Source organism: Pseudanabaena sp. BC1403 (assembly GCF_002914585.1).
GTDB lineage: Bacteria > Cyanobacteriota > Cyanobacteriia > Pseudanabaenales > Pseudanabaenaceae > Pseudanabaena.
Genome location: NZ_PDDM01000026.1, coordinates 1 through 81,471, shown reverse-complemented (window position 1 = coordinate 81,471; position 81,471 = coordinate 1). Strand labels below are relative to the sequence as shown.

Below are 81,471 nucleotides of genomic sequence, written 5' to 3'. Positions count from 1 at the left end.
TGGACAGTTAAGCTATACTCTAGGATTTCTAGCTTCAGTGGTTATGTACGGACTGGTTACCGTGATTCACACTGAACGAATCGCACTCGTTGATGAGTTCCGAGAAGTTATTGGCGATCGCTTTTAGGATACGTCTCGACGAGAAGACAAATAGTTATTAACTGATATTACGCAGAACACAGAGAATCTCTTGCTGCTAGCCAAGCAGGTCAACCACGGGGGGATTCATATTCTGTAGGGGGCTGCGCCCCCGTGCCAGCCCCAAATCTTGGCTATCGCAGGAATTCTATCCGCGTAAGGTGAGTTGTTAATCGATCAGTGCAGCGATCGCAGTTTAGTAAGAAATTACTTACAGCTAGAAATAGTTGCACATCGCGGTATATTAAGCTAAATACACGTTAGTCCTATGCTAGAACCTTCGCATTATTGGATTGTTAATGTTCGGATTCCGAATTGTTTTATCGATAGTGAAATTATTGGGCAAAATCTAGAAGCTCATCTCACGACGACATTACAGCGCGATCGCCTATTTCCTTGCCATCTCGAAATCCGTAATGGTCAAATAAGTGAAATTTTGCCTAGTTCTCGGATTGCAGAAATTCCTACAGAAAGTTTACCAATCATCGATGGCAAACAGGGGATCATGATTCCTTGCTTTGCTGACTTACATACTCATCTTGACAAAGGTCATATTTGGGAACGTAATCCGAATTTAGATGGCACATTTCAAGGTGCACTCACAGGCATTTATCGCGATTGCACAGAGCAAGGCAATTGGAACTATGACGACCTCTATCGCCGCATGGAATTTGGATTGAAATGCAGCTATGCCCACGGCACAAAAGCAATAAGGACTCATTTAGATTGCCCACCGCATCAAGTGGAGACTACATTTAAAGTATTTAAAGAACTGCGGGAAAAATGGAAGGAAAAAATCACCCTTCAAGCTGTGTCACTAGTGCAGCTACCTTATTTCTCAACTCACGAAGGAGAACTATTTGCTGATGCGATCGCTGATTTAGGTGGCATTATTGGCGGCATTGCTCATATGGTCACAGGACTAGATCAATACTTAGATCGGATTTTTATCTTAGCTGCCGAACGCAATCTCAGTGCTGATTTCCATGCAGATGAGAATAATGATCCGCAATCGCGCACATTGCATTATATTGCCGAAGCTAGTTTACGAAATAATTTTAGTTCGCAAGTAGTCTGCGGTCATTGCTGTAGTTTGGCAGTACAAGATGAAGATATCGCCAATACGACGATTGACCTTGTTAAAGAAGCAAATATTGGGATCGTGAGTTTACCCATGTGCAATCTGTATTTACAAGATCGGGTTGCGGAGCGAACTCCTCGCTGGCGTGGGGTTACCTTAGTTCAGGAATTCGATGCGGCGGGTGTGAGCGTGGCGCTATCCAGCGATAATTGCCGTGATCCTTTCTATGGGTTTGGCGATCATGATTTATTAGAAGTCTTCAGCATGGGGACAAAGATTTCGCATTTAGATACTCCCTATGACAACTGGATCGAGGCAGTAACCTCGCGCCCTGCGAAACTGATGGGCTTACCTGATGTTGGTAAAATTGAGATTGGACAGGCTGCCGACTTAGTTCTATTTAAGGCGCGTAGCTATAATGAGTTGTTATCAAGACCTCAAAGCGATCGCACTGTGTTTAGAAATGGTATGGCGATCGATACGACTTTGCCCGATTATGCAGAGCTTGATGATTTGATATAGTCGGTGCTTCGCGCCGACTATGCTAACGATAAATTAAAAAACATGAAAGATCTCACTAGTAGCCAATTTAACTACCGTCTATCGATCCCAGAGCCAGAAAATCATCTGTTAGAGGTCGAACTAGCGATCGCTAATTGGCAAGATGAATTTATCGATCTGAAGATGCCAGTCTGGACACCTGGTTCCTATTTGGTGCGTGAATATGCCAAACATCTGCAAGACTTTGAGGCAGCAAATGAAACGGGGCAACCTCTGTCATGGCAAAAAATCAGTAAAAATCATTGGCAGATAAAATGTGGAAATGATAATTCGATTATTAAAATTCGTTATAGGATTTTCTGTAATGAACTGACCGTGCGTACCAATCATATCGATCGCACCCACGCCTTTTTGACGGGTGCAGCAGTATTTATGTATGTCCCTGAATATCAGCAGCAGCCTTATACTGTCGAGATTGGCGAAATCAAAGAGAATTGGCAAATTGCAACGCCTTTGCCCAAAGTTGCGAATACAGAAGATAATCTTTTCTATGCCAAGGACTTTGACACTTTAGTTGATAGTCCCTTCGAGATTGGAATTCATAATCGCTATGAATTTACCGTTCAGGACAAACCCCATAGCTTTGTGGTGTGGGGCGAGCATAATGCAGATATGCAGCGCATTGTCAAAGATACGGCGGAGATCGTTGCCGTGGAAGCGGAAATGTTTGGCGGGTTGCCTTACGATCACTATGACTTTATCCTCCATGCTAGCAACGGATTTGGAGGATTAGAGCATAAAAACAGCACAGTTCTTCTTTACAACCGATTAGGATTTCGCAAAGAAGAGAGCTATCTCCAATTTATGAATCTGGTTGCCCATGAGTTTTTCCATACTTGGAATGTAAAACGGATTCGCCCCAAAGCGCTAGAAAAATTTGATTATGATCAAGAAAATTACACTAGTTCTCTTTGGTTTAGTGAAGGAACCACTAGTTACTATGACCAGATCTTTCCACTGCGGGCAGGACTCTATGATGCAACGCATTATCTCAAACTAGTAAGTAAGGCGATCACCCGTCTGCAAACGACCTTTGGGCGTAATGTCCAATCTCTCTATGAGTCTAGTTTTGATACATGGATTAAGCTCTATCGCCCCGATCCAAATACCCATAACAACCAGATTTCCTACTATCTCAAAGGGGAAATGGTATCAATGCTGCTGGATTTACTAATTCGTGTTAAAACTAATAACCTGCGATCGCTTGATCGAGTCATGCAGATTATGTGGGAACGTTTTGGTAAAGATGAGATTGGCTTTAGTGAAGCTGATCTGCATGAAGTAATCGAGACTGTGGCAGGTTTTGACCTGTCAACATTCTGGAATGATTATCTCTATGGCAATAAAGAACTAGACTATAATTACTATCTGGAACCCTTTGGAATCGAATTACGGACTTCAAGGCAAGATATCCCATTTATCGGGATGACGCTCAAATCTAAAAATGGAATTCCTGAAGTTGAGAAAGTCGAGTTTGGCTCACCTGCTCAAAAAGCTGGCATCAGTACAGGTGACATGGTAATTGCGATCGCAGGAATTCGCGTCACCGCCGAAAACTTTAATGAACGCCTACGAGATTTTGCGGCTGGCGATGCGATCGTGGTGACCATCTTCCAGCAAGATTTATTACGCACGGTGGAAGTGACTTTACAAGAACCAATCTGTAACCAATTTGAACTAGTCCAAATTGCTAAGACTTCACCCAACCAAGAGCTAAACCTAAGATTATGGCTCAGCATCTAGCTGCGAGCCCAATAAGTGGCGGCGCTTTGCGCCACCACTTATATAAAAGCACAAAATGGCTACGCCATTTTGTGCTTTTAAAACCCTTGCAGGGTTTGGTTTTCAATTCATAGAAGTGTGACAACACTTCTATGAATTGGTATTATTGAGCTGGCTCAATTCTATTGGGTCTAGTTATTCCTTGCGACCTTAATAAAGTCTCGATTTCATCGGCGGGTAAGGCTTTATAGAAAAAATAACCTTGGATCTGATCGCAGCCGAGCGATCGCAATACATCAACTTGCTCTTGGGTTTCGACACCTTCAGCGATTACATTCAGGTCTAGGCTATGGGACAAACTAATAATCGAAGCCACAATCGCGCGATCATGGGCATTGTGAGCAATATATTCAATAAAAATACGGTCTATCTTCAGCGTATCAATTGGCAAGTTTTTCAGATAGCTTAGAGCTGAGTAACCAGTGCCAAAATCATCAATTGACAACTGAATTCCCATCTGACGGAATTCATTTAACAAGACAATCTTCTCCTCAACATTGTCCATCATAATTCCTTCAGTAATTTCTAACTCTAGGAAATGAGGATCAAGATTTGTTTCTTCGAGAATTTGTTGTAAACAAGATAGAAAATCCTTTTGTTGAAGTTGTTTGATCGATAAATTCACGCCAATCTGAATCGGTGGTAATCCCATCTTTAACCATGCGATCGCTTGTAAACAGGTTTGCCTTAACACCCAAGTCCCAATCGCCGTAATTAGTCCTGTTTCTTCAGCTAGGGGAATAAATTTGCTCGGTGGAATTGAACCTAAAGAAACATGTTTCCAGCGTAGTAAAACTTCTAAGCCAACAATTTTACCCGTGATTAAATCGATTTGAGGTTGATAGTATGTCAGCAGCTCGTTGTTCTCTAACGCTCTTCGCAAATTGTTTTCCATGGATAATCGCTGAAAACTCTGCTCCTGCATATTCGGGACATAAAACTGAAAGCTATTTTGACCTTCTGCTTTAGCCCGATACATTGCCATATCTGCATTCCGAATTAGTCCCTCGACTTCAGTATTATGATCTGGATAAATACTTGCACCAATACAGGTCGTAATATGTAGTTCATGCCCACCACAATTAAAAGGAAAAGTCAAAGCTTGAATCATGGATTCAGCAATTTGGACAACGTCATCATTAGAATTGATGTCCCTAGCTACGATCGCAAACTCATCTGCACCCCAACGCACCATTAAATCATCCTTTTTAAGCAACTTCTTTAAGCGATCGCTTACAGCTTTCAGCAATAGATCTCCAATGCTATGCCCTAAAGAATCATTAATTAACTTAAATCGATCAATATCCAGAAATAGAACTGCAAATAATTGTTGCTTATCTTCTAGTTTTTCGATTACCTCAACTAAATGTTCATGTAAATATTTTCGGTTTGGCAGCCCTGTCAGCGCATCGTGATGAATTTGATAGGAAATTATCGCTTCTGCTTGCTTTTGATTTGTAATATCAGCTATATGGATCCGAATTACTTCGCTCCAAGGCATAAAATGAATGATTTCTTCAAATAACTTTTCATTGATCGATACTTCTCTCACAAAAATTTTGCGTTCAGGATTAACCAATGGCAGCAATTGAGCCAAAAGATCTTTAAGTATAGGATGATTGATTCTCGTCTCTTCAAGATTAGGGAATTGAGATAACGCCGCAGGATTAAGATATAAGATTTTGCCGACGAGATTTAGCTCTATAATTGGTTGTGGATTTAGCTCTGGTGATGAAATGAATTGGTTAATAGTTTTATGAATATGCGTAGATAAATCTTGTTCCAGAATGACCTGTAAAGGAGAAATGCGAAAAGGCTTAGTATCATCAAATGACCGATGATTGAACTTAGGATGACTACTTTCAGAAGTCTGGTTTTGGGAACTATTAATTTTGGGAATATTGGTAATCGCAGTGATTACCTGATATACAGCCTTGGTATCCTTACTAAAAAGAATTTCATCACCATGTGACAATATATGCGAAAATCTCTTTTTGCCGTTAATTAAAATTCCATTGGTACTGCGCTTCCCTTCTATGCTGCCGTCAATTATTCGGAAGAAGCATGACGATTTCTTAGAAGCTACTGCCAACAAAGTTGCATGTTGCCTAGATACGAGATTAGAACGCAGAATTATTGAATTCTCCAAGCTACGCCCTAGAGAATAAGTCATATTATTCAAGAGAAAATTACGAAACCCTTGTGGATCCTCAACCGTAAGTACGTGATGAAGCATCTCTTTGATCTTAAGAGTGGATGACTCTTCTGGTCTCACCTGAATAATGTCCCTTTAAAACGAGCTTTAGAAAGATTCTACGATTATATAAACTATTAGATCATTGTTAAAAGTAGCACTAAGCGATAGCTTTAACAAAAATTTGTGCTTCGTTTGATCAAAAACCGATGTAAGCACCTGATTTCTAGTCTAAGGATTTCTTTTGCTTTGGGAAATTACTAGCTTTAACTATATTGCAATCCTAAATTGTTTATGAAAGTATGCATCCTTAAGGGGCAGACTTTCATAAACAATTTAATCTAACAAATGAATTAGAATTGCGATAACTTGGATCAATTATATAAATTTATTGGGGAAAATCAGTCATCTAACTTACGGTTATACAAATATATATAGCTTTGGCTAAATAAATACTTGTAAATCAATAGCTTTTCTAGTGATTGTTTTGAGATTTTAGATAAATCCTTGTATTTTCGTTAAAAGCCTTATCAAATAAGCCTTTTAACAAAAAACTAATTTTCTTGATTTTACAAGCTGTTGTCAATCCCAGCTAAAAAAGAGAGTTTGAATTGCAACTCTTTTTTTGCTTTTATGCCTTCACTAAAGTGATGATCGCAGCAGTTCTCATTATAAAATTGGTTATTTGAAAGCCCGCCGTTGGCGGGCTTTCAAATAACCAATTTTGGTGTTTCCAGCGCCGAAGGCGCTGGAAACACCAAAATTGGTTTCATAATGAGAATTGCTGTGATGATCGGTACACTTCATCGCAAAGTCCTACAAATGTCTAAAATAAGTAGCTAGGTATAATTAATTACACATCCAAACCCGTAAAGTTGCGCCCCGCAGGGGCGCAACTTTACGGGTTTGAGTAATTTATTTTGCCCAAGTGCTTATTTGAATTAATGAGTCATGCATACAACAAATGTCAGAAGCATTTAGAGAATGGACGGTAGTTCAGCAAACATTTCAGAAAATTTGGGGATATGCGGATCTGCGTCCGTCTCAGCGAGAGGTAGTTACGAGCTTGCTGCGCGGGCAAGATAGCTTAGCGATTATGGCTACAGGTGGTGGTAAGTCTATTTGCTTTCAGTTACCAGCAATCCTTAATGAAGGCTTGACATTGGTAGTTTCTCCTTTACTTGCCCTGATGGAAGATCAAGTCCGAGATTGTAAATCTCGGAATCTCCCCGCAGCTTGTTTGCATAGTAATTTATCGCAAATAGAACGCCGCGAAGTCTTACGGAATTTACCAAACACTCGATTGCTTTACGTCTCTCCAGAAACCCTCTTGAGTCAACCTGTCTGGGAAAAGCTCAGCGATCGCAACTTAAAAATCACAGGTTTAATGCTTGATGAAGCCCATTGTCTAGTGCAATGGGGTGACTCATTCCGTCCCAGTTACCGCCGATTAGGAGCAGTGAGATCAGCATTGATGGCACAAAAGCCTGATCATCATCCACGCATTGCGATCGCCGCATTTACAGCCACTGCCGATCACGATACAACTGCTGAATTGCAAGCTTGTTTACAGCTAGAAAATCCTCATGTTGTGCGTACTAGTCCCTATCGCCCACATCTGAGTCTCAAAGTGGCAATCGCATGGACACCCGCAGGACGTAAATCGCGCACCCTCAAATTTATTCGCGATCACAAGGGACAATCGGGCTTAATCTATGTCCGCAGCCGTAATGATGCTGAGATGCTTGTTAGTTGGTTACAAGAAAATTCTTTTAAAACAGCCGCTTACCATGCAGGCTTGCCACCTCAAGAGCGTCGCCATATCGAACAACAATGGCTAACTAATCAATATCCTTTTGTGATCTGCACTTCAGCTTTTGGTCTCGGCATTAATAAACCTGACACCCGTTGGGTATTGCATTTTCATCCGCCTTTGACGCTTTCGGAATATATCCAAGAAATTGGTCGAGCAGGACGTGATGACAAACCTGCGGAGGCTTTGATGTTAGTCAGCGAACCGACTGGGCTACTTGATGATAGCGATCGCCAAAGAGTAGATTTTTTCTTGCAGCAACAACAAAAACTTCAACAACAAGCGCTAGCCATTTTGCCAAAACTACCACGACAAGGAAATTTTGCTGAAGTAGCCAAGTTGCATCCCGATGCTGCGATCGCTTTGGGGTTATTGCATCGTTCTGGCAATCTCACATGGCATACGCCATTTACTTATGAGATTCATCGCTTGCCTAACCAACAGCAACTAAAACAACAATCTGGGGATCAGCGTGCGATCGCTCAAATGCAAGCTTTCATTAATACGAGAGGCGATCGCTGGAAATTTTTACTCAATACCTTTGATTTTGAAGAATAAGCTAAGTCCCTGCTAAGATTTAAGTATTAACTTAATTTTTCTTAACAACAGGGAAATAATACGTGTCGTCTACGACTATTCATCGGATCAATCTCGACAACCCACTTACCGATACATCTTCAACATCTCAAACCGAGCTTCCGTTTACTTTTCAAGATGTAAAAGCTGCTATTCCTACCGAATGTTTTGCTCCTAACGTATGGCGATCCCTCGCCTATTTTTTTGCCGATACGGCGATTATTGTGGGATTGTACGCCACTGCCGCTTACCTTGATGCTTGGTGGTTTTATCCAATTTTTTGGTTTGCAACGGGAACCATGTTTTGGGCTTTCTTTGTAGTTGGTCATGACTGTGGACATGGGTCTTTTTCACGGATTAAATGGCTCAATAACTTAGTCGGACATCTCACCCATATCCCCATTCTGGTTCCATATCACGGCTGGCGCATCAGTCACCGCACCCATCACCAAAACACAGGTAATATTGACACCGATGAAAGTTGGTATCCTGTCACCGAAAGCCAATACAAGGACATGGACTGGCTTGGGAAATTTATCCGCTTTGATGCCCTGTTGTTTGCTTATCCTTTGTACTTATTTAAGCGATCGCCTGCGCGTCCTACCGCTTCCCATTTCGTTCCCAACAACGATCTATTTCGTGAATCGGAAACTACTGATATTCTCACCAGCAGCAGCCTATTTGCAGTGATGGTTGGCTTTTTAGGATGGTTGGGTTTTACCTATGGTTTCCTATTTCTATTTAAGTTTTATATCGTTCCTTACCTGATCTTTGTAGTATGGCTTGATCTCGTCACCTATCTACATCATACCGAAGCTGATATTCCTTGGTATCGTGGGAAAGATTGGTATTTTCTAAAGGGAGCGCTCTCCACAATTGATCGTGATTATGGAATCTTCAACGATATCCATCACAATATTGGTACTCACGTTGCGCACCATATCTTTATTGGTATTCCTCACTATCATCTCAAGACTGCCACGGAAGCAATCAAGCCAGTTTTAGGCTCATATTACCGAGTATCCAAAGTTCCGATCTGGAAATCTTTCTTCGCTTCTCAAAAAGCCTGTCAATTTGTTCCTGACACAGGCAGTGAAGTTTATTATCGCGATTAGTAAACTGTTTAAAAATGATTAAAGAGAGGGACGCAATGCGCCCCTCTCTTTTTTATGTAAAAGTAGCAATTCTCATTTTAAAAATCGATTTTGATGAAAGGCAACCTTTGGCTGACTTTCATCAAAACCGATTTTAGATTTGCCAGCGCCTACGGCGCTGGCAAATCTAAAATCGGTTTTGATGAAAGAATTACTGGTGCAAAAGCTACCCACTTCACATTTTTTGGGTTCATACTTATAATGTAAGTGAGCCTTAAGTATTATTACTGTCTTATCTATAACGCAGATCTGTAAGCACTTTAATTCTACTTAATGCAACTCATACCGCCATTATCAAACACCATAAATTTTTTCTCTAAATTTTCCCTTATTGCAAATCCTTATTGGAGGAAACCTAAATATATGTCTACCGAAACTATTAAACGTCCAGAAACCATACGCAAAATCGCACCAAGATATCGAGTTTTATTACATAACGACGATTACAACTCAATGGAGTATGTCGTTGAAACCTTAATGCAAGTCGTAAATGGTCTTACGCAGCCGCAAGCTGTGGATATCATGATGGCAGCTCATGCTAGTGGCTGTGCTTTAGTAATTACCTGCGTACAAGAACATGCTGAGTTTTATTGTGAAGGTCTCCAAAGTAAGGGTTTAACCAGCACGATGGAGCCAGAGTCATAAGTCAAATGCGATCGCAAAAGGCTCTCATTAGACGATCGCATCATCAAGCACTTGCAATAGAGAACAGGTAGGATTGTTATTAACAAAATCCTACCTGTTTTCTATTGTGAATCTCGATCGCTTAAATTCTTATCCAGCACCAATACGCATCATTCTTTTTTTAATAACTCTATTGGTGCTATGGCTACCGATCGCAGCACCAATGTATCTAATTTGGGGTGAGGCGGTTGGTGTTGGTCTAACCATTTTGTTGTATTGCGGATTTTTGGGATTGATTTGGTTCTGGGGGCGCAAAATTGCTAAATATTCACATCCCTATCGCTATTACGGATTGTTATTTACCCGCAAAAATGGACGCGATTTTTTATTAGGTTTAGCGCTTGGCTGTGTAACCCTACTCATCTTTTTTAGCTCACAGGTGAGCCTTGGTTGGCTAGCGGTGCAAACTGTCACTTGGCAGCAGCCTTTACCAGATAATCTACTACCAGCGATCGGTGTATATTTTGTCGATTGGCAAGGCGCAATATTCCCAGGACTATTGACTTCCGTTGGCGTAGGGTTTGCGGAGGAATTGCTGTTTCGCGGTTGGATACTCTCAGAGCTAGAGCGCGATTATTCCAAAACTACAGCTTTACTCGGTTGCAGCTTAGTATTTGCAATTTTGCATTTCATCAAGCCCTTAAACGTCATTCTGGCTACATGGAGCCAATTTCTCGGTTTGGTGATGCTCAGTGTTGCGCTAATACTGGCAAGACGCAGATGTGATGGCAGATTGGGCATATCGATTGGCTTACATGGTGGTTTGGTTTGGTGCTATTACATCGTAAATACAACTCATTGGCTCAAACCAACAGGGGCTGTACCTGAATGGGTGACAGGTATTAATGGAAATCCGATCGCAGGTGTGATGGGAATTATTTTTTTAAGTGCGATCTCGATCGGATTTCGTAATTTCAAAAAAATCAAAGGTGCTTAGCACCTTTGATTTTTTTGAAATTACCTATTGCCAGTGGCGCAATAAGTGTATATGATTAGATTCGCTTGGAAAACAACCAAGCAAAGGGTCGATGCCCGAGTGGTTAATGGGGGCGGACTGTAAATCCGCTGCGTAAGCTACGTTGGTTCAAATCCATCTCGGCCCATCTCAAAAAAAGAGAGTGAACTAAGTTCACTCTCTTTTTTTGTTAAGCAAAGATTTGCGCTAGAGCTGAATCAATATCTGGATATTGGAACGTAAATTTATTAATCTCGGCTTTGTGTGGCACAACGCGCTGACCATCTAGCAATACCGTTGCACCTTCACCAAATACCAAAATCAACGCCGCCGCAGGAACAGGTAAAAAGGCAGGACGTTTAATTGCTTTAGCAAAGGCAACGGTGAAATCTGAGTTAGTAACTGCTTTAGGAGCAGTAGCATTAAGCGCACCAGTGACCTGATCATTTTTCAATGCATAGATAATTAGCTCCACCAAATCATCGCGATGAATCCATGAAAACCATTGCTTGCCAGTACCAATTTTGCCACCGCCACCAACTTGAAAAATTGGTAACATTTTCGCGATCGCACCACCCATACCCAAGACAATTCCTGTTCTTAGCTTGACTAGACGCAAACCTAAGCTCGTAACCGCCTCAGCAGCAGCTTCCCAGTCTTTGCAAACATTAGCCAAAAAGTCATCACCCGCATTACTATATTCATCAAAAGATTTATCAAGACTCGTGCCGTAATAACCGATTGCGGAGCCACTAATTAAGATTTGTGGTTTCACATCAGCCTTAGCAATCGCTTCAACCAGCACTTTTGTCGTTAAAATACGACTATCGCGGATCTCTTGCTTACGTTTTTCAGTCCAGCGCACACCAGCGAGGGGTTCACCAGCCAGATTAATTACTGCATCACTACCAGATATAGCCTTAGCCCAATCGCCCAATTCAAAAGGCGTATAGCCAATTACTTCAACATTGGGAAAAGTATCTTGGGGAAATTGACGGGTTGCTTTTTGAGAATTACGCGCCAAGACGACAATGCGATCGCCTAAAGCATGTAATCGCTCAACTAATTTCTCACCAACAAACCCAGTAGCACCCGTCACTACAATTTTCATAATATTTTTTTGCTTAAATTATCTAGAGATACCAGCACAAGACTAAGGGGCTTGTAATCTAATAATGTACCAAATATAAAACCAGAATTAGTTGGGCGGCAAAGCCCCCCAACTAATTCTGTAAAACCTGAAATGGCACTTTATTTATTCGCTTGTCCCTAATCGCCTACTTTATGTGAAAACACCTTTGTAACTACATCTATGAATAGCTCATCAGAAAATAAACTCAAAAGCAACCACAAAAGCAAATTATTGATCGTTGATGATGAAGAAGACAACTTAGATCTACTTCAGCGTATTTTCTATCGAAGTCATCTCATCCTGCGAGCTAAAAATGGATTTGAGGCGTTGGCGATTTTAGCTAAGGAGCCAGATGTTGCGGTGATTGTCTCTGATCAGCGAATGCCCATGATGTCTGGGACGGAGTTTTTGAGCCAAGTAGCTGAAAGTTATCCTGACACTTTGCGGATTATTTTGACTGCCCATACCGATGTCCGCGATTTAGTAGAAGCGATTAATCAATCACAAGTTTTTAAATACATTACGAAGCCCTACAAGGCGGACAGCCTAGTTCAAATCGTGCAACAGGCGACTGAAATCCATAAACTCTTAAAATTAAGAACTTCCAAACTCCGCAACGATCTCGAAAATGCTGAGGCTAAATATAAAGATATTTTCGAGAATGCGATCGAGGGAATCTTTCAAACAACAATTGATGGACGCTATCTAATCGCCAATTCGATGCTAGCACAGATTTATGGTTATCCTTCTGCCGAATCTCTAATGAGTAATGTCACCAATATTGCCAATCAGATTTATGTCAATCCATTACGTCGCCAAGAATTTATTAATGTTTTACGGACACATGACACCGTTTCTAATTTTGAGTCTCAGGTCTATCGTCGCGATGGCACGAAAATCTGGATTTCGGAAAATGTGCGCGCAGTACGTGAACCTGATGGAACTCTAATTGGTTTTGAAGGTACTGTGCAGGATATTTCCCAGCGCAAAAGAGCTGAGGCAGAATCACAATTATTGCAATGTTTAACCTTAGAAATTAGTGCAGTCAATGATTTTCAAACAGCTTTAGAAATAGCTCTCTCCAAGATTTGTCAATTTACAGGATGGGACTATGGCGAAGCATGGATACCATCGGGGGACGGACAGACTTTGATATGTAGCCCTGCATGGTACAGCAGCATAGAGGGATTAGAAGAGTTTCGTCAATGTAGCGAGAGAATCTCTTTCCCCGCAGGAATTGGTTTTCCAGGAAGAGTTTGGGGAAATCAACGACCAGAATGGATTTGGGATATTTCTCTCGAAGCAGAATCACATTTCTTGCGCAAATATCCTGCTTTAGAATGTGGTTTGCAATCGGGGTTGGCGATTCCTGTCAGTGCCGATACCAATGTTGTCGCGATCATGGCGTTCTTCACCAGATCTCCCAACGATCGCGATCAGCAATTGGTGGGCTTAATCAGCGCGATCGCCATGCAGCTAGGTATATTGATGCGCCGTAAACGGGATGAAGAAACTCTCCGCTTGATGAATGAAGAACTAGCCCTAGCACGCGATCGCGCCTTAGAAGCAAATCATACTAAAAGCACCTTTGTTGCGAATATGAGTCATGAGTTGCGAACACCACTTAATGCGATTATCGGCTATAGCGAGATGTTGCAAGAAGATGCAGCTTTGCTGGGATTAGATGATTTTGAAGATGATCTCCAAAAAATTTATCGCTCTGGCAAGCATCTGCTGGATTTGATCAATGACATTTTAGATATGACCAAAATTGAAGCAGGCAAATTAGAAATTTATTACGATAATTTTGATGTGCCAATGCTGGTATGGGATGCAAGTCAAACAATTCAACCATTGTTACTCAAAAACAATAATCGTCTGGAGATAGAATGCGATCGGCAACTTGGGGAAATTCGGGCAGATATGACGCGCGTAAGACAAGTTCTCTTAAATGTTTTAAGTAATGCCTGTAAATTCACGAAATCAGGTGTAATTAAAATCCAAGTAACCCGCCAAAATTCGGTTCTAGGAGAAATTTTTTGCTTCAAGATTAGCGATACGGGAATAGGGATCAGTCCAGAAAATCTGCAAAAACTGTTTCAGCCATTTAACCAAGCTGATAGTTCCACGACGAGACAATATGGTGGAACAGGTTTAGGTCTTGCCATTAGTCATCGTCTTTGCCAAATGATGAGTGGTGATATTACTATTATCAGCGAATTGGGAATAGGCTCAACTTTTACAATTTGTTTACCAGTTGACTGCGAAAGCGCCTCTAAAAAACCGCCAAAACAAGTACAAAATCCTTCATCTAATTTATCAACATCGCCAAAATATCCACCACTGAAAACAGAGAAACCAGACAATTCGCATCAAAAGCATCCTTCCGTCTTAGTGATTGCTGGCGATTCGATACTACGTCAGTCTACTCATTCCTATCTCCAACATCTTGGAGTTTTCCTCTACTCATCTTCAAATGGGAAAGAGGGAATGCAATTAGTCTATCAAATTTTACCCGATGCCATTATCTTAGATATGCAAACACCCTCAATGAATGGGGTGGAAGTACTTAAGGAATTAAAGTCGCAACCTTTAACTTCTGGAATTCCAATTATTTTGCTGACCATTAATGATGAAAAACCTGAAAGCTTTGGGATTGGGGCAAATGAATTTTTGTTTAAGCCGATTGATCGCGATCGCCTAATTACGATCATTGGAAAATATCGGTCTGAGCAACAGTCAGCGCTTTCAGTGTTAGTGATCGAAGACGATCCTAATACTAGAGCAATGTTGAAGCGGATGCTGGAAAAAGAGCATTGTATTGTATCCGAAGCTCAGGATGGACATGATGCTTTAGAGGTAATGGCGCAGAACATTCCGCAATTAATTTTGCTCGATTTGATGATGCCCAATGTCGATGGTTTTGAATTTATGCATTTACTGAGGCTGCGACAAGACACTCCATCAATTCCGATAATCATCATTACCGCAAAGGATTTGACGAATGAAGACAGCAACCGTCTCAGTGGCTCGGTACAAAAAATCCTACAAAAACCTGATTATAGTTACCCTCAGCTACTGGAAGAAATTGTGCGCCGACTCTATAAATTAGGAGTCTTGGCAACCAATTAGAGTCACCGTGACTTGATATAGGGATTTGCAGCGCATAGCGAGGTAAATCCTTGATATTGGTCTTGTCTAATCTCTGGATTTTTTAGTTTTTAAATGAGCAAATGCTCATTTAAAAACTAAAAAATCCAACCCAGTAAAGTTTTCAAGTTTTCAGCTTGCCTACGGCAAGCTGAAAACTTGAAAACTTTACTGATGATTGCGATAAACTATTGGTTGTTTTCTAGCGCCCAAAGACTGTAGACCGCCATTTCTATGCCTAATACCAATATCACGATTCATCCCCGCGCCATCGTCCATCCCAATGCCAAGATTGGCGAAGGCACATCCATTGGAGCCGATGCCATTGTTGACGAATTTGTGAAGATCGGCGATCGCTGTGAGATTCGCGCTAGGGCAATCATCACTGGGCATACCAAGATTGGCAATGATAACCAAATAGGCTACGGGGCAATCGTTGGCTCTGAACCTCAGGACACTTCCTACAAAGGTGCAATTAGTTTTGTGGAAATCGGCGATCGCAATGTGTTGCGAGAGTACGTGACGGTCAATCGAGGTACGAAGGAAGGCTCAGCAACTAAAATCGGTAATGACAATTTATTTTTTACTGGTGCGCATATAGCCCATAACTGCTCGATCGGCGATCGCGTAATTTTAGTAAATAATGTGTTGTTGGCGGGTCATGTAGAAGTGCATGACTATGCCTTTATGGGTGGTGACTCAGTCGTGCATCAATTCACGCGCATCGGTTCCTATGCGATGATTCGCGGACAAACTCGCCTTGGGATGGATGTGCCGCCCTATTGCATGGCTGTTGACACAAATATGGTGTGTGGGCTAAATCGTCTTGGTCTACGTCGCAATGGTTTTGGACATGATCGCCGACGGACAATTCTCTCGGCATATGAAGTGATCTATAATTCCGCTCGCAATCGTACTCAAGCGATCGAATTTCTAGAGTCAGATCCCGAATTTGCTAACAATCCTGATATTCAATTATTCTGTAATTTTATTAAGAACAGCCGTCGCGGTATTTGTAAACTCTATGAGAAAGGCGCAAGCCGAGTCGAAGAAGATCGAGATTAGATGCACAATCATCTTAAAACAACGGTTCTAAGAATTGTCGTAGATACTTGCGATCGCATTCTCTATCCACAAATTAAGATTGCGATCGCACAGCATTGTTTTTTGTCCGATAGTCTGGTTCATTCGATTACCTCCAATAATCGCTATTCGGCATTTGTTGGATTGCCTCTAAAATTTGAGTTTTAATCATCGTTTTTTGAATAAGTTAGAGTAAAAAATCGCTTCTTCTAACCACAAATTAATCCAAACATCATGGATTTTCTATGACCTTTTCCAGTTTTGGCAAAATCGGCGGTAAATTCCTATGAATTGTTTGCCAAACGATAGACAGGTTTACTTGAAAATACTCATGTGCCATTATGTTTCGCATATCACTCATTTTGCGCCAAGGGATTGTTGGATGAAGTAATTGAATTTCTTCGGGTATGTTAGCGGATGCTTCACCGATAATCACGAAGTTATACAGCACGGATTGGACAACCATCTTGTTTTTGCTAAATTCTTCAAAAGTCATCCCTTGCGTAAATTGCTCGATATCTTGAACGGCTTGCAAAATATCTGTGATTCTTAGCTGCCAATCTCTAGAGGGCATAGATCACATCCTTGAGTACTGGTTCTCTTAAATGCTCTTTCAATGATTCTTCCATTCCTAAGTCGATTTTACAATGGAATAGATCTTCAAGAAAATATTGCACTTCAAACAGTTCAAAGAATGAAGGTTCGTTAACAAATTCAACTAAAAAGTCAATATCACTATCGGGTCTTGCTTCATCTCTTGCTACAGAACCAAATAGTCGTAAAGATTTTACGCCTAATCTGTTTAGTTCATGGCGATGCATGGAGAGCGTTTGCATAACGTCTGAACGAGCGAGTGATTTTATTTTTTGTTCAATAGGTTGAGGCATAGGTTTAGAGGAGCGCTATTCGGCATTTGTTTGATTGCTTCTAAAATTTGAGTTTTAATCATAGTTTTTTTTAATAAGCTAGAGTAGGGAGATCGCCTCTTCTAACCACAAATTAAACACAAAGCCTCTAATAGTTTATATTTATTTTGGAACTGTAGTAATGAAGAAACTTAGAAAGAGTCAAGAAAATTTTCCCAGTTCTCATTTGCAATCGATTGATCGTAGTCGTCATAATGCATGGTATTAGTGTCAGGAAATATATGCTCCATATCATTAGAATCTAGAGAATTTATATACTCAAACTCAGTTTTTGATTTTTCTAATTCTTCTTTTATTCTTTCATACGCTTTCTTACTTCCGTCACCTAACAAACGTCTTAAGCGTTGATCGTTAGAATCTCCCAATATCTGCGCTTCCAATATTCCAGAGCTAATATAACTAGAGGTAGAAGGATCTCGCGCTATAAATTCAATTACTGACCTGCCCCAAAAGCTTTCTACTAAAGGATCTAGTAATTCTAGTGAATAATTTAGAGTTAATTTATCTAGATTTTCAGCATTTGGCATTGAAAAGTGTACAATTTGGTTTCTTAGCTTACCAAATTCAATGTACTGAGCAGTCTGACTAATTTTAATTCCAGCAGTTTCCAATAATTTATTGGGTAAGTCTTTATATGACCAAGTATACCCACTCTCTATCAAATCAGTCAGTGTAAGAGGTTCTGTGCTGGCATCTGATTTGGGTAATCTAGAAAAAATTAGGAGAAGATCTTCTTGAGCTATTCTGGCTTTTAGTAAAATTTCTGCTGCATGGGCTGCATGAACTACACACATTGGAGTGTGTCCTTGTAAAGCTTCAATAAATGCACTTCGGAACAAAAGCATCCCGATTCGGCGCATATTTTTTGGGACATCTTTTATATCCATCTAAATTTTTTCCCAGAAGTCAACATTGAGTATATCGTCAATATCTCGGCTAAACTGCCATATTTTAGGGAAATTTACAGATTTATAATCTGGATGAGCCTTCACAACCTTTAGCACATCGTCAAAAGCCTTTTGGAATAACTCAGGACTATTGATATAGCTTTTTAAACTTGGAGACTGTTCGAGAAATATCTTGGATATCGTTGCGAGTCATCACAATTGTGACAACCCACCCCGCATAGTCATACTCACTCTTAACATAGCAACGCTTGAGAATATGCTCAATGAGTGTAGTCAATCTTCGCTTGAGTTCGCATCACGCCTATCTCTACCCGCCAAACCTTCTAACTCCTCAATTAAGTTTTCTACATCTAGATTTTGAAAATCACCAGCTATTAATTTTGCGATCGCCTTTTCTAACCACAAATTCAGATCGCGATCACACAGCGTAGTTTTTTGTTCGATAGTCTGGAGCATAGGTTTAGGCGATGCGATACAGCATTTATCAAGTATATCCCAAAGAACAAGGGGCTTAAGCCCCTTGCCTGACTTTAATTACTCGATACCATCAAGAGGTGCAAAGCCTTGACGCTGAGTGTTTTCGGTGATAGACCTTGGCTCTAAGAACTGCAATAGATAATCGCGTCCGCCAGCCTTGGAACCGATACCGCTTAACTTGAAACCACCGAAGGGATGGCGATCTACCAATGCGCCTGTGATGCCGCGATTGATGTAGAGATTGCCAACTTCAAACTCGCGATAGGCACGTTCGATATGGGAAGGAGTGCGCGAATATAAGCCACCAGTGAGCGCGAAGTTTGTACCATTCGCGATCGCTAAAGCCTCATCAAAACTCTGTGCTTTGATTACCGCCAGTACGGGACCAAAGATTTCCTCTTGGGCGATCGCACTATCAGGATCGACATCGCCAAAAATCGTTGGTGGTACATAGAATCCATGATTGGGAACTTCACCTTCAAAGGCGAGTGTCGCGGTTTCTTTACCTTTGGCGATGTAGTTGAGAATGTTCTGCTGGGCGGCTTCATCGATAACGGCGCTGAATTTGGTATCAGGGAGATGGGCTTCACCAACTTTTAGCGATCGCGTTGCTTCCACCAGACGCTCCATGAAGTTATCGTATACAGGCGCGAGGACGATCGCTCTGGAACAAGCGGAACATTTCTGACCAGCGAAACCAAAGGCGGAATTCATTACACCCACTACGGCTTGATCGAGGTCGGCGCTCTCATCGATGATGATGCCATTTTTGCCGCCCATTTCGGCGATGACACGCTTCATGTGTTTCTGTTTAGGACGCAAAATGGAAGCTTCGGTGACGATTTGACAGCCAACTTGTTGCGAACCTGTGAAGGCGATCAGATGCACATCGGGATGTTTGACTAAGTGCGCACCAACGGTGGAACCGATCGCAGGCAAGAAGTTAAATACACCTGTGGGCAAGCCTGCGGCTTGGAGAACTTCCGCAATTTTTGCGCCAATTACGGAGGACTGTTCGGCGGGCTTGAGAATGACGGTATTACCTGCGGCGATCGCGGCTACACTCATGCCTAATGCGATCGCAAAGGGAAAGTTCCAAGGCGAAATTACTACCACCACGCCACGAGGTTGATAGATGTAAGTATTATCTTCCCCAGGAATATTGCGCTGTACACCCGATTCGAGGCGTTCCATTTCTTTAGCATAGTAGCGACAGAAATCGATCGCTTCAGAAACTTCGCCATCACCTTCGCGGATCGGTTTGGCAACTTCCCAACAAATCCATGCAATCAATTCTTCGCGCTTCTCTTCCATGATGTCCGCAGCTTTACGGAGAATATCACCTCGTTCTTTAGCGCTTAGTTTCTTCCATGACGCAAAGGCGGATTTTGCTGACTTCACGGCGGCTTCGGCTTGGTCGATGCTGGCTAGCCCGATTTTGCCGACTACTTGCGAAGAGTTAGCGGGATTAACGGATTCGATATAGGTTTCCGTTTCTATAACTTGACCATTGATGATCGGCAAATAGGTTTTACCAAGTTGGCGGCGAACCTGTTGTAAAGCAGTTTGGGCAGCTTCTCGCTCTTCATTAATCGCATAGTCGCGATCGCTAGAATTCACGAAATTGTCAAACACATTTTGAACAGGTGCGCCGTTGTAATTCAAATCGCGATCGGTCTTGACGGGAGCCGCAATCAATTTATTAATATCGCTACTTTCACCACTAATTCTCAAAAAGGAACTATTAGCAGTGTTTTCCAACAAACGGCGAATCAAATAAGACATCCCTGGGATGAGATCACCAAAGGGGCAGTACACGCGCACACGATAACCCATATCCGCGATCGCCTTGGCAAATTTGTCACCCATGCCATAGAGACATTGAGCTTCAAAGGCGCGACTGGGGATATTTAGGGTTTGGACGATCGCGATCGCCTTAGCGAGAGAACGTGCGTTATGGCTGCCAATCGCCGCATAGAGATATTGATGATTTTCCAGTAAAATCTGAATCAAGCGCTCATAGTTGGCATCAGTGGAAACCTTGTCAGAGAATACTGGCAAAGCCCAACCCTGTTGATAGGAACGAATGGTTTCACGATCCCAATATGCGCCTTTAACTAGACGAACAGTGACAGGCTTACCGCGTTGTTTTGCCCATTCGACTAGTTCTAATAAATCCTGTTCGCTATCGCGGAGATAGCCTTGGATGGTGATACCAACATCGGTGCGATCGCGAAATTCTGGTTCCGTTAGAACTTGTTTGAGAATTTGCAATGTCAGTGATTTGAACTCATACTGCTCCATGTCAAAATGGATGCCACAGCCTAAAGCTTGCGCCTTACGCAATAGGACTCTAGCGGGTTCACTGACTTTCTCCGTAGTTTTAATGGGATCAAGTGGATCAAACTGCGAATAGAAAGCACTAAGCTTTACAGAAACCTGAACGCGCTTCAGTTCTTCACTATCGGCTCTATCAATCTGATCGATCAAACCCCAATTCTTCGCCTTGTTAGACAAATCTTCCATCATGCCGATGTAGCGATTTAGATATTCACCCGCCTCTACTTCGCTAATGACTGCCTCACCAAGCAAGTCCATCGTAAAGCCAAAGCGATCGCGTCTTAGTTTCTCAATCGATTTGGTTGCTTCGCCCAAATTTTCACCGCAAATATAGCGCTTAGCGAGAGTTCCCACGGCAGTCGAGAGGGTTGTTGCCGCCGCCGTAGCCGTAATCGAGTTGCGATTGTCGGTACTGAAATTTAACAAGGCTCGTAAAGCGGGAACTTCGACAGCATCGCTGGTGAGATATTCTTGCATATGCCTTGCAATCTCAGCTTTGCTCTGTAATGCTGGCAAGCAATCGATCAATCTAAATAATTGCACCCGCAAGCCTTCATTTTCCATCGTCCAAGCCATCAGCTTGTCATCAAGGCGCAAATCATCTTTAAGTTGCGATAGTTTTGCCCAAATTGAACTTTTTTCAGTTCCACTTAAAATCTTCTTAGCTATCTCCTGCGTTTTCGCTTCATACCTAGAGATATCTAGAGAACTTTCAAACTTGCTATTTGCTTGCTGCGTTTGGCTAACCACGACTTTAACTCATAATCCTTTTAATCATTTAGTATAGCTAGTAACCATCCTCTACTTATTTGCCGCTTTGGTAGTTTGGGTTGCAAATCTAGGGGCGGTGATTGTTGCTATTTATAGGTTGTCAGCGATCGCTATAGGCTAAAATTTCATGTCAATTGTAGACAAGTCATGACAAAACTATTTATGCAATAGCGCCAGCAGATTTGCTGCTAGAAATTATATAGACCTGTAATTTATTTATTCTGCACAGGTATTTAATCAAAAAATTAATCAAAAAAAATTGATGATAATTGTTTGAGTCAGATATTTTGAGTCATGTGTAGAAATTATAACGAAATCAGCTTTCCATAGTTATTGCTTCTATAATTCATATATCGATGTATATCAATATAAATCGACTGTCGGCAAGATCTTTGAAACCCGACTGACCATGTAATTAGGAGTAAATCATGGATACGGTCAAAATTGAAATTTTGGGCACAGGCTGTAAAAAATGCCAACAGCTAGAGGCAAATGCGAAACAAGCTATGGCAAATCTCAATCTCACTGCTGAAGTTTCTCATATTACCGATCCTGTGGAAATTGCCATGCGTGGCGTGATGTCTACCCCAGCAATGGCGATTAATGGCAAGGTTGTCAGCAAAGGTCAAGTAATCAGTACAGACCAAATTCAACCGTTATTACAACGCTAAAGGGATAACGTCATGTTCGATCCCTTTTATCCCTTTGACTGGTTAGCAAATCAGATTGTCACAAAACTTTTTGGACTAGAAATCGCCTCTCATTTAGGATCGAGCTTACATTTCTTCCTTTACGATGTGCCGAAAGTTTTAACATTGCTAATTGTGATTAGCTTTATTGTTGGCACATTTCAGAGTTTTTTAGAACCAGAACGAGTTCGTTCTTTGTTAGAAGGCAAACGTACTTTCGCAGGAAATGTCTTGGCTGCAATGGTAGGAATCATCACGCCATTCTGTTCTTGCTCGGCAGTTCCTTTGTTTATTGGATTCTTAGAAGCAGGTGTTCCGTTAGGCGTGACTTTCTCCTATCTGATGGCAGCACCAATGGTCAATGAAGTCGCTGTAATCTTGCTATGGGGACTATTTGGGCTTAAAGTGACGCTGATTTATATTAGCTTTGGTGTGGGCTTAGCGATCGCATCAGGATATATCATTGGACTTCTCAAATTAGAAAAATGGGTAGAACCATTTGTATGGGAACTGCAAAGATCCCGTCAAGGGAGTAGTCCCGATGATGAAGACAACATCGAAACTGTCCTGACTTGGAAGCAAAGATTTGCGCAAGGCAGATATCAATCCAGCGAAATTGTGCGAACAGTTTGGCTTTATGTTGTGCTTGGAATTGCGATCGGGGCAGGGATTCATGGTTATGTACCGACCGATTTTATTGTCAAATATGCAGGTGTGCATAATCCTCTAGCTGTCCCACTTGCAGTAGTTTTAGGCGTACCACTCTATGCAAATATTGCGGGTGTGATGCCAATTACTGAAGCTTTAGTTAATAAAGGAATGCCAATGGGTACAGTATTAGCTTTCACAATGGCTGTTACCGCGCTTTCTCTTCCTGAAATAGTAATTCTCAAAAAAGTTTTAAGACCTCAGCTCTTAGCTGTATTTATTGGGCTAATGACGGTTGGCATTATCAGCATCGGTTACATCTTCAACGCTCTGTTACTGTAAAAACATCCCTTGATGCCTAACGCCTTCTGAATTTCCAATTATTAGATTTTTCAGCACCTACGGTGCTGAAAAATCTAATAATTGGTTTCATAACCCAGAACCATCTAGCTGATTTTGGCTAGCTGTGGTAGCATCTGATATAAGTTCGCTGGACAGTAATGGCAAAAGTCCTTGTACTAAACGCATCCTATGAACCGCTGAACATCACAAATTGGCAGCGAGCTATTGTGTTGGTCATAAAAGGTAAAGCAGAACAAGTGGAACATAATGGCAGGATGATTTACCCTGGAATGCCACTGCCCACAGTGATCCGAATGTTGCAATATATCAGCATTCCCTATAAAGAAATCCCCCTCACTCGTCGTAATATTCTCCATCGCGACTCCCATTCCTGTCAGTACTGTGGACATACGGGCGATGACCTGACACTGGATCACGTCATGCCGCGATCGCGTGGTGGCGGTGACAGCTGGGACAATATTATTACCGCCTGTGTACGCTGCAACGTCAAAAAAGGCAACCGTACACCCAAAGAAGCTTCTATGCCATTAAAGAAGCAACCACGCCGCCCCCACAGTGGCTTGCATTTCGAGGTAACAAAATACTTGAGATCAGGAAATCATGACGAATGGCAGAAATATATTATTAATTAGTCTTATAGCTATTACAGCACTTTGCGCTCAAACCAAAAAGATAGTTGCGGTGCTTCGCGCCGCAACTATCTTTTTGGTTTAAATAGCTATAAAAGCTTGATTTGTATACCTTTGGGACTAGTTTTTTGCTTTTGTTTGCAGACCAAAGCGCTGTAAACTTTAGAAAATATAAAGTTACTTAAATAACATTTTATAAATAATGACCAAAAATGTATGGATATTTCCTGGGCAAGGCTCTCAGGCAGTGGGTATGGGTTTAGACCTTGCGGAAATAGGCAAGGATAAATTTGACAAGGCGGAGAAAATTTTAGGTTGGTCGATTTTAGATAAATCACAGACTGATGCCACAGAACTAGCTAAAACCGAATTTACCCAGCCTTGCCTGTATGTGATTTCAGCCATTCTTTCTGATGTACTAAAGGCTAAAGGTGCAAAACCTGATGCGGTGACAGGGCATAGCTTGGGCGAATATAGTGCGCTTTATTGTGCAGGTGTTGTGGATTTTGCGACAGGTTTAGAACTAGTAAAACAGCGATCGCTCTTGATGTCTGAAGCAAGTGGTGGCGCGATGACTGCTTTACTTGGATTTGATCGCCATCAATTAGAAGCTGCGATCGCTCAAACCGCAGATGTCATTTTGGCTAATGATAATAGTAATGATCAAGTGGTAATTTCAGGCACGGAAGCCGCAATCAAGTCGATCTGCGAACAGGTCAAGTCTAGGAGGGCAATCCCTTTGAAAGTGAGTGGAGCTTTCCATTCACCACTTATGGCAGAAGCTGCTACGCAATTTGCAGTCACTCTGGAAAAGACAATCTTTAATGATGCGGAGATGCCTGTTATTTCTAATGTAGCGCCAGACGACGCTACAACATCAGGACAAGTTATCCGCGAGCATCTTGCTCAACAAATGACTTCCCCAGTACGTTGGCGCGAGATCTGTTTATATCTGGCTGCTCAAGGTTATGAGACAGCGATCGAAGTTGGTTCAGGCAAAGTTTTAACTGGGCTAGTTAGGAAATCAGCCCCAAGCCTTGCGCTCGTGAATGTTAGTACATTGGAACAAGCGATCGCTTTTTAGATAATTAAAGCAATTTAGAACAAATCAAAATCCAAGAATTGATTGGCGGCGCTCCACGCCGCCAATCAGCCCCAATATAGAAGGGGCGCTTTGCGCCCCTTCTATATTGGGGCTGCCAGTAATGTCGCGATCGCCTCAGCTTCTAGAGGCTTAAACAGATAATATCCTTGCCCTGCCTGACAATTATAATTTTTTAGCCGCTCTAACTGCTCAGCAGTTTCCACACCTTCTGCAACTACATTTAAGCCCAAATTTATTCCCAAAACAATAATCGCTTTCACGATTTCACCATCTTCTAGATTATGGTCGAGTCGGTTGATAAATGATTGATCGATCTTGAGGGTATGAATTGGAAATCGATGCAAATAGCTTAACGAAGAATATCCTGTACCAAAATCATCAATGCAAGTTTGAATATTACGTTCACTTAATTCGCCTAAAATTTGCGCTGCTAAAGAAGTCTTTTCGATTAATATACTTTCAGTAATCTCTATCTTCAAATTATGATTATTGAGATTCGCTTGTTTAAGAATATTCTCAATTTCGCTAGTCAAGTTAGGCTTAGTAAATTGTTTCGCAGATAAATTAACATTCATAGTTAGATTCATCGCGATCGGGAACTGCTCTTGCCATGCGCGTAGACGAGTGCAAGCCTCCTGCAATACCCAAAAATCAATTGCCACAATTAGGCCAGCATCTTCCGCTATGGCAATAAAGTCTTTAGGATATAGCAAGCCTTGTTCAGGATGTTGCCAACGAACAAGAGCTTCAAATCCCAATATTTGTCGTGATTGCAAGCAGACAATTGGCTGGTAATGTACTCGCAATTCGTAGCGTTCAATGGCTCGACGCAACTCATTTTCTATCCGTAGTTTTTTCAGCGCCTCGGTATGCATCACAGGATTAAATATTTCATAGCGATCGCGTCCCTGTTCCTTAGCTCGATACATGGCAGTATCAGCATCCCGTAGCAACTGGTCTGGTTGAGTATAATCAGCAGAATTTAGAGCAATTCCAATACTTGTACTAATAAATATTTCATTGCCATCAAGCATGACTGGCACTTGCAATGACTCCTTAATCCTGTGCACGACCTCAATTACATCATTAAGATGTTCGATTTCTTCAAGGAGCATCACAAATTCATCTCCACCTAGTCTTGCAACTGTATCGCCCCCACGTAGACAGCCAACCAGACGTTTTGCCACAATTTTTAATAACTGATCGCCTGCTAAATGTCCGAGACTATCGTTGATGATCTTAAATCGATCTAAATCAAAAAAGAGAACCGCAAACAGCTCGGGGAGATCGGCCGAATTTAGGTATAAGCGCCGATTAGATAGCTGTAAAGCATGGTTAAGGCGATCTAGAAATAAAGCACGGTTTGGTAAGCCTGTCAAAGAATCATGCAAAGCATCATGACGCAGTTGCGCTTCCATCTTTTTACGCTCTAATAGCTCTGATTGGGCATTTTGATAGAGATCAGATTGATGGATCGCGATCGCACATTGATCGGAGATCGCCTTAACTAGCGATAGTTCGTTTTCAGACCAAATACGATCGCGATCGCACTGATATAGGCTAATCCCACCTAAATAAGTTTGTTGATAAACAAGAGAGGTCATCAAAAGAGAATGGATACTATATTGTTCTGCTAACTCTCTTAGTTCTTCTGGCAAATCTTTGCTAACTTGATAGACTGAGATTTGCGTTCCTTGAACCAAATCATCATGATAATGCTCATAAAAACCACAGGATAGCCCAATCACTGATTCTCTAATCTCAAAGTTGTTTTTACTGGTATAACAAACTCGCATTCTCTTCAAAGTATCTGGCTGAAAGATCAGACAATGAGTCACTTGTAAGGCTTCATGTAATAAATCTGCCGTTGTTTGTAGAACATCTTCTAAAACTAGAGTTTCTCTCATTGCTTGGACAATGCGATTAATAATTGTCTCTCGCCATGCTTGCTGCTCAATTTGCGCGATCGCATTTTTCTGTTGTTGGCGCAATGAGAACTCTTGCAGAGCACGTTGTAAAACACTAGGCAACCGAAATAATCGATCTTTCAGTACATAATCAGTCATCCCTGATTTGATACATTCAACGGCAGCTTCCTCGCCTAAACTACCCGTAATTAAAATAAATGGAATATCCTGACCTGATTGTTTTAGAAAGTTAAAAGCTTGCAACCCATTAAAACTTGGCAGACGATAGTCAGACAAAACTACATCGTAAATATCATCTTGTAAGTATTTTTGGCATCCGATCGCTGTAGCAGTAATGTCATAGGTAAAATCTAAGCCTGCTGATTCCAGAGCTAATATTGTCAGCTCTACATCGGCATCAACATCTTCAATAATCAAAATATGCAGCGATCGCTGCTTTTCTGGCTTTTCAGATTCTCTCAGCTCTGACATCAATTTTCCCATGGTTTACAGATGCAAAGATATAGGTTTTGAGTTTTTGCATATAATCATTCCCATCTGCCTGAAATTAATCACTTGGGGAGTCAATGCACTGTATTTACTAAAGTATATCTGAAAAAAATACATAAACTATAGCTATTGCCACTTTATACTGAGTCTCAAAATGTCGTTGTCATTTTGAGACTCCAAAAACCTAATACCAATTCATAGAAGCAGCAATTCTCATTATGAAACCAATTTTTATGTTTCCAGCGCCTTCGGCGCTGGAAACATAAAAATTGGTTGTTTGAAAGCCCGCCGTTGGCAGGCGTTCAAACAACCAATTTTTATAATGAGAACTGCTGTCATAGAAGTGTAACTAATACCAAATCCGATTTATATAGTTTAGAGTGGCGGCGCTTTGCGCCGCCACTCTAAACTATATTTTTTACAATTTATCTACATATAAAGAATACTTCAAAGCAAATCTATGCAATGAATTTAAGCTTTAACCTTGCAATTTATTGCATATCTAACTAATCAATTGGCGGTAACTGATTTAGCATCATCCAGTAAAAGCCTACCTGTTGTGATATCTCTACAAACTGCTGAAAGTCTAAAGGCTTAACAATATAACTATTGACACCTAAGTCATAACAAGCTTTTAAGTCTCGGTTTTCAGCCGAGGAAGTCATGACGACAACAACAAGATTGCGCGTGCGAGGCGAACTGCGAATCATCTCTAATACTTGAATTCCATCTATTTTTGGTAGTTTTAAGTCTAAAAGTATTAGGCGTGGGAGTGGGTGAATCGGTAGTTCACCATCACGCCCAAATAGATAATGAATTGCCTGTTCTCCGTCTGACACTACGTCTATTTTATTGACAAAGTTGTGACTATCCAAGGCAATCTGGATTAACTCAACATCATTAGGATCATCCTCAACAAGCAGGATTTGGGTGGGTTCCATTTATTTAGACCATAATAATTCATAGAACTGCGTAGCACTTTACGCTACACAGTTCTATAGTTTTATAAAGAAAGTTGCGCCTTGATCGGGATATCCTTCTGCCCAAATCGAGCCTCCATGACGTTGGACAATCCGTTGAACGATCGCTAAGCCAATACCAGTACCTTCAAACTCCTTGTCATTATGCAATCTTTGAAAAGCACCAAAGAGTTTGTCTGCATATTCCATTTGAAAGCCCACGCCATTATCTCTAATTCTAATGGTCTGATCTGGCAAACTATCAATTTTTATGTAGGGTTGGGGCTGGTTACGACTAAATTTAACAGCATTTCCAAGCAGATTACGAAAAACTTGTTGTAAAAGAGTGCGATCGCCAACTGTAATTGGTAGGTCGCCGATCTCAAATTCAACTAACGGATTATGGCTTGGGTCAGTACGAATGACCTCGATCGCTTCATCGACCAAATCTCGAATTGATATCTGTCTAGACTCTAATGGTCTTCGTCCGTAACGAGAGAGCATAAGCAGCCCATCGATTAGATGCCCCATCTTTTGGCTACTCTTCTCAATCACCTGCAAATAGTGATTAACTTTCGGATCATTCAAAGCTTCGTGGGCTTTCAGTCGTTGTTGTAAAGCATTAACAAAGCCATTCATATGACGCAATGGTGCACGCAAATCATGGGAGACAGAATAACTAAAGGATTCCAATTCGCGGTTGATATTGGCTAACTGATTTGCCGTACGCAAAATCTTGGCTTCAGCGAGCTTGCGATCGCTAATATCCATCGCCGTACCAATAATGTGCGTTAACTGCCCTGATATGTCATAGATCATTTCACCGCGAGCCATCACATAGATCAATGTGCCATCTGGTTGTAACAAGCGATGTTCAAGATCGTAGGATTGAGCTGAGCTAATTGCATTTTGTACGGTTTGGTTAACAAGCTCCCAATCTTCTGGATGGATATATGGTTTCAATTCGTCATAGCTTGGCGGCTCTGGTCTAGGCTCAAGCCCATAAATATGAAAAATTTCATCTGACCATGTGAGTTTGCCAGTATTTATTTCAAATTCCCAACTACCGACCTTACCAATACGCTGTGCGACTTTGAGATGAGTATCACTTTTTATAAGCAGCTCTTCAGCTTGTTTGCGATCGGTAATATCAAAATTAATACCGATCATCCTCTTTGGTTCATTCTCACCGTTTCGCTGCACTAGACCATAGGCTTTAAGATAGCGAATGCTTCCATCAGATAGCAAGATCCTATATTCTGGTTCATAGTCTTTTTTCCCATTTAAAGCTAGATGCACTTCGTTCTTAGTAAATTCAAGATCGCTAGGATGTATACAACTTTCCCAAGCTAAATAAATATCGGTACATTGATCAGGGTTAACACCATAAAGTTCATAAATGCGATCATCCCAATAAAAGCGATTTTGAGCAATATCCCATTCCCAAATACCGATTGCGGCTGATTTTATGGCTAGAGTTAGGCGATCGGTGAGATTTTGGAGTTGCTGCTCAGCTTGCTTGCGATCGGTAATATCACGAACAATCACTAATAGCGTATCTTTTCCGTAGGGTGAAATCCTTACCTCTTCGTATACAGTTTTACCAAACTTAGTTAGTTGATGCTCGTAGATCTCCACCTCTCCTGTAGCGATCACCTTCTTATACAGTTGCAATTGTATAGCCAGATCTTCTGGCGGTAAAACTTCAGAAACATGCTGTTGGATGGGGATGTATTTTGACTTGTCATGAGTTGAAGGAATAATACACTGGACACAAGTACCATCAGGCTTTAAGAGAAGTAGCAGATCTGGGAGAGCCTTGATAATATTCAGGTTGCGGGCTTCACTTTGGTGTAAGTCAGCAGTTCTTTGCTCAATTCTTATTTCCAGCTCGTCATTGAGTTTCTGGAGAGCAGTTTCAGCATTTTTTAGCGCAGTGACATCTCTTCCAGCCGACTGGATTTCAATTAGTTGTCCTCGATCATCAAAAATCCCCTGATTAATCCACTGTGTAAACACGATCTGTCCATCCGCCCATTGGTTATGATTTTCACCAAAAAATTTAGGGTTGACTAAGCTTAGTTTCGATATTTTTTGTAATGTATTTTGCAGCTCATCGGGAGAAGAGAGGTCGATCCATTTTAGACCGATGACCTGATCGAGCGTCATTCCCAAGGCACGACAGAAGGACTCATTGGCAAAGATAATAGTTGTGTCAGGTTGCGATCGCAGCACAAAATCTAATTGAGTTTGTACAACTTGACGATAGCGATTTTCACTTTCGCCCAAAGCTTGTTCAATCTGCTTTTGTTTTGCTTCAGCACACTTGCGATCGCTAATATCTTGTACAGTTGCGATAAAAAAATCAATTGTGCGATCTTCTTTGCGTAAACATTTGACATCAATGGAAGCATAAATGACGCTGCCATCTTTACGAATAAATCGCTTATCCATGACATAGCCTTCAGTCTCTGCCCGCATTACCCTTTCAAATTCGGCAATATCTTGATCGAGATCGTCAGGATGAGTTATTTCTGTCCAAGTGATTTGAGGTAATTCTTCTCGCGAATAGCCTAAAATTTCGCACAGGCGATCGTTAAACTTTAGCCAACGCTTAGTTTCTGGCGAAATAAGTGCCATGCCAATAAAGGGCAAATCGTAGAACAATCTCAGAATTGCTTCGTTGAGTTTGGTTTCATCGAGATTATCCATGTTTAGACCATGCAAACTGGCTGAGTCATATATGTAGCATAGCTAAAAAAAAAGATGCGGCGTAAAACGCCACATCTTTTTTTAGCTCTTGACAAATTGTTTCTCAATTAATCTTGTCAAACTATTAGTCCAATGTTGAGCCAAATCAAGGGTTTCCGCTTCTACCATTACCCGCATCAACGGCTCAGTGCCCGAAGCACGCACCAAAATCCGACCCCGATCGCCTAAATCTTGTTCGGCTAGGGTGATCGCCTGTACTAGAGCATCACAGGTCTGCCAATTGCGGCGCAGTTCACGATCTTCTACACGCACATTTTTAAGCAACTGTGGATAAGGATGAAAGCTTTGATCCATTAATTCAGACAAAGGAGCTTTTTGTTTGGCAAGAGCAGCAAGATGCAGCGCCGCCAATAGACCATCACCACTAACCGCATAGTGACGACAGAGAACATGCCCTGACTGCTCACCGCCGAGCATTGCACCTGAGCGCACCATTTCCGCATGAACATATTGATCGCCCACATCGGTGCGTACCAAATTGCCACCAAGCTTTTGCCATGCGCGTTCAAAGCCAAGATTTGCCATTACAGTTGTGACGATCGCACTGTTGGGCAGTTGATTATTTTCCATTAGCTCCTGTCCCCATAGGTACAGGATATAGTCACCATCAACCACACGCCCATTACTATCGACCGCCAACACACGATCGGCATCACCATCAAAGGCAAAGCCGATATCGGCATGATGTTCTTTCACTGCTGATCGTAATGGTTCGAGGTGAGTAGAGCCACAATTAACATTAATGCGATCGCCATCAGCCTCTTGGTGCAAGCAAATTACTTCTGCGCCCAAGTTGCGAAATACTTCTAGCGATACACGGGTAGCAGAACCCCATGCGAGATCCAAAACTACTTTTAAACCACTTAAATCTGTAGCGATCGAGGATTGCAAAGACTCTTGATAATCAGCTATTAAATGCGATTTTTCGTGATATTTACCCCAATCTGTCGAGGAGTTAGCTAGATCAGCATGGAGGCGCGATTCTAAAAGTTTCTCGATCGACTGCTGAGTTTCACCACTGAGTTTGGCTCCATTGGTCCCAAAAAATTTAATTCCGTTATCTTCAGGCGGATTATGGCTAGCGGAAATCATCACACCACCAAAGATTTCAGGGGAATTCGCAGTCAGGTAAGCGATCGCAGGTGTAGGACATAACCCAATATGCCAAACATCCCAACCTGCCGCAGTCAAACCAGCGGAAATAGCTGACGAGAGCATATCGCCCGATGTCCGAGAATCTTGCCCGATCGCAATTACATTGGCTCTATTAGCTCGCTCAAGCGCAACCTGCTCTTTTAAAATTTTTCCTGCGCTAATCCCAACTTCTAATGCCAATGGAGCTGTCAAAAAACTTCCAACATGGCCACGAATACCATCTGTCCCAAACAATTTCATAAATTAAACTCCACACACCAGAAAGTATTAAATACCAAAACACAAAATGGCTACACCATTTTGTGTTTTTAAAACCCTTATAGGGTTTGTTTTTTTAATCCACAGAAGTGTCGTCACTCTTTTGTAAATTGGTATAAAAAATAAGATGGCTCACTATAGTGAGCCATCTTATTAGAAAAATTACGCTGCGACTGCAAATTTTGGGCGTTGGGCTACAACTTCATCGATTAACCCATAATTTTTAGCTTCATCAGGAGCCATGAAGAAATCGCGATCGGTATCTTCAGCAATGCGCTCAATTGGCTGTCCTGTATGAAAAGCCATCAGCTCATTAAGTCGATTTTTATGATACAGAATCTCCTTTGCTTGGATTTCGATATCTGTCGCTTGACCTTGTGCGCCACCAAGAGGTTGGTGAATCATGATGCGGGTATGGGGCAAAGAAAGCCTCTTACCCTTTGCCCCACCTGTGAGCAAAAAAGCCCCCATACTTGCCGCTAAGCCAACGCAGATTGTGGAAACATCAGGGCGAATGTGCTGCATCGTATCGTAAATTGCCATGCCTGCGGTTACAGAACCACCAGGGGAATTGATATACAAGAAAATATCTTTTTCGGGATCATCGGCTTCGAGAAAAAGCAACTGAGCAACGATGATATTAGAAATACTGTCGTCAACTTGTTGCCCTAAAAATACGATCCGCTCCCGCAGTAGACGAGAAAAAATGTCAAAGGCTCTTTCGCCACGACCAGACTGTTCGATTACGGTGGGGATCATAGTTTATCTTTACGGTTTACTCTCATCATATTGTACTGATATGTCATAAAAGCTAACCGTTGTCTCTATTCGGATTTCACCCCGAGACCATCATGCTTTGTAACCAATCAAATCAATAAAGTATTTGTAAGCGTTGCTTTGCAACGCTTACAAATACTTTATTGGTTCTTATTACAGCGCAAAGCGCTGTAATTTAGTCATGGCGATCGCGATAGATTGCTCTAGAAGTACGATTTTGAGCATTGGTCAAACGCACTGCTTCTTTACGGCTTAAATCACCATCACTAAGATAGGCACGCCGTTGGGCGGCAATCTTCGCCTCTCTTGTTTCCAATTTTTTATATTCTTGCTGGCTGATTGTGCCTTGCTGCACACCTTTATAGATCCGCTCTTGTTGATTGACTTGGCGATCGTGGATTTCTCCTGCTGAAGCTGAGCTTGGATTGAGAAGTGCGATCGTGCCGACTAGAGAGGTAGCTGCAAGAATGGGCAAAATTAAGCTTTTCATGATGTCACCTTTAAGTTTTTGGGTTGAATTAATGGTTTAACGATTTACGCTGGTTTAGACATTTACATCTAGTCAAAAGGTTCAAACCAAAAGATAAAACCCAGAAGCTAGAGGCGGCGCTTCGCGCCGCCTCTAGCTTCTGGGTTTTATCGGCTCATAGAGCCTTGCAGATTGATCTAATTCACTCTCAGAAACCATTTAAGAATTACTTCTTGCGTTCAAAAGTCCTAAGAGATCCCCCTCAATCCCCCTTAAAAAGGGGGAAGAATTAAATTCTCCCCCCTTTTTTAAGGGGGGCTGGGGGGGATCTAGACAATTCTTAAATGGTTTCTCAGTCATTAGTTAGTATTGCTTTTGGTTTAATTGCTTCTGAGAACGTGATTATAGTTGTTTCCACAGTATTCAAATGCTAAAGCGATCGCCCTAAAATATCCCCACAGATCCTTTAAACTGGAATAACTCTAAGATTTTCTGTACATTTTCAAAGCTAATGCCAAGTCCGACCCATTTACCCGAAGCTATCGATCGCATTGTCCAGCGATTTCAAAGGCTCACCGATCCCAAACAACGTTACGAACAATTGATTTTGTACGGGAAGAAGCTAGCAGAGTTTCCTGAAGCGCTCAAAACACCTGAAAACAAAGTGATGGGATGTGTCTCACAGGTGTTTGTCGTAGCAGAGTTAGATGAGAATGAGCATGTTGTGTTTGCTGGTGACTCTGACGCTTTGATTAGCAAGGGTTTTGTCGGTTTATTATCAATCTGTATGGGTGGTTTGACTCAAAAAGAGATTGAGTTGCTCACGCCTGATTTTATTAAAGACACTGGTTTAGTTGCCAGCCTTACCCCTTCAAGGGCAAATGGGTTTTATAACGTATTCAAAAAAATGCAACAGCAAGCGATGGAAATTGAATTGCCCAGCGTTCGTTAATGTTTTCGGTAGGGGCAGTTCATGAACTGCCCTTAGCAAAATATAAAAAAGCCTCGCAATGCGAGGCTTTTTTGCTTAGACTGTGGCGAGAATTGGGCTAGTTGTAGAAACCATCGCCGCGAGAACTTGACTCGGTGAAACAATAAAGGGTAACCGATGGATATCAGAATTGGGCTGACAGGATATTTCCGCAAGCTGCTCTAATTCGGCGAGAGTAACTTGACTTAAACCTAGATCCGCAAGGGAGGTTGGCAATCCAATCTCTTGATAAAACTTGAGTAATTGATGGCGTGATGAGGCAGCTAGCTGATTGCCTTGAAATTCCTCTAAACGCAGTTGTACTAGAATTCCATAAGCAACTTTCTCACCGTGAAGCTTACCATGAGTGTGATGAGAATGCGTTAGGGCATTGTGGATAGCATGAGCGGCTACGGTGCGACAACTTGCGCCACCAATACCACCGATCGCACCTGCTAAACATACTGTGGCATCTACAACTTCACGCCATACGGGGCTATTAGGATTTGCGATCGCCTCAGCCGATTTTTGGAACAAAATATCGCGCAGGATTCTGGCTTCTTGAACGGCGGCAATCACCATCGTTTTGTCGCTACTGCCGCTGCTAACAGAGGATTCGTACCACTTAGCGATCGCATCACCAATTCCCGAAACGAGTGTATGTTTAGGAGCGCTGGCGATTACGTCATAATCGACGAACATCATCTCTGGACAGCGATCAAGGGTCACGTCATAGCTAAATGCGCCATCAGCATCATATACATTGCTTAGAGCCGTCCATGCGGCACAAGTTGCGCCTGTCGTAGGAACGGTGACAATTGGTAGCTTGCTCTGATAAGCGATCAGTTTGGCAGTATCTAAAACCTTGCCACCGCCAATGCCAACAATTACGTTAGGATTTTCTTGTTGAACAATTTGGCGCAACATCGTCAGATTTTCATCGCTGCAATCTGCGATCGCAGGCGTGTTAATAATTTCTAGGTCAGAATTGCACAAATAACTTGCGGTGACTTGGTTTGCGGTCTTCCCAGCAATTACGAGAGCTTTATTCCCATAGCGCAATAAATATTGTGGGAGTTGCGATAAAATCCCGTTTCCCCGTAAGAGTTGTGCTGGTGCGATCGCTAAGATCGGCAATGCTTCCACTGTGAGTGTGTCTGACATTTAGGTTAAGACATGGTAAACATAAACTCTATTCTATCTCTATTACTTCTAGATCTGCTAATTTTGGCTCGCAAATCGCGCTATTCCCCTGAGATTTCCATGCGATCGCCTTATACCAAAATACAAAGTGGTGTAGCCATTTTGTGTTTTTAAAACCCTTACGGTTTTTTGTTTTTAATTCACAGAAGTGTTGTCACACTTTTGTGAATTGGTATTACTTGTATAGCAATGTGAGAGATAGATAGGGCAAATAAAAACCCAAAACAATAAAGGCGGAGCTTCGCTCCGCCTTTATTGTTTTGGGTTTTATGTCCTAAGCAAAGCTTACATTGCTATATCAGGATCAGGTAATTTGCGCGTAATCACAGCAGCCGCTAAAACCATTATTGCTGACACCCATAAACAGCCAACCAAACCATAAAACTCGTAGACTAATCCAGAGAGCAATGTTCCTGCTAAGCGTCCCCCAGAATTTGCCATGTAATAGAATCCTACATTTAGAGCCACTTTATCGTCATCGGTAAATGCGAGAACTAGATAAGAATGTACAGATGAGTTAAAGGCAAAGACTATACCAAAAATGAATAATCCGCTAATGATTACTATGTTTGCGGGGAGATTTAATTGTAAGGCGATCGCAATGAGCGCAGGAACAGATATTAGAGAAGTTGTCCAAAATCGCACGGTTTGCGATCGCGGCGGCTGACCAGAACCAAAGCGCTTAATTAATGTCGGTGCGAGGGATTGAATGATGCCGTAACCGATCACCCAACAGGCAAGAAATCCACCAACTTGATAAAATGACCAACCTAAAATACTCCGTAAAAATACGGGTAATCCCACCACAAACCAAACATCTCTAGAGCCAAATAAAAAGAATCTTGCTGCTGATAGAAGATTGATCTCAGGGCTTTTAGAAAAGAGTTGCTTGAACTTAACTTTTGCTTTGATTTTGCCCATGCCCTTTGGTAAAAACAAGCCTGTGAACAAGAGCAGAAATAGACCGCCCGCCATAATCCACAGGGAATTCACAAATCCAAATAGTCCTAACAAAGCACTACCGATAAAAAAGCCCACCCCTTTGAGGGCGTTCTTAGAACCAGTCAGAATTGCTACCCATTTAAATAGTGCTGATTGAGCATCTTGCGGTACGACTAACCGAATTGCGCTCTTGGTACTCATTTTGGTTAAGTCTTTCGCAATACCCGAAAATGCCTGAGCGATCATCACATAGAGAACTGCTAACCACTGTGCCCATTCAGGATTGAGAAACGATAACAATACTAAGGAGAAAATCTGTAAGCCTATCCCTGCATAAAGCGTAACTTTTAGTCCTAATTGCGAACCAATCCATCCGCCTAAAAAGTTGGTAACAACTCCAAATACTTCGTAGAACAAAAATAGAGAAGCGATTTGAATAGGTGTATAGCCAATGTTATTGAAATACAGCAATACCAATAGCCGCAGAGCACCATCGGTAATCGTGAATCCCCAATAGGTGAGGGTAACAAGCACATAGTTCTTGAAGTTTACTTGAGATGCAGTGGAGGAGGTCATAGGTTTTCTTAAAGAATATTTGCCGCAAAATTGAGCGTGCTTCGCACGCTCAATTTTGCTTTTAGAGAGCGATCGCTACTTTTCTCGCCAATTCCGCCATGCGACAGGAATACCCCCATTCGTTGTCATACCAAGCCAATATCTTGACCTGAGTTCCATCCACAACCATTGTTGAAAGGGCATCAATGATTGCCGATCGCGGATCATCTTTGTAATCAATGGAAACTAAGGGACGTTCTTCATAGCCTAAAATCCCCTTCAGTTCACCTTCGGCGGCTGTTTTTAATAATTGATTTACTTCCTCAATCGTGGTCGGTCGCGCTACTTCAAATACACAATCTGCAAGAGAAGCGTTAAGCAAAGGTACGCGCACTGCTAATCCATTTAACTTGCCATTGAGTTCGGGATAGATCATCGCGATCGCAGTTGCCGATCCCGTTGTTGTCGGAATTAGCGATAAAGCTGACGCTCTAGCACGGCGGAGATCTTTATGGGGTGCATCAACGAGGGTTTGGGTATTCGTATTGTCATGAATGGTGGTAATCACACCATGCTTAATGCCTAAACCTTCATGGATAACTTTCACTACAGGCGCGAGGCAATTGGTAGTACAAGAAGCAGCAGTGAGAAGATGATGCTGTGCGGGATCGTAGAGATAATCGTTAATTCCCATGACGATATTTAGCGCTTCTTCTTTGACAGGAGCTGCGACGATTACTTTCTTTACGCCTTTGGTGAAATAGGGATTTAGGGTTTCTGGCGTGCGGAATTTGCCAGAACATTCCAGAACTATATCAACGCCTAAGTTTTGCCAGTCTACTAATTCGGGTTTGGCATATTCGCTAAAGCTAAGCTTTTGACTTGATTTTTGGTCGTCAATGGCAATGCGATCGCCTATAACTTGCACATCAGGCAACCAACGTCCATGTACTGAGTCAAATGTGAGTAAATGCGCTGCCGCTTCTAGCCCGCCATTGATTTCGTTAATATGCACAAACTCTAATTCGGGAAAGCTCCAAGCAGCACGGAGAGTCAATCTACCAATTCTGCCGAAACCATTAATGCCAACGCGCACAGCCATAGAGCAAACTCAAATATAGGTTTACATCAATATTGATAATTATCGATATTTTGACGGCTTTCAGGTCGATATGTCAAGATATATTTTATGAAAACTGCTCAAAAAACCTTTGCGATCGCTGATACAACTAAGCCTGAAGTTAAGGCGATCACCCGTTGTTGTCCTCCATTGCTCAAAGGTCGCATCACTGCCGAAGATACTAGCTATCTTGCGGCGATTTTTCGCGTGTTGGGAGAGCCAGCAAGATTACAAATTTTAAGCTTGATCTCAGCTCAACCAAGCCAAGAAGTATGCGCCTGTGAATTGGTGGAGACTTTAGGATTAGCACAGCCAACGGTCAGCCATCATCTCAAAGTCTTATTTGAGGCAGGATTACTCACCAAAGAGCGGCGAGGGACTTGGATTTACTATCGCATTTTGCCTGAAAAGTTAGCGATGTTAAGAGATGCTCTTTCGTAAACAGAGGGGACGCTAATCGTCCCCTTTATTTTTTTATAAGCCTAACGTAATTCCTCTTGCCATCATGGAAGCAAGGAGAGGAATGAGACTAAATCCAACAAGCTCAATGTGAATGATTGTTCTTAAGGTTTTGACTTTCTCTGGGCTTACCTCTGGTGGCTTTTCAGCGCGAAGGTTTTTAATCCACATCAAGAATGAGACTGTGGGATATAGCGACAATAAGCCAACCACAATAAATACAGATATTTTCATCCAGAAAACTGGTTGATGGGAATAGTAATCTGCGCCTTTTTCAAAATATAAATATCTTAAAATCCCCGTTACTAAGACTGTAATTCCTGCAATTCCATAGATAGTATCAGCAATCAGAATTCGCCATCCATCGCGATTGGTTAGGTCTTGCTTTAGGGTAAATAGTTCTGTAGATAAAGATGCAAAAATAAGTCCTAAGCTTAAATAATGTAAATAAGCTGCGATCGCATTAGCCCACATAAAATCCTCCTAAATTAATAATTTCTAATGTAAAGCGCTCTAATCTCTCTTGAGGTTCTTAGGGTTGCGCGTTCTCAAGGTTATCATCAAAGGTCAATGCCACGATTTCATTAGAGGCGATCGCAAAATGACCACATCAATGACTAACATTCTCGATATTGTGCAAGCTGATTACGCAAAATTTCCTGAAGCACAAACCTATAGCATTTATAGCGAAGATGTCTATTTTAAAGATCCTGTCTATAACTTTCGTGGCATCAAGCAATATCAAAAGATGATCGGATTTATTACCTTTTGGTTTAAAAATCTCAAGCTTGATCTCCATGCAATTAATCGTACTGATAGTTTGATCAAAACACGCTGGACAATGAGTTGGGATGCGCCCTTACCTTGGAAGCCAAGAATTGCAGTTACAGGCTGGAGTGATCTCACTCTAGATATCGCAGGTGAATTAATTATTTCCCATGTTGACTATTGGGAATGCACCAAATTTGATGTCATTAAGCAGCATTTTATCTTCACCAAATAGAGATCTCTCATCAGGTTTTCCGCATGTACTTTTATCCCTATCACAAACCCAAAATATGAGAGGCGGCGCTACGCGCCGCCTCTCATATTTTGGGTTTGTGGATATATTTCGCATAAATTTTGTACACTGAAACTAGTGATCAGCAATCAAGAGCTAAAATAGCGAGAACATCAATGTTTGCAGAAACGAGAGAATTTTCGGCTACGCAGTTTGTCAAAACCAGATGTACAACTGATGGCACACCGTCATTTCTGACTTGGAGTGGGTATCTATATTCGTTTATGCCCAATGAGCCAAAGCGCAAACTGTTTCAAATTGTCGGTATGAGTGTGGGGCGATGTATCGACAAAGGTGATGGGGCTTGGGACTTTGCCTCGCGCGAAGTGTTGCTATATCTCGATCCTGAAACTGGCGAAATGATCCGTCACTGGCAAAATCCTTGGACTGGCGAGATGTTACCTGTAGTCCATGTGGCGAATAGCCCTATTCAAGGTACATTTCGCCGCAATATTCCCGCCGAGGTGGAAGGCGATACGGCAACATTTATTTTCGATTTATTTGGTCACTATCCTAATCCTCTGGCTGATGATCCTAAGTTTGCGGAATATTGCGATCGCCCAATGTACAACTCCGTAGAATTATTTAAACTCGCAGTTCCCATTGCCGATCTTGAAGACCCTAAAGCGACAACTGTCTCGAAATTAGTTCTCTCTTGGAATCGCGTGGGGCCATGGCTGCCTTGGATGAAAATGGGACAGAGAGAAGGCAATCTGATTTACAGTGCTTCTGGTAAAAAAGTCAAAGATTTTAATGAGCTACCAGCGATTCTCAAAAAAGAAATCGAAACTCGTGTGCCTATGTTTAAAGATGCACCATCTGAAAAGATTGAAGGTGAAGAAATGACTTCGTGGCAATATTTCAAGCTACATTTTGATGCTTATCTGCAAGGTGCTACTTTCCCGATTCCCACATTAATTAAATAGCGTCTTCCCAAAGTTGTGCTACAGGAAATGTTTTTCCTGCTTCTGCAAGCCTTACAGATTCTTGTAAGTCGGCTAATATTTGGTCTTTGGGTTCTTGTTCGTCAATTTAGGATTAAGCAAAAATTATTAAGGACAATTCAAGACAAGTATACAATTATAGGCTCTTTGCTTTTTTGGGATTGTTCCGAAGGCTCTAGGAGCCACGCACAAACTTTCTTCAGGAGGCTACTAGACTTAATGGCATTCACAATTTAGAGTATATGTAAACAAATGTTTAAATTTAGACTCTTGATTTAAACAAATGAGTAAAATCCCAGTACTAGAGTATTTAAGCTCAATATGACAAATGGTTTTACAAGGCAAGAAGCTATTGACCTAACAGGGATTGACTCTGGTAGGCTCAGTTACCTTGACCGCACCAAGCTAGTTGTGCCTTTGAAGTTTGGTAATCCCAAACATCCAAAAGTCGTTTATAGCTGGCAACAAGTACTTGAGATCAAAACTATTGAGAGACTCAGAGAAAATCTCACACTTCAGGAGATTCGCAAAGTACTTGTTTTTCTCAAAGAACATGATTATGAGCCTTCCTTTTTTGCACACAAACTTGTTTTGGTAAATTCACAATTGTACTTAGTCGAAGATCTGAGACATTTTGGTTTGACTGTATTGGAGGCTTCAGGAGTTAATAAAGGACAAGTTGTAATTCATGAAGTTGGTGCGATCGGTGACATTATTACTGAATTATTCAAGGAGGCTGAAAAGCATCATGTACTTGATTTTGAGAAACGTGCAGGGCTTGCATTAGCAAGTTAACAATTACCATGACTAGCCAAGCACTGTTTAATGAAGCTTTAGATTTAACTCAACGTATTTGGAAGGATCGTTATCAGATCGAACCAATGCGGAATATTCCTATGCCAGAAATTGACACTCAAGGAATAGTAAAAATTGAAGCTTTATGGACAGATGGTGGTTTACGTCCTAATGCTAATATTCTTGCTTTCTTTGTTCAGCCTGTCTCTGATGAAAATGATCTAGATCGATGGAGACGAAGACTGGAAGAATGGCCAGTTCGGGGAGGGTTACTGGTTGGTTCAGAGCATCTACATCTTGTAACACCTTCTGATTCTTCTAAAAGATTAGATGAAAAAACTTTAGATATTAATGCTTGGCGTGAAACGCTAGTTTCTCCTAAGCCTCATCTTTTTACGCCAAAAGCTCTTTCACAGTTTCGTCAAGGGCAGTTATCACTTTCAGATCTAGAAGAAACTATTTCTGAAAGAAGTTTTACATTTTTACTCCGTCAACAGGAACGGATTGATAAAGCATTCCAAAAAGCTATTGAAGAAGCATTAAAAAAAGTTAAGTCTTCTCAAGGAATAGGTTCATCAAGAAATGAGATTCAAGGTCATGTTATCCGAGTAGCGATCGCCTATTTAGCAGCAAGAATTTTGCAGGATAAGGGCTTTTTCGGGGCTGCTGAATTATCTCAAACAAACGATCCCATAGATTTGCTTAATCTTATGGTGACTCGTACCAATGGCTTTTTTAGGCGGGCTTTGGAGTCCGCACAATTTACTAACGAAGTAATTCGACAACAGCTTGCTCTGTATATGGGGCAATCTGTTAGTTTTGCTTTAACTAATCAACGTGATGTGGGCAGTTTATACGAAAAAGCAATTATAGAATTACCTGACGACTTAAATGGAAATACTTGGGGGGATTTGAATCGACATTACACCCCGATCAAAGTTGCCGAAAAAATGCTTGAGTTATTGCCATTAGAACGTATTCGTCCAGAAGAACGGGTTATTTTCGATCCTGCGGCTGGTTCAGGAAGTTTGCTTTTAGCAGCTACTGCTCGGCTTGCTCAAATGTCAGACATTCCTACTGATGAACAATCACGAAGGGATTATTTAGCTAATCATGTAATCGGCAACGATTTAGATAGGGATGTCAATTTAATCACTCAGCTTCGCTATTTTCTAGCTAGGGAATCTGCTGGCATTTCCGATCTTCTACCATCTCCAAAGTTTTATGGTGAAAATTACGAATTCTTAAAAAAAGAAAATATCATCCAAAAAATTGGCAATAAGCCTCGCATTCTGATTGCTAACCCTCCCTTTGAGATAAGAGGAGATAAGCAATTAGCCTTTGAGTTTGTCAAACAATCTATCAATTGGCTAGATGATGGTTCTCAATTTGCATTTATTTTACCAAGCTCTTTTATCTCAGGTAAAAAACATGGTATATCAGATATTCGCAAGACTTTATCTAGTAAATGTAACCTATTTGAGATTTGGCAACTACCTGTAGGAACTATTGGGGTTAGTGCTAGACAAGATACGTGCGTAGTCTCTGGTTCCGTGGGACATCCTAAAAAATATTATTCTATTTCAAGAAAAGTTATTTCTGGTGCTGAAACTCCTGAGATACGCAATGATGGCTACTTAGGAATTTCATGGACTTCATCAGTCAAGCCTAATGGGGATTGGACTAACATTACAGCACCCAAAGTTAATCTATTTGTTTCAACAATTTCATTATTAAATCTCTTTTTTGTTTTCAATGGAGTCAAGCATCATGCAGGTAATATTTCTGTTGAAAATCCACCTGTCGATAGACCATATAAACGAACATGGCGAAGAACATGGGGGAAAGAAGGCTCTCTTTGGGCTGACCCTGAAAGAGTCGATACTCGTATGCAATGGATCGTGTATGACTCAATTGCTTTAGAAAGACCTCGATTTAAAGTTGCTCATCTATTTGACAAGCCAAAAATCCTTGTGGGTAGTATAGCAAGTATTTCGTCTAAGAATAATAAACCTCTTCCTGTACAACTAGATACAACTGGCTTCTGTCCCAATGACAGTATTTGGCTTATCTTACCTATTCAAGAAGCTCAGATGACGAACAAAGGATATAAACCAGATCAACAACCTAAAAACTGGGAAAAACTTAGCTTTAAAGAACAAAGATTGTGGTTATTGGGAATTCTATCTTCAGATTTAGCAGTGGAACTATCTATGTTTGGTCGTGGGACTATTAATCTAACAGAAGATATTCTCCTTCATTTCCAACTTCCTCTGTCAGTAGATCAAGAAATTATTGATGTCACCGCTCAAATGGTTAAGCGGGATCAAAATCGTGAACCTATTCCAAATCCCGATCCTCTAAGAGAACAATTGAATCGTTTAGTAGAAAAATCCTATGGAAATCCCACTTGGATTAAACGTCAGCGCACAGGTAAATCTCCAGAATTAAAAGCTTGGCAAGAAGAGCAAAAAAGAAAGACCTTGACTGTTATTGGTCAAGTTTTGGAAATTAGCCAAGACAACGATCAAATTTTGTTGCGTCTTAGCGGACTATTAGATGATAACGAAGAAGCATGGTTGCCATTACCACAAGAATTACCAGGTTGGGCGCTCGATGGTACAGTTTTTAGAGCAGAACTTGCTGAAGACATAGAAACGTTTGAGGAACTCGCTCAACGACCTTGGGCATTGAGAAAATTTCGCCATACACCTTATCCCTATCTGTCTAATGATGAACTAAAAACTAAATTGAGTAGAATGACTGGTAGGGAGAATTTCTAATGACTTGTGAAATTGTATTCTTACCAGTTGGTAATGCAGACTGTATCGCTATTCATTCTGAAGATGCCCTTGTCATAGTGGATCTAGGGAATAAATCGCGATTTATTTATAAATGGCTTCAGCAAAGAAACTTCCATAAAATCAACAGAATTTATATCACACACAAACATAGAGACCACTTTCCATTTACTTCTCTAATAAGGCTAGTTGAATTTCTTGAGCTATGGTTTAACAGTGGTGGTGAAATAGAAATATTTAGTTTACCCTACGGCGTTTATCAGGATGCTATTGAAAAGTTAGACTCTCAAATAGGTAAAGATGCTGACCACAGAGCTTTAGAAGACGCTCTAAAAAGTCTTAATGACTGGGATCAAAGTCATAAAGTTCGTTTTGTTGAGGCTTTGTGCGATCCGACTCCATATAATCTAAGCAATCTTAAAATCTATACCCTACATCCAAGATCAATTTTTACCGCGACCCAAAAACACAAGGGCAAGATAAATGAAATCTCAGTTGTATTAAGAGTTGAGTATGGAAAATTCTCCGCAATGTTACTTGCAGATCTAGAAAATGATGGTTTAGCCGATTATCTATCTGTTGTAAAAAGTAGTATGTCAGCAACTGGACAAGCTAAGGCGAATATTGTCAAAATCCCTCATCATGGAGCCTACCCTAAAAATGGTGATGAATTGAAAGAGTTATTGACTTTGATTGATGCTGAACTTGCAGTTCTATCTGTGGGAAGTACAAATCAATATGGTCATGTTCAACCAGAGCTTTTTAAAGCTCTAATTGAACTAAAGGACAACAAAGATAAACGTCTCGATAAATTCAAATTCATCTGCACGGAAGTTACGCGCACTTGTAAACATTCAGCAAGCGATCGCGCAACTATGACAAAAGGACTATCTAAAGTCGAAAAATGTGCAGGAGAAATCACGATTATTGCGGAAACATCAGGTAAATGGACTTGGAAAACTGAAACAGATCACGAAATCAAAGTGGCAAGCTTCAATGCAGCCTGTGATGGACGTGGTGATTTTGGATAATTATAATTAGCAAATCTTGATTTTGGCGCGATCACACTTTGCTTTGTAATAAACCACAGGCGCGATCGTGGCAAAATTACTGCGATCGCCTCATTGCGATACTTCCGATAAATCTTAAAATCACTATCCAAAGTCATCACTGCACTATTCGGTATTTGCCCAGCCATCCTCTCCAAACAAGCATCCGCAAACGATATCGGCACGGACTCAAACGACTCATCAGCCATAAATAATAGTGCTATCCTAAATCTTAGCTGTTAACTCACAAAGTTATGTTAGCCTCCGAACCCTCCTTAAAAATCGACATTTCCGAAGCCCAAATTCAACTACTTCACTTACTCGACTTAGCGATCGCTGGACAGGAAATTGTTATTACTCAAGGCGATCAGCCCGTAGCTCGACTAGTATCCATTACCCCCAAGCGATCGTTATTTGGCAATGACAAAGGTAAAATATTTATGTCAGATGACTTTGAGGCATCCTTACCAGAGTTTGAGGAATATTCGTAATTGATAATTCATAATTGAATATATGAAAACCATACCTGTAGATAGACTCACCACCAACTTTATTAACCTACTAGAAGAAATCGCCACCACAGGCGACCCCATCGAACTTGATTGGCAAGGCAAACGCTTCCAAATACTACCAATACAGAAAAAAAGCAAACTTGACAATCTTGTACCTCACCCAGAAGTATATATTGGCGATCCTGACGATCTTGTAAATATCTCTTGGGAGCATGAAATAAACCTTGATTTACCTTGACACCCATGTTGTAATTTGGCTTTATGGAGATAACGAAAATATCCTACTAAGCAAAGACCACAAAATCCTTGAAAACTACACCCATGCAAGATGGTAGGAACTACGAATTATTCTGCTTTATTTGACTATAAAACATATTTGCGATCGCACTTTGCTTTGTAATCCACCACAGGCGCGATCATGGCAAAATTACTGCGATCGCCTTATCTCGTTTTAACTAATTAATCTCTTGATTAGCTTCTTGAATCGCTAGTTTAGGAAATAGAATCACAAAGAATCCCATCCATGCAGATATGGGAATCGCAACAAGAATAGATAACCAGACTATTTTAAACAATAGCCAACTACCACTAATAATCGAGATTCCAGTCAAGATAATTGACCAAGGTTGACACCACCAAGGCTTATGATTCCAGACGCTATCAGGTTTTTCTAAAGACATTTTTTTGATTCCTATATTTTATAAAAGGTCGTGCTTCGCACGACCTTTTTTTACATCCGTTCTAACACGCGAATACCGAGGAGACTTAAACCAAGCTTGAGAGTTTTGGCGGTGATATCACACAGACTTAGGCGCGATATTCTCTCTGATTCCTCAGCTTGCAATACAGGGCATTGCTCAAAAAATTGATTGAATTTCTGACTGAGTTCAAAGAGATATTGACAAAGACGATTTGGGAATAGTTCTTCAGAAACAGCATCGATCGCTTCGGCAAATTGCAACAAATGCTTGGCTAAGACAATCTCTGGCTCTTGCGTAAGCTTGATCGCATCAGTATTTAAGCTAGCAAAATCAATCTCGCCTTTACGCCCGATTCCCTGCACCCGCACATAGGCGTAGAGCATATAGGGTGCTGTGTTGCCTTGTAGGGCTAGCATCTTATCAAAGCTGAAGATATAGTTGCTGGTGCGATTTTGTGACAGGTCGGCGTACTTTACTGCACCAAGTCCGACGGCTTCGGCGACATCTTGTTTGAATTCATCAGATGCTTCAGGGTTGCGGGTTTCAATATCAGCTCGTGCACGAGTGACCGCTTCTTCCAAGAGACTCTTAAGTGCGATCGTATCACCCGATCGCGTTTTAAATTTCTTACCATCATCACCCATCACCAAGCCAAAGGGAACATGCGTCGTTTGCACGGTTTCTGGAATCCAATTTGCTCGTTGGGCTACTTGGAAGACTTGGGTAAAATGTCCCGACTGACCGATATCAGTTACATAAATAATCCGCGTGGCTTTGTCTTCGCGAATGCGATAGCGAAGGGCAGCGAGGTCAGTGGTGGCGTAGTTATAGCCGCCATCAGTTTTCTGAATGATCAGGGGTAAGGGTTGACCATCTTTGTTACTAAATCCTTCCAGAAAGACACATAAAGCGCCTTGATCTTCTTGGAGTAAGCCAGTTTCGCGGAGGTCGGTAACGACATCTGATAGGAACGAATTATAAAAAGATTCACCACGTTCTTCCAATTGAATATTGAGGGTATCATAGATCTTTTGGAACTCGCGACGTGACTGTTCGCAAAGTAGTTGCCATGCCAGTTTAGCTTCAGCACCTCCAGCTTGTAACTCCACTACCGCAGCACGAGAAATCTCTTTGAATTCCGCATCTTCGTCAAAGCGTTTTTTGGCAGCACGATATAGTTCTACTAAGTCACCGATCGCGATCGCATCAGCTTTAGTCAGAGCATCGGGATAAACTTCGCGTAAATAGGTAATCAACATCCCAAACTGAGTTCCCCAATCGCCAACATGGTTGAGACGCAAGACTTCATGTCCTTGAAATTCCAGAATCCGCGCAATGCTATCACCGATAATCGTCGATCGCAAATGTCCGACATGCATTTCCTTAGCAATATTCGGACTTGAGAAATCAACGATGACGCGATCGGGTTTCTCGACCTTAGAGATCGCGAGGCGATCGCTTTTTTGCATTTTCGCTAATTGAGATTCTAAATAACTAAGTTTGAGCTTTAAGTTAATAAATCCTGCTCCTGCGATCGTGGGAGGCTCAAATATTTCATTTACAGATTCATCGGCTAGTAAATTTTCAATTATTTTCGCTGCCACATCTTGAGGCTTTTGTTTGAGCTTTTTGGTTAAGCCCAAAGCGGCATTGCATTGATAATCGCCAAATTTAGCATCCTTAGAGGGCGCAACGGCGGGATCGTGATTGGCATATTCTTCACCAAAAGCTGATGCGATCGCCTTAGAGAAACGAATTTTTAAATCGGATAAAACGGAGGTGGTCATGGGTTAGTAGCTGAGATCTCAGGCTAATCAATATAGCTTTTTTTATGCTCTACTCAATATTATGGGCGATAAGTAGGATGGGTTAGTGCAACGTAACGCATTAATTAGGCATTCATTAATTATGGGTTACGCGATCGCTAACCCATCCTACCTTTAACCTACACAGTCATGGGAACTAGAAATGTGATATCGGCTTCTGAGTTTTATATAGGCAAAATGCGTAGACTGGTTTACGGTAAAAACAAAAACATGAAAATTTTAAAAATGCAAACTTTCAAGCTCTTTCTAAAGCGACTATCTTTAAGTGTCGGTACTTTGGCGATCGCACAATTATCTTTATTTGCAAATCCCAGTTTTGCAGCGCCAAACAATCTCACGCTTAGTGTTTATCCTGCGGACTCAGGTGCAACTTTCCCGATATGCCCTACGGAGATCACCTTGACCGAAACACCTCGTCCCTATTATGAAGGAGGCTATACAATTGATGGCACGGCAACTTCCCTTGGTTGGTTTGCTAGACCGTTTAAGATTGAGAAAAGCGATAAATTTAGTGTGACTTGGGTTGCAAAACTCCAGATTAAGTATCACAACTGCCAAGCAACTGCCAGAATCACGAAGATTAATGGCGAACCCTTTGAAGGTCATTCCTATTTGCGAATGCAGTTTATCAATGACAGCGCCTATCTAATTTTGGATATGACGGGCATGAATGATGCCAATAGACTAACGCCTGTGATTTTGAAAAAAGATGTTAAAGATGGTAAGCCCGTTTGGACATGGGGAGGCACAGATTAACTTCCATGATGCCAGCGATATATGGAGAGATAACGAATCTGTTTGTTAAGCCTAAACATGGCTTGGCGATGATGGAACGTGATGCGATCGCGATCGCATCTGGCTCTGGGATCGATGGCGATATTAATACCAATCCCATCAGTCCCAGACAAATTTTAGTAGCTAAATATGAGGATTTGCAGTCATTCTCGATTCAGCCATCGGAATTAAGGGAGAATATTGTCGTTAGAGGGATTGATCGCCAACTACTTACTTCGGGTACAGTTTTAAAAACTATGGATGGAGCGGCGATGCGGCTTACTTTCCATTGCGAACCATGTAAGCGAATCGCGCATTTGGTAGATTCGCTCAAGTGCATTGAAGGCAAGCGCGGAATGTTGGCTGTGGCGATCGCAAATGGGGTGTTAAAAGTAGGCGATCGCCTTTATATCGAACCCAATGTTTTTCCGCCGCTGTCAGAAATTCCCTACGAGCGATTTCTAGATTTTGTGGCTAAGATTCCTGCGGGTAAAGTAGTAACTTACAGGCAGATCGTTTCAGGTATTGGCGTTCTGGATGGGCATTTTCGGGCAATTCCCAATTATTTAAAAAAAGCGGCGATCGCAGGTTATCCCGTTCATAGAATTTTGGATTCAGGGTTGTTTGACGGCTCATGTTGAGTCTCAGAGGGAGAAGTTAGAGGCTGAGAATATTTCGATCGTTGACGAATCAGGCGCATCTTTAGAAAACCCAACATCCTCTGTATCGCTAGAAAACTATCTTTGGGAAGAACCCACAATTTATTTGAGATAGTTACAAAAAAAGGGGCTTTAGCCCCTTTTTTTCTATTTTCAAGTGTTTTTTAGAACCAAGTGCGATCGCTAATCGCTGCTTGCATTTTGCTAATCACTTCGTCAATTGCGATCGCGCCAAGCTCGCCATGCTTACGACTGCGAATGCTGAGGGTTCCTGATTCGACTTCCTTCGCACCGATGACTGCCATCACAGGGATTTTGTCCATCTCAGCCTTACGGATTTGCTTAGCCATGCGATCGCCGCTATGGTCTAGCTGCACGCGCAAACCTGCTGCTTTCATCTTGGCAGCAACTTGCTCAGCATATTCCATTTGACTGTCGGAGACTGCAATTAACTTAGCTTGCACAGGAGCTAACCACAGAGGAAAATCACCAGCATAGTTTTCAATCAGTACGCCGATGAAACGCTCGACGGAACCAAACAACGCACGGTGAATCATGATCGGTTGATGGCGCACACCATCCTCACCAACATATTCCATCTTGAAGCGATCGGGCAAATTGAAATCTAGCTGAATGGTAGAACATTGCCAACGACGACCGATCGCATCTTCAATCTTGATATCGATCTTTGGCCCATAGAATGCGCCACCACCTTCATCAACAACATAGTTCCAACCCTTTTGATTGAGGGCTTGCTTAAGAGCTTCCGTAGATTTCTCCCAAATCGCATCGGAACCAACATATTTTTCGGGACGAGTAGAGAGATTGATTTCGTAATTCTCAAAGCCAAAGGTCGAGAGAATCAATTCCGCAAGATTGAGAACGCCGAGGATTTCCTGCTCAATTTGTTCTTCAGTACAGAAGATATGAGCATCATCTTGCGTAAAGCCGCGCACACGCATCAGCCCATGCATGGTTCCAGAGCGCTCGTAACGATACACCGTGCCAAGCTCAGCATAGCGAATTGGGAACTCTTTGTAGGAATGGAGCGTATCTTTGTAAATCAACACATGGAACGGACAGTTCATCGGCTTGAGCTGATAAACCTGATGTTCTACTTCCATCGGCTGAAACATACTTTCGCGATAGAAGTCGTTATGCCCTGAGATTTTCCACAGGTCTAAATTTGCCATATGAGGCGTGGTGACTGACTCGTAACCATTCTGAACGTGAGTTTCTTTCCAGAAGGTTTCGATGGTATTGCGGATAATTGCGCCCTTGGGATGCCAGAATACCAAGCCACCACCAGCATCTTCTTGAATACTGAATAGTTGCAAATCTTTACCAATGGTGCGGTGATCGCGGCGTTTGGCTTCTTCGAGCATTTGGTGATACGCCTGAAGTTGTTCAGGAGTTTCCCAAGCCGTGCCATAAATCCTTTGCAACATGGGATTCTTTTCGTCGCCGCGCCAGTATGCTCCTGCAATGCTCTCTAGGGCAAAGGCATCGGGATTAATATCACCAGTAGCATCTAGGTGGGGGCCAGCGCACAAATCCCACCAAGGTTGTTTTTCAAATTTGGCTGGATCACCAATGAAATAACGGCTAATATTTTGCCCTTCAGGAATGGCAGCTAATAGCTCAATTTTATAAGGCTCGTTAAGTTTCTCGATTTCGGTAAGCATCTCAGGACGAGGCAACTCCTGACGCACAAGGGGTTGATTCCACTTGATGATCCGCTTCATTTCCTTGGCGATCGCCTTTAAATCACTGGGGGTAAAATGCTCTTTGCGATCGAAGTCGTAATAAAAGCCATTCTCAGTTGCAGGGCCGATAGTCACCTTAGCATCGGGATATAACTTTTGAACTGCCATTGCCATCACATGAGAGCAGGTGTGGCGAATCCGCGCTAGTTTTTCGGTATCGGCTTGCCGCAGGATATCACTAGGTTTAATATCGCTGGGCTTTACTGCAACTGCATCCATAACTTGATGTCGTGACCTTAATTTATTACAAGAGTTACAAAAATTTTACTTAGAGTCTACCATCTTAACTTTTTTTGCTGAATATTGCGATCGCTTTATATCTCAGTTTGGGAATTTAGCGATCGCACCCCAATCTAATACTTATTTATTTCTCGCAATTAGGCTACACTCTATGACAGACAACGATTTTCTATATGATACCTTTTGCCCCTGATGAACCTATCCGATATCCTGAAAGACTCTGAGTATAAGCTTTCACAGTTTAAGCCTGATGAGGTGGATTGGCTTGAGCAGTCTATTTTTTTAAAGGCAAGTACTAAGGGAAATGTGCCTTATATTAAGTATTTGGTGCGGGGGAAGGATATCAAGTTAACTCCTGAAATTGCTAAAACTGGAGTAGAAAAGGCGATAGAGCAAAATGAAGAAGTAGCAATTAATTGGATAACCCAGCAACTAAAAAACTTAGAAATTAAAAATTCTCCCCCCTTTTTAAGGGGGGCTGGGGGGGATCAACCATGCTAAATGAAGCAGATTTTCTTCCATCTCTCCTCCACAAAACAACCATATATCAAGAATATAAGCTTGTAGAAATTAATCTGGTAGCTACGTTGCAGGTTATAGATCCCCCCCAGCCCCCCTTAAAAAGGGGGGAGAAGAGTGAAGCCTTAAAAAAAGGGAGAAGAGTTTTAGGGGGAGAAAACGATGCTATATGAAACTGATTTTCATCTTCCCTATAATCCTGCTCTAATTCCTAGAGCCAAAGAACTGCGGAAAAACATGACACCCGCCGAAAGAAAACTTTGGCATCAATATTTAAGAACATTCAAGTTCAAAGTTTATCGCCAAAGACCGATTGATTACTTCATTGCTGATTTCTATTGTCCTAGCCTCAAACTAGTTATTGAAGTCGATGGCGAGAGGCATTATAGCGATGAAGGCAAAGACTATGATCAAGAGAGAACTCAACAATTAGAAGGTTATGGGATCAAGGTAATTCGATTTACTAATCATCAGGTTTTAAATGAATTTGAAAGTGTTTATGCGGAGATAGAGAGGATGATTCCCCCCAGCCCCGCTTAAAAAGGGGGGAGAATTTCTTCTTCTCCTTTTTTAAGGGGGATTGAGGGGGGATCTTTAGTAGATAAGCACTAGCCAATAACTTGTGTGTACACCTTTGCTTAAAAGGCGTGGAGAATTTGGATAAATCAACAATTGAAAAATTTAGGCATAAACTTATGACAGGAGATACAACTATGGAAGCCCAAATGCTTAGAGACATTATCAAGCAAAGTGTTCGCGAAGTCTTGAGAGAAGAACGCTTATCTCTTTTTCTTGCCCTAATCCCCCTTGTCAGCGACAAAGAGATCCACGAAATCGAAGCAAAATTTGCCACCCCATCGCAATATGCTCCCGAAGAATTTATTGACATGACCGACTGGATCAAATCATGAAAGTTAAATTCAGCAAAAATGTAATAAAGTTCTTAAATGCTCTGTCCTCAATAGACCAAGAGCGAATACGGGAAAAGCTGAGAACGCTTGTACTCTCCATTGAAGAAAGTGGTTCAATTCCCTTTCAAGAACTAGACATTAAAAATCTCAAGGGTGAATGGAAAGGCTACCAAAGAATGCGTATAGGTAAGCTGAGAGTTATTTTTTGTGCAAGCGTTGAAGAGTTATTAATTTATGAGATTGACTTTAGAGGAGATATTTACAAGAGAAAATAAAACTTACCTCTAGCTGGCAGTGAAAGCGACAATTTTTGAGAAGCATAGATCTAGCAGAAAATTGATCGCTTAAAAGAATTATTTTGCAAACCTTGAAATCATCGAGCGTAAAATGCCCTTTGCGATCGCATACTGATTTGCAAGAGTTACCAAAAACTTACTTAGGGCTTACTATCCTAACTTTTTTGATGAGTATATGATTAAGGATGTAGCTAGTACTTCTTGCAAGTGCAGCCAATACTAACAAACACTTATCGATCGCCTTATCAATTGCTATGGTTAATTCTGATTCTGAGCAATTACCCGACTACTCCAGTCAAATCATCACAGTACGTCCCGATCGCGAAACCGCCACACTGCAAAAGCTGCCCTACTTTGTGGGGATCTCTGGTGCTACAGCAGGAGCAAAGGGAATCTCGATGAATTTGGTGATCATTCCCGCAGGTGGTGCAGCCGAGCCACATTTTCATCGTGATTATGAGACTGCTATTTATTTGGTCAAGGGTCGCGTAGAAACTCGCTATGGTCAAGGGCTGAGTCAATCAGTAATTAATGAAGCTGGTGATTTTATTTTTATTCCCGCAGGTGTGCCACATCAACCACATAATCTCAGCGATACTGAGGCAGCTCATGCGATCGTTTCACGTAACGATCCCAACGAACAAGAAAATGTAGTTCTTTATAATCCCAATATTGAGTAGTCAAAAAAATGGATATTCATGCCCTAAGAGAAGATTACAAACAAGGAGAGCTTAGACGCAAAGATCTTCATGATGATCCCTTCAAGCAATTTGAGAAATGGTTCCAGCAAGCTTGTAATGCCGAGCTACTAGAACCAAATGCTATGACCTTATCGACAGTTTCCGCACAAGGGCAGCCATTTATGCGCACGGTATTGCTAAAATATTTTGATGCCAATGGATTGGTTTTCTTTACAAATTATGAGAGTCGTAAAGCAACTCAGATGAATGCAAATCCAAAGGTTTCAATTCTGTTTACTTGGTTGCCACTTCAAAGGCAAGTTCACATAACTGGAACTGCTGAGAAAGTAACTACTGCCGAATCATTAGAATATTTCACCTCTCGCCCTAGGGGTAGCCAGTTAGGAGCTTGGACTTCTCAACAAAGTTCAGTAATTTCCTCAAAACAACTTCTGCTAATGCAATTTGAACAGATGAAGAATAAGTTTTTGGATGGAGAGATCCCTCTACCAGATTTTTGGGGTGGCTATCGGGTCGTTCCCGATAGTTTTGAGTTTTGGCAAGGCTGTACTAACCGCTTGCACGATCGCTTTCTGTATACTCAAGAAGACAAATCATGGCAGATTCAAAGGCTAGCTCCTTGATATAAAACCAATAGAGTTGCGGCACTTCGCGCCGCAACTCTATTAGTTGTGATCGCAAAATTCAGGCTTCTGGAGTTTCAGGAGCTGATGCAGATATCTGCGGAACAAGTTGCGATCGCTGAGCTTCAGAAACTAATCCTATCAAGATTTCTTTTACTTCTAGCTGCTTCTTTGCATTAGTGGAGACATAGTTAACTCTAATTACAGAATCGCTAAAAGGTATATCAGCAGAAGATTGAGAATAAACATCAATACGAGGAGTCGGCATATCAGTCTGACTAGACAACAAAGCAGAAGCTCCTACCATATCATCCATATTTAAGAGCCGAATGATTTCATCCCTAGATTCTTCAGTCGCACTGCCAATCAATTTTGTTTCTCCATACCATTCGTTCCCTTCTTCATTGAATGGTTCCTTTGCAGCAGCAAAAGGAATAGAAGCAGCCAAGAAACCAACAATCCCTAACTCTATCAACCAGAGTAAATAAGTAAAAGTATCATTGAGTTTAAGTTTACTACTGCCTCTACTAATGCTTGTCCCTTCTTTTGCAGACAGTTTCAAAAATCCAACAAACCCAGAAGAACCCGTCTCCTGTTGCAAAAATACGTTAATTTGTTCGTTTGCTAGACTCTTATCTTTGACATTATATTCACGCTCCATGATTGTTGCAGTTTCATTCTGAAAATTCATGTACTGCCCATACATCAAAGATCCGTAGGTAACAATACCACCCAAAAGCCCTATTCCTAGAGCAGTGATCGGACTCCGAATTTTCCCTTTTTTAACGGCAAATCCCAATACACTACCTGTGGCAAATCCCATACCCAATGGGAATAGCACAATGAAGTAAATAAATTTACCGATAAATGCAGTTGCCCCACCGATCGCTACACCTGAGACTAAAGAAGAGGCAGCTAATATGGCAACACCCTGTGATGGAGCAATATTGCTAGGTTGGTAATTTCTCATGATTGATTGAAAGCTATAGGTTGTATAGATTTAATCCCGTTATTTTGCCGTAATTTATCAGTTTTGAATAATAAGAAATTTAATGTAAAAACCCAAGATTGTAGCGGTGGACAAAGCCCAACGCTACAATTTTGGGTTTTTACATTTTGTCTTGAGCAATCTCTAAAATCTCCTCAAAACTAGGCGTAACTATTTCTGATGACTGATCACTTAGCCATAGTAAATACTCATGATTACCAGTCCGACCCTGAATGCTCGAAGGTGTTAAACCTTGAAAGTGCCAACCGAGACTTTGAGCAGATTGCAAAACTTGCGCGATCGCATCGGCTCTAATTTTTGGTTCGCGCACAATCCCATTTTTACCAACTAGCCCTTTACCTGCTTCAAACTGCGGCTTGACTAGTAATAATGTCTCCCGTGGCGATCGCAACAAATCCCACAACGCAGGTAAAATCTTCGTCAGCGAAATAAACGACAAATCCAAGACTGCAAAGTCAGGAACAATATCACCATCAGCATATAAATCTTCAGGCTTGAGATGCCTTAAATTAGTACGCTCTCGCAAAACTACCCGCTCATCGCTGCGAATTTTCCAATCCACCTGACCATAACCCACATCAACGCCGTATACCTTCGCCGCGCCCTGTTTGAGCATACAGTCCGTAAAGCCGCCTGTCGAAATCCCCCCGTCAAAACAAACGCGATCGCGAACATTTATACCAAATGTTGCGATCGCTCCAGCCAGTTTTTCACCACCACGGGACACAAAAGGCGATTGTTGCTTTACCAAAATTGCTGCATCGTCTTTGACCTCAGTACCAACCTTGTCAATCACTTGCTGATTAACCTGCACCCAACCAGCGCGAATAAACTTTTGAGCCTGCTCCCGAGAAGGTGCAAGCCCTAAGTCAACCAATAAAACATCTAAACGTTTTTTCAAACTCTCGTAACCAAATAATACTTGTGCAAAACAAACTACCAAAACCCATAGAGTTGTGCCTCTGTGTGGCGCAACTCTATGGGTTTTGCATTAATGAATATTTCCTACAGGCATATATTCTTGGATCAACTTGCGCTGACTGACCCGATCACCTTCTGCTAACAAGCGATCGCCTGCTTCTTTTAGAGTTCTCAAGTCAAAACTTGGTGGACGAAATTCGGGTAAAGCTTCAGTACTATTAACTAAACGCAACGATAAACGATCTAAACCAATTTCATAAACAAACTTACGAACTTGCTCATCATACAAGCTCGATCGCAGTGAGCCAAAGAAATCAATCGAGCGATCGGGATACATATCTACAAGGCGCTCAATTTCCCATTGAGTCATATTATCGGGTGCAAAAATACCACTGACAATGCCAATGCGATCGCTGCGATCGGGCATCCAGAAAAACTTATCCATGCGACCATCTCGCACCAACGGCGCATACAAAGTCGAGAAATCATTCCCCGTCACAATAATCGGTACGCGCCGAATCGGATTGCTATCATAGCTCCCTGGCAACTGCACATTAGTTGGGTTGTCAGCAATATTCATCAAAGTCGCATTCACCAACTGCGTATTGACTGTATATTGGGTCGTGCTATCAACCCGTCCCGCCCCCGCATCAAGATCGTTAATCAATAAAGCGCACATCTTGCCCCGCACCTTGACCAACTCAGCCGCTTCGCGATAACGCATTCTAATCAACCTTGCAGGATCCCCAGCATCAGGGCTTTCCAACTCACCACCCGACATTCTAATTGGTTCAATGCCAAGCCTTTCAAAAGCCAACTCACATTGAAATGATTTCCCCTCGCCTTTGCCACCATGAATACCTAAAATCAGCGGTACATTTACATTCGGCAGCTTCATGAAGTTCTTAGCAAGATGGACAGCTAATTTATCCAAAAAGCGCGGTGAAATGTAATAAGACATACAGATTAATTTTGACGACTAATAGCAATTTACACTACAAGGCTTTGCAAACCCAAAAATAAGAAGAGGTAACTCATGAATTACCTCTTCTTATTTTTGGGTTTGCAAATAAAAAAGCCCGCCTAGGCGGGCTTTTTTATTTACTTCTTATCCTTAGAGTTAGAGATAACCTTAGGAGGTTCGCGGAAGAAGATTGCAAAGAAAAACAAACCAATCAAACAAGCGAAAATCAAAGTGTAAGTGAGAGCTTCCATGGAATTTTATGCCTCAACAGCGCGAGTAGATTTATCACCAACTTTTTGGAATGCGCCCCATTCAACTTGCTCTTCGCTCATTTCTGGGTCAACCCCAGCAAACACATCGCGGAACAAGGTACGAGCGCCATGCCAAATGTGACCGAAGAAGAAGAATAGAGCAAATACTGCATGTCCGAAGGTAAACCAACCACGAGGGCTAGTACGGAATACACCATCAGAATTGTTCTTTTCTTGATCGAATTCAAAGATTTCGCCTAGCTGAGCTTGACGAGCATACTTCTTAACCGATGGAGCATCAGTAAAGGTTTTGCCATTTAATGCGCCGCCAACAAAGGCTACATTCACACCAGTTTGCTCAACACTATACTTAGACTCAGCACGACGGAAAGGAATGTCAGCTCTGACAACTCCATCTTGGTCTTGGAGAACTACAGGGAAAGTTTCAAAGAAGTTAGGCAGACGACGAACGCTAAGTTCACGGCCTTCACCATCTTTGAAAATTGGATGCCCTTGCCAACCTTGAGCAACACCATCACCATTATTCATAGGACCAACGCGGAACAAACCACCTTTCGCAGGGCTGTTACCAACATAGTCATAGAAAGCAAGTTTGTCAGGAATTTTCGACCAAGCTTCTTCAGCACTCAAACCAGCATTTAGCCCAGTTTGCACACGGCGAGAAATTTCTTGTTGGAAAGAGTTGCTATCCCACTGATAGCGGGTAGGGCCAAACAATTCGATTGGTGTTGCTGCCGAGCCGTACCACATGGTTCCAGCGACAACGAAAGCCGCAAAGAATACAGCAGCAATACTGCTTGATAGAACAGTTTCGATGTTCCCCATGCGTAGGGCCTTATACAAACGCTCTGGTGGACGCACGGTGAGGTGGAATAGACCAGCCACAATACCAACGATACCAGCAGCAATGTGGTGAGCCACAATACCACCAGCATTGAAGGGGTTAAACCCATTAGGTCCCCATTCAGGAGCAACTGGAGCAACGTGACCAGTTAAGCCATAGGCATCAGAAACCCACATGCCAGGTCCAAATAAACCTGTTTGGTGGAATGCACCGAAGCCAAAGCAGAGTAAACCAGATAAAAATAGGTGAATGCCGAACATCTTAGGCAAATCTAGAGCAGGCTCGCCTGTACGAGGATCTCTAAATAGTTCTAGATCCCAGTTAACCCAATGCCAAATCGCAGCAAGGAAAAGTAAACCAGAAAGTACGATGTGTGCGAGTGCAACACCTTCAAAAGACCAAAAACCGGGGTCGGCAACTTGTTCGCCAGTGATTGTCCAGCCGCTCCAAGAATTGGTAATGCCAAGACGAGTCATAAAAGGCATTACGAACATGCCTTGCCGCCACATGGGGTTGAGGACGGGGTCACTGGGGTCAAAAATTGCTAGCTCATAAAGTGCCATCGAGCCTGCCCACCCTGCTACGAGAGCAGTGTGCATCAGGTGCGTGGCAATCAGTCTACCTGGATCGTTCAGGAGAACTGTATGCACTCGATACCAGGGTAATCCCATTGCAAATGTTCCTTAATCTATTTAGTGAGTAAGATCTTAACGATTCTTAATTTTAATTTATGATAATTGATCCTGACTTAAGGTATTCGCTCAAATACTTAAAGTAATATGAGCAAATTTTATTGTCAGAATCGTTAAATCAATCGAGTTATTTTATTTGTAACATCATAATAAACTATTCCTTCCGATTGATTGCGATAAAACGGAAAAACTAAGGGCAGCACTTGTCACTCCCACTAGTTTTTGGGGTTAAATACTTTTCGGACATCAATTTTTGTTGGCAAGTGCGATCGCGATATTTCGACAACCAAATCTGCGGGAGCGTCACCGTTGGCGAGATTAATCATGCTGGGTATAAATAATTCAGGGTGCAACGCTCTCCAAAAATATTCAACAAATTGGGTGATTTCTTGATCGTTCATGCCTGATTTGCCCGCCGCAATGAGTTTATGTTCAGCTTCGATCCTCCAATCCAGACTGTAAGTGTAATCTTCAGGTACAAGCAAAATTAGGCGATCTAAGTATTCCCAGAGTGGCAGGTAGTTGTGGAGATTGGCGTTACATTCGAGGGCAAAGTCGCGATCGCGTTCTGACAAAATTGGCGGCACAAAATTACTAAATGCAGAAGTCGGCAGAGGGCGCATCCCCACAAACCAGCCCTCAAACAAGACAATATCGGCATCATAGGAAATTTCGGGATCGGTGCGATCACCTGCGCCGTTATGCAGAGATTTATCAAAACGAGGAATCTCGATTGGGTGTGAGCTATCTAAAGGGCGATCGCGCAGTTGCTGCAAAACCTGAATGCCAAGCTCCACATCGTGGGTACTAGGTGGTCCTCGCCAAATAAGATCAGGACAACGATTTTGCAATTTTTGGCGATCGGCATAGGTTTTATATAGATCATCAAGGGAAATACTTAGAAAAGTTTTGCCAAGATGTCGCAGCAAAACATTGAGCACAATTCCTAATGTAGTTTTGCCAGTGCCTTGCCCACCTAACAAGCCTTGGATAAACGTTCGTCCAATTTTTTCTTGCTGGCTAGCTAGGCTTTGAGCAAGGGGCAACCAATAATGCCACAGCATCGGCAATATTGCCGATGGGGGATTAATTTGGATATTGTGGGTGGCTAAAACCTGAGAAATTTTGGGGTAAATCGATCTAAGAACTTGCGATCGCTGATCAACTATTTCGTTAAATATGTTTATGTCTGAAGCATCCATGTCTAACGCCCATCGACAATCATTATTATCCCTTGATTTATTTATTAAAAATTCGTAATCTGAGCTAGTTAAGCGATCGCCTTGAATTATTAGTTCAAAAATTCTTATAGGTATACTTTTAATCATTTCCTTACATGACGAGGCTTGTGCATGATTTAGCCCATAAGTCAGCTATACAGATTACAAATTTACAAAAATTAAGCTCGCAATTAACAATTATTTAACCTAGAATAAATTCGTGAGTAATTATACGCAGGCTCCTCCACAAAAAAACTACATATAGTTACTTGCATTCAAATCACTTAGATCCCTTACTAATACAGAAAATAATTACAATTATGAACTTGAAAGCTCTCTTAATCGTTGCCAGTCTTGGTTTGTCTGCTGGACTAGTTTCTTGCGCTACCGAAACCCCAGCTCCTAAAGCTACTCCAGCCGCTACATCAGCTCCAGCTGCTACTCCTGCTAAAGACAAGGCTGATGCGCCTAAGACCGACTCAATGGCTAAGCCTGATGCTGCTAAAGATGCTAAGCCTGGCGATGCAATGAAGTCTGATAAGCCTGATGCTACTAAAGATGCTAAGCCTGCTGATGCTAAAGACAAGGCTGCTACCGATGCAAAGCCTGGCGATGCAATGGCTAAGCCTGATGCTGCTAAAGATGCTAAGCCCGCTGATGCAAGCAAGCCTGCTGATACAACAGCAACTCCTGCTGCAACTCCTGCTGATGCAACCAAAAAGCCCCAGTAGTATTTTGAATTAGTCAAACAAAAAAGAGGTGATGCAAAGCATCACCTCTTTTTTGTTTGATGCGGAGATCGATTCGGCTAGAATCGAGGCAAACATTGACAGTACTGTAGATATAGCTATGCGATCGCCCACTCAAACTTTAGCCGCTAAAACTTTTCATTGGGTAAGCTTGGTTAGTCTATTCTTGATGATTACCAGTGGTTTACAGATTTATAATGCCAATCCTGTCTTTGGAGGACGAGGGGGTATTCATATACCGCCAATTTTAGGGCTAGGGGGATGGCTCGCGGGGGGCAGACATTGGCACTTTGCCTCAATGTGGATTTTTACGCTGAATTTAGCTTGGTATGGTGTTTATATATTGCTAACGCAAAGGTGGCGACATCGGTTTGTCAGTGGAAAAGATATGAAGGCCTTGGTGGTTAGCCAAAATGAGAAGCGCAAAAACTATGCTTGGCATCGGTTGGTTTACACCTTGCTGATTCCGATTTTGTTGTTATCAATTTTTTCGGGGTTGGGAATGTACAAGCCTGCTCAGTTTTATTGGATTGTTGATAGCTTTGGTGGCTGGGAGCCTCTGCGAATAACGCACTTTATGGCTGTGCCAATTACGCTGATTTTAGGTGGCATTCATTCCCAGTTAGGTCGAAAAGTGGGGGGCGATCGCTTACTTGATTCAATGTTTTGGGAGTAAGTAGCTTGGCTATTTGAGTTTTAATAGCAAAGGCAGCGCTTCGCGCTGCCTTTGCTATATTTAAGTTATGTCACAAGAACCTGAACAAAAACAACCAAACTCAGAGATTGAGTTTGATGATACTGATTTAGTCCCACGCCGCCGCTTTTTAACTCTAGCGGGTGCAGGTTTACTGACGATTGGCTTTGGTAGCCTTGCAGAAGGTCTGGTGGGAGGTTTGTCGGAGCCATTAAACCAGCAGGTTGAGTCATTAATTTTTAAGCCGCAGCAGTCAGTACCAGAATTTCCAATTAGTGCGATCGAACCCGAGAAATTAATTATTAATAGTTTCCGTGGTACGCCAGCGATTAACCCTCTCGCTTATCGCCTCACTATTGATGGTGAAGTAAATAATCCCTTGAGTCTGAGTATGGGAGATCTGCAAAAAGCTTCATTTACGAGCATGATTATCCGTCATGTATGCGTTGAGGGCTGGGCAGCGATCGTGCAATGGGGAGGTGTGAGACTGCGAGATTTAATTGCGATCGCGCAGCCATCTGATCAAGTTAAGTATGTATATTTCTATTCGGCGGATGGCTATTACGAAAGCTGGGATATTGACTCGGTGATGCATCCTCAAACCTTGATGGCATATCAAAAGAATGGGCAACCTCTCACACCAGAATATGGTGCACCTTTGCGTCTAGCCTCACCTGTCAAGCTTGGCTATAAGCTCAGTAAATGGGTAACCAGAATTCAGCTTACGAGTGTGCTTGGCAAAAAACGCGGCTATTGGGAAGATCTCGGTTACGAATGGTATGCAGGGCTATAGCCCTACATAATTTATTTGATTAATTTTTGTTACAATTCTTGTGTTATGTTCAAAATAGCGGATGTGTAAACGTAGCGATTTTCATCCTAATTTTAAAATTCAGGTTAGGTAAAATCTATGCATTTAATATTCAGATCTAGTTTTAATCGGTTTCAAACGATTAATGCCACCCAAGCGTGGTCATTATTTCTCACAGTTTGCAAAAAAGATGATGCACTTGGCAAAAATCCGATGATTGGAAGATATTTAACAGTCGCCATTTTAGGCGCAATCATCGCCCAAATATTAGAAGCAATTTTGATCCCAAGCTAAAAAACATTAAAAGAGTCGCCACTTTGTGACGACTCTTTTAATAGGGCTCATGGTGTTGAGAAAACTTAGACAGCTTCTAAATCTTTTTCACCAGTACGGATACGGATAATTCGCTCTACAGGAGATACGAAAATCTTACCATCGCCAATTTCACCAGTACGTGCGGCAGTAATAACTTTATCTACCACCATATCAACTTGATCATCTTCGATGACAATCTCGATCTTGAGCTTTTGTAAAAACTCAACTGTGTACTCAGAGCCACGGTAGCGCTCTGTTTGTCCTTTTTGACGGCCAAAACCACGTACTTCTGATACCGTCATACCGACTACGCCAGCATTTACCAGAGCAATTTTGACTTCGTCAAGCTTAAATGGACGAATGATTGCTTCAACCTTTTTCAAATTAACTCCTCCACTGATTCTTGAACTTTAATACACTTGAATCGCTACCCAAATTTGTAGCCTAGCATACTTTTTAGAATTGTGATTCAGATTGGCGTTAGGATTGACGTTGCCACAACCACCAACGAATTAGCAATTTCTCTAATTCTATCCAAACAAACATCAAGGCGCTAAAACCAAAGCAAACTGCTAGTTCTTCTGGTCTGAGTAAATGTGTCCCAAAAAAGCGACGGAATGGCTCTACGTAGATCAGCACTAGTTGTAAAACCGTAGTCATAATAACTGATCCCCAGACATAAAGATTAGTTCGCGGATCGAGTTCGATCGTCAGTTGAGTGTTAGAACGAATGGCGATCGCATGACCCATTTGCGCTAAACAGAGGGTAGTAAATACCATCGTTGCCCAACGTTCTTTGTGATAGATATCATCAAAGTTTAAGTTGGTGTAGCCATGAGCCCAAGCCATAAGAGCGATCGTGATAATTGCTAAGACAATCCCAATTCTGACCATGTAGGCTCCCATTCCTCTGGCAAAAATATTTTCACGAGGATCAACAGGGGGTCTTTGCATAACATTGGGTTCAGCAGGCTCTACGGCAAGTGCAAGAGCTGGCAAGCCATCGGTGACAAGATTCATCCATAAAATTTGTAGAGGAATCAAAGGCACAGTTAAGCCCAGCATCGGAGCCGCCGCAATCGTGATGACTTCACCAATGTTGCTACCAAGAATGTATTTGATAAAGCGGCGAATATTGGTATAAACTACGCGACCTTCTTCAGTAGCAGCGACAATCGTGGCGAAGTTATCATCCAGCAAGATCATGTCGCTAGCTTCTTTGGATACATCAGTACCAGTGATCCCCATAGCGATCCCAATATCGGCTTGCTTGAGTGCGGGGGCATCATTCACACCATCACCAGTCATGGCTACAAATTGATGCTGTCTTTGTAAAGCTTGAACGATTCGCAATTTGTGTTCGGGGGAGACGCGCGCATAAACACTAACCTGACTTACTTCTTGATCTAGAGCTTCAGGACTCATGAGTTCTAGCTCTTTGCCTGTGAGCACCCGATCGCCTGATTCAGCAATTCCTAAGTCTTCTGCGATCGCCTTGGCTGTGAGTTGATGATCACCAGTAATCATTACGGGACGGATACCTGCTTCACGACAGCGCTTCACCGCTTCGCGGACTTCAGGGCGAGGTGCATCAAGCATTCCCACTAAGCCAACCCAAATTAGATTGCTCTCATCTTTTGCAGTAATACCATCTTCGGGTAAATACGAAAATGTGCGATAGGCAAAACCTAATACGCGCAACCCACGACTGGCGAGTTCGTTGTTTTGCGCAAGAACATGTTGACGTTGGAAATCAGCTATCTCATGGATCTGATCGCCAATTTGAATATGAGTACAGCATTCTAAAGTTAGCTCAGGTGAACCTTTGCAAAAAAGTACATTACCACCATATTCGCCTTGCACCATTACGCTCATGCGTTTGCGTTCAGACGAGAAAGGAACCTCAGATACACGCGGCATCCGATGTTGCCATTCCGCCGCATCACAGCCACCTTTGCTTGCCAGAACTAACAAAGCGCCTTCAGTGGGGTCGCCGATGATGATCCATTCACCATTTTTTTGCTGCAAAATCGCATCGTTGCAAAATACACAAGCCATCAGCAATTGCTGAACTTCAGGGATGTTGTTCACCGCAAAATTAGAATCTTCAGGTGAATTTCCTAATATATTAAATTCACCAAACGGTGCATAACCATCGCCTGTGACTTGCAAAGAATGTAGTCCTGTGCGAATCCCCTGCACCACCATTTTGTTCTGAGTGAGCGTACCTGTTTTGTCAGAGCAAATCGTAGTGACAGAACCAAGTGTCTCAACAGCGGGCAGCCGACGAATTAGGGCATTTCTTCTGACCATGCGTTGAGTTCCCAACGCGAGAGTAACTGTAACTACCGCAGGAAGTCCTTCAGGCACAACAGCAACCGCCATACTGAGGGAAGTCTTGAGAAGTTCACCAAAGTTACCTTTATTGAGCATTCCCACTAGTACAACTAAGCCCACTAATGCTAGGGAACCACTTACCAGCACATTACCTAGCTGCGTCATCCGTTGTTGTAGAGGGGTATCTTCAGTCTCCACATCTTGAATTAGGGCAGCGATTTTTCCTAACTCAGTCTGCATCCCCGTCTTAGTAACGAGTACCTTGGCGCGTCCCTGCACGACCTCAGTACCTTGATAAACACAATTTAAGCGATCGCCTAAACTCGCATCTTCTTCAAGAATTAATTTCGCTTCTTTGTTTACAGCTTCGGCTTCGCCTGTCAGAGCCGATTCTCGCACTTGTAAATTTTGTTCATCAAGTAATCTGCCGTCAGCAGCGATTTGTACCCCTGCTTCTAAGAGCATGATGTCGCCAGGCACAAGTTCTTTGCCACTGATCTCGATTACTTCACCATTGCGTATTACCCGCACTTTTGGGGAAGACATCCGCTTGAGTGCCGCGAGAGCCTTTTCGGCATTGGTCTCTTGCATGTAGCCAAGGATGCCATTAAGCAAAACAATTGAGCTAATGGCGATCGCATCTTTCGGAAATTCGTTATCCCTAATATCGAGGACAGCCGAGACGACAGCAACTGCCATCAGCATGATCAGCATGATATTTGTGAACTGATCAATAAAGATTTGCAGCGACGATCGCCCAGCTTTTTCAATTAATTCATTAGTTCCATAGCGCTCCAATCTAGATGCAACTTCTTGGCTAGTGATACCTTGATGAGGATCGCTTTTAAGTAATTCTAGAGATTCATCAGCACTGAAGGTATGCCAGCGAGGAATGGGAGGGGCAGGAGTAAGATCTTTTGTCTCAAGTGCCATCGATATTTTTAGGTAAACGGTTATGACTATGGTACTAAAAAATAGTAATTGCTGCCTTAAAGAATCTTGAAGCCAGCAAGCCCAATTATGTGGTTTGAATCACTGTCGGCAATGTAAACCACATAATTAATACCAATTCTCAAAATGGCGGTGCTATTTTGAGAATTCAAAACCTTGTCTGGGTTGGGGTTTTAATCCCAAAGAATGTAGTCACACTTTCAGGGATTGGGACAAGTCATATCGAGAGAATTGTAGTGATAGCGAATTGCGATACAATTGCGAGATGATTAACAATCCATTTTTGCCCCAGCGATTGGTGGGCAGACAAACAGAATTAGAGCAGATTAGTCAAATTTTGTTAGATGATGGTGATTTGCTGATCGCAGGGGTAGCGGGAAGTGGGCGTAGAACTTTAGTCAAATGGGCTGCCCAAAAAGCTGGAGCCAGAGTGATTACTTTAGATTGTTTGCGAGCCACGGATGGAGATCGCTTTTTAAAGCTATTAGCCGAAAGTTTGCTCAGTACCTTTGATAGTCCTGAAGAATTGCTCAAATTACAAGGTTTACTTAAGGAGCAACCCATTAGCTTTGAGCTAACGGAACAATCTAAACCTAAGATGTTTTGGAAACTCTCCTCGGCAGGAATCTGGAATTTATTTGAGCATTTGCTAAGGTTGCCGCAGCAGATGGCAGAATGGCTCGATTGTCGGGTAGCGATCGTGTTGCATAATTTCCCCCATATTCGCTCGTGGGATCGCAAAGGTGAATGGGAAGAATATTTGCGGCGCGAAATTCAACTTCAAAGTCGGGTGAGTTATGTCTTAATCGCCACAGTTCCTGAACCTTGGATGCATAAGCTGAGTCTGCATGTAGTCGAACTTCCACCTTTAAGCAATGTAGAGCTTTGCGAATGGCTCGAACCAACCATGCAAGAAAAGGGTATAAAGTTTGATCCGCAAACTACCGCGTTACAGCTATTTACAGAATACATTCAAGGAAATCTTAGCGATGCGATCGCCTTAACTAGACGCATCTGGCTTGAATATCTTACCCTAACCAATTCTCAATCCCATTCCCAAACTGAATTTCTAGTTCAACCGCATCATGTTCATCAAAACATGTTGGCGCTAGTTGAAGATCTTGCTCCTACCTTTGAGTCTTTGATTATGCTATTGCCGCCAACTCAGGTGAGAGTATTAGAGAGCCTAGCGATCGATCCGACAGTGAGTCCGCATAGTCGTGAATATATCCAAAAGCACCAACTTTCTAAAGGGGGAAGCTTACAAGGTGCGCTAGATAGTTTGGAACAAAAGGGACTAGTTTATAGTGCAAAATATGGATATCGAATTGCGCTGCCCACCTTACAATTTTGGCTAAAGCAGCGCTTAGGGTAGGCAATGCAAAACATTCACACGCTACCTATTGAAGTTGTGCATCTAATCGCTGCTGGGGAAGTGATTGATTCATTGGCGGCGGTAGTAAGAGAACTTGCTGAGAATGCGATCGATGCCCAAGCGACAAGAATCGTAATTTCGATATGGACAGATTCTCTCTCAGTACAGGTGAGTGACAATGGCTGTGGCATGGCGATCGCTGATTTATCCCAAGCTGCAACTCCGCATACAACTAGTAAAATCAATAATGCTGAAGATCTTCAACAGATAAATAGTTTAGGCTTTCGCGGTGAAGCTCTCTATAGTCTTGCCCAACTTGCAGATTTGCATATTTGCAGTCGCCCAGTCCTAGAGCCAGTGGGCTATCAAGCTAATTATGATGAGCATGGCAATTTACAAACCAGCCCAAAAGTAGTCGCGATCGCATCGGGGACAGTCGTCACCGTTCGCAATCTATTTTCGCGTTATCCTAATCGTTTACAATCTTTGCCTAGTAATTCGCAGCAAGCTCGCAAGGTGCAATTACAGATTCAACAAATGGCGATCGCAAATCCTCAAATTAACTGGCAGGTAAATCTCGACAATCGAGAATGGATGACGATTTGGGCAGGAGAGGATGCTAGTGAGATTTTGCCACAAATTATTAGTTCAATTCAGCCCTATGATTTGGTGTTTAGAGAATTCACCCTCATCTCAATCACCCTTGGACTGCCCGATCGCCTATCGCGTCGTCGTCCTGACTGGGTAAAGATTATTCTCAATGGTCGGGGAATTACTTTTCCTGAATTAGAGCAAACTATTCTCTCTAGTTTAGAGCGAACCATACCTCGCAATCGTTTTCCTGTATGTATTGTTAGTTTAAATCTACCCTGCGATCGCATCGACTGGAATCGTCATCCCGCCAAGGCTGAAGCCTATATTCAAAATTTAGGAGATATCCAAACTCAGTTAAAAGATTGCATTACGGAATCTCTCAAAGTTTCTGAATCAAGTTCTCAAATTAATTATGGAAGTGCGGCTAATGAACTATTAAAAACTGCTGAACGCAAAACCTCTTATTTGATTCCTGCCAAGCGGGAGAACTTCAATCAACCAAATTTATCTTTGAAGGCGATCGCACAGGTTCTTGATACTTACATTTTAGCGGAGCACTCAGGTGGTTTATGGCTAGTGGAGCAACATGTTGCCCATGAGCGAGTTCTCTTTGAGCAAATCGAAACTCAATGGCAAATTGTGACTATTGAGCAACCGATTTTATTGAAGCAACTTTCTGACGATGCAATTGACCGTTTACAAGCACTAGGCATAGAAATTGAAGCTTTTGGGAATAACCTATGGGCTGTGCGATCGCTGCCTGAAATTTTAATTGGGCATGAAGATTGTGCAGTGATTTTGCAAGAAATGAGTCATCTGGATGATCCAACTATGGCAAGGGCAACGGCTGCCTGTCGTAGTGCAATTCGCAATGGTACAAAGTTAGAAATGTCCACAATTCGCGATCTGCTCTGGCAATGGCAACAAACCCGCAATCCTCATACCTGTCCGCATGGTCGCCCTATTTGTCTTGCGATCGATGAGTCAGATCTAGCAAGATTTTTCCGCCGCAATTGGATCATCTCAAAATAGTAAGCTTGTGAAATCCTGCAAATAGTAATGCTATTAATTGAGTTGGTATAATTAATCTCAGTTGCTTGGCGATCGCACAGATCAAAAACCTATGACTAATACAATCAGCAAGTTAGAGACTATCTATCCTAGCAGTGACGGACAACCAATGGCAGAAAGTACCGAGCATTATCAATGGATAGTGACGATTACAGGTGGATTGGAATCTCTCTTTAAAGATGATGAGAATGTATTTGTAGCAGGAGATTTACTGTGGTATCCCGTTGAAGGTAAGTCTGATATTCGTCGAGCGCCTGATGTAATGGTGGTATTTGGCAGACCAAAGGGAGCGCGAGGTTCTTACATTCAACACATAGAGTCAGGGATAGCACCTCAAGTAGTATTTGAAATTTTGTCTAGAGGCAATCGTATTTTAGAAATGTCTCGCAAGTTTGATTTCTATCAAACCTATGGTGTAGAGGAATATTATGTCTACGATCATCTTTCCAATGACTTAGCAATATGGATCAGAAATCAAGAACAGAATCGACTAGAGCCTATTGATAAAGTCCAAAATTGGATCAGCTCACGTTTAGGGATTCGCTTTGAGCTAACTGATGAAAGTTTAAATATTTTTCACCCAGATGGGAATAAGTTTTTAACTTATCTGGAACAGGTTGAGCAAAAAGAACAAGCTCTGAATGCTATGTCTAAATATGCAGCTAAGCTTCGCGAAATGGGCATAGATCCTAAAAATCTTTTATGAATGGTAAAGTCTTTATAGTTGGGGCGGGAATTGGTGGCGTAGAGTTTTTGACAGTTCGCGCTAGGGATTTGATATGTACTGCTGAAGTGATTATTAGTGATGCGTTGGTCGATCGCACTTTATTAGATCTGGCTCCAGAGAAATGCGATCGCATCATTGCTGGTAAACGTGGTGGTCAGGAAAGCATCAAACAAGCCGAAATCAATCAAATGTTGGTGGATTATTGCTTGCAAGGTAAGCGCGTGGTGCGGCTCAAGAGCGGTGATCCTTGGATATTTGGACGATCGCTACCTGAGATACTTGCCCTGCAAGTAGCAAATTGTGAATGGGAAGTTGTTGCAGGAATTTCTAGTGCGATCGCGGCTCCCATGTTGGCAGGAATTCCGCTTACGGAAGTGGAAGCGAGTTCTTGTTTTGCGGTGATGACGGGGCATGATTTGGATCGGTTGCCTTGGGAAGCGATCACCCAAATTCCAACATTGGTAATTTTGATGGGGACAAATAATCTGGCAAGCTTGTTAGAGAAATTACAAACGGGAAAATCTGGGGATACAAAAATCGCGATCGTGCGTTGGTGTGGAAGAGCCGATCAACAAGTATGGACAGGAACTCTGACAGATATTCAATCGAAATTACCCGAAGGTTCGCTATCGCCATCGGTGATTATTATTGGGGAAGTCGTAAAGTTTCATGAGCAATTGTCGCGTCAAGGCAATCAATCATTGGAAAATTTTGAGCAAAGCGTAGATCTCGAAAAGGGAAAATTAGCGTTGCAAGGCAAAACGATTTTAGTGACAAGGGCGGCAGGTCAGGCTAGCCAATTTACAGATTTATTGACCAGTCAAGGTGCAAAGGTAATCGAGATGCCAACTTTGGCAATTTTGCCACCGACTAGTTGGGAAATGCTCGATCAGGCGATCGCCAATCTTACTAAATACGATTGGCTAATTTTGACCTCAGCAAATGCCGTTGAGAGCTTTTTTGGGCGCTTGCGAGAGGCTGGCAAAGATAGCCGTGCTTTGCATTCACTTAAAGTTGCCGTAGTCGGGCGCAAGACAGCAGAAGTTTTGGCAAGTTATGGGATTTCTCCAGATTTAGTGCCAACGGATTTTGTTGCCGATGCTTTGGTTGATGCTTTTCTTGCCATTCCCAATCATGTTTTAACTGGCAAAAAAATGTTATTCCCGCGTGTAGAGTCGGGCGGACGTGAGATTTTGGTGGAGCAGTTACAGCAGCATGGGGCAATAGTTGACGCAATCGCGGCTTATGAGTCGGGATGTCCTAAGGAGATCGATCCTGTCGCGCTAGAAGCTATTCAAAATCAGAGACTTGATGCGATCGCCTTTGCTAGCTCCAAAACCGTAAAGCATTTTTGCAAATTACTTGATCGCGTCGAGTCTCAAGAAACTTGGCGATCGTGGATTGCTGAGGTGAAAATCGCTTCAATTGGGCCGCAAACTTCTAAGACTTGCTACGAGTTATTTGGGCGCGTTGACTGCGAGGCTTTGGAATACACCTTAGATGGGCTTGCTGAAGCGATCGGCAAAAGTTTTTAAATAAGAACAGGTGCAAAGCGACTGCTCTTATTTTGGGGCTATTCAAAAATTACAAAAACAAACAATTCCCAACATTTACTTGTTTTTTCCATACAATATAAGTACATAAGGCTCTTTGAAAACTGTAATTTATACCTCACACCACAAGGCATAGATTACAGAAAACCCTCGAAATCAGATTTTTTACGAATGTAAAAGAGCCAATTGCTGAGCTTAATAGCATTTTTTATTGAGGCTGAATGTATGGAACTTGTTGCTTATCTCCACAGTGAAGTGCTTTGCGAACTCATAGAGCAAGGCGAATCTATTAATCAGACTTTAGATTGTCAATTGCTTGATGCGATCGCCCAATCCTCACGTCATGCCAAGTCAGTCTTATGTATTGGACTAGCGGCGGGGGTGATCGCGATTAATGCTATGCCCCTTGCTGCTTTTGCCTACACACCTGAAGTGGCAAACATTCAACAACTATTAGCCAAGCGCGGCTTTAACCCAGGTGCGATCGATGGGGTTAAGGGTGCGGCTACTACAGAAGCAATTATTGCCGCGCAAACGTTTTACAAATTAAATGCTGATGGTGCGATCGGAGCACAAACCATTGCCGCTTTGGAAGCAGACACCTACGAAGCTAATGTTTCCCTCGAAGCTACACCCGTCAAAGCCACACCTGTTAGCGTCGCTAATAGCGACAACAAATCAGACTCAATCAAAAATTTGCAGCAATTGCTAAGCGATCGCGGTTTTTATGGCGGTGCGATCGATGGGATCAGTGGACCAATGACCCAAGAGGCAATTATTCTGGCTCAAAAAACCTACGGCTTAGTTGCTGATGGAGTTGCAGGATCTCTAACTATTGCCGCATTAGAGGCTGGCAGTAATTATGTCCCGAAGAGCAACATCGCTAGTACTAAATCAGACTCAATCAAAAATTTGCAACAATTGCTAAGTGATCGCGGTTTTTATGGCGGTGCGATCGATGGGATCAGTGGACCAATGACCCAAGAGGCAATTATTCTGGCTCAAAAAACCTATGGCTTAGTTACAGATGGGGTGGCAGGATCTCTAACCATGTCTGCTCTGGAAGCAGGTAGTAATGTTGTACCAGTTAGTTATAAAGAGGCTGCTAGTCAAGACAGCACAAGCAATGTTGCCGATAACTCCATTAAAAAAGGGCAAACCCTTTTAAGTAATCTAGGCTTGTACGATGGGGAGATCGATGGCATTCAAGGCTCAAAGACTACCGCCGCTATTAAAAAAGCTCAAGCATTGTATGGATTACCCGTCGATGGAGTTCTGACTTCAGCAACTCTAGCCGCATTGCAATCTTAGAAAATCAGTAGCCATGCTTAGTATGGCTACTGATTTCTATGGATAATAAAAACGCCAAGCGCTTTTATTATGATTAATTTATGAATGCTGTTATTGATCTAGATATCCCCAAAATGGCGATCGCCCTCGGTATGGTGGCAATCGCTATTAGTTTATCGGTTTGGCAAAAATTAGCGATCGCTAAGAATTTATTAGTCGCCACCTTTCGCAGCATTATTCAATTAATCGTAGTGGGATTTTTACTGGATGCGGTATTTGAAATTAAGCAACCAGTCGTGATTTTATTCATCATTTTCTTGATGAGCTTAATGGCAGCCCGTGAAGCTAAAAATCGCGTGCGGGAAAAAGTACCTTACATTTTGCCAATTATGTGGATATCGGTCATCGTTGGCACGTTGGCAATTCTCGCTTACACCACATTTTTAGTTGTACAGCCTGATACTTGGTATTCACCACAATATTTAATTCCCCTAGCAGGAATGATCTTAGGGAATTCAATGAATGGTGCTGCGATCGCATCTGAGAGATTTACACAGGATTTAGTCAAGCGATCGCGAGAAATCGAAACACATTTATGTCTGGGTGCAACACCAAAACAGGCGATCGCAAATTACCAATCTGATGCGATCAGAGCCTCGATGATCCCCACGATTAACGTGATGATGGTGACAGGTGTGGTGTCCTTACCAGGGATGATGACTGGACAAATATTAGGCGGTGTATCGCCATTACTGGCGGTGCGTTATCAATTAGTGATTTTGTTTGCGATTACCACCGCAAATCTAATCACAGCTCTGATATTAACTAATCTCGTTAGTCGTCAGTTTTTCACTCCAGCCCAACAATTGAAATTGCCCTAAAAACAAAGTAGAGTGGGCACTTTGCGCCCACTCTACTTTGTTTTTAGGTAATTAAACACTAATAGTTTTACTACTGCTTGATTGATTTAACTGCTTAAATTTACGGCGGACAAACCGTAAGAAAGTTAGCCATCTTTGAGCAGGATAATCATAAAAAGAAAAAATGTCACCATAAGCAGCAAAAGCATTTTGATGATGTAACCAATGTCTTTCGGGCGTAGTGATAAACAATAAATCACACCAAGATTTAAAAGGTTCTGGAGTTTTCCATTCAAGGATTGAAACATGTCGCCACACAACATGAAACTCACCTAATAACAACCCAATAATCGTACCAACAGCTGATAATTGCCACAGCCAAGGTGTGAATATAAAGTAAGGAACCGCTCCTAAAATGCCATCTAGCATTACGAGAGGATTTCTGGTCAAAACTGCATAGTGAAGAAAGCTGCGGTTTTTGCCATGATGCACGATGGAGTGAAACTTACCAAACACATGTTCAGGAACATGATACAAAAATGTTGAAAAGAAGTCGCCTAGCAGAAGCAACAGCAATGTTGCTGTAATTGCCCTAATAAACTCTAAAGTAACTTCTAAAATAACTTCCAAAGTAAACCCTCACAACTTGATTCAAGCCTAAGAGATGAAGTTAAAGCTACGTTTATACCGAGGTTAAGAATCGATTTGGGCTAAATAAATGTACTTGGATCGACCATAAATCGTTAAATTAATCTTGAGAGCAACTTAACAAAACTTAAGGTTGCGATGAAGCCGCTAGGCGATCGCTTAAAAATCGATACCAAGCTGCCGCAATATCAATATCAGTAAATCTAATACTGGGCATCTCGCCAGTTTTCAGGACTAATTCCAAATAAATTTTCTTGGCATTTAAGGGAAATTCAGCGTCTTTTTCATCAAAAAACTTGCTGTCAATCCGAAATCTGATACGGGCAATATCTTGAAAAGTAACTGTTTGAATATCAAGTGGATCTTTGCGAGTGGGCTTTCCCCATGTTAGGCGATCGTCTTTTTGACCTAACACAGCATAAATATCATATTTATGGCGTTCAAACTGCTCCGCCCAACGTTTATAGGATTCAATTTTTTGGTACTCATTCCAACCAGACCAAGCCAGCCAGAAAAAAACTGCCAGCAGCGGCAACCACAATAATCCACGTTCCATAGATTAAAAATTAAGTATGTTTACTAGTAAAGCTTGCCTTACTTAGGCAAGCTTTACTTTGTTATATCAGCAACGCTGTAATTACGAGTATGGAGGGGTTCGAACCCCCGACCCTCAGAACCGGAATCTGATGCTCTATCCAACTGAGCTACATACCCATACAAAATGAAATCATAACATAGCTTATCGCAAAGTAGCTGCAACGCTAAGCGTTGCTAGCAATTCTCATTATAAAAATCGGTTGTTTGAAAGCGCACCGTTGGCGGGCTTTCAAACAACCGATTTTGGTGTTTCCAGCGCCGAGGGTGCTGGAAACACCAAAATCGGTTCTATAAAATGAGAATTGCTGAAGCTTTAGATTTTATGTATTAAAGGAAAATCTCCTTACTGCTAATAAGCTACCCAACACACCAATAACTGATCCAAAACATACTAAGACCGCAGGCAACAGAAGCTGTACTCGTAAATCAGTAGTCAGCCCTAAAGTTAGCGACTTGATTAATTCTGGCTGATTGACAATCGCGTCACCTAAAAGATTAGTGCTGAGCATCAGCATTAAATAAGCAGTCCCAGCACCTGTAATTCCAAAAAATACCCCCTGCAAGACAAACGGAAAATAAATCCACACCGCCGTTGCACCCACTAATTGCATTACCTCGATTTCACGTCGCCTTGCCAACACGATCAGACGAATTGTTGTAGTAATAACCGCGATCGCAATTACCGTAAAAATCGCCACGAGCGCCACACTGCTATTACTTAAAGCACGGCGTAATTGTCCAATCCGCTCCACAACCTCATTGGTATACCAAACCTCATTAATCCCCTTTAAGCCAGAAATACGTTTGGCAACATCAGGCACGCGATCGCTAGACACAGCCCTCACCTTAAACTCATCAACCAAAGGATTCCCCCCAAGCTGTTGCGTTGCTTGATTAAGATCATTTTTACCCAGATCCTTCATCAAATTTTGCCAAGCATCTTCCTTAGGAATCAGCTTTGCAGCGGTAACACCTTCAACCAATAGTAAACGTGGTTGCATCGACTCACCAACGACATTTTCGTCTAAGTAAACCGAAATTTCTAATTGACTTCCTAGCTGCCCCAGAACATTTTCCAGTTGCCAAGAAATTTGTAGGCTTGCCCCAAACAAAAACAACAACACTGCCACAGTACTAATAGCAGCCCAATTCATCCAGCCGCCACGCCGCAGTCCTAAAAAAGTCTCACGTAGCAGATATTCGATTTTAGTGAAGAAGCGAACGACGTTTTGTACCATAACTTTAAAGAGTTCGGTGTGTGGGCGTTGCCCACACACCGAACTAAAACTCAAATTGTGATTGACAGACTACTAGACGATGTAACCATTTTGCAAATGCAAAACAGGATGATTAGCCGCTCTGACTAACTGCTCATCATGAGTAGTCAAAAGCACCGTCACCCCAAACGAATTCAACTTTTTCAAAATTTTAATTACTTGCCAAGCATTATCAGGATCAAGATTACCTGTTGGCTCGTCCGCAAGTACAAGCGGCGGAGTATTAACGATCGCTCTCGCAATACTTGTCCTTTGCTGTTCCCCTCCCGAAAGCTCTTCAGGAAAACAATCCGCCTTATGCATTAAACCAACCATCTTCAAAGCAGGCTGGACACGTCGCTGAATTTCCTTGTAAGTATAGCCTTGAGCCATTAAAACAAAGGCAATATTTTCAGAAACAGTGCGCCGTGGAACAAGTTTGTAATCTTGAAATACAATGCCAATTTTGCGGCGCAACATCGCCAGATTATTCCCCTTTAAACCGTTAAGGTTAACCCCATTCACAATTACATCCCCATCTGTAGCTTGTTCTGCACCATAAAGTAACTTCAATAATGTGGATTTCCCCGATCCCGAATGACCTGTAATAAATTTAAAGTCACCTTTATAAAGCTCTATGTTCACGTCGCGTAATCCAATAGCGCCGTTAGTATAGGTCTTGCGAACATTTTCTAATTTAACGATGACCGACTTTTGACCCTTAGTGGTATTTTCGTCAAAAGTTTTGGCTGTGTTTGATTCGATTGATGTTGGGTTTAGTTTTGTTGGCAGTTTTAGCATGGGCGATCGCTTGAATATCCTAAAAAATCTGAGCATAGTAAAGATATGCCCGATCTTGGTACTTGAGATTATACAGACCAAGTCAAGTGATCAACATCAGCTATTGTTGCCAATACCAAACTATGTAGCTATGTAAGTTTTGCGCGACCAAAGCACAAAATGGCTAAGCCATTTTGTGCTTTTAAAACCCTTACTGGGTTTAGTTTTTAATTCGCAAAAATGTTTTGAAAAGTCGGAAAATCAGTTTTGATAAAAATTACTATCAAATTAGAGCGAGTCTTATCTAATTTAGGGGTAGCTATATGCTAAATTATTGCGGATTTAAGAGCTAAATCTGACAAAAACTAGTAAGCTTTTATTTACTTACTAAAGCCTCAAATTTATAAAAGCTCAAATAAATCGGCTAATTAAACTAAAAAATGCTTGCTATCATTGTCGTTTAGAACTTGAGCTATCCTGTCAATGGTAGTCATGTAATCTCCCAAAAAACTAGCTAATCAAGCTAAATCTCTATTCACCAAAATAACTGAGGGGTTATCAGCAGTGGCAGCTCGCAAAATACTAGTAATTGACGACAGTCGCGTAATCCGTAATATGGTGCGTGACATGCTCCCGCCAGCAAACTTTGAGGTTCTAGAGGCAGCCGACGGTATTAAAGGACTGGAGATGATCCAGCAAGAAAAGCCTTGGATGATCATGCTAGATTTCTTATTACCTAAAATGAGTGGCTTTGAAGTTTATGAAGCTTTGCAACAGAGTCCAGATCTGAGCCGTATTCCTCTAGTTTTAATGTCTGGTCGGAAGGAAGAGGTCACTAGTAAAATTGGAGAACCATTTGAAGATAAGTACTTTGTATTTATTGAAAAGCCTTTTGAGCAAAAAGAACTGATACCCGCAATCAAAAGAGCGATGGCCCTGGCAGAAAAGCGTCCACGGTCTTCAATCATGCCTATCGCCCCAACAACTGAGAATAGCGTTTCTACTCGGTCAGATGATGCTCTAGTTAAACGAATTGAAGAACTAGAAGCTAAGCAGAAGCTATTAGAACAACAAATGGCTTCACAGCAAAAACAATTCCAACAGCTAGTGGACTTTATCAAGAAAAAAATAAAGTGAGAAGCCCATATCCAACAGCAGAACGACACTTCAGAGACCTCTGTTTTTTAGTGAGTTCCATCAATTACAACTGACTCATTGATGCATAGAACCATCAGGCATGATTGTTCCACTTAACTTTGTATGATCTAATTTGGCCAGACTAAGATCTGCTTTCAATAGGTTTGCACCTCTTAGATTAGCTTTACTTAAATCTGCTCTCGTCAAAATTGCACCTCGCAAATCTACTTTTTCGAGATTTGCACTGCTCAGATCTGCCCAGCCAAAATCAGCCCCGCGGAGATCAGCACCACTAAAGTTAATGTGAGTCAAAATTGATTCGCTTAGATCAATGCCGTGTAAAGAGACACCTTGCATATCACTGTCATGTAAATGTGATTGCCCAAAGTTACGATCACCTTTAGCATAACGCTCAAGTAGTTCGGCTTTGGTCAGCGCAGCATGAGAAGGTAAGGTCATAGTTAAAGACTCAAAAGATGGTCTATTTCTCATATTAAGAGCAGATGTGGCATGAAGTATCACCTCTGCTAGATAAAGTTATACATTTATTTTTGTTATGACAGATTGGCTACAACGAACAGAATTACTAATTGGTGCAGATGGCGTAAACAAACTCAAATGCGCCAATGTTTTAGTCGTTGGCATGGGCGGGGTGGGGAGTTTTGCAGCCGAGTTTTTATGCCGAGCTGGGATTGGCAAAATGACAATAGTCGATGGCGATCGCGTTGATCCTTCTAATAAAAATCGTCAGATTGTGGCGCTCAATAGCACAGTCGATATTCATAAAGCCGATGTCATGGCAGCACGAATGCATGATATTAATCCAGACATACAACTAACGGTTATCAAAGAATTTCTTACCCCAGACCTAATGATGGAACTAGTAACAACTAAGTTTGATTGGGTACTAGACTGCATTGATAGCTTGCAGCCCAAACTTTATTTCCTTGGTGCAGCAGCTACTAATGGCGTAAAAGTGGCAAGTAGTATGGGAGCAGGTGGGCGAGTCGATCCGCAAAAGATAAGAATTGCACCAATTTTTGAAACTGATTGTTGCAGGTTTGCTTACAAAATCCGTAAAGGTCTACGCCGAAAAGGGTTTGCTAATGCAAATATTATTGCAGTATATTCTGAAGAATTAGTAAATCGTGATTCGCTGCAACTAACCGATGGCAGTAATTTTAAGCGATCATATTACGGCACAATTTCCTATTTGCCTGCTCTGTTTGGATTAAATCTAGCCAGTATAGTGATTCGGGATCTCATAAGCTAAAAGGATCTGCACTAAGTGCAGATCCTTTTAGCTTATGAGATTTTTTGGTATAAAGCGAATGGCGGGAATCGAACCCGCAACATCTGCTTGGAAGGCAGAGGTTTTACCACTAAACTACATTCGCAAATGAAAGATTTGATATATCCAGTTAATAACTATAGCAGCGATCGTAACATTGTCAAAGCCTTCCGCTAAAATAATAGAGAATCCGATTAGCGGATTCTCTATTATTTTAGAATTCGCAATAACCTTGATCCATCTCAATGCGATCTAGCACCTTTAAACCACGTGGTTCTCCCAGTTTACGCAATGCATTTCTTGCATCGGTCTGCACACTAAGATCATCATCATCAAGAGCATAAATCAACGCATCAACGGCATCTTGATAAATTTCATCTTGAGTATCAAAATCGCGGCGCATTTGCACAATTAGCTTACCGATTGACCATGCACAATTACCACGCACAGCAGACATCGAATCTTTGGTTAACGCTTCGGTTAGAGGCTCAATCGCTTGCAGATCACCCAATTGTCCCAACGCACTAGCAGCCCATAAGCGCACTGCCGTAATATCATACCTAAGCGCAGAAATAAGCGACTGCAATCCTAATGTGGCACGACAGGTTCCTAATGCCCAAACGATACCTTTACGTACATAGCCATTCCAATCTTGTTTGAGTTGCCTGATTAGAGGTGCGATCGCCTCATCGCTCTTATTACGCCCAAGAGCATAAGCAGCACTGACACGTACTAAAGGACATTCATCTTGCAGCAATTCGATGAGACTGGGTATCGCTCTTTGATCTTCTAACTCACAAAATGCTCTTGCAGCCTGCATTCTCTCTAAAACTATAGCCGAGTTGAGAAGTGCCAGCATCTCATCAGGATCTAGAAGAGGCATTTCCTCTTCAGGGGGCAAATCCAATGGACTCAGTGGATTTGCTTCAATATCTAAGATAGTTAGGTCGTCATTCAGCGTCATGGCGATCGTCATAGCAAAAATCAAGCAAAGTTGGATGACCCAAGGTGTAGTTGTTATCTTACAGCGCTTTGTCCTGTAGCAAAACCTATATAAGAATTTAAGCTTATATACCTACAAGGCAGAAAGCAAAAAAGAGATAGATAACAATGTTAAATGT

78 protein-coding genes, 3 tRNA genes and 1 pseudogene are annotated in these 81,471 nt (G+C 41.9%); 43 read left to right on the top strand and 39 right to left on the bottom strand.

The window, feature by feature from the left end; translation table 11 throughout:
* Positions 1-406 precede the first annotated feature (406 nt).
* Together CQ839_RS19900 and CQ839_RS19895 are read left to right on the top strand one after the other, a co-directional pair.
* On the top strand, positions 407-1,741 hold the full coding sequence (locus tag CQ839_RS19900; protein ID WP_103670037.1) for a cytosine deaminase: 1,335 nt from the start codon (positions 407-409) through the stop codon (positions 1,739-1,741).
* A gap of 42 nt (positions 1,742-1,783) precedes the next feature.
* Positions 1,784-3,523: a M61 family metallopeptidase gene (locus tag CQ839_RS19895; protein WP_103670036.1), complete on the top strand. Its 1,740-nt coding sequence runs from the start codon at positions 1,784-1,786 to the stop codon at positions 3,521-3,523.
* Positions 3,524-3,665: 142 nt separating this feature from the next.
* Here the strand turns inward: CQ839_RS19895 and CQ839_RS19890 are convergent, their stop codons facing one another.
* Positions 3,666-5,735 carry an EAL domain-containing protein gene (locus CQ839_RS19890; protein WP_181016265.1) on the bottom strand — a complete coding sequence of 690 codons (2,070 nt, stop codon included), beginning with the start codon at positions 5,733-5,735 and terminating at the stop codon, positions 3,666-3,668.
* A 985-nt stretch (positions 5,736-6,720) separates the two neighbouring features.
* On the opposite strand from CQ839_RS19890, the gene CQ839_RS19885 reads away from it, so the two are divergent.
* The 5 genes from CQ839_RS19885 to CQ839_RS19865 all read left to right on the top strand — a co-directional run bounded on the left by CQ839_RS19885 (position 6,721) and on the right by CQ839_RS19865 (position 11,086).
* A complete protein-coding gene (locus CQ839_RS19885; protein WP_103670034.1) occupies positions 6,721-8,127 on the top strand; it encodes an ATP-dependent DNA helicase RecQ in 1,407 nt (468 codons plus the stop codon).
* A 62-nt stretch (positions 8,128-8,189) separates the two neighbouring features.
* Positions 8,190-9,260 carry a DUF3474 domain-containing protein gene (locus CQ839_RS19880; RefSeq protein WP_103670033.1) on the top strand — a complete coding sequence of 357 codons (1,071 nt, stop codon included), beginning with the start codon at positions 8,190-8,192 and terminating at the stop codon, positions 9,258-9,260.
* Between the two features lie 402 nt (positions 9,261-9,662).
* Positions 9,663-9,944, top strand: a complete 282-nt coding sequence (gene clpS / locus CQ839_RS19875) for an ATP-dependent Clp protease adapter ClpS (protein WP_103670032.1) — start codon at positions 9,663-9,665, stop codon at positions 9,942-9,944.
* Positions 9,945-10,017: 73 nt separating this feature from the next.
* Positions 10,018-10,920, top strand: coding sequence for a CPBP family intramembrane glutamic endopeptidase (locus CQ839_RS19870; RefSeq protein ID WP_258040805.1), 903 nt, complete (start codon positions 10,018-10,020; stop codon positions 10,918-10,920).
* A gap of 85 nt (positions 10,921-11,005) precedes the next feature.
* Positions 11,006-11,086 (top strand) — tRNA-Tyr (locus tag CQ839_RS19865).
* A gap of 42 nt (positions 11,087-11,128) precedes the next feature.
* Here the strand turns inward: CQ839_RS19865 and CQ839_RS19860 are convergent.
* Positions 11,129-12,049: a TIGR01777 family oxidoreductase gene (locus tag CQ839_RS19860; protein WP_103670031.1), complete on the bottom strand. Its 921-nt coding sequence runs from the start codon at positions 12,047-12,049 to the stop codon at positions 11,129-11,131.
* 201 nt (positions 12,050-12,250) lie between these two features.
* Between CQ839_RS19860 and CQ839_RS19855 the strand changes: the two genes are divergently transcribed.
* Entirely contained in the window at positions 12,251-15,202 is a 2,952-nt protein-coding gene (locus CQ839_RS19855) for a response regulator (protein WP_103670030.1), read from the top strand.
* A gap of 252 nt (positions 15,203-15,454) precedes the next feature.
* On the top strand, positions 15,455-16,285 hold the full coding sequence (gene lpxA, locus CQ839_RS19850; RefSeq protein WP_103670029.1) for an acyl-ACP--UDP-N-acetylglucosamine O-acyltransferase: 831 nt from the start codon (positions 15,455-15,457) through the stop codon (positions 16,283-16,285).
* Positions 16,286-16,535: 250 nt separating this feature from the next.
* Here the strand turns inward: lpxA and CQ839_RS19840 are convergent, their stop codons facing one another.
* The 7 genes from CQ839_RS19840 to pruA all read right to left on the bottom strand — a co-directional run bounded on the left by CQ839_RS19840 (position 16,536) and on the right by pruA (position 21,704).
* Positions 16,536-16,877 carry a DUF86 domain-containing protein gene (locus CQ839_RS19840; protein ID WP_103670027.1) on the bottom strand — a complete coding sequence of 114 codons (342 nt, stop codon included), beginning with the start codon at positions 16,875-16,877 and terminating at the stop codon, positions 16,536-16,538.
* Positions 16,867-17,139 carry a nucleotidyltransferase family protein gene (locus CQ839_RS19835; protein WP_258040804.1) on the bottom strand — a complete coding sequence of 91 codons (273 nt, stop codon included), beginning with the start codon at positions 17,137-17,139 and terminating at the stop codon, positions 16,867-16,869. Before CQ839_RS19835 ends, CQ839_RS19840 begins: the two co-directional genes overlap by 11 nt.
* Before the next feature lie 221 nt (positions 17,140-17,360).
* Entirely contained in the window at positions 17,361-18,116 is a 756-nt protein-coding gene (locus CQ839_RS19830; protein ID WP_103670025.1) for a hypothetical protein, read from the bottom strand.
* Positions 18,117-18,272 carry a hypothetical protein gene (locus tag CQ839_RS26090; protein WP_374937752.1) on the bottom strand — a complete coding sequence of 52 codons (156 nt, stop codon included), beginning with the start codon at positions 18,270-18,272 and terminating at the stop codon, positions 18,117-18,119. It lies immediately after the preceding gene.
* Positions 18,265-18,414, bottom strand: a complete 150-nt coding sequence (locus CQ839_RS25800) for a DUF29 domain-containing protein (RefSeq protein WP_258040803.1) — start codon at positions 18,412-18,414, stop codon at positions 18,265-18,267. The genes CQ839_RS26090 and CQ839_RS25800 overlap by 8 nt, the downstream gene beginning before the upstream one ends.
* Positions 18,411-18,593 carry a DUF29 domain-containing protein gene (locus tag CQ839_RS25795; RefSeq protein ID WP_258040802.1) on the bottom strand — a complete coding sequence of 61 codons (183 nt, stop codon included), beginning with the start codon at positions 18,591-18,593 and terminating at the stop codon, positions 18,411-18,413. Before CQ839_RS25795 ends, CQ839_RS25800 begins: the two co-directional genes overlap by 4 nt.
* 78 nt (positions 18,594-18,671) lie before the next feature.
* Positions 18,672-21,704 carry an L-glutamate gamma-semialdehyde dehydrogenase gene (gene pruA / locus CQ839_RS19820; protein WP_103670024.1) on the bottom strand — a complete coding sequence of 1,011 codons (3,033 nt, stop codon included), beginning with the start codon at positions 21,702-21,704 and terminating at the stop codon, positions 18,672-18,674.
* 449 nt (positions 21,705-22,153) lie between these two features.
* Between pruA and CQ839_RS19815 the strand changes: the two genes are divergently transcribed.
* The 4 genes from CQ839_RS19815 (at position 22,154) to fabD (ending at position 25,138) form a co-directional block, all read left to right on the top strand.
* Entirely contained in the window at positions 22,154-22,396 is a 243-nt protein-coding gene (locus tag CQ839_RS19815) for a thioredoxin family protein (protein ID WP_103670023.1), read from the top strand.
* Between the two features lie 12 nt (positions 22,397-22,408).
* Positions 22,409-23,404 carry a permease gene (locus tag CQ839_RS19810; RefSeq protein ID WP_103670022.1) on the top strand — a complete coding sequence of 332 codons (996 nt, stop codon included), beginning with the start codon at positions 22,409-22,411 and terminating at the stop codon, positions 23,402-23,404.
* Between the two features lie 158 nt (positions 23,405-23,562).
* A complete protein-coding gene (locus CQ839_RS19805; protein ID WP_103670021.1) occupies positions 23,563-24,057 on the top strand; it encodes an HNH endonuclease in 495 nt (164 codons plus the stop codon).
* Between the two features lie 199 nt (positions 24,058-24,256).
* Complete coding sequence (fabD, locus tag CQ839_RS19800; protein ID WP_103670020.1) at positions 24,257-25,138, top strand: ACP S-malonyltransferase; 882 nt, start codon at positions 24,257-24,259, stop codon at positions 25,136-25,138.
* Positions 25,139-25,239: 101 nt separating this feature from the next.
* On the opposite strand, the gene CQ839_RS19795 is transcribed toward fabD, so the two are convergent.
* The 6 genes from CQ839_RS19795 to CQ839_RS19770 form a co-directional block, all read right to left on the bottom strand.
* Complete coding sequence (locus CQ839_RS19795; RefSeq protein WP_103670043.1) at positions 25,240-27,558, bottom strand: EAL domain-containing protein; 2,319 nt, start codon at positions 27,556-27,558, stop codon at positions 25,240-25,242.
* 524 nt (positions 27,559-28,082) lie between these two features.
* Complete coding sequence (locus CQ839_RS19790) at positions 28,083-28,517, bottom strand: response regulator (protein WP_103670019.1); 435 nt, start codon at positions 28,515-28,517, stop codon at positions 28,083-28,085.
* 54 nt (positions 28,518-28,571) lie between these two features.
* The gene (locus CQ839_RS19785) at positions 28,572-31,247 is read right to left on the bottom strand and encodes a PAS domain-containing sensor histidine kinase (protein WP_103670018.1); all 2,676 of its coding nucleotides are present in this window, start codon (positions 31,245-31,247) and stop codon (positions 28,572-28,574) included.
* Positions 31,248-31,328: 81 nt separating this feature from the next.
* Entirely contained in the window at positions 31,329-32,702 is a 1,374-nt protein-coding gene (gene glmM, locus CQ839_RS19780; protein ID WP_103670017.1) for a phosphoglucosamine mutase, read from the bottom strand.
* Positions 32,703-32,882: 180 nt separating this feature from the next.
* Entirely contained in the window at positions 32,883-33,479 is a 597-nt protein-coding gene (gene clpP / locus CQ839_RS19775) for an ATP-dependent Clp endopeptidase proteolytic subunit ClpP (protein WP_103670016.1), read from the bottom strand.
* A gap of 193 nt (positions 33,480-33,672) precedes the next feature.
* Positions 33,673-33,987 (bottom strand): hypothetical protein, encoded by a 315-nt coding sequence (locus CQ839_RS19770; protein ID WP_103670015.1) that lies wholly within the window; start codon positions 33,985-33,987, stop codon positions 33,673-33,675.
* Between the two features lie 490 nt (positions 33,988-34,477).
* Here CQ839_RS19770 and CQ839_RS19765 point away from each other — a divergent pair, with 490 nt between their 5' ends.
* Complete coding sequence (locus CQ839_RS19765; protein WP_103670014.1) at positions 34,478-34,918, top strand: SufE family protein; 441 nt, start codon at positions 34,478-34,480, stop codon at positions 34,916-34,918.
* Between the two features lie 75 nt (positions 34,919-34,993).
* Here CQ839_RS19765 and CQ839_RS19760 read toward each other — a convergent pair whose 3' ends face one another.
* The 3 genes from CQ839_RS19760 to CQ839_RS19750 form a co-directional block, all read right to left on the bottom strand.
* Positions 34,994-36,100: an iron-containing alcohol dehydrogenase family protein gene (locus CQ839_RS19760; RefSeq protein WP_103670013.1), complete on the bottom strand. Its 1,107-nt coding sequence runs from the start codon at positions 36,098-36,100 to the stop codon at positions 34,994-34,996.
* Positions 36,101-36,424: 324 nt separating this feature from the next.
* Positions 36,425-37,657, bottom strand: a complete 1,233-nt coding sequence (gene arsJ, locus CQ839_RS19755; protein WP_103670012.1) for an organoarsenical effux MFS transporter ArsJ — start codon at positions 37,655-37,657, stop codon at positions 36,425-36,427.
* 61 nt (positions 37,658-37,718) lie between these two features.
* Entirely contained in the window at positions 37,719-38,738 is a 1,020-nt protein-coding gene (locus CQ839_RS19750; RefSeq protein WP_103670011.1) for an ArsJ-associated glyceraldehyde-3-phosphate dehydrogenase, read from the bottom strand.
* 87 nt (positions 38,739-38,825) lie between these two features.
* Between CQ839_RS19750 and CQ839_RS19745 the strand changes: the two genes are divergently transcribed.
* Entirely contained in the window at positions 38,826-39,197 is a 372-nt protein-coding gene (locus CQ839_RS19745; RefSeq protein WP_103670010.1) for a helix-turn-helix transcriptional regulator, read from the top strand.
* 33 nt (positions 39,198-39,230) lie between these two features.
* On the opposite strand, the gene CQ839_RS19740 is transcribed toward CQ839_RS19745, so the two are convergent.
* Positions 39,231-39,689 (bottom strand): DUF2214 family protein, encoded by a 459-nt coding sequence (locus CQ839_RS19740; protein ID WP_103670009.1) that lies wholly within the window; start codon positions 39,687-39,689, stop codon positions 39,231-39,233.
* A gap of 127 nt (positions 39,690-39,816) precedes the next feature.
* Here CQ839_RS19740 and CQ839_RS19735 point away from each other — a divergent pair, with 127 nt between their 5' ends.
* From CQ839_RS19735 to CQ839_RS19710, 5 genes are all read left to right on the top strand, one after another.
* Positions 39,817-40,218: a DUF2358 domain-containing protein gene (locus CQ839_RS19735; protein ID WP_258040801.1), complete on the top strand. Its 402-nt coding sequence runs from the start codon at positions 39,817-39,819 to the stop codon at positions 40,216-40,218.
* A gap of 173 nt (positions 40,219-40,391) precedes the next feature.
* Positions 40,392-41,201 (top strand): DUF1838 domain-containing protein, encoded by an 810-nt coding sequence (locus CQ839_RS19730; RefSeq protein WP_103670007.1) that lies wholly within the window; start codon positions 40,392-40,394, stop codon positions 41,199-41,201.
* Between the two features lie 339 nt (positions 41,202-41,540).
* The gene (locus CQ839_RS19720; protein WP_103670005.1) at positions 41,541-42,014 is read left to right on the top strand and encodes a MerR family transcriptional regulator; all 474 of its coding nucleotides are present in this window, start codon (positions 41,541-41,543) and stop codon (positions 42,012-42,014) included.
* An 8-nt stretch (positions 42,015-42,022) separates the two neighbouring features.
* The gene (locus CQ839_RS19715; RefSeq protein ID WP_103670004.1) at positions 42,023-44,797 is read left to right on the top strand and encodes an N-6 DNA methylase; all 2,775 of its coding nucleotides are present in this window, start codon (positions 42,023-42,025) and stop codon (positions 44,795-44,797) included.
* The gene (locus CQ839_RS19710; protein WP_103670003.1) at positions 44,797-45,846 is read left to right on the top strand and encodes a ComEC/Rec2 family competence protein; all 1,050 of its coding nucleotides are present in this window, start codon (positions 44,797-44,799) and stop codon (positions 45,844-45,846) included. Before CQ839_RS19715 ends, CQ839_RS19710 begins: the two co-directional genes overlap by 1 nt.
* Here the strand turns inward: CQ839_RS19710 and CQ839_RS24870 are convergent.
* Positions 45,786-46,073 carry a hypothetical protein gene (locus CQ839_RS24870; protein WP_146048775.1) on the bottom strand — a complete coding sequence of 96 codons (288 nt, stop codon included), beginning with the start codon at positions 46,071-46,073 and terminating at the stop codon, positions 45,786-45,788. The genes CQ839_RS19710 and CQ839_RS24870 overlap by 61 nt on opposite strands.
* A 45-nt stretch (positions 46,074-46,118) precedes the next feature.
* Here CQ839_RS24870 and CQ839_RS19705 point away from each other — a divergent pair, with 45 nt between their 5' ends.
* Both CQ839_RS19705 and CQ839_RS19700 read left to right on the top strand, forming a co-directional pair.
* On the top strand, positions 46,119-46,355 hold the full coding sequence (locus tag CQ839_RS19705) for a type II toxin-antitoxin system Phd/YefM family antitoxin (protein ID WP_103670002.1): 237 nt from the start codon (positions 46,119-46,121) through the stop codon (positions 46,353-46,355).
* Positions 46,356-46,377: 22 nt separating this feature from the next.
* On the top strand, positions 46,378-46,614 hold the full coding sequence (locus tag CQ839_RS19700) for a type II toxin-antitoxin system prevent-host-death family antitoxin (protein WP_103670001.1): 237 nt from the start codon (positions 46,378-46,380) through the stop codon (positions 46,612-46,614).
* A gap of 217 nt (positions 46,615-46,831) precedes the next feature.
* Here the strand turns inward: CQ839_RS19700 and CQ839_RS19695 are convergent, their stop codons facing one another.
* Both CQ839_RS19695 and argS read right to left on the bottom strand, forming a co-directional pair.
* Positions 46,832-47,056: a DUF6737 family protein gene (locus tag CQ839_RS19695; protein ID WP_103670000.1), complete on the bottom strand. Its 225-nt coding sequence runs from the start codon at positions 47,054-47,056 to the stop codon at positions 46,832-46,834.
* Between the two features lie 50 nt (positions 47,057-47,106).
* A complete protein-coding gene (argS, locus tag CQ839_RS19690) occupies positions 47,107-48,864 on the bottom strand; it encodes an arginine--tRNA ligase (RefSeq protein ID WP_103669999.1) in 1,758 nt (585 codons plus the stop codon).
* A gap of 249 nt (positions 48,865-49,113) precedes the next feature.
* On the opposite strand from argS, the gene CQ839_RS19685 reads away from it, so the two are divergent.
* Genes CQ839_RS19685 through CQ839_RS25245 form a run of 3 tightly spaced genes read left to right on the top strand, consistent with a single transcriptional unit; the run spans position 49,114 to position 50,451 of the window.
* Complete coding sequence (locus CQ839_RS19685) at positions 49,114-49,659, top strand: hypothetical protein (RefSeq protein WP_103670042.1); 546 nt, start codon at positions 49,114-49,116, stop codon at positions 49,657-49,659.
* 5 nt (positions 49,660-49,664) lie between these two features.
* Positions 49,665-50,318 (top strand): MOSC domain-containing protein, encoded by a 654-nt coding sequence (locus CQ839_RS19680; RefSeq protein WP_181016264.1) that lies wholly within the window; start codon positions 49,665-49,667, stop codon positions 50,316-50,318.
* Complete coding sequence (locus CQ839_RS25245; RefSeq protein ID WP_181016263.1) at positions 50,302-50,451, top strand: hypothetical protein; 150 nt, start codon at positions 50,302-50,304, stop codon at positions 50,449-50,451. Before CQ839_RS19680 ends, CQ839_RS25245 begins: the two co-directional genes overlap by 17 nt.
* 49 nt (positions 50,452-50,500) lie before the next feature.
* Here CQ839_RS25245 and thrS read toward each other — a convergent pair whose 3' ends face one another.
* Entirely contained in the window at positions 50,501-52,321 is a 1,821-nt protein-coding gene (thrS, locus tag CQ839_RS19675) for a threonine--tRNA ligase (protein WP_103669997.1), read from the bottom strand.
* 276 nt (positions 52,322-52,597) lie between these two features.
* Between thrS and CQ839_RS25530 the strand changes: the two genes are divergently transcribed.
* The 6 genes from CQ839_RS25530 to pdxH all read left to right on the top strand — a co-directional run bounded on the left by CQ839_RS25530 (position 52,598) and on the right by pdxH (position 55,392).
* On the top strand, positions 52,598-52,843 hold the full coding sequence (locus CQ839_RS25530; RefSeq protein ID WP_219817822.1) for a hypothetical protein: 246 nt from the start codon (positions 52,598-52,600) through the stop codon (positions 52,841-52,843).
* A gap of 180 nt (positions 52,844-53,023) precedes the next feature.
* A complete protein-coding gene (locus CQ839_RS19660; RefSeq protein ID WP_103669995.1) occupies positions 53,024-53,401 on the top strand; it encodes an endonuclease domain-containing protein in 378 nt (125 codons plus the stop codon).
* A 155-nt stretch (positions 53,402-53,556) separates the two neighbouring features.
* Positions 53,557-53,772 carry a hypothetical protein gene (locus CQ839_RS19655; protein WP_258040800.1) on the top strand — a complete coding sequence of 72 codons (216 nt, stop codon included), beginning with the start codon at positions 53,557-53,559 and terminating at the stop codon, positions 53,770-53,772.
* Positions 53,769-54,047: a type II toxin-antitoxin system RelE/ParE family toxin gene (locus CQ839_RS19650; protein ID WP_103669994.1), complete on the top strand. Its 279-nt coding sequence runs from the start codon at positions 53,769-53,771 to the stop codon at positions 54,045-54,047. The genes CQ839_RS19655 and CQ839_RS19650 overlap by 4 nt, the downstream gene beginning before the upstream one ends.
* Positions 54,048-54,322: 275 nt before the next feature.
* Positions 54,323-54,748: a cupin domain-containing protein gene (locus CQ839_RS19645; RefSeq protein ID WP_103669993.1), complete on the top strand. Its 426-nt coding sequence runs from the start codon at positions 54,323-54,325 to the stop codon at positions 54,746-54,748.
* Between the two features lie 8 nt (positions 54,749-54,756).
* On the top strand, positions 54,757-55,392 hold the full coding sequence (pdxH, locus tag CQ839_RS19640) for a pyridoxamine 5'-phosphate oxidase (RefSeq protein ID WP_103669992.1): 636 nt from the start codon (positions 54,757-54,759) through the stop codon (positions 55,390-55,392).
* A gap of 61 nt (positions 55,393-55,453) precedes the next feature.
* Here the strand turns inward: pdxH and CQ839_RS19635 are convergent, their stop codons facing one another.
* The 6 genes and pseudogenes from CQ839_RS19635 to CQ839_RS19610 all read right to left on the bottom strand — a co-directional run bounded on the left by CQ839_RS19635 (position 55,454) and on the right by CQ839_RS19610 (position 61,422).
* Positions 55,454-56,362, bottom strand: a complete 909-nt coding sequence (locus CQ839_RS19635; RefSeq protein ID WP_103669991.1) for a hypothetical protein — start codon at positions 56,360-56,362, stop codon at positions 55,454-55,456.
* 139 nt (positions 56,363-56,501) lie between these two features.
* On the bottom strand, positions 56,502-57,302 hold the full coding sequence (locus tag CQ839_RS19630; protein WP_103670041.1) for a TlyA family RNA methyltransferase: 801 nt from the start codon (positions 57,300-57,302) through the stop codon (positions 56,502-56,504).
* Positions 57,303-57,416: 114 nt separating this feature from the next.
* Positions 57,417-58,283 (bottom strand): annotated as a pseudogene (locus CQ839_RS19625) (AAA family ATPase); the annotation flags it as partial.
* A gap of 140 nt (positions 58,284-58,423) precedes the next feature.
* Positions 58,424-58,537 (bottom strand): photosystem II reaction center protein T, encoded by a 114-nt coding sequence (locus tag CQ839_RS19620; protein ID WP_103669989.1) that lies wholly within the window; start codon positions 58,535-58,537, stop codon positions 58,424-58,426.
* 6 nt (positions 58,538-58,543) lie between these two features.
* The gene (psbB, locus tag CQ839_RS19615) at positions 58,544-60,073 is read right to left on the bottom strand and encodes a photosystem II chlorophyll-binding protein CP47 (protein ID WP_103669988.1); all 1,530 of its coding nucleotides are present in this window, start codon (positions 60,071-60,073) and stop codon (positions 58,544-58,546) included.
* Positions 60,074-60,309: 236 nt separating this feature from the next.
* On the bottom strand, positions 60,310-61,422 hold the full coding sequence (locus CQ839_RS19610; RefSeq protein WP_103669987.1) for a glycerate kinase: 1,113 nt from the start codon (positions 61,420-61,422) through the stop codon (positions 60,310-60,312).
* Positions 61,423-61,634: 212 nt separating this feature from the next.
* Here CQ839_RS19610 and CQ839_RS19605 point away from each other — a divergent pair, with 212 nt between their 5' ends.
* The 4 genes from CQ839_RS19605 to CQ839_RS19590 all read left to right on the top strand — a co-directional run bounded on the left by CQ839_RS19605 (position 61,635) and on the right by CQ839_RS19590 (position 63,862).
* The gene (locus CQ839_RS19605) at positions 61,635-62,045 is read left to right on the top strand and encodes a hypothetical protein (protein WP_181016262.1); all 411 of its coding nucleotides are present in this window, start codon (positions 61,635-61,637) and stop codon (positions 62,043-62,045) included.
* Between the two features lie 118 nt (positions 62,046-62,163).
* Positions 62,164-62,739: a cytochrome b/b6 domain-containing protein gene (locus CQ839_RS19600; protein ID WP_103670040.1), complete on the top strand. Its 576-nt coding sequence runs from the start codon at positions 62,164-62,166 to the stop codon at positions 62,737-62,739.
* Positions 62,740-62,806: 67 nt separating this feature from the next.
* Positions 62,807-63,550, top strand: coding sequence for a molybdopterin-dependent oxidoreductase (locus tag CQ839_RS19595; protein ID WP_103669986.1), 744 nt, complete (start codon positions 62,807-62,809; stop codon positions 63,548-63,550).
* 117 nt (positions 63,551-63,667) lie between these two features.
* Positions 63,668-63,862 (top strand): hypothetical protein, encoded by a 195-nt coding sequence (locus CQ839_RS19590; protein WP_103669985.1) that lies wholly within the window; start codon positions 63,668-63,670, stop codon positions 63,860-63,862.
* Between the two features lie 65 nt (positions 63,863-63,927).
* Here CQ839_RS19590 and CQ839_RS19585 read toward each other — a convergent pair whose 3' ends face one another.
* Positions 63,928-64,266: a P-II family nitrogen regulator gene (locus CQ839_RS19585; protein WP_094531885.1), complete on the bottom strand. Its 339-nt coding sequence runs from the start codon at positions 64,264-64,266 to the stop codon at positions 63,928-63,930.
* A 97-nt stretch (positions 64,267-64,363) separates the two neighbouring features.
* Positions 64,364-67,153 carry a cation-translocating P-type ATPase gene (locus CQ839_RS19580; protein WP_103669984.1) on the bottom strand — a complete coding sequence of 930 codons (2,790 nt, stop codon included), beginning with the start codon at positions 67,151-67,153 and terminating at the stop codon, positions 64,364-64,366.
* 283 nt (positions 67,154-67,436) lie between these two features.
* Between CQ839_RS19580 and CQ839_RS19575 the strand changes: the two genes are divergently transcribed.
* From CQ839_RS19575 to fetB, 6 genes are all read left to right on the top strand, one after another.
* Entirely contained in the window at positions 67,437-68,546 is a 1,110-nt protein-coding gene (locus CQ839_RS19575; protein ID WP_103669983.1) for a hypothetical protein, read from the top strand.
* 3 nt (positions 68,547-68,549) lie between these two features.
* Positions 68,550-70,172 carry a DNA mismatch repair endonuclease MutL gene (mutL, locus tag CQ839_RS19570; RefSeq protein ID WP_103669982.1) on the top strand — a complete coding sequence of 541 codons (1,623 nt, stop codon included), beginning with the start codon at positions 68,550-68,552 and terminating at the stop codon, positions 70,170-70,172.
* Between the two features lie 91 nt (positions 70,173-70,263).
* The gene (locus CQ839_RS19565; protein ID WP_103670039.1) at positions 70,264-70,917 is read left to right on the top strand and encodes a Uma2 family endonuclease; all 654 of its coding nucleotides are present in this window, start codon (positions 70,264-70,266) and stop codon (positions 70,915-70,917) included.
* Positions 70,914-72,473: a uroporphyrinogen-III C-methyltransferase gene (gene cobA, locus CQ839_RS19560; protein WP_103669981.1), complete on the top strand. Its 1,560-nt coding sequence runs from the start codon at positions 70,914-70,916 to the stop codon at positions 72,471-72,473. Before CQ839_RS19565 ends, cobA begins: the two co-directional genes overlap by 4 nt.
* Before the next feature lie 243 nt (positions 72,474-72,716).
* The gene (locus CQ839_RS25790) at positions 72,717-73,802 is read left to right on the top strand and encodes a peptidoglycan-binding protein (protein ID WP_103669980.1); all 1,086 of its coding nucleotides are present in this window, start codon (positions 72,717-72,719) and stop codon (positions 73,800-73,802) included.
* Positions 73,803-73,882: 80 nt separating this feature from the next.
* Entirely contained in the window at positions 73,883-74,662 is a 780-nt protein-coding gene (gene fetB, locus CQ839_RS19550) for an ABC transporter permease (protein ID WP_103669979.1), read from the top strand.
* A gap of 51 nt (positions 74,663-74,713) precedes the next feature.
* On the opposite strand, the gene CQ839_RS19545 is transcribed toward fetB, so the two are convergent.
* The 5 genes from CQ839_RS19545 to ftsE form a co-directional block, all read right to left on the bottom strand.
* Complete coding sequence (locus tag CQ839_RS19545; RefSeq protein WP_103669978.1) at positions 74,714-75,271, bottom strand: sterol desaturase family protein; 558 nt, start codon at positions 75,269-75,271, stop codon at positions 74,714-74,716.
* Between the two features lie 145 nt (positions 75,272-75,416).
* A complete protein-coding gene (locus CQ839_RS19540) occupies positions 75,417-75,845 on the bottom strand; it encodes a hypothetical protein (RefSeq protein ID WP_103669977.1) in 429 nt (142 codons plus the stop codon).
* A gap of 84 nt (positions 75,846-75,929) precedes the next feature.
* A tRNA-Arg gene (locus CQ839_RS19535) sits at positions 75,930-76,003 on the bottom strand.
* Between the two features lie 203 nt (positions 76,004-76,206).
* The gene (locus CQ839_RS19530) at positions 76,207-77,124 is read right to left on the bottom strand and encodes an ABC transporter permease (RefSeq protein WP_103669976.1); all 918 of its coding nucleotides are present in this window, start codon (positions 77,122-77,124) and stop codon (positions 76,207-76,209) included.
* Positions 77,125-77,196: 72 nt separating this feature from the next.
* The gene (gene ftsE, locus CQ839_RS19525) at positions 77,197-77,943 is read right to left on the bottom strand and encodes a cell division ATP-binding protein FtsE (protein ID WP_103669975.1); all 747 of its coding nucleotides are present in this window, start codon (positions 77,941-77,943) and stop codon (positions 77,197-77,199) included.
* A 543-nt stretch (positions 77,944-78,486) separates the two neighbouring features.
* Between ftsE and CQ839_RS19520 the strand changes: the two genes are divergently transcribed.
* Positions 78,487-79,059: a PleD family two-component system response regulator gene (locus CQ839_RS19520; protein WP_103669974.1), complete on the top strand. Its 573-nt coding sequence runs from the start codon at positions 78,487-78,489 to the stop codon at positions 79,057-79,059.
* 75 nt (positions 79,060-79,134) lie between these two features.
* Here CQ839_RS19520 and CQ839_RS19515 read toward each other — a convergent pair whose 3' ends face one another.
* The gene (locus CQ839_RS19515; RefSeq protein WP_103670038.1) at positions 79,135-79,518 is read right to left on the bottom strand and encodes a pentapeptide repeat-containing protein; all 384 of its coding nucleotides are present in this window, start codon (positions 79,516-79,518) and stop codon (positions 79,135-79,137) included.
* Between the two features lie 97 nt (positions 79,519-79,615).
* Here CQ839_RS19515 and CQ839_RS19510 point away from each other — a divergent pair, with 97 nt between their 5' ends.
* Entirely contained in the window at positions 79,616-80,332 is a 717-nt protein-coding gene (locus CQ839_RS19510) for a ThiF family adenylyltransferase (protein WP_103669973.1), read from the top strand.
* Positions 80,333-80,385: 53 nt separating this feature from the next.
* Here CQ839_RS19510 and CQ839_RS19505 read toward each other — a convergent pair.
* Both CQ839_RS19505 and CQ839_RS19500 read right to left on the bottom strand, forming a co-directional pair.
* Positions 80,386-80,456 (bottom strand) — tRNA-Gly (locus tag CQ839_RS19505).
* 108 nt (positions 80,457-80,564) lie between these two features.
* On the bottom strand, positions 80,565-81,326 hold the full coding sequence (locus CQ839_RS19500; RefSeq protein WP_219817819.1) for a HEAT repeat domain-containing protein: 762 nt from the start codon (positions 81,324-81,326) through the stop codon (positions 80,565-80,567).
* Positions 81,327-81,471: the final 145 nt, after the last annotated feature.

What these genes read in the sequence shown, in the direction of transcription:
- CQ839_RS19900 (WP_103670037.1), top strand. Translation starts at nt 407, where the DNA reads ATGCTAGAACCTTCGCATTATTGGATTGTTAATGTTCGGATTCCGAAT.
- CQ839_RS19885 (WP_103670034.1), top strand. Translation starts at nt 6,721, where the DNA reads ATGTCAGAAGCATTTAGAGAATGGACGGTAGTTCAGCAAACATTTCAG.
- CQ839_RS19840 (WP_103670027.1), bottom strand. Translation starts at nt 16,877, where the DNA reads ATGCCCTCTAGAGATTGGCAGCTAAGAATCACAGATATTTTGCAAGCC.
- CQ839_RS19735 (WP_258040801.1), top strand. Translation starts at nt 39,817, where the DNA reads ATGACCACATCAATGACTAACATTCTCGATATTGTGCAAGCTGATTAC.
- CQ839_RS19590 (WP_103669985.1), top strand. Translation starts at nt 63,668, where the DNA reads ATGCATTTAATATTCAGATCTAGTTTTAATCGGTTTCAAACGATTAAT.
- CQ839_RS19660 (WP_103669995.1), top strand. Translation starts at nt 53,024, where the DNA reads ATGCTATATGAAACTGATTTTCATCTTCCCTATAATCCTGCTCTAATT.
- CQ839_RS19890 (WP_181016265.1), bottom strand. Translation starts at nt 5,735, where the DNA reads ATGACTTATTCTCTAGGGCGTAGCTTGGAGAATTCAATAATTCTGCGT.
- CQ839_RS25795 (WP_258040802.1), bottom strand. Translation starts at nt 18,593, where the DNA reads ATGCTCCAGACTATCGAACAAAAAACTACGCTGTGTGATCGCGATCTG.
- clpP (WP_103670016.1), bottom strand. Translation starts at nt 33,479, where the DNA reads ATGATCCCCACCGTAATCGAACAGTCTGGTCGTGGCGAAAGAGCCTTT.
- CQ839_RS19740 (WP_103670009.1), bottom strand. Translation starts at nt 39,689, where the DNA reads ATGTGGGCTAATGCGATCGCAGCTTATTTACATTATTTAAGCTTAGGA.
- CQ839_RS19650 (WP_103669994.1), top strand. Translation starts at nt 53,769, where the DNA reads ATGAAAGTTAAATTCAGCAAAAATGTAATAAAGTTCTTAAATGCTCTG.
- clpS (WP_103670032.1), top strand. Translation starts at nt 9,663, where the DNA reads ATGTCTACCGAAACTATTAAACGTCCAGAAACCATACGCAAAATCGCA.
- ftsE (WP_103669975.1), bottom strand. Translation starts at nt 77,943, where the DNA reads ATGCTAAAACTGCCAACAAAACTAAACCCAACATCAATCGAATCAAAC.
- CQ839_RS19645 (WP_103669993.1), top strand. Translation starts at nt 54,323, where the DNA reads ATGGTTAATTCTGATTCTGAGCAATTACCCGACTACTCCAGTCAAATC.
- CQ839_RS19770 (WP_103670015.1), bottom strand. Translation starts at nt 33,987, where the DNA reads ATGAAAAGCTTAATTTTGCCCATTCTTGCAGCTACCTCTCTAGTCGGC.
- fabD (WP_103670020.1), top strand. Translation starts at nt 24,257, where the DNA reads ATGACCAAAAATGTATGGATATTTCCTGGGCAAGGCTCTCAGGCAGTG.
- CQ839_RS25790 (WP_103669980.1), top strand. Translation starts at nt 72,717, where the DNA reads ATGGAACTTGTTGCTTATCTCCACAGTGAAGTGCTTTGCGAACTCATA.
- CQ839_RS19620 (WP_103669989.1), bottom strand. Translation starts at nt 58,537, where the DNA reads ATGGAAGCTCTCACTTACACTTTGATTTTCGCTTGTTTGATTGGTTTG.
- CQ839_RS19815 (WP_103670023.1), top strand. Translation starts at nt 22,154, where the DNA reads ATGGATACGGTCAAAATTGAAATTTTGGGCACAGGCTGTAAAAAATGC.
- CQ839_RS19765 (WP_103670014.1), top strand. Translation starts at nt 34,478, where the DNA reads ATGCCAAGTCCGACCCATTTACCCGAAGCTATCGATCGCATTGTCCAG.
- CQ839_RS19805 (WP_103670021.1), top strand. Translation starts at nt 23,563, where the DNA reads ATGGCAAAAGTCCTTGTACTAAACGCATCCTATGAACCGCTGAACATC.
- thrS (WP_103669997.1), bottom strand. Translation starts at nt 52,321, where the DNA reads ATGGATGCAGTTGCAGTAAAGCCCAGCGATATTAAACCTAGTGATATC.
- CQ839_RS19655 (WP_258040800.1), top strand. Translation starts at nt 53,557, where the DNA reads ATGACAGGAGATACAACTATGGAAGCCCAAATGCTTAGAGACATTATC.
- CQ839_RS19610 (WP_103669987.1), bottom strand. Translation starts at nt 61,422, where the DNA reads ATGATTAAAAGTATACCTATAAGAATTTTTGAACTAATAATTCAAGGC.
- CQ839_RS19785 (WP_103670018.1), bottom strand. Translation starts at nt 31,247, where the DNA reads ATGGATAATCTCGATGAAACCAAACTCAACGAAGCAATTCTGAGATTG.
- CQ839_RS19855 (WP_103670030.1), top strand. Translation starts at nt 12,251, where the DNA reads ATGAATAGCTCATCAGAAAATAAACTCAAAAGCAACCACAAAAGCAAA.
- CQ839_RS19530 (WP_103669976.1), bottom strand. Translation starts at nt 77,124, where the DNA reads ATGGTACAAAACGTCGTTCGCTTCTTCACTAAAATCGAATATCTGCTA.
- CQ839_RS19600 (WP_103670040.1), top strand. Translation starts at nt 62,164, where the DNA reads ATGCGATCGCCCACTCAAACTTTAGCCGCTAAAACTTTTCATTGGGTA.
- CQ839_RS19510 (WP_103669973.1), top strand. Translation starts at nt 79,616, where the DNA reads ATGACAGATTGGCTACAACGAACAGAATTACTAATTGGTGCAGATGGC.
- CQ839_RS19575 (WP_103669983.1), top strand. Translation starts at nt 67,437, where the DNA reads ATGATTAACAATCCATTTTTGCCCCAGCGATTGGTGGGCAGACAAACA.
- CQ839_RS19580 (WP_103669984.1), bottom strand. Translation starts at nt 67,153, where the DNA reads ATGGCACTTGAGACAAAAGATCTTACTCCTGCCCCTCCCATTCCTCGC.
- CQ839_RS19895 (WP_103670036.1), top strand. Translation starts at nt 1,784, where the DNA reads ATGAAAGATCTCACTAGTAGCCAATTTAACTACCGTCTATCGATCCCA.
- psbB (WP_103669988.1), bottom strand. Translation starts at nt 60,073, where the DNA reads ATGGGATTACCCTGGTATCGAGTGCATACAGTTCTCCTGAACGATCCA.
- CQ839_RS19705 (WP_103670002.1), top strand. Translation starts at nt 46,119, where the DNA reads ATGTTAGCCTCCGAACCCTCCTTAAAAATCGACATTTCCGAAGCCCAA.
- CQ839_RS19515 (WP_103670038.1), bottom strand. Translation starts at nt 79,518, where the DNA reads ATGACCTTACCTTCTCATGCTGCGCTGACCAAAGCCGAACTACTTGAG.
- CQ839_RS19790 (WP_103670019.1), bottom strand. Translation starts at nt 28,517, where the DNA reads ATGGAACCCACCCAAATCCTGCTTGTTGAGGATGATCCTAATGATGTT.
- CQ839_RS19635 (WP_103669991.1), bottom strand. Translation starts at nt 56,362, where the DNA reads ATGAGAAATTACCAACCTAGCAATATTGCTCCATCACAGGGTGTTGCC.
- CQ839_RS19760 (WP_103670013.1), bottom strand. Translation starts at nt 36,100, where the DNA reads ATGTCAGACACACTCACAGTGGAAGCATTGCCGATCTTAGCGATCGCA.
- CQ839_RS19810 (WP_103670022.1), top strand. Translation starts at nt 22,409, where the DNA reads ATGTTCGATCCCTTTTATCCCTTTGACTGGTTAGCAAATCAGATTGTC.
- CQ839_RS19685 (WP_103670042.1), top strand. Translation starts at nt 49,114, where the DNA reads ATGAAAATTTTAAAAATGCAAACTTTCAAGCTCTTTCTAAAGCGACTA.
- CQ839_RS19710 (WP_103670003.1), top strand. Translation starts at nt 44,797, where the DNA reads ATGACTTGTGAAATTGTATTCTTACCAGTTGGTAATGCAGACTGTATC.
- CQ839_RS19715 (WP_103670004.1), top strand. Translation starts at nt 42,023, where the DNA reads ATGACTAGCCAAGCACTGTTTAATGAAGCTTTAGATTTAACTCAACGT.
- CQ839_RS19595 (WP_103669986.1), top strand. Translation starts at nt 62,807, where the DNA reads ATGTCACAAGAACCTGAACAAAAACAACCAAACTCAGAGATTGAGTTT.
- fetB (WP_103669979.1), top strand. Translation starts at nt 73,883, where the DNA reads ATGAATGCTGTTATTGATCTAGATATCCCCAAAATGGCGATCGCCCTC.
- CQ839_RS19830 (WP_103670025.1), bottom strand. Translation starts at nt 18,116, where the DNA reads ATGGATATAAAAGATGTCCCAAAAAATATGCGCCGAATCGGGATGCTT.
- CQ839_RS19795 (WP_103670043.1), bottom strand. Translation starts at nt 27,558, where the DNA reads ATGTCAGAGCTGAGAGAATCTGAAAAGCCAGAAAAGCAGCGATCGCTG.
- CQ839_RS19565 (WP_103670039.1), top strand. Translation starts at nt 70,264, where the DNA reads ATGACTAATACAATCAGCAAGTTAGAGACTATCTATCCTAGCAGTGAC.
- cobA (WP_103669981.1), top strand. Translation starts at nt 70,914, where the DNA reads ATGAATGGTAAAGTCTTTATAGTTGGGGCGGGAATTGGTGGCGTAGAG.
- glmM (WP_103670017.1), bottom strand. Translation starts at nt 32,702, where the DNA reads ATGAAATTGTTTGGGACAGATGGTATTCGTGGCCATGTTGGAAGTTTT.
- CQ839_RS19750 (WP_103670011.1), bottom strand. Translation starts at nt 38,738, where the DNA reads ATGGCTGTGCGCGTTGGCATTAATGGTTTCGGCAGAATTGGTAGATTG.
- CQ839_RS19860 (WP_103670031.1), bottom strand. Translation starts at nt 12,049, where the DNA reads ATGAAAATTGTAGTGACGGGTGCTACTGGGTTTGTTGGTGAGAAATTA.
- CQ839_RS19730 (WP_103670007.1), top strand. Translation starts at nt 40,392, where the DNA reads ATGTTTGCAGAAACGAGAGAATTTTCGGCTACGCAGTTTGTCAAAACC.
- arsJ (WP_103670012.1), bottom strand. Translation starts at nt 37,657, where the DNA reads ATGACCTCCTCCACTGCATCTCAAGTAAACTTCAAGAACTATGTGCTT.
- argS (WP_103669999.1), bottom strand. Translation starts at nt 48,864, where the DNA reads ATGACCACCTCCGTTTTATCCGATTTAAAAATTCGTTTCTCTAAGGCG.
- CQ839_RS19500 (WP_219817819.1), bottom strand. Translation starts at nt 81,326, where the DNA reads ATGACGATCGCCATGACGCTGAATGACGACCTAACTATCTTAGATATT.
- CQ839_RS19720 (WP_103670005.1), top strand. Translation starts at nt 41,541, where the DNA reads ATGACAAATGGTTTTACAAGGCAAGAAGCTATTGACCTAACAGGGATT.
- pdxH (WP_103669992.1), top strand. Translation starts at nt 54,757, where the DNA reads ATGGATATTCATGCCCTAAGAGAAGATTACAAACAAGGAGAGCTTAGA.
- mutL (WP_103669982.1), top strand. Translation starts at nt 68,550, where the DNA reads ATGCAAAACATTCACACGCTACCTATTGAAGTTGTGCATCTAATCGCT.
- CQ839_RS19700 (WP_103670001.1), top strand. Translation starts at nt 46,378, where the DNA reads ATGAAAACCATACCTGTAGATAGACTCACCACCAACTTTATTAACCTA.
- CQ839_RS19680 (WP_181016264.1), top strand. Translation starts at nt 49,665, where the DNA reads ATGATGCCAGCGATATATGGAGAGATAACGAATCTGTTTGTTAAGCCT.
- CQ839_RS19835 (WP_258040804.1), bottom strand. Translation starts at nt 17,139, where the DNA reads ATGCAAACGCTCTCCATGCATCGCCATGAACTAAACAGATTAGGCGTA.
- CQ839_RS24870 (WP_146048775.1), bottom strand. Translation starts at nt 46,073, where the DNA reads ATGGCTGATGAGTCGTTTGAGTCCGTGCCGATATCGTTTGCGGATGCT.
- CQ839_RS19695 (WP_103670000.1), bottom strand. Translation starts at nt 47,056, where the DNA reads ATGTCTTTAGAAAAACCTGATAGCGTCTGGAATCATAAGCCTTGGTGG.
- CQ839_RS19745 (WP_103670010.1), top strand. Translation starts at nt 38,826, where the DNA reads ATGAAAACTGCTCAAAAAACCTTTGCGATCGCTGATACAACTAAGCCT.
- lpxA (WP_103670029.1), top strand. Translation starts at nt 15,455, where the DNA reads ATGCCTAATACCAATATCACGATTCATCCCCGCGCCATCGTCCATCCC.
- CQ839_RS19540 (WP_103669977.1), bottom strand. Translation starts at nt 75,845, where the DNA reads ATGGAACGTGGATTATTGTGGTTGCCGCTGCTGGCAGTTTTTTTCTGG.
- CQ839_RS19605 (WP_181016262.1), top strand. Translation starts at nt 61,635, where the DNA reads ATGAACTTGAAAGCTCTCTTAATCGTTGCCAGTCTTGGTTTGTCTGCT.